This window comes from Cryobacterium sp. Y62, from assembly GCF_002929785.1.
Lineage (GTDB): Bacteria > Actinomycetota > Actinomycetes > Actinomycetales > Microbacteriaceae > Cryobacterium.
This window is the reverse complement of sequence record NZ_PJJK01000119.1, coordinates 56,424-171,766: the sequence shown is the minus strand read 5'-3', so window position 1 is coordinate 171,766 and position 115,343 is coordinate 56,424. Positions and strand designations below refer to the sequence as shown.

The window sequence follows — 115,343 nt, the reverse complement described above, 5'->3', positions numbered from 1 at the left end:
CTGGCAACACAAATTGGAGTGGGTGCAGGAACATTTAGGAGCGGATGTGACCGGGCCGGCATACAAGCGGCTGATCCTCTCGCACCACAAGCATTTGAATCGCGGAGACTTTCTGGTCGACGACGGTTTGGCCGCCGGCGCTAACCGATTCGAGGGGGAGCTCATCAAGTTTCTGGCACCGAAGTTTCCGGACTGGCACACCGTTACACGCTACCTGCTGGAGCGGGCCGAAAGGTCGCCACGTTCAGAGCCACGCTCCAAGCGGGAAGCCCGGTCGCTGCGCTCGAGCACTCTGCAGACCGTGGTGTCCCCGGCTCGGTGATTCTTCCGCAAGTAACAGTGAGACATTAGGAGTTTTGGTGCTTGAGCGAGTGCCCGCGTCGTTGTATGTTAACGCTGTCTGAATCGTCCGATCGCCTTACCGGCCGGACTGATCTCTTTGTGTGCGACAGGATTTCACGGTGCGAGGTGTCTGCGGTCAACGCCTGCGTGCACCGCGACCAACCCTGATAGAACCTTGTCGGTGCGGAGTATACATCTTCTGAAAGTCTTGACCAGGGGTTTACCCACATGTAAATCTGGGGTAATCTCATTTTCCAGACGGGCAATGACCTGGCAGGGAGTTTTCCCCTCGCGAGTCAATGCCACCAGATGATTGGGTGACGACATGGTGGAACTGAAGTCGGATTTCGTTCCGGTGGGCGAAGTAAGCGCCGATGAGCGCTCCAGAATGGCCTTTGGTAAGGCCGGCGTGCACCGTGATGATCGGTACGCCGTCGCGGTCAATGCTGAGGGTGAGATTCTTCTGACGCCGCTCGTGTCGATTCCCCGCCGGGAACTTCTGGTCTGGGACGACGAGGGCATTCGTGCGGCTCTGGTGCGTGGCCTTGAGCACAGTTCCAAGGACGAAACGAGTGAGGGCGGTGACTTCACCCGGTACGCCGAGGAGGAGCACTCGCTTGAGGACGAGAACGCCTCCGCCGAGCCCCGGTCATGAGCTTTACGCTCCTCCTCACGCGGGAAGCGGCATCAGGACTCTCCATTCTGGAAGCGAAACCACAACTGGTCGGCCGACTGAAGCGCGTGCGAACCGCGCTCGGTCGGCTGCAGCTAAACCCCGAAGATCCGGCCCTGCGCTCGCACAAGTACGTGTCGCTCGCGGGCAAGAAGGGCGAAGCCGTCTGGGACTCCTACATTGAGCACCGCACGCCAACGGCCGGTCGCATCTACTGGCACTATGGCCCAGGACTCGACCGCATCACCGTCGTGATCATAACGCCCCATCCATAGCGCCGCCCGCCCGCGCCTACCCTCGCCCGAACGGGGTGGGTGCGCGGGTGCACCCGAGGTGGGGGCGCGCTACGGTAACCGGCGCAGCGGCTACCGATATCGGGCGCGGTCATGCGGGCAGCGGATGCCGCGCCAGCCGCTCAGACGCAGGAGCCTGCTCGCACCGCGCTCTGCTCGGTGCCTGCTCCTCGGTCGGCAGCTCGGTGCCCGCAGCTTAGAACGGGTTGAGCAGCCGGTGCAGAAACTGACGGGTGCGTTCGTGCTGCGGGCGCCGCAGCACCTGTTTAGGGTCGCCGTGCTCGACGATCGTTCCGCCGTCGACGAATGCGATCTCGTGGGCGACCTCGCGGGCGAATTCGAGTTCGTGGGTGACGATAACCATGGTCCACCCCTCGTCGGCGAGCTCCTTGATCAGGCGCAGCACGTCGCCGACCAGCTCCGGATCGAGAGCGGATGTCGGCTCGTCGAATAACAGAACCTGCGGCCGCAGGGCGAGTGCCCGAACGATTCCGACCCGCTGTTGTTGGCCGCCGGAGAGCTCGAACGGAAAGCTATGCCGTTTGTCGGTCAGACCGACCCGATCGAGCAGGGCGAGCGCCTCAGCGGTCACCTCGGCGGCCGGGCGTCGTTGCACTACCACCGGCCCCTCGATTACGTTCTGCAACACCGTTTTGTGCGGGAACAGGTTGTAGTGCTGGAAGACCATCGCCGACCGGTCGCGCAGGCCGGCCAAGTCTTTCGGTGAGGTTTTCGCCGCAAAATCAATGGTCATCGGGGCGGCCGAGCGCTCGCCCCGACCCGCAGCTGAACCGCCCGGACCCCGGTCACTCGTGCTGGCGGCAGCGACGTCGATCGTGCCGCCGTCGGGCAGTTCCAGCCCGTTCAGGCAGCGCAAGATCGTGGTCTTGCCCGAGCCGGACGGGCCGATCAGAGCTAGCACCCGACCGCGACCGACAGTGAGGTCCACCGACTTCAGGACCCGGTTGCTGCCGAAACTCTTCTGCAGGCCGCGCACGCGCAGCAGGGGGGTGGCATCCGTTGTGCCGGAACTCACACTGGCGGACAGGTCAGCGGGCGACATAGCGGTCCAATCGCTTCTCAAGAAAACCCTGACCGGTCGAGAGGACCAGGCAGATTACCCAGTAAATCAATGCAGCTTCGAGGTAGACCAGCATGAACTCATTGCTGAAGGATGCGATCTGCTGCGCCTCGCGAAAGAGCTCGGTGACAAGGATCACGGAGGCTAGTGACGTGTCTTTGACCAGACTGATGAACGTATTCGACAGCGGCGGCACCGACACGCGGGCAGCCTGCGGCAAAATGATACGGGTGAGAGCCCGATTACGCGACATGCCGATCATGTAGGCGGCCTCCCACTGGCCTTTCGGCACCGAGAGAATCGCGGCCCGGATGACCTCGGCGGCGTATCCGCCGACATTGATCGAGAACGCCACGATAGCGCTCGGCCACGGGTCGATGAGCACTCCGATCGACGGCAGCCCATAGAAGATCACGAACAGTTGCACCAGCAGGGGAGTGCCGCGCACGATCGAAATGTAGCCGCGGGCAATGCTGGAGAGCGCGCGCTTCGACGACAAGCGCATAAGAGCCAGTACGAGCGCAAGCACGAGTCCGATCGCAAACGACGTGAGAGCGAGCGGAATCGTTCCGCGCACTGCACCGTCAAGCAACGGCCAGAGCGAACTGACGAACAACTCCCAATAAGGCTCGATCATAGATTAGTTCGGTTACTGGCTGACGTCGGCGCCGAAGTACTTATCAGAGAGCTCGGCGAGCGTTCCATCATTGCTGAGGGTCGCCAGCGCTTCACTCACGGCGTCAGCCAGGGCGGTGCCATCCTTCGCGAAGGCGAACGCACTCTCGGAGCGCTCCTCGGTCTCGGCCGCGATCTTCAGGTTGTCGGCACCGTTGGTCTTCTGGTAGTCCAGAAAGGTCAGCTTGTCGTTGACCGTGGCATCCACCCGGCCCTGTTCGACCAGGGCGACAGACTGGGCCCAGCCTTCGATGGACTGAACGTTTGCGCCGCTCTCGGTGGCCAGGGTGTACCAGTTGCTACTCAGTGACTGCGCCGTGGTCAGGCCGTCAAGGCTCGAAAACGAGGTGATCGACGTGTTGTCGGCGGGAACCACGATGACACCGGTGGAGTAAGTGTATGGCGTCGAGAACGCGTACGCATCTAGGCGCTCCGGGGTGATCGACACTTGGTTGGCGATGGTGTCCCAGCGGCCGGCGGTGAGGCCGGCAAAGATGCCGTCCCACTGGGTTTCTTCGAACGCGACGTCGACGCCCAGCTCGGCTGCTACAGCACGGGCGACCTCAACGTCGTAGCCGGTCAGTTCGCCCGAGCCGCCTTCGTGGAACGAGAACGGCCGGTAGGTGCCCTCTGTGCCGATCGTGAGGGTGCCGGAGTCGAGCACGCTGGTCAGTGAATCGTCGGTGGCGCTTGAGGCGGAGCAACCGGTGAGGGTGAGAGCGACGACGCTGAGCAAAGCGGCCGGAATGAATTTGAACTTCATGAAAAGGAACGCCTATCGAACTAGGTTGGGGTCGTGTTGCACCCGAATGGTGCGGAGGCCGCGGATAGCGCTCTACTCAGAATAACAAGGAGCCGCAAGCTCCAATTATTCCGGATACGCCCGATATCAGACTACGAGCGCAAGGCCAGGGTAAAGGGCAGCACTGCCGAGGCACCGTGCTGGCGCAGCAGGCGGGCGGCCACGGTCACGGTCCACCGGCTGTCGGCCAAGTCATCGATGAGCAGAATGGGGCGCCCGGTGAACGGTGCGAGGGCCTCGGCGAGGTCAGGCCCCACCGTGAACTTCTCCCAGACCCCTGATAACCGGTAGGCGCTGTTACCGCCCGGCTCGCCGGTCGGGCCGCCGTTCGCCCAATTCAGGGCGCCCAGCCACGGCAATCGGCCGACCTCAGACAGCGATTGGGACACCGAATCGATCAGAAGTGGATGCCGCCGCGACGGTATCGAGACAATGGCCGCCGGCCGCTTCGCCCATCCCCACTCGGCGAGTACGCGCACACAGGCGGCCAGCATGGCGGGCGGGGCTGCGACATCCGCTGCACCGGTGGCGAAAACGTCGCGCAAGGGGCCGCCCCAGCCGAGGTCGGTCAACCGAGCCAGCGCGCGGCCAGGCTCGGCGTGTTCGGTGAGCGGAATCTTGCCGGTGGCCAAAACGCCGAGGCTGCTCATGCCGGTGGGCCATTGGGCGCGCGCATCGATGGCGACGCCCACCCGGTCGAGCGTGCGCGCCGCCGTGGCCGCTGCTCCCTCGGCCAGATCGACCGGATACCAGGGGCCCCGGCAATTGTCGCAGCGGCCGCAGGGCACGGCGGTATCGTCGTCGAGGGCGCGCTGCAGAAACTCCATGCGACAGCCGGTGGTGTTCTCGAATTCGAGCATGGACCGCTGTTCGCCGAGTCGGGCAGTGGCGATGCGCTCGTAGCGTTCGGAGTCGTAGACCCAAGGCTGCCCGGTGGACTGCCAGCCGCCCTTGACCCGGTGCGCGGCGCCGTCGACGTCGAGCACCTTGAGCAGCAGTTCGAGCGGGGTACGCCGAAGGTCGACCCTGGCCTCGAGGGCCGGCGTCGACAGCGGGGCGCCGGCGGCTTCAAGCGCGCCGATCACGGCGAGGGCTTTCGCCTGGTTGGGCATCGAAGCGGTCGCGAAATAGTGCCAGATGGCCTCGTCTTCGGCGCCGGGTAGCAGCAGCACGTCGGCCGAGGCGGTAGCCCGGCCGGCGCGTCCTACCTGCTGGTAATACGCAACGGGGGAGGAGGGCGCCCCCAGGTGCAGCACGAAGCCCAGGTCGGGCTTGTCGAAGCCCATGCCCAGGGCGCTCGTGGCGATGAGCGCCTTGACTTGGTTGGTCTTGAGCAACCCTTCGGATTCCTCACGTTCAACCGTGTCGGTTTGCCCGGTGTAGGCGCGCACCGCATGGCCGGCCTCCCGCAGCAACCGGGCGGTGTCTTCTGCCGCCGCCACGGTGAGGGTGTAGATGATGCCGCTACCCGGCAGATCTCCGAGATGGCTGAGTAGCCAGGCCAGCCGCGCACGTGAGTCGGGCAGGCGCAGCACGCCGAGGCGCAGCGACGAACGGGCGAGCGGGCCGCGAATCGTGACGACTTCTGCGGGTTCCGCCGCCGTGCCGACACCGGTGCTGGCTTTGTCGAAACCAGCGGCGACCCTGCCCACCTGCTCCGCGACATCCTGCACGACCCGGCTGTTGGCGGTCGCCGTCGTGGCGAGCACCGGAACGCCTTTCGGCATCTGGGCGATCAGGTCGCGCAGGCGACGGTAGTCCGGGCGAAAGTCGTGGCCCCAGTCGGAGATACAGTGTGCTTCATCGACCACGAGCAGGCCGACGCGGGCGATCAAAGCTGGCAGCTGCTCATCGCGGAAGGACGGGTTGTTCAGCCGTTCGGGCGACACCAGCAGCACGTCGACCTCGTCGGCGTCGAGCTGACGCAAAACGTCGGTCCACTCGTGCGCGTTCGACGAGTTGATCGACACCGCTCGTACCCCGGCCCGAGCCGCCGCGGCAACCTGGTCGCGCATCAGGGCGAGCAGCGGCGAGACCAGAATGGTGGGGCCGGCCCCCCTGCGTCGCAGCAGCAGAGTCGCCACAAAATATACGGCTGATTTACCCCACCCGGTGCGCTGCACGACGAGTGCCCGGCGCCGCTGGTCCACCAGGCTCTCGATCGCCTCGTACTGTCCGTCGTGAAAGTCGGCGTCCTCCCGACCCACCAGGGTGCGCAGAATGGCCAGAGCGGATGCGCGGGTGTCGGTCATCCTTCAAGGGTGCCAGATACCACCGACAGTGCGGTCCGCCTTCGGCTCTGGGTATGCGCGGACAGCGACGCCTGTCAGCTGCTCGACTCACACAAAATCGCGTGGAGAGTCCATTCCGGTCGGCGTCCGCGCGCGTACTGTTCTGGTATCGCTAGATCGCGGCCGGGTATCTCAATCGAATAGCTCTGCATGCAGGTGGTCTGGCTGTCGTCAACGCCGGGCTTGCAGACAACGCGATGTTCATGTTTGAGCTCATGGGGCCGGTTCTCGGTTTCGGTGACACTGACAACCCCGCAGTGAGCGCAAATTATCTGCGTCAGTATCGGCAGTTTTACGCTTTGGCGGCAGTCTCAGTATTCATCATGGCACTCGCTTATATCGTGGCGAGTTTCGCTATCTCGCACCTCGACGGCACGGATGCCGCCAGCATCATGTGCGGCACGCATCTTCGCTCATTCGTCCTGGCGAATCAGTCCTTTGGATTCGGTGGTTACCGTGGGCGTGTGTTCGGTCATTGTGCTGGTCGGTGATCCATGCGGGTAGAGCTTGCTCATGACGACGACCCGAGCGCCCGTAGCGGATGCTGAGGGAATCGCCCGACGCTGTGCAACACACCCACCGAACCAACACACCCACCCCCGAACCACCCCGGCGCACGTAAAGGGGTTGCCCTGCCTTGGCGCTGGCAGGCGAGACTTCCGCGCGGATGGTCGGTTTGTGAGCGGGTCACAGCGCGTGTCACGGGGTATCCGTCGCCTTTCAGCGGAATCGCTCAGTAGGCTCGGTGGGTGAACGTGATTCAGGAGATCGAGACCCGACTGCCGGAACAAGCGGTCGTCGGTTTTCGCCGACTCACCGGCCAGGCTCGGGTGGGTGACCCGATCCTGCTGCAGGAACGGGCAATGGCGCGCATGGTCGTGCAGGCGCAGTGGATTTTAAACCGGGTCGGCACCGACGGCATCCGTTTGACTCAGGCCGGACACCTGCCGCCGGCCGTCGTCGTGGAGGCGGCTGCCGAGCTCGACTGGGGCTGGCCGATCAGCGTCAACCGCGAAGTGCACTTGCGACCTTTGCAGGAACTGCGCGGGCATCTGCGCGACATCGGGCTGTTGCGCGTTCACAAGGGGATGCTCGTGCTCACCAAAAAGGGTCGCGCCCTCACCGGGAATCCGCGCGAGCTTTGGTGGCACCTCGCCCGCACTATTCACCACAGTCGGACTGCCGCCGTGAGCGATGCCACCCGACTGCTGCTGCTGTTCGTCGCGACCCGCGGCCTCACCCGACGCGAAGACTATCTGGTGACCCTCGCGCGTGCACTCGGCTCGCTTGGCTGGGTGCAGTCCGATGGTCAGGAACCGACGACGGAGTCGGTCTGGCACCTCGTCGACACCAAATGGCGCCTGCTCAACCGGCTCAGCGTCTTCGAACAGACCGATGCCTGGCACGGTGACCGTAGCGCTGTCACCGTTGGCGGCGCGGCCTTCGCCCGAGCCGCTCTGCAGTCCGAGGCGCCGGCCGCCGGGTAGATCATGCCCGCGGCATCCGCTGCCCGACCTGAGTGGTTGGATGGAGGAATGGATGCAACGCCTGACTACATCGCCGATTTCTCTGCCTTTCTCCAAGCGTCGCCGTCGTCGTATCACGCCGCCGCCGAAGTGGCCCGGCGCCTCGACGCGGTCGGCTTCACCCAGCTGAGTGAGTCAGATAACTGGACCGATGCTGCCGAAAGCACTGGCTTCTACGTCTTGCGTGACGGCGCCGTGATCGCCTGGTCCCTACCCGCCGACGCCGGGCCGACCAGCGCCGGTCGAACTGCCCCGTTTCGCATTCTCGGCGCGCATACCGACTCCCCGGGGTTCAAGCTCAAACCGAAGCCCACGATCGGCTCGCACGGCTGGCTGCAGGCCGGAGTCGAGCTTTACGGCGGGCCACTGCAAAACTCCTGGCTCGACCGCGAGCTTGAACTCGCCGGCCGACTGGTCACCCGCGATGGCACCGAACATTTGGTGCGCACCGGGCCATTCCTGCGCATCCCGCAGCTCGCCGTGCACCTGGACCGCGAGGTCAACAACGGCCTCACCCTCGATCGGCAACGCCACCTTACGCCGGTCTTCGGCGTCGGCGATGCTTCCGAGGCCGACTTGGTTGCGCACCTGGCCGGTCTGGTCGATATCGCGGCAGCGGATGTCGCCGGCTACGACATCCTCACCGCCGACACCAACGCGCCGGCCATCTTCGGTCTCGGCAATGAGTTATTCGCCGCCGGGCGCCTAGACAATCTCTCCTCGGTGTACGCGGGCCTGCGCGCCCTGATCGCGACCAGTAAACAAACCACCGGCCCGATCAGCGTGCTCGCTGCTTTCGACCACGAAGAGCTCGGCTCGCAGTCGCGCTCCGGCGCGAGCAGCCCACTGCTCGATGACATTCTCACCCGGATCGGCGCTGGCCTGGGCGCATCCGTCTCGGAGCGACTGCAGGCTTACGCCGAGTCGTGGTGCCTCTCGGCCGATGCCGGTCATGCCGTGCATCCCAACTACCCCGAGCGCCACGACCCGGCCAACACGCCCATTCTCGGCGGCGGCCCGCTGCTCAAAATCAATGCCAACCAGCGTTACGCGACGGATGCCCATGGTGCGGCACTGTGGGCGCGTACCTGCGCCCAGGCCAACGTCGAGTACCAGGAATTCGTCTCCAACAACACGGTTCCCTGTGGTTCGACCATCGGACCACTGACCGCGACCCGCCTCGGAATTCGCGTCGTCGACGTTGGAGTGCCGTTGCTGTCGATGCACTCCGCGCGGGAACTCTGCCACGTCAACGATCCACAGGCGCTCAGCGCGGCCATAGCTGCGTTCTTCGTGCCCGAGATGTAACCGGTCGTTGGACAGGCATCCGCTCTCGAATTTTTCATTGGCGACGAAACTCAAGGTGGCACACGCTCAGGCCGCAGTCGCGCATAAAGTGCGCAACAACAATGTCGCCATCTCCATCGACAAGCTGGGTCAGGAGCGGTTGCTGATGGGGCGCGGGCTAGGGCTCCAGCTGCAACCGACCGATACGGTCGACTCGGCCATCGCATCGCCTACTTCAACGAGCACCTCGTTCAGGTCGGTGAAGTCATCGCCGACGGCATTTTCATTCTCGACCGGTACAAGAAAGAAGTCCTTCGACTGGTATACGAGGTTATCTCGTCGAACGTCGCGCGCCTCACTCGCCAGCGTCGAGACAATCGTTTAAACTTTGTGGGTGGCCTGCGGTACGTGTTTTCGTGTCAGAGACCACCTCGTTTGGAGTAACACATGAACTCCCCGCGCATCGCGTTCCTCGACGTGGACGGCACCCTCATCGATTCCGGAGAGGTCATCGCCCCGTCCACCATCGAGGCGGTACGCACCGCCCGCAAAAACGGGCACCTCGTTTACCTCAGCACCGGGCGAGCATCGGTCGAGATCTACCCCGCCATTCGTGAGATCGGATTCGACGGCACGATCAGCGCCGGCGGCGGGTTCGCCGAAGTCGGGGACGAGCTCGTGATCGCCCGCACGATGCCCGAGGCAGCGGTGGCGCGCATGGTCAGCTTCTATCAGGAGTCCGGATTCGACTTCTACCTGCAGTCCCTCGACCAGCTGTACCCGAGTCCAGGAGTGCGCGCGCGTTTCGCGACCTACCTCGCGGACGACCTAGAACGCCGCGGCGAAACCCGTACTGAACTGCTCTCTGTCACCGACCGAAACGAACACGCGGCGCTAAAAGCCTTCGCCAACGTGCGCCCGCTCAGCTATACCGGGATCGCAAAGTCGGTCTTCCTCGCCGCCGACCCGACGGCGTACGACCGCGTGGCCGAGGCTCTCAGCTCGGATTTCCACGTGATCACCGGCACCATCCCGCACATGGGCACGGGCAGCGGCGAGGTGACCTACAGCGGGGTGAACAAGGGCAGTACGATCCTGCTACTTCTCGAACACCTTGGCATCCAGGCAGAATCCGCGATCGGTATCGGGGACAGTACCAATGACCTCGAAATGTTGCAGGTCTGTGGAGTAGGCGTCGCCATGGGCAACGCGACCGACGAGGTCAAGATGCACGCCGATGAAGTCACCACCGCAGTGCTTGACGACGGTGTCTGGAATGCCTTCCGTCGCCACGGTTTGATCTGACCGAGAAAGATCTGATCGAGGCGCGGGCTGAAACTACGCCTCGGGAGCGAGGTTGTGGGTGCGCACGATGCGCGCCAGACGCGCGCGGGCAGCATCCTCTGATGTCGATGAGGGGCCGAGCAGGCGGCTCACGACGCCGAGAACGAGGCCGGTGGCCCAGACCACGGGCAGGCGCGACCGCTTAAGACCGAGCATGTCGCGATACTCGCGGGGGATCGATGCGACGGCCCCGGCGAACATGATGCGGTAAAAAGGAAGCATGCCACGGCTCAGCGGTGGGTAGCGGATGAACCGCACAGCCTCGGCCACGCGGGCGTCGCTTTTCAGGGTTCCGGCGCTGCGAAAGGCCTCGAGCTGAGTGGCGAGTTCGCTGGCCGAATGTGGAGCATTCTGCACGCCGATCAGCTCGCCGGCCGTGGCCCATTCATTGACGTAGCCGTCGGCACCGCCGGGAATCGCGTCACCCCAGAGCAGGTGGGTCTGCAGGAAGGCGTCCGTGAAAACCAGGTGCACCCATGACAGAAGCTCAGGGTCACCCGCGGTGTATGGCTGTTCCTTGCCCCGCGCATCGAGGTAGGTCCCGGCGACGCGATCGTGAAAGTGACCCACCCGGCTCGATTCGCGCTGAGCCACCACCGTGTCCGCGAAGGTCACGGTGATGAGCCACTGAATCGTTCCCGCCAGACGGCCGAGCGGATCTTCGTGATAACGGGACCAGTCGTGGACGCCGGCCATCGCGCCCGGGTGCAGCGTCTGCATGAGCAAGGCCCGGATGCCGGCGACCATGGTCGCCATTCCGCCGTGCACCACCCAGGCCGCGCTCCCCGGTCCGAAATATCCGGCGTCGTCGCCCGTCGCGATCTGGCCGACCCATTTCGGCCGGCCTTCGCTGTTACCTGACAGCGTCACCAGCAGGTGCGAGCGCCAACTGTCTAAGAATGTGCTCATCTTCGGATGGTAGCCCTGCCCCGCTGGACACCCGCCGCGAGTGCGGAGCTCCGTGCCCCAGGGCACCTCGTCAAAAATGAATGGCACCGGAAGTAGGCTAGTCAGGTTGCACACGTGCTCCAGACCCGCTTGGGTCGCACACGTTGCTCCAGACCCACGCTGCACAGCGCGGGCCACGTGACCCAGGGGGCGGCACTTTTGACCGACACAGCACGATGAACACATCCACGAAGGCGACCGATCGCGGCACGCCGAGCACGAACCGAAAGGTCATCGCACTGGCCGTCGCCGGTGCCCTCGGAGGTTTTCTGTTCGGTTTCGATTCCTCGGTCATCAACGGGGCCGTCAACGCGATACAGCAGGAATTCGGGCTGAACGCCAGCCTGACCGGGTTCGCCGTGGCCTGTGCGCTGCTCGGCGCCGCGGCCGGAGCATTCTTCGGTGGGCGTTTCGCCGACCGTTATGGCCGAATTCCCATGATGGTGCTCGGCGGCGTCGTGTTCCTGGTCAGCTCGATCGGCTCCGGCCTCGCCTTCGGCGTGGTCGACCTGATCATTTGGCGGGTGGTGGGCGGACTGGGCATTGGTCTCGCATCCGTTGTGGCACCGGCCTATATCGCCGAGATCTCGCCGCGGCAGATGCGCGGGCGCCTCGGCTCGTTGCAGCAGCTCGCGATCACTCTCGGCATCTTCACCGCCCTGCTCTCCGACGCCATGTTCGCCCAGAGTGCCGGCGGTGCCGGCAGCGAGTTCTGGTTCGGCCTCGAAGCCTGGCGTTGGATGTTTCTGGCCGGCGCGGTTCCGGCCATCGTCTATGGCGGAATCGCGTTCATCCTGCCAGAATCCCCGCGTTTTCTCATTCTGAAAGATAAAGAAGCGGATGCCCGCGCCGTCTTCACCCGGCTCTGGCCGAGCGGCGACGTCGATCGCGAGATTCGCGACATGCGCCGGTCGATCGAGGTCGACGCCCGGTCGCAGAAGTCAGGGTCACTGCGGGGGAGCGCCTTCGGGTTGAAGCCGATCGTCTGGGTCGGGATCGTCCTGTCGGTGTTCCAGCAGTTCGTCGGCATCAACGTGATCTTCTACTATTCGACCACCCTGTGGGAGGCCGTCGGGTTCAAAGAATCCAACTCGCTGACCATCTCGGTGATCACCTCGGTGACCAACATCCTGGTCACCCTGGTCGCGATCGCCCTGGTCGACCGGATCGGACGGCGACCGATTCTACTCACCGGTTCTATCGGCATGACGGTGTCGCTTGCCACCATGGCTATCGCCTTCAGCCAGTCGGTAACGGTGGGCGGCGAGCTAAGCCTGCCGGGGGCATGGGCGCCGATCGCACTCGTCGCGGCCAACCTATTCGTCATCTCGTTCGGCGCGTCCTGGGGCCCCGTGGTCTGGGTATTGCTCGGGGAGATGTTCCCAAACTCGATTCGGGCGAAGGCGCTGGGTCTCGCGGCGGCTGCCCAATGGATCGCGAACTTTCTGATCACGGTCAGCTTTCCCCCGATGGCGGATGCCTCGCTTCCAATCACCTACGGACTCTATGCCGTGTTCGCCGGGCTGTCGTTCTGGTTCGTGCTGCGCAAGGTACCCGAGACGAACGGTATGTCACTCGAAGAGGCTGATACCCTGCTGCCACCGAAGAATTCGGCCAGGAAGGCGACCGGCCGCGCGGCCAAGTAGCCCGGGCGCGGTACGCCGTTGTGGGCCGTAATGTGTGACTGCGTGCCCGAAAGTTACTCGCGCGCCTGGCCTGCAGGGCAGTGAGTAGCATGCATGTGCGCTTGCAGCTGTGGGCCGCGCGACGGGCGGGTCGAACCTAACGCACCGGCAGGTTTTCGGGCGCTAAAAGAGCCCCGACACGCATAAAAACAGTCGTACAGCCGATACGTCAAGCCCCCGAAGGGGCCGTCGCTTAGTCGGCGGTTTGTCGATACTTTCACAACACAAGATTGTGGAGTGTGACCATGCCCGAACGTGGATACGCCGTTATAAGTTTGAAAACCACCGGACTGTTCCCGTACCAACGGGACCGGGTCGTCGAGGTCGCCGTCGTGCACCTCGACGAGGGTGGTCACATTACTGCGCGGTGGGAGACTGTCGTCAACCCGGAAAGTAACGTCGGTGGGTCGGCGAACCATAGCATCAGCACGGCCGAGTTGCTGCGTGCACCGACGTTTGCCCAGATCGCTCCGCGCCTGGTCAACCTGCTCAGCGGACGGGTGCTGGTCACCCACAACGCCCAGTTCGTCACCGGATTTCTGATGAGCGAATTCGAGCAGATCGGCTACGCCCCCGGGCGCGGACTCGAAGCGGTCTGTACCATGCAACTGGCTCGTCGCTACCTGCCGGGGGCCGGTCGACTGCTCGTGGATTGCTGTGCGGCCTACGACATTGAGATCGGGCCCGGCCCTGGTGCACTCGTGCAGGCGGTCGCCTGCGCGAGCTTGCTGGCCGCGTACGTGCACGGCTCGCCGAGCGCCGCACCCTGGACCGATGCCCTCGACCGGGCCGCGCTGAATGTCTGGCCGGCCATCCCGCGTGCCACCACAGGCCCTGCTCCGGTCGGCACGGCGCTGGTCGGCACGGCGCTGGTCGGCAATGCGCTGGTCGGAACCGAGCCGGTCTGGGTGCACCGCGACCCGACACGCACGGATGTTCTGGCAACGCCGAGCTTTCTCGCCCGGGTGACAGTGAAACTTCCCGACTACACCGGCCCTGAGAAGCACCTCGACTATCTCGCTCTGCTCGATTTGTGCCTGATCGATCGCGTGCTCTTGCCTCGCGAAACGCGCGAGTTGCGGGTACTGGCTCAATTCAGCGACATCAGCCCGACCGACTGCACCGCGCTGCACCGCAGCTACTTCGAAGATCTGGTACGCGTAGCATGGTCGAACGGCGCGCTCAACATTGCCGATTCCGCAGAGCTGATCGCGGTCGCCCGCATGCTCGACGTTGCCCCGGAGGTCGTCGCTACCGCGCTGGCTACGCCCGCAGTGGCGGCGCGTCAGCCGGTCGCCTCGATCGATGAGGTGTTGTTGGAACGGGGCGATATCGTCGTGCTGACCGGTGACATGGCCCGCCCCCGCGCCGATTGGGGTAAGGAATTGGTCGCCCGCGGACTGTCCCTGGGCGCCGCGGTCACGATGCGTACTCGCCTGCTGGTCGCCGCCAACCCGGAATCGTTCACCGGCAAGACCGGCAAGGCCCGCGACTACGGCATCCCGATCGTTTCCGAGTTCGGGCTGCGCTCGCTCATCGGCGTGCACTGACGCGGCATCGGCTGAACCGGACCGGCCGGCATCCGCTCATGTGGTGACTACTGAGTGTATGCGTCCGGCATGGCAACCGGGCATGGCCACCGGGTTTAGCCAACCGAGTCCGTTACGCGGGACCTGTGCCGGCCGGACCAGAAGTCCCGCGTCACTTGGCGCGCGGGACTTGCGTCACTGCGCGGGAGTTCGGCCTCCCGCGCAGCGTGGAAGTGCGGTCGAGTCTGGACCTAACAGCTGGCCGCTAGCTGCTAGCGGCGACGCGGAGCGGCCTTCTCGGCGCAGGCGATGCAGAGGTCGGCAGCAGGCTTGACCTGCAATCGACCCATTGGAATACGCTCCCCGCCGCGCACGCACAGGCCATAGCTGCCGTCGACTATGCGCTGCAAGGCGCGGTCGATGGCCGCGAGTTCTTCGACGGCCTCGTCCCGAAACCCGGACATGCGCGACCATTCTGTGCGCAGCGAGGAGGCCTCCGGGTCGTGCGAGCCGTCGCTACGTGAACTTTGCACGCCGGCGAAGGTGTCGGCTAGGCGCTGGGACTTCTCGGTCAGCTCGAGCCGGCGCTCGTCAAGATCGGACTGGAAGGTGCGTAGTTGTGCGGGGTTAAAGGGTGAACCGGTCATGTTCCATGGTCGCACGCTCAGATCTGGCCGCGCAGGTACTCCTCGATTGTCACTCCGCGGGCATTGGCTCGCTGCACCAGCCGCCGGTGCTCATCGGTGCTGAGCGACAGCGACACCCACTGTAGCTCGCCACCGCTGCGCATCGTGTCGAGACCGTGCGGGTCGATCAGGTCGCGAAAGTCTTCGCCAATCTCTGCGCCGAGGTCGTCGAGGGAAAACAGCTCGTCGTGCGCGTCGGCCGTAGCTCGCTCGGCGCGGGGAATCGGCACGCTCGGCGAGCCCTGTCGGACGAAGGCCGTGGCCTTCGCCGCGAACGCCGGCTCACCCGCCGCTTCGGTTCCACGAAAACCCGGCCCGGCCGGTGCCGGACGGCCACGCTGAAACGCCTCGGCTGCGCCGCGGGCACGCTCGTCGGCGGCCTCGTTGAGCGGATGCCCGACGTGCCCCTTGACCCACTCAAACCGGTAGCGACGCCCGGCGATGGCCTCGTCGATCTCCATGAGCAGGTCGAGGTTCATGACCGGTTTGCCGTCGCTCTTGCGCCAGCCCTTTGCTTTCCAGCCCTTCATCCATTTCGTGACGGAGTTGATCACGTACTGGCTATCGCAGAGTACGAGCAGGTCGTCGTCGATGTGCGCGGTCGCCCGAAACAGTTCGAGCACCGCCCTCAGCTCACCCTGGTTGTTGGTCGCGTGCTTCCAACCGCCGGCCGCCCACGACGAATCGTCAACGTACCAGGCCCAACCGGCCGGTCCGGGGTTGCCGAGGGCAGAACCGTCGGCGGCAGCGGTGATCGTCATGTGTGGGCCTTTCAAACAGCGTGATACGCGAGCGCGGATTGTCTCAGTCTGCCATCCACAGCATCCGCTGCCCATATTGTGTCCGTCAGGTAACAGCGCCCAACCTGATCGATATCGATGACGCCGTGCTCGTGCACCGTCCCGGCCGGTGGATCGACAACTGGAACCCCGAAAACACGAAGCAGCGGGAACAGGGCGGCAAACTCATCGCCGCCCGCAACCTCAAGTGGTCGATCTTCGCCGAGTTTCTCGGCTTCGTGGTTTGGCAGCTGTGGAGCATCGTCGTCGTTTCGCTGCCAACGGCCGGCTTCACCTTCTCGACCACCGACGTGTTCTGGCTCATCTCGATGCCGAGCCTGGTCGGCGCCACCCTGCGTTTTCCCTACACCTTTCTGGTGCCGAAGTTCGGCGACCGCAACTGGACCATCATTTCGGCGGGCCTGCTGTTGATCCCCTCGGTCGCCCTCGGCTTCAGCGTCGGCAACTTCGCCAGCACCATGTCGAACATCACCTACTTCTACCCGCAGAGCCAGAAGGGCTACGCGCTCGACCTGGTCGCGGCCAAGCTGCGCGAGACCCGTGCCGAGTTCGGGGCCGACGTGTTTGGCGGCGGCGGCCTGACCAACGAGAAGGCCTACCAGCTCGGTAAATTCACCCGGGTGGCGCTTCGCTCCAGCCGCATCGACTATAACGGCCGGTTCTGCATGTCGAGCGCCGCCGCGGCCGGCAACCGGGCCTGCGGACTCGATCGGGGCCTGCCGTTTCGGGTGGACGAGCTCGATGCGGCCGATACCATCCTCATTCTCGGTTCCAACGTGGCCCAGACCATGCCGCCGTTTATCGGCCACCTCGACGGAGTCCGCGCCGCCGGCGGCCTCGTGGTCGTCGACCCGCGACGCACCGCGACCGCTCGCCTCACCGCAGACGGTGCCGGCATGCACGTGCAGCCGACCTCGGGCAGCGACCTCGGGCTGCTCCTTGGGCTGACCCATTACTCCGGCCTGAGCTATACCCTGCTCGACTCCGAGGAACCGGCCTTCTGACCCTATCCGGTTTGGTCCACCGGAACGCCGCGGTTATTTCTGGATCGCTTCGCCCACACCGTCGGCAATGCCGACCGGGAGAGCTTCGAAATCACCGATGCCCTCGGCACCCGCGCGGCAGGCGTGCACCTGCACCGCAGCGTGAGTGTCTCTGCCATTCTGCGCAGCCGCCGCGCGGTGTCCCTGAGTGACGGCACCCTGCTGCCCTACGACCGGCTCGTGCTCGCCACCGGTGCCCGCGCCAACATTCCCACGCTCGATGGCGTCACCCGGGTGCGCCGAGACCGCCAGATACCCACAGCGGATGCCGCCACCCTCGACACGAGCAACGCCCCGCTCCCGCGCGGGGTCACCGTGTTGCGCGACCTCGACGAAGCGGAACGGGTGCTCGCGGCTGTGGCGGCGGGCAAACGCATCGTCGTGCTTGGCGCCGGCGTGCTCGGTATGGAGATCGTGCTCGCCGCTACCGCCGCCAGGGGAGAGGCCTGCGTCGTCTATCACGGGGAGATTCCGATGGCGCCCAACCTCGACCGGGGTGGCGACAGCGTGCTCGCCCAGAGCGCCCGGCGGGCCGGCGGGCCGGCGTCACCATGGTCAACCACTCCCGCGCCGAAAGCCTGCTGTTTCATCAGGACGACGACGGCGTCGATCGCTTCGACGCACTGATCTGTGCCGACGGCAAGCAGGTACACGGTGATCTGCTGCTGCTCTCCTGCGGTGTCGGCGCCCGCACCGAACTGGCCCAGCTGGCCGGTCTGCCGGTATCGCCTGGAATCCTGGTTGATGAGAATCTGCAGTGCTGGACCGATGAGCGCATCTACGCCATCGGCGACTGTGCCCAGGTGGCAGCCGCGCCACGCGTCGGCGATTTGACGGCGCTGCCGGCCGGCGGGCCGAGCGGCCTGATCGGTCCGGGCTGGCGCCAGGCCGACTGGCTCGCCGCACGATTCATCGCCGAGGTGCTGGGCCGGCCCGAGACGGCGGCGCTCGCGGCATCCGTTTCAGCCGTCGTCATGCTCAAAGCCGACGGAATCGACGTCGTCTCGGTCGGCAACACCTCCGCCGACCCGTGGGACCTTTCGGTCGATGACCATGCTGCCGGGTGCGCATCCTCTCCGCTGCGCGCGTCGCAATGGGCTGACCGGGAAGCCGGCCGCTACGTGAAAATGGTCACCCGCGACGGCATTCTCGGGGGCTTCGTTTACGTCGGGATGCCGCGCACGGCCGTCGAGCTGACCCTGTTGTTCGCGCGGGGCAGTGAGCTGCCTTTCGATCGCTCCGTGCTGCTGCGCTACGACGGACCGGACTACGAGCCAGAGGCCGGCAGCGCGTTCGCGCGTGATGTGACCGTGTGCTGGTGCAACGAAGTCACCGGCGGCACCATTGTCGACTCGGCCGAAGCGGGCAGCACCACCGTCGCCTGCATCGGTGCGGTAACGCGCGCCGGCACTGGATGCGGCGGCTGTACAGCGCGGATCGGGGACGTTCTCGAGCGCTTCGCCGCGGCGACGGCCGCATCAGCGACCTGATGACAACCGGCTTGCGGAAACCTTACGGCCGTCGGAAATGCTGAGCTTTTCCCGGATGTGTCGGTGCCGCGGCGATTACACTGCTGATCGACCGACTCAATTCGAGGGAGAATTCGTATGCTGGGCAACCTGACCGGATGGCATTTTCTGATCATTCTCGTTGTAATTTTGTTGTTGTTCGGCGCTCCGAAGCTGCCGGGGCTCGCCCGCAGTCTCGGCCAGTCGATGAAGATCTTCAAGAGCGAGATCACACCGGACCGCGCCAACGAAACCCGGCCGGCCGACCACACCGACGACAGCACGAGCGCCGAGAGCAGCACGAGCCCCGACTCCCGCGGCGCACCACACCCGAAAGCCTGATGGTGGTTGAGGGGGTGCGCAGCACTCCCGACAAGAGCAAAATGTCGCTCGGGCAGCATCTGCTGGAGTTACGCAAGCGACTCTTTCTCGCCGCTGCCGGAATCCTGGTCGGTGCAATTGCGGGCTGGCTGCTGTCCGGATTTGTCTGGGACGGTCTGCGCGAGCCGATCTACGCCATCGTTCGGGCGCAGAACCGCAACGCGCAGATCAACTACCCCGACATCACGAGTGCCTTCGACCTAAAGCTGCGCATCTCCTTCTACGTCGGGTTGATCGTCTCGAGCCCCGTCTGGCTGTACCAGATCTTCGCCTTTCTGGTACCCGGGCTGACCCGTCGTGAGAAGCAGTACACCTTCGGATTCTTCTTCTCGGCCGTTCCGCTGTTTCTTCTCGGCTGCGCGGCCGGCTGGTACGTACTGCCGCACGTGGTCGAGCTCATGACGAGTTTCGCGCCGCAGCAGGACGCGGCGCTCATCAACGCGCAAAACTATTTCGATTTCGTGCTCAAACTCATGATCGCCATCGGTATCGCATTCGTGCTGCCGGTGTTCATTGTGCTGCTCAACTTCGCCGGGGTGATCAGCGCCCGTTCCATCATCAAATCCTGGCGAGTGGCCATTCTGGTCATCGTGCTGTTCACGGCGATCGCGACCCCGGCCGCAGACGTCGTATCGATGTTCCTGCTCGCCGTGCCCATGGTCGCGCTCTATTTCACCGCCTACGGCATCGCCGTGCTGCACGACCGCCGAGCCGCCCGGCGCCTGCCCCCGGTCGGAGCGGACGGACTGCTGCTCTGATCCGTGGATCGGCATCCGTTCAAAGCACACTCACTCCTTATCGTTTGCTTACATGCCGTGTCCAGCCCCGCGAGGAAATACTTTGCGCGGGTAGGTTGACGAAGTCTGTTCAGACACGCTCGGCACATTCACACAACGTCAGGAGAACTGGAATGTTCGATCAGGGTTTCATTACCAACGCCATTAACCGCAGTGCAGAGAATTCCACCGACCGCCGAAACTTTCTGCGCGCCGCCGGTGTGGCCGGTTTCGGGGTGGGCGCGGCGGTGCTCGCCACCGGTGGTCCGGCACTCGCTTCGGAAGCGGCCGCGGCGCCGGCAGCCGCACCGAGCGATGCCGCCATTTTGAACTTCGCGCTCAATCTGGAGTACCTCGAGGCCGAGTTTTACCTGCGCGCCACGACCGGTAGCGGGCTGCCCGACAGCCTGACCACGGGAACAGGAGCCCGTGGCGGGGTGACCGGCGGCCGCATGGTGAATTTCAAGACCGGGATCATCAAGAAGTACGCCGACGAGATCGCTGCCGACGAGAAGGCGCACGTTGCCTTCCTGCGCTCCGCGCTGGGCAGTGTCGCAGTGTCCCGCCCCAGGATCAATCTCGATGCGAGCTTCACCGCGGCCGCCCAGGCGGCCGGGCTGGTCAAGCCGGGGCAGAAGTTCGACGTCTACGCCAATGAGGCGAACTTTCTGTTCGGTGCGTTCATCTTTGAGGACGTCGGAGTGACCGCGTACAAGGGTGCAGCTCCCTTGATCTCGAACAAGACCTTCCTGGAGGCCGCCGCTGGGCTGCTCGCGGTCGAGGCCTATCACGCCGGTGTTATTCGCAGCACGCTCTACGCTCTCGGTATCGCCGTTCCCTCGGTGTACACGACGGCGCAGGCGATCTCCGATGTGCGCGATGCCGTCGATGGCAGGGCCGACCTCGACCAGGGCATCGGCAACGCGTCGAAGGCCAACCTCGCGCCGACCGACGCGAACGGCCTCGCCTACAGCCGCAGCGCCGCCCAGGTGCTCAACATCACCTATCTCAACGCGGCTCCGGTGCGTTCGGGCGGATTCTTCCCGGCCGGAGTCAACGGCGTGATCAACACGAGTGGGGCCAACGGCTAGCTCACCCCGCAGCCCCGCGAATCCTTGTATGAAGCCGACCAGGGATTCGCGGGGTTTCTGCGCGCCAGCACTGTCGGCATCCGTTGGATCGATGTTTTACCGGTGCCATGGATGCTGCTACCCAGCCGATGATCGACAACCTCCCCGTCAGGCCGAGACGGACACCGTGACTTCGTGCAGTCCGGTGGCGCCGTCGGGGGCGACGTCGGCCGTTGCCGACGTTTGAACGAGGTTGGCGGCATCCGTTGCCCGCACCTTGATGGAGTGATTACCGATGCCGGCGTCGGTCCAGGTGTATGCCCACTGCCGCCACGTGTCGACCGAAATGGCGTCGGCGAGCGTCGCGTCCTGCCACGGGCCGTTGTCGATCTGTACCGCGACGGCGCTCACGCCCACGTGCTGGGACCAGGCGACACCGGCAATGACGACCGACCCGGCCGGAACGGACGTTCCGCCGCGCGGTACGTCGATGCGCGAGGAGAGTTTGACCGGCCCGAGGGCGGACCAGCCGCGCGGCGTCCAGTAACCCTGCTCATCGGCGAAACGCGTGAGCTTGAGTTCAATGACCCACTTCGTCGCTGACACGTAGCCATATAAGCCCGGCACCACCATGCGCACCGGGTAGCCGTGTTCGAGCGGCAGCGGTTCGCCGTTCATGCCGACCGCAAGAATAGCGTTGCGCCCGTCGGTCAGCGCCTCGATGGGGGTGCCGGCGGTGAAACCGTCCTGGCTTCGGGAGAGCACCATGTCGGCGCCGCTCTGTGGTTTCGCCCGGGCCAGCAGCTCTCGAATCGGATAGCCGAGCCAGGTGGCGCTGCCGATCAGGTCGCCGCCGACGTAGTTGGAGACGCAGGCGAGTGTCGTCATGCTCTCCTCGAGCGGCAGGGCGAGCAGTTCGGCGAAGTCGATCTCGACCTCATTCTCGACCATTCCGGTGATCTTCAGCCGCCACGTGGTCGGGTCGATGCGCGGCACGCTCAGGGCGGTATCAATGCGGTAAAAGTCGGCGTTCGGGGTGATCAGTGGGGTGATGCCTGCCACGTCGAGGCTCGCCCCCGCCGGAATGGCGGCCTGGCGAACGGATGCCGCTGGCAGTGTGAACAGCGCGCGTGCGGCATCCGCTGCCCGGGTCCCTACGGCGCTGATCTGGGCGCCGGCCAGGGTAAGGAGCCCGATGCCGGCGGTCACGCCGGTGTAGACGAGGAAGCGGCGACGATCGGGGCCGTTCGGTTCGAGGGGTGCGACGATGCCGGCTGGTTCCACTGCGGGAGCGGGCCGTGGCAACCGGGTCGTGAGAAGGGTCAGCGCGATGGCCGAGCCCCCCATGGCGACCACGGCGGGCACCGCGTCAAGGGTGGAGGCGCTCGAGCGGGACAACACCGCAAACAGGGCGATCCCGCCGATGAGCACGACGAGCAGCCGGCCGAACGGCGGGCGCCGACTCTCCAGGATGCCGGCGAGGGCGGCGAGTACCAGCAGCACGAGCACGATGGTGACGATCAGCACGATCTTGTCGGCTGTGCCGAACAAGCCGATCACGAGGTCTTTGACTTCCGCCGGAACAATGTCGATGGCGAGCGCACCAACCGTGAGCACCGGGCTCGCGCCGGGAGCGAGCCAGGTCGCGGTCAGTTCGGCCAGACCGAGGCCGGCCAGCGCGGCGGCGAGACCGACAGCTGCCGGGCGCCAGAGCACCCGGGCACGGCTGGGCGTGGCAGCAGCCGCGGTGCCCGGGGTGACGTAGACCATGTCGCCAGCCTAGAACGGGCGGCTGTGATTACCACCCAGCGCGGGCGCAGGCTCAGTTTCGTCAGACATCCGTTATGATTTGCCGGCCTGGGCGAGGACTGGTGCCGTTCGTCGTGGCTAATTCAGGAGATCGCGGCGAAATCGCCCCGGTTTCGTTCTGCAGAGGGTGATCCTGGCCGATCTTCCTGAATTGGCCACGGGGGAGGCCGGTGCGGGCTCCGTTCGGCAGGCAGGGGCAGCCGAAGTAGGGCAGTCTTAATAGACCATGTCATTGCTCAAGAGCCTCCCCAACGAAACCGACCCCGACGTTCTCTTTGAGGCGTTCGAAAGCTGGGCGACCGAGCAGGGCCTCACCCTGTACTCGGCGCAGGAGGAAGCGGTCATCGAGATCGTGTCCGGTGCCAACCTCATTTTGAGCACACCGACCGGTACCGGCAAGTCGCTCGTGGCTGTCGGGGCCCACTTCGCCGCGCTCTCGGCCGGCAAGCGCAGCTTCTACACCGCGCCGATCAAGGCCCTCGTGAGCGAGAAGTTCTTCTCCCTGGTGGAGACCTTCGGGGCTGAGAATGTCGGAATGATGACCGGTGACTCGAGCGTCAACGCCGACGCCCCGATCATCTGCTGCACCGCGGAGATCCTAGCCAACCTGGCGTTGCGCAACGGCGAGGACACCGAGGTCGATCTCGTCGTGATGGACGAATTTCACTTCTATGGTGACCCGGAGCGCGGCTGGGCCTGGCAGGTGCCGCTGCTGTTGCTGCCGCGGGTGCAGTTCATCCTCATGTCGGCCACGCTCGGTGACGTCAAATTCATCAGCGACGACCTGACCCGGCGTACCGGACGTGACACGGCCGTTGTCACCGGGGTGGAACGCCCGGTCCCGCTGAGCTACTACTACGAGCAGACGCCGGTGCACGAAACCGTCGAAGAACTGCTGCACACCGACAAGGTCCCGGTGTATATCGTGCACTTCTCCCAGGCGGCCGCCCTTGAACGCGCCCAGGCCCTCGCGAGTGCCAAGGTCGCCTCTCGTGAGCAGCGCGATGTGATCGCCGAACTGATCGGTGAGTTTCGGTTCACCACCAGTTTCGGCAAGACCCTGTCGCGGCTCATTCGCATGGGAATCGGCGTGCACCACGCCGGCATGCTGCCGAAATACCGCCGATTGGTCGAGCAGCTCGCCCAACGCGGCTACCTGCGCGTGATCTGCGGCACCGACACCCTCGGCGTCGGCATCAACGTGCCTATCCGCACCGTGCTGTTCACCGCCCTCACCAAGTACGACGGTGTGAAAATGCGCCAGGTCAACGTACGCGAGTTCCACCAGATCGCCGGGCGGGCCGGGCGGGCCGGCTATGACACAGCCGGCACGGTCGTCATCCAGGCGCCGGAGCACGAGAGCGATAACCTCAAGGCCATCGAAAAAGCTGGCGACGACCCGAAGAAGAAGCGCAAGATCGTGCGCAAGAAGGCGCCGGACGGTTTTGTGTCCTGGGGCGAACCGAGTTTTCGTCGGCTGGTCGACGCCGAACCCGAGACCCTGTCATCGAGCATGCAGATGACCGCGGCGATGCTCATCAACGTGATCGGTCGCGGCGGCGACGCTTTCGCGCACGTGTACTCGCTGGTTTTTGACAACCACGAGCCGTGGCGGCGACAGCTCGTGCTGGCCCGACGCGCTCTGGGCATTTACAAGACCCTGCGCGAAGCCGGCATCGTGGAGCAGAGCGCGAGCGGCAGTATTCGCTTGACCGTCGACCTGCAGGCGAACTTCGCGCTCAACCAGCCGCTCTCACCGTTCGCGCTGGCAGCGTTCGAGCTGCTCGATCCCGAAGCACCCACCTACTCGCTCGACATGATCTCCATTCTGGAGTCAACCCTGGACGACCCGCGGCCGGTGCTCATGGGGCAGCAATTCGCAGCCCGAGGTGAGGCAGTGAACGCGATGAAGCGGGAAGGCATCGAATATGACGAGCGGATGGCGCTGCTCGAAGAGATCACCTACCCCAAGCCTCTCGAGGAGCTGCTGAATTACACCTTCGAGACCTACAAGGCCTCCCAGCCGTGGATCGCCGACTTCGAGCTGCGACCGAAGACCGTCGTACGCGACATGTATGAGCGGGCCATGTCTTTTGGAGAGTTCATCGCGTTCTACAAGCTCGCTCGTAGCGAGGGCGTCGTACTGCGCTACCTGTCTGACGCTTACCGGGCGGCCCGGCAGACCATCCCCGACGAGGCCAAGAACGAAGACCTGCTCGACCTGATCGAGTGGCTCGGCGAACTCGTGCGTCAGGTCGACTCGAGCCTGCTCGACGAGTGGGAGGAACTGCTGCACCCCGACCTCGCCGTGCACGCCGCCGAATCGCACGCGATTCTGCCGCCGCCGCCGCGCCGCCTCACCACTAACACGCGGGCATTTCGCATTCTGGTGCGGAACGAGCTGTTCCGCCGGGTACAGCTGGCCGCACTCGAGCACTACGACGAGCTCGGCGAACTCGACCGCGAACACGGTTACTCAAGTGACGTCTGGGCCGAGGCGATGGACGGCTACTTCGCCGACCACGATGAGCTGCTCACTGGCGGCAACGCCCGCAGCTCCGACCTGCTCATGATCGAAGAGGGTGCTGAGGAGTGGACCGTGCGTCAAATTCTTGATGACCCGGCCGGGGACCACGATTGGGGCATCAGCGCGAGCGTGAATCTCGCCGACTCCGACGAGCTCGGCGAAGCCGTCGTGCGGGTCACCGGGGTCAACCGGTTGTAACCCGACTCCGCCACGGCCATGTCCGTCACCGTGCCCGACACTGGGTAGCCGCTATGGTAACGGGCGAAGCGGCTACCCAGATTGGGCGCGCTCACCCGGTGTTGGTGCGCTGCCCTCCCGGCCGTTACGCGCCGGGAGCGTTCAGCGGCGCGGCCGCGTCGGCCGTCCACTCGTTGAGCGACCCGTCGTAGATCGAGACGTGCTCGTTGCCGGCGCGGATGAGCGCGAGAGCACTGGCCGCCGCGGCGATTCCGCCGCCGCAGTAGGTCACGAGGTGAGCGCTCGAGGTCACGGTCGGTGCGAGAGCTGCCCTGAGCGCGTCACCACGCAAGAAGGCGTTCGTGCCGGGGTCGACGAGCTTCGCGGCGGGCAGGCTGATGCTGCCCGGAATGTGCCCGGCGCGCGGACGGGTTCCGGCCGTACCGGCGAACTCCGCCGGCGGCACTGAGCAGACGAGGGCGGCATCGGCTTTGCCTGCGACGATCGACTCGACGAAGCTCTTGTCGACCCACAGTTCGGGCCGCGGCGTTGCTACAAAGCCGCTGGCGAATCTTGGGTGCGTGCCGCCGGTGGCGTACGGGCGCGTTTCGGCGTGCCACTTCGCCAGGCCGCCGTCAAGCACGGCGACATCGTCGTAGCCGAAGGCTCGAAACAGCCACCAGATGCGCGCCGCCCACTGACCGACGACGGCGTCGTAGACGACCACCGTGGTCTCATTGTCAATGCCGACGGATACCGCGGCCGCTTCAAACATTTCGGCACTCGGCCGCGAGAAGTCGAATTCACCGGCTGGGTCAGAGAAAACGTCGAACAGGTCAGCGAACACGGCACCGGGGATGTGCCCCTTGGTGAGATAGTCATCGCGCCCACTGAGGTAATGCGGCCCGTCGTTAGCTGCGGGGACAGCGAATACGGTGGCGTCGAGAATGACCAAATTGTCGGAACCGAGATGGTCGGCCAGCCATTGCGTGGACACAACGGGGCTGGATACAACGAGCGAGGACGGCACGGGTGAAGTCATGATCCAAGGCTAACGGTGGCCGCCGACACCGGCCGGAACCGGAGTTGGTTCAGGTCATGCAGAGACATACAACTACAGCGTTGTGGTCCAGTCGAGGTTGATTGTCTGTTTGATATAGATGTTCTCGCCGAGTCCCGGCACCGAAGGATTCATCGTGAGCAACAACTGCACTGGAATATTGAATCGTTGGGCGATATCGAAAAAAGCGTCTCCCTCGATGACCGTATAGGTGAGCAACGCCCCGCTGCCATTCGATGTGGTTGCGCCGCGCGCACCGGGCGTGCTGCCGTGGTCGACGGCCGGACCCTGGGGCAGCGGTACGGGTTCAGCGTTGGGCACGAGATCGGGTACTTCCGGGTTGGGAATCAATGCCGCTTCCTCCGTGGGGATCGGAGTGGGCGTCGGCGTCGGGGTGGGCGATGGTGTCGGTGTGACGCTCGGCGTGATGGTCACCGTCACCGCAGGTGCCGGTTCACCGGCGCAGCCGGCCAGAGCAACGAGCAGGAGGGCAGCGACGGCGCTGCCCAGGGGGCGACGTGCGAAAACGGTGCGAATGGTAGGACCCTTCAAAGAAAGACGGTGCGGCCCGGCCGACCCACGCGTTCAGCCAGCTTAGGGGGAGATCGGTCCGGTTGGACAGGTTGGACCACCCCCATTTGGGGATCAGATCAGCACTCGATCACGTTAACTGCGAGGCCACCCTCACTGGTTTCCTTATACTTCGTCATCATATCGAGTCCGGTCTGGCGCATGGTTTCGATCACAGTGTCGAGAGAGACCAGGTGGGTTCCGTCGCCGTGCAGTGCCAGCCGGGCCGCCGAAACGGCCGTCGACGAGGCGATGGCGTTGCGTTCGATGCAGGGCACCTGCACCAGGCCACCGACCGGGTCGCAGGTCAGTCCGAGGTGATGCTCCATGGCGATCTCGGCCGCATTCTCGACCTGGCGAGGTGTGCCGCCGAGCACGGCACAGAGCGCACCGGACGCCATTGCGCACGCAGCTCCGACCTCGGCCTGGCAGCCGCCTTCGGCACCGGAAATTGAGGCGTTGGCCTTGACCAGGGACCCGATGGCCACTGCGGTGAGCAGATACCGACGGATGCCGGCAGCATCCGCTTTCGGAACGAAGCGCAGGTAGTAATGGCCGACCGCCGGAATGATACCAGCCGCCCCGTTGGTGGGCGCGGTGACGACGCGGCCACCGGCCGCATTCTCTTCGTTGACCGCGAGCGCGAAGGCATGCAGCCACTCAGTCGAGGTGTCCCGGTCGTGTGTGGGCACGCGGTCATATTCTTCTAAGCGCATACGTACCGCTGCGGCGCGACGCTTGACCTTGAGACCGCCCGGCAGGGTGCCCTCGGCGACCAGTCCGGCTTCGACACAGACGTGCATGGCATGCCAGATGGCGTCGAGTCCGGCATCGAGCACGGCGCTGCCGTGGATTGCTTCTTCATTGCGGCGCGCGATCTCGCAGATGCTTAGATCGTGCGCGTCGCACAGCGCGAGCAATTCGGCACTGGACTCGAAGGGGAGCGGCTGCTGGGGAGCGGCCACTAAAACCTGGTCGCCATCGTGCCGAATAAACCCACCGCCGATGGAATAGAACGTCTCCTCGAACAGGGCCATCGAGTCGTCGGTGCCAAAAACGGAAATGGTCAGCGCGTTCGGATGCCCGGGGAGCCGGGTGCGCGGTTCGAAGTGCACATCGCTCTGGCAGATCGGGATCGTGTGCCCGCCGAGCAGCGTGATGGTCGCGCCGGTGTCCAGGCCGGACCAGGCCGCGCGCACGTCGCTCGGATCGCAGGTTTCGGGTCGCAGTCCCCGGAGGCCGGCCAGGACGGCATTGGGGGTTCCGTGGCCGAGTCCCGTGGAACCAAGCGAACCAAAAAGTGAACAGCGGATGCGGGTGACCTCCGCCAATCGGCCGGTCGCGACCAGGTGTTCGGCGAAAACGCGCGCAGCGCGCATCGGTCCCACGGTGTGGGAACTGGATGGACCAATGCCGATGGAGAAGAGGTCGAGGGCCGAGACGTACGCTGTCACACTCCCATGCTAAGTCTTTCGGCCGGGAAAGCCGTCAGTGGGTCGCAGACCGGATGCCAGTAGCCGGTGGGTGTGCGGTTTAAATCTCAAGCCTCCCTTGCGGCAACAATGCAGATTCAAGACCTGGTCGGGGCGGCTGCGGTGCCGCGAGCGTTGACGACCTTCCACTGCGGGGTCGTGCCGGTCGAGGACTCGCTGGAGCTGCCGTCGTGCATGACAGCGGTCATCGCGTTGGGCGCACTGGCCTCGAAGGTCAGGAGTCCGGCGCTGATGGTGGCGTCAACCGTGTCGCTGTCGGCAGCGTATGCGGGGGAGAGTGCCAGATCGAGCGGCACGCCGGTGGTAGCGATGATGCCGATGTCTCTGACAAGACCGTGCATGGTGTGGCCTCTGGATGGTACGGGTGCGAGCGCACCAAAGAGCGTGGCCACACGGTGCCAATCAAAGTGAACCAGCACCGCATGCACGAAGGCCGCCTCCGGAGAGACGGCCTTCGTGCATGCGGTGCTGTGAGACTAGTGCGTGCGGAACCGTGCGGTCATTGGGCAGTCGAACGGGTCACGAGCGGCCAAGCCGACCTTGTTGAGGTAGGCGATGACGATGCCGTAGCTTTCGAAGACGCCGGTCTCGGTGTACTTCACGTCGTGCGACTGGCAGTATTCCTTGGCGATTTCCTGCGCCTTGCGCAGGTGCGGGCGGGCCATGTTCGGAAACAGGTGGTGCTCAATCTGGTAGTTGAGTCCGCCCATGTAGGTATCGATGAAGGTGCCACCGCGAATGTTGCGGCTGGTGAGCACCTGGCGGCGAAGAAAATCGACCTTGCTTTCGGCCGGAAGCTGCGGCATCCCCTTGTGGTTGGGGGCAAAGGATGCACCCATGTAGACGCCGAACACGGCCATCTGCACGCCGACGAAGGCGAAGGCTATGCCGAGCGGCAGAAAGTAGAAGATGACGGCGAGGTAGAGCGAGATGCGGGTGACGAGCATCGTGATCTCGATCCAGCGCTGGTCGACCTTGTGCTTACCGAAGACGGTCTTGAAGCCCTGAATGTGCAGGTTGATGCCTTCGAACATCAACAGCGGAAAGAAGAAGTAGCCCTGCTTGCGGGTGACGAGTGCGCCGATGCGGCTGACCTTCTTGGCGTCTTCCTCGCGGAACACGATGAAGTCAGGCTCTATGTCGGGGTCCTTACCGATGACGTTCGGCTGAGCGTGGTGACGGCTGTGCTTGGTCATCCACCAGGCGTAGCTGATGCCGACGAACAGGTTGGCCAAGATGCGACCGGCGCGGTCGTTGGCTTTGCCGGAGGTGAACACGGCGCGGTGCGAAGCTTCGTGCGCCAGGAAGGCGAACTGGGTGAAAATGAGGCCGAGGGCTGCGGCGATAATCAGCTGGTACCAGGTGTCACCGAGCAGAACGAAACCGGCAACAGCACCGCCCGTGGCGACGACGAGGATGGAGAATACCGTCCAGTAGAAACCGGTGCGACGGCCGAGCAGGCCCAGATTGCGCACGGTGTGCAGCAGTGCGGAATATTCGGTTGTAGGGTTCTTGGTGTCTCCACCCGGGCGGGTCCTGATGATACGGACCGAGGGTGCGGCTAGCGATTCCGACATGAGGCCTTAGTGGATCGGGACTTCTCAGTCGGGACGTGAGCAATTACTCGTCGTGCAGATAATGGTTATTCTACGTTCGTCCGACCCCGGTTTGCGCTTCATTCACACAGCATTCCCAGTCAGTATATGCCAAAAATGGAATGTATTCGACCGATCTATCGCCAACTTGGCATCCAAATGTGAAGTTGCCAAAACTCCAGTGACGTCTGCATTCCGGTCCACACCGGGAAGAAGAACGCCGTGAGCAGCAGGCCGACGCCGAGGCCGACGAGGACCGCCCGAAGAGCCCCAGGCCGCGGTTTGGGGTCGTATTCCGGTACCTGCGAATGTGCTGAATGCCTCCGTTCTGGCCGCGCCTGGTCGGGAATTTGCTTCAGCACCAGCCCAATGACGAAGGTGAGCCCGAGCAGCAGGTACGGTTCGAAGGCGATCGTATAAAACTGAAAAACCGTGCGGTTCAGGTACATCAACCATGGGAGGTAGCCGGCGACCATGCCCATCAGTATGAAGCCGACCCGCCATTCCCGATACCGAGCCAGCCGGTAGACGAGGTAGAACAGTGCTGCTGTCGCCGCCCACCAGATGAGAGGGTTGCCGACGGAAGTGATGGCCTCAGAGCAGCTCTGCAGCTGGCAGCCGAATTCACCCGAGCTGGAACCGCGGTAGTACATACTGGTCGGTCGAATCATGAACAGCCAGGTCAACGGGTTTGCCTGGTACGGATGCGGTGTGGCGAGTCCCACGTGATAGGTGTACGCAGCCGCCTGGTAGTGCCAAAAGCTTTGCAGGGTATTCGGAACCCAGGCGAACGGACCGGTCCAGGCGGCCCCCGCCCCGTCTGCCCAGTCACGGTAATATCCCCCGCGCGTGACAAACCAGCCGGTCCAGGAAACCAGGAACGTCGTGACGGCAATCGGAACCAGCAGCAGAAACGTGACCGGAGCCTGTTTGAGAATGGCGGCGCTAAGCCAGAACGCCACGCCATTGCGGCGACGGGCCAGCGCGTCGACGACGACGAGGTAAATGCCGAACGCGGCGAGAAAATAGACGCCGGACCATTTCACCGAGCTGGCCAGACCGAAGGCAAGGCCGGCGGTGAGCAGCCACGGCCGCCACCACAGCGCCGGACCCCAGCCCTGCTCGCGGAGCCCGGCCAGCCGGCTGGCGAGTCGAGTCGCGTGCCATTCGCGGTCCAGCAGAATTGCCCCGAAACCGAGCAGGGCGAAGAACATCACGAAGTTGTCGAGCAACGCAACGCGGCTCATGACGATGGCGTGCCCGTCGATCGCGAGCAGAAAACCGGCGATCAGGGCGAGCAGGCGGGACTGAAACAGCTTCTGCGCCACGAGCATGATGAATACGACCGCGAGCACCCCCACCACGACCGTCGCCAGCCGCCAGCCCCACGGGTTGTCGGGGCCAAGCAGATTCATGCCGAGCCCGATGAGCCATTTTCCGATCGGCGGATGCACGACAAAGGACGGGTCGGTCGTGAAGATGTCGGTGTGGCCGGCTTCGAACTGAACGTTGGCGTCTTCCGGCCAGGTGGACTCGTAGCCGTTATTGAACAGGCTCCAGGCGTCCTTGACATAGAAGGTCTCGTCGAAGACGAGCGCGTGCGGTGAGCCAAGATTGCACAGCCGTAACACGGCAGCCAACAGAACCACGGCGAGGTGGGTGCCCCAGCGAACCCATCGACTAGTTGCGAGCACCTGACCATCGTACAGAGCGAGGGAAGAACGGATGCTCCGCGCAGGCTGCGAGAATTGCAGCATGATCATTCTTGCTGCCACCCCGATCGGAAACCTCGGCGACGCTTCCCGGCGCCTGATCGAGACACTAAGCACCATCACCATCGTGGCGGCCGAAGATACCCGCGTCACCGTGCACCTGCTTAAGGCCCTCGGCATCGAGAATCGGCCCAGACTCATTGCTCTGCACGACCACAACGAACGAAGCAAGGCGGTCGAACTGGTCGAACTCGCCCGCGACACGGACATTCTGGTGCTCAGCGATGCAGGCATGCCCACCGTCTCCGATCCCGGCTTTCATTTAGTGGATGCCGCGGTCGCCGCCGGCGTGCAGGTCACGGCGCTGCCCGGTCCGTCCGCCGTGCTGACAGCCCTCGCCGTGTCCGGGCTGCCGACCGACCGGTTCACTTTCGAGGGGTTCCTGCCGCGCAAACACGGCGAACGGGTCAAACTGCTGCGCGATCTCAGCGCCGAACGCCGCACCATGGTGTTCTTCGAATCGCCCAATCGCTTGGCGGACTCGCTGCTAGACCTCGCCGCTACCCTCGGCCCTGACCGCCGCGTCGTGGTCTGCCGCGAACTGACCAAATTCTTCGAAGAGGTCAAACGCGGTACGGCGAGCGAACTGGCCGAGTGGGCGGCGGCGGGGGTGCGCGGCGAGATCTGCATCGTCGTTGCGGGAGCCTCAGTGCGGGTCCTGGACCTGGCCATGGGAGTGACCGAGGTGCTCGAACTGGTGGCAGGCGGCATCCGCTTGAAGGAGGCCGCAGCAGACGTTTCGGCGGCCAGCGGGCTCGGCAAACGCGAACTCTACGAGCACGCGCTGCAGGCCAAAACCGGCGCGATCACGCCGAAACCCGACCGATCGGCCTTTCCGCTGGGTTGATCAGGGAGTAACGGGGCGAGACGCTCGCCCCTCCCCGCATAAGATGAACGCATGTCCGCAGGCTCTTTTTACATCACCACGCCCATTTTCTACGTGAATGATGTGCCGCACATCGGGCACGCCTACACCGAAGTCGCCGCCGACGTGCTTGCACGCTGGCACCGGCAGTCGGGTTGGGACGCCTGGCTGCTCACCGGCACCGACGAACACGGCCAGAAGATTCTGCGCACCGCCACCGCCAACGGCGTCACACCAAAGGAATGGGCCGATCGTCTGGTCGAGACCGCGTGGAAGCCGCTGCTGGAGACCGTCAACATTGCCAACGACGACTTCATCCGCACCACCGACGAGCGCCACGAGGTGAACGCGCAGAAGTTTCTGCAACACCTGCACGACGAGGGCTACATCTATACCGGCGAGTATGAGGGCTACTACTGCGTCGGCTGTGAGGAATACAAGCAGACCACCGATCTCGTCGACGGCACCGGCGAGTACGCCGGTCAGCTGGTCTGCGCGATCCACTCCAAGCCGGTCGAACTGCTGCACGAGAAGAACTACTTCTTCAAGATGAGTGCCTTCGCCGCGCGGCTGCTCGCCCTCTACGAAGAGAACCCCAACTTCGTGCAGCCGGAAGCGGCCCGCAACGAGGTCATGTCCTTCGTCAAGCGCGGCCTGAGCGACCTCTCCATCTCCCGCTCTAGCTTCGACTGGGGCATCAAGGTGCCGTGGGACGAGTCCCACGTTGTCTACGTCTGGTTCGACGCACTGCTCAACTACATCACCGCGGCCGGCTACGGCCAGAATGATGAGAAATTTGCAAGCCGCTGGCCCGCCACCCACATCGTCGGCAAGGACATTCTGCGTTTTCACGCCGTCATCTGGCCGGCCATGCTCATGGCCGCCGGAATTGAGGTGCCCAAGCAGGTTTTCGGCCACGGCTGGCTGCTGGTCGGTGGCGAGAAGATGAGCAAGTCCAAGCTCACCGGTATTGCCCCGAGCCAGATCACAGACACCTTCGGCTCCGACGCTTTTCGGTACTACTTCATGCGCGCTATCAGCTTCGGTCAGGACGGATCGTTTAGCTGGGAAGACCTTTCGGCCCGCTACCAGTCCGAGCTGGCCAACGGCTTTGGCAACCTCGCCTCCCGCGTGATCGCCATGGTCGTGCGCTACTGCGACGGCATCGTGCCTGACGCCCGCGAGCTCGCCGGCGACGACCTCGTGATTGCGGCGACGGAAAAACGGGTGACGGATGCCGCCGGTGCCTTCATCGAGACCCTCGCCATCCACGACGCCCTCGCCAGTGTGTGGGAACTCGTCGACGAGCTCAACGGCTACATCACCCTGCAGGAGCCGTGGGCACTGGCCAAGAACCCGGAAACCCGGGCCCGCCTGGAGACAGTGCTGCACACCGCCGTGCGCGGTCTCGGCACCCTCACCGTGTTGCTCTCGCCGGTCATTCCCATCGCCACCGGCAAGCTGTGGACCGCCCTCGGCGGCGACGGCGCCCTCGCCGACCAGCGCCTCGATCGGGCCTGGGAGTGGACTGGCGGCGCCCAGGTCAGCGCCCTTGAACCGCTGTTCCCGCGCATCGAATCGATCGTGGAGCCGACCGATGCCTAATGACTTGCCTGGGCTTGACGGAGGCATCGACGGTTACGGCAGTGCCATTCGCCGCCGCGAAAACACTGCCGGCCGTGACCTGAGCTACCCGCCGCTTCCCGAGCCGCTCACGATTCCCATCTACGACAACCACACCCATCTCGAAATCGCAGACGGTGAGTATCCGCTCAGCTATCGGGAACAGCTCGACCGCGCGTCGAGCGTTGGAGTGCGGGGCGTGATCCAGGTTGGCGGCGACGTGGAAACGTCACGCTGGTCGGCCGCCGCGGCGCTAATCGAGCCGCGCATGCTCGCTGCCGTTGCCATCCACCCCAACGAGGCCCCTGCACTTGAAGAAGCCGGTACCCTCGACGACGCCCTCGCGGTGATCAACCAACTCGCCAGCCAGCCGCGTGTCGTCGCCATCGGCGAGACCGGACTCGACTTCTTTCGCACGCCTGAAGAAGGCCGCGCCGCCCAGTTTCGCTCCTTTGAAGAGCACATTCGTATCGCTAAGGAGAACAACCTGGCGCTGCAGATTCACGACCGTGATGCCCATGAGGCCGTGATCGAAACGCTGCTTCGGGTCGGCGCTCCCGAACGCACCGTCTTTCACTGCTTCTCGGGTGACGCCGACATGGCTCGGCTGTGTGCCGCGCAAGGCTGGTACATGTCTTTCGCTGGCAACGTCACGTTCAAAAACGCCGATAACCTGCGCGCCGCCCTGATCACCGCGCCGCGCAACCTGCTGCTGGTTGAAACGGATGCGCCCTTCCTCACACCGCTGCCCTACCGGGGCCGGCCCAACGCGCCGTATCTACTGCCCAACACGTTGCGTGGCATGGCTGCCCACCTTGAAACGGATGTGTCCCTGCTCGCCGCGCAAATCACCGCCAACACCGAGCTGGTCTACGGCCGCTGGGATGCGGAGCCCGTCACCGCAGCCTTTGCCGCCCGGTCGGTCGTGCCCGGAACCGGTCGCATCGACGAGCAGAACTCCGCCCCGCCTCCGCTCGGCGGCCTGGCATGACCGGCCGTCACTCCGCGGAGCACATTCCCGTCGCCCCGCGCGTCACGGTGGCAGCGGCCGAACCCGCTCCGACGCCGCAGCTGCCGGCTGACCCGGCCATCCTGAAGAAGCCGACGAAGACCCTCCTCGGCCCGGCCGAGATTCGCGACCTCGCCGAGATGCTCGGCGTCAACCCCACCAAGAAGCTCGGCCAAAACTTCGTCATCGACGGCAACACCGTTCGGCGAATCGTTAAGGTCGCCGCCGTAGCACCCGGCGACACCGTCGTCGAGGTTGGGCCCGGACTCGGTTCGCTCACCCTCGGCATGCTCGAAATCGGCGCCAGCGTCGTCGCCGTCGAAATCGACGACCGACTGGCCGAGCAGCTGCCGCTCACCGTCGAATTGATGCAGCCGGATGCCCAGCTCACGGTGATCCGCGCGGACGCACTGAAGATCACCAAGCTGCCCGGAGACCCCACCCGGCTCGTCGCGAATTTGCCATACAACGTCTCGGTGCCGGTGTTGCTCTACCTGCTGGAGAGCTTCGCATCTATTCGGGCCGGTGTTGTCATGGTGCAGGCCGAGGTTGGTGAGCGTCTCGCAGCCCCGCCCGGCAGCAAGGTTTACGGTAGCCCGAGCGTGAAGGCTGCCTGGTATGGCCATTTTCGCACCGCGGGCAAGGTAAGCCGTCAGGTGTTCTGGCCGGTACCCAATGTCGACTCGATCCTGATCGCCTTTGAACGCCGCGAGGCTCCCCTCGAATCCGAAGCACTGCGCCTCAAGACCTTCGCGCTCGTCGACGCGGCCTTTCAGCAGCGTCGCAAGATGCTGCGGCAGTCACTCTCTGTCGTTCTCGGGGATTCGAGTGCGGCATCCGCTGTCATGACGGCCGCTGGAATCGACCCGACGACGCGCGGCGAGCAGCTGACCGTGCACGACTTTCTCGCCATCGCCCGCGTCTGGACCGAGAACTAGAAGACTTGCACGGCACGGTGCACCAACTTTAGAAACCCGTTGACTCGAAGTTTTGCGCCGAACGGGGCAGCTTGATAGCGTTTCGGTGTGTCAGACACACCGCTGCGGGCTGCGCAATCGGAAAGTCGGGCCATGAATGACCTGACTGCCCGGTGGGCGTTGGACGGCGGACAGACGGTGCTGGCGACGGCTAGCCCGAGCAAAGCGGACCGAACATCCGTTTTGCTCACCCACCAGCGGCTGGGCGACTCCGCCGATGTTGTTCCGGCCAAGGTGGCGCTGCAGGCGCGGCTGGTGGTCGCTGCGTCGATAGCGGCCATGCAGCTGGGCTAGGTTTAACGCATGACGACGACTGTGGGGGCCCCTGTTGTGCACGCGCGGGCCCCCGGCAAAATCAACGTCTTTCTCAAGGTCGGTGCCGTCATGGAAGACGGTTACCACGACCTCGCGACCGCCTATCAAGCAGTCTCCCTGTTCGAAGAGGTGCGTGCCAGCCCCGCTACCGACTTCTCGGTCGAATTCAGCGGCAGCATCGACACCTCCGGGCTCGCCACTGGCGGAACGAATCTGGCTATTAAGGCAGCTCGGGCCCTCGCTCGCAAGGCTGGCTACCGCGGCGGTGTGCACCTCGAGATTGAAAAGAACGTGCCGATCGCTGGCGGAATGGGCGGCGGATCGGCCGATGCCGCGGCCACCCTGCTCGCCTGCGACGCGCTCTGGGGCACCACCGCCACCAAGGATGAACTGCTCACCATCGCGGCTACACTCGGCGCCGATGTGCCGTTCTCCTTCACCGGCGGCACCGCCATCGGCACCGGCCGCGGCGACCAGCTCAGCCCGGCCCTGGCCAAGGGGAAGTTTCAGTGGGTCCTCGCCTTGGCGGATTTCGGCATGTCCACGCCCGGTGTCTATCAGGAACTCGATCGGCACCGCGACCGCCACGCACAAGACATCTTCCCGGCCCAGCATCAGCCGTCTGTCGACGCGAATGTGCTACAGGCACTGCGGGCCGGCGACCCGCACATGCTCGCTGACGTTCTGCACAACGACCTGCAGGCCCCCGCGCTGCACCTCGCGCCGGGCCTGGGCAAGGTATTACAGCTCGGTGAAGAGAATGGCGCGCTCGCCGGCATCCTGTCCGGGTCCGGCCCAACGGTTGCCTTTCTGGTAGCGGATGCCGACAGCGCGCTCGAATTGCAGGTCGCGCTCTCCGCCAGCCGCTTGCGCGTCGTGCGAGCCACTGGTCCCGTGCATGGCGCTCGCTTGATCAATGACTAGCCCCTCCCGGCATAACTCCTGCAATCTGCTGGACAGTTGCGAAACGCCCGCGTCATTCCGGGGGAGCTGCGAAGCATGGTGGCAAGGTACAGAAGTCGTGCTGGCTGATTTGAGGGCTGCGGCGTGCCGTAAACTCGGAGGCTATGGCACATCTTCTCGGGGCTGAGTCCCTGCACCTCGAATTTCCCACCCGCGTCATCTTTGACAGCGTTACCGCCGGCCTCAACGAAGGCGACCGTATCGGCGTCGTCGGCAAGAACGGCGACGGCAAGTCCACTCTTATGCGCCTCTTGGCCGGCCGGATGGAGCCCGACGAGGGCCGGGTCACCCGTCGGCGCGGCGTCACCATCGGCACGCTCGACCAGTCCGACGATCTTGCCTCCGGTCAGACCGTCGGACACACCATAGTCGGCGGCATCGAAGAACATGTTTGGGCGGGCGACGCCAAGGTGCGCGACGTCATCGGCGGCTTGGTTCGAGATATCCCGTGGGACGCCCTCGTCGACGACCTCTCCGGTGGCCAGCGCCGACGGGTAGCCCTCGCCGCCGTGCTCATCGGCGACTACGACGTGATCTTTCTCGATGAGCCCACCAACCATCTCGACGTGGAGGGTATCTCCTGGCTCGCCGGCCATCTCAAGACCCGCTGGGCCGCTCAGAGCGGCGGACTCGTGGTCGTCACCCACGATCGGTGGTTCCTCGACGAGGTCTGCAACATCACCTGGGAGGTGCACGACCGCCTGATCGAGCCTTTCGAGGGAGGCTACGCCGCCTATATTCTGCAGCGCGTCGAGCGTGACCGCATGAGTAGCGTGGTCGAATCCAAACGCCAGAACCTCATGAAGAAGGAGCTTGCCTGGCTGCGCCGCGGCGCCCCGGCCCGCACAGCGAAGCCCAAGTTCCGCATCGATGCTGCCAACGTGCTGATTGAAAACGAGCCGCCGCCCCGCGACACTGTCTCGATGCAGTCGATGGCCATGCAGCGTCTCGGCAAGGACGTCGTCGACCTCATCGACATCGGTGTGAAGTTCGGCGACAAGACCGTGCTGAACGACATCACCTGGCGCATCGCGCCGGGTGAGCGCACCGGTATCATGGGCGTCAACGGTGCCGGTAAGTCCACCCTGCTGAACTTGGTCGCCGGCACCCTGCAACCCACGACCGGCCACGTGAAGCGCGGCAAGACCATCAAAGTCGCCGTGCTCACCCAGCAGCTGTTCGAACTCGATGAGATTCGCAACGACCGCGTGAGCGACGTCATCGGCCGCCAGAAGACGAGCTACATGGCCGGCGGCAAGGAGATCACACCCGGTCAGATGCTCGAACGCATGGGCTTTCTCAGTGCCCAGCTCACCACCCAGGTCAAGGACCTCTCCGGTGGCCAGAAGCGTCGTTTGCAACTGCTGCTGATCGTGCTCGACGAGCCCAACGTGCTCATTCTCGACGAGCCCACCAACGACCTCGACACAGACATGCTCGCCGCCATGGAAGACCTGCTGGATTCCTTCCCCGGCACCCTTCTCGTCGTCTCGCACGACCGGTACCTGATCGAGCGCGTCACCGACAATCAGTACGCGGTCATGGATGGCGACTTTCGTCACCTGCCCGGCGGCGTCGACCAGTACCTCGAGGTGCGCCGTCAGGCCGTTGCCGGTCCGGCAGCTGGTTCGCCGACGGATGCTTCGAGCAAGACCAAGAATGTTCCCACCTTGAGTGGGGCCGAACTGCGCAACGCCCAGAAGGAGCTTGGCTCGATCGACCGAAAGATGGTCAAGCTGCAGGAACGTATTGCGCAGAAGCACGAGAAGTTGGCCGCACATGATCAGTCGGACTTTGCCGGTCTCGGTACCCTCGGCATGAAATTGACCGAACTCGAAGAGACCATCGCAGCGCTCGAAACCCGCTGGGTCGAACTTACCGAGTTGATCGAGGGTTGATGTCGCAGAAGCTGTGACGCAGTGTGTCGAAGCAGCCCACGCGTCGCAGCTTCGGCACGTATCGTTAAGGGGTACCTGCGCAGCCGCGGTACATCGCCCCGCGTGGGCACATCCCCTTGTTTGACTGGTGGGTTTTACGTGCCCGCAAACAGTCGAAATGATGCGTTATTTCGTTTGCGGGGGTATCCGCTGCAGGCAATACCCATGCCATCTGAAACTGAACTCACCTGAAGGAATCATCGTGAAGAAGACTGCCACTATTAAGAGCGTGCTCGCCGCACTCGCCGTCGTACCGCTAGTCGCCCTGCTGGCCGGCTGCGCCGGGGCCTCCGAAGGGCCGGCCGCCGGCACCGACGGCGACGCCATCAAGATCGGCGTCGTCGGAGCAAGCGACCCGTACTGGGAGGTTTACACCGCGGCCGCCGCGGCCGAGGGCATTGAGATCGAGATCGTCGACTTTGCGCAGTACCCACAGCTGAACCCGGCCCTCGCCGCTGGCGAGATTGACATCAATCAGTTTCAACATATCGTCTACCTCGCCGAGTACAACGAGGCGAGCAACGAGAACCTCGCCCCGATCGGTGCTACGGCGATCTACCCGCTCGGTCTGTACTCGACGCAGTACGGCAGTATTGACGACATCGTCAAGGGCGACACCGTCGCAGTGCCCGACGACGATAGCAACCAGGCTCGCGCGCTCGTCGTTCTTCAGTCCAACGGTCTTATCGTGCTGAAAGACGGCGGCTCGATTTTCTCGGGCCTCGACGACATCGACGAAGCGGCCTCAAAGGTCAAGGTCACAGCCCTCGAAGCGTCGCTCACTGTAGCCTCGCTGCCCGACGTCGCCGCCGCGGTCATCAACAATGACTTCGCCGAGAAGGGTGGACTCAAATTCGAGGATGCCATCGCGACCGACGACGCAACCGACCCCCAGGCACTGCCTTACATCAACATCTTCGTCTCGCGTGACGTAGACAAGAATAACGAGACGTTCCTGAAGCTCATCGAGATCTACCAGAACTCCCAGGACGTACAGGACGGCGTAATGGCTGTCTCCGGTGACACCGCCGAGATGGTGACCACTCCGGCGGCCGACCTGGCAGCGTCGCTCGCGACGGTTCAGGCCGATATCAAGGCCGCCAAGTAGACAGCCTCCAAATATAGACATCAGTTCTGGGAACAGCGCAGTCCGCGGGGAGCTTGAGGCCCGGACTGCGCTGTTGTGTTCAGCGCTATAAGTATGAAATGAGCGAGGCAAACGGATGGCTGTAGTTAGTCTGCGCAACGTGGGCAAGGTATACCCGCCCACGACCAAAGACGGCGAGAGCGTCACGGCGATCGACGGTGTCAGCCTTGATGTTGAGGCTGGCGATATTTACGGCATCATCGGCTATTCCGGTGCGGGCAAGAGTACCCTGGTGCGGCTCGTCAACGCGCTCGAACACTCCACCTCCGGCGAGATTTGGGTGAACGGGCAAAACATCGCGGCCCTGCGGGAGCGTGAGCTGCGCCAGGTGCGCCTCGGCATTGGCATGATCTTTCAACAGTTCAACCTGCTCGGTTCCCGCACGGTAGCCCGCAACGTGGCCTATCCGCTTGAAGTGGCTGGTCATCCCAAGGAGCAGCGCGCCGCCCGCGTGGCCGAATTGCTCGACTTCGTCGGCCTCGCCGATAAGGCAGGGTCATTTCCGGACCAGCTCTCCGGTGGTCAAAAGCAGCGGGTGGGCATCGCCCGCGCCCTCGCCACGCAGCCGAGCATTCTGCTCGCCGACGAGGCGACAAGCGCCCTCGACCCGGAAACCACGCATGAGGTGCTCGCGCTGCTCAAACGCGTGAACGCAGAATTCGGGGTCACCATCATCGTGATCACTCACGAAATGGATGTCATCCAAACCATCGCGACCAAGGTCGCAGTGATGGACCAGGGTCGGGTTATCGAGCGCGGACCCGTCTTCGATGTGTTCTCGGATCCGCAACAGGCGGCATCCGCTCGATTCGTTTCGACGGTGGTGAAGGGGGTTCCCTCGCCCGACGAGCTCGCGGTGCTGCGCGCGCGGCACAGTGGACGCATCGTCACCCTCGCTTTTCGCGACAGCGCGGTCGATCAGACGGCCGTCTTCGGCGAGCTGTCGAGGGCGGGCGTGGCATTTGAGGTCGTGTACGGCGGCATCAATGAGATTCAGGGGCGCCCGTTCGGGCATCTGACCCTCGCCCTCACGGGAGCTGATCCGGTTATCGACACCGTGCTCGCGCATATTCGAACGCTCACGACCGTCACGGAGGTGCGCTGACATGGATGCCCTGATCGATCTGCTGCCTGAACTCTGGACTGCCACCTACGAGACGCTCTACATCGTCGCACTCACCCTGTTTTTTGGCGGCCTCGGCGGACTGCTGATCGGGCTCGGGCTCTATCTCACCCGAGCTGGCAGCATCCTGGAGAACAAACCGCTGTTTTTTGTGCTCAACCTGCTCGTGAACTTTGTTCGCCCGATTCCGTTCATTATATTTCTCGCCGCAGCGCAGCCGCTTGCTCGGGCTGTCACCGGCAGCGGTATCGGCAATAACGCGATCATCTTCACCATCGCGCTCGCGGCGTCCTTCGCCATGGCCCGCATCGTGGAGCAGAACCTGCTCACGGTGACGCCCGGGGTGATCGACGCAGCGCGCAGTGTCGGAGCTGGGCCGATTCGCATCATCTTCACGGTATTGCTGCCCGAAGCGCTCGGACCGCTGATCCTTGGCTACACGTTCATCTTTGTCGCGCTCGTGGACATGTCAGCGGTCGCCGGCTACGTCGGCGGCGGCGGTTTGGGAAGCTTCTCCCTACTCTACGGCTACCGGCAGTTCAACCCCATCGTGACCTGGGCCGCCGTGTTGCTGATCATTGTGCTGGTTCAGCTCGTCCAATTCTTAGGGAACTACCTCGCGCGCAAAGCCCTGCGCCGGTAGCTGCCGAGACCACACGACCCTGGTGCTCCGATTAGTCACCCGTCGTTCATCTTCCGGCAACCTGTCAGCCAACTAATCGCAACCTTTGCGACGGAAAGTTCTCGTCTAGCCGGGTTCACTCCAGTCGTCGCACCACATAGACGGACAAGGTGTGTGCTCATTGTCAACGGGAGCCAGCATGCCAGGCAAAAGTCACATCGTGTTCTCGGCATTTAGCACACTGGCTGATCCGCGACTTCAGGGCTGGGCGACTCTTCGTGGTCAAATCAGCGCCGGTTCGCCGTCGGTCACGCCCGTCTCTCGCCCGGCAATTGCCCGGACGTTGCCCGATGTTGCCGCCGTTCAGGCCGGACTATGGCGCCTTCTCGCCCCCAACAATCGAGAACTCGGGCGCAGCGCGTCGGTCTACAGTTCGCTGGGGAGTGCCCGGGCACACGTTCTGCGACTGCAGGGCCTCGTGGCGGAAATGCGAGCTACGTCGGTGATTGGTCCCTCGTCGGGAACCCACGGTTTCTGCATATTGCTGGGCGAAACAGTCGTGATGACCAACGGTCGCTGGTTTGCTGCTGCCGCCGCGAGCCTCGAAGCTGCGGCGGCAACCATCGCGGCATTGGGCGAAGCGGTGGTCATAGCCGATGCGCCCGTTCCACAGAATGGCGGCCCACGCAAGCAGGCAGAAGCGACGAAAATCTTGTCGTGGTGACCCGGCGACGTTCGAGTAGGTAACGTCGATGACGGATGCCTCCGTTGACGGTCTTATCGCTGGCCGGTATCGCCTCGGAGATCTGCTCGGCACGGGCGGGACAGCGTCGGTCTTCTCGGCCGTCGAGGTCGTCTCGGGGCTGCCTGTGGCTTTGAAGATTCTGCATCCACACCTGTCCGGATCGATTGAGTCCCGGGCGGCGTTCTTCGCCGAGGCCCGTGCGACGTCCGAGGTACGCCATCCGAACGTCATCAATGTTCTCGACATCGGGGGAGATGACGACGTGCGGCACTGTGATGCCGGTGACCTGGACAGCGCGGGGGAACCTTGCGACGTACCCCAAGCCTGGATTGCGCTGGCGCTTGCTTCTGGATCGAGTCTGGCCGAGATAGTGGAAAGAGATGGTCCGCTATCTGTCAGTAATGCCCTTGCCATGGCTCGAGGAGTGCTGCAGGCGCTTATCGCGGTACATTCCGTGGGGCTCATCCACCGTGACGTGTCGCCGGCCAACATCATGGTGGCGCCTGAACCAGACGGTTCCCTATCGGCCGAACGGGTTGTGTTGCTCGACTTCGGGCTGGCGGACGTTGCGGGGCGCAGCACCGTCATCGTAAGCGCAGAAATGGCTGCGCCGAATGACGTACACGGCGAGCCGATGGGGGTTCTCGGCACGATGAACTACCTCTCACCAGAACAGGCGCAGGGACTTGCGGTCGACGAACGCGGCGACATCTATCAGATGGGCGGGGTGCTCTACTTCGCCCTGACCGGCCGGCCGCCGTTTGCGCGAGAGACGGTTGCTGCAGTCTTGCGCGCGCACGCGCAGTCTCCGCCCCCGGTCCCTTCCGTGGTGAGGTCGGGCGTGTCCCGCGCGCTCGATGGCATCGTCGTCAAGGCGCTGCTCAAGGATCGCGGAAGCCGGTTTGCGAGTGCCGGCGACATGCTCTCGGCGATCGAATCGCTCGCAGCGACGGGCATTTCCCGCACGGAGGCGAGAACCAGAATTCTCACCGGGCCAGCACTGGGCACTGCCGACCAGATCACCTCTGTTCTTGCGCAGCAGCTGACCTCGGCGACGGCGACAGCTCGGGGCAACGAGCCGGGCGTGCGGGCGCTTTCGCGCCAGAGACAGCCTCATCCCGGTTTCGCTGGTTGGCTTGCGCTTCTGCTCGTCATCTCCTGCGTGGCGGGGGGCTGGGTGCTGGCTGCCCAAGGACAGGGACAGCCAGCAAATGACTTCGCGAGCCAGGCCCCGGTTGCTTCCCCCAGCGTGTCACCGCCAGTGGCTGCCCCGGTGCAGCAGGCTCTGGTCCCAGTTGCTGCCTCGATCGTCGTCCCGGAGCTGGAGTCCCTCAGCCTTGCGGCGGCTAAAGCTGTGCTCGAAGCTGCGGGGCTGCGAGTGGGAACACTCACCCTGGAGAATTCAGCGAATCCAGGTGACAGCGTGCTGGCGCTCGCACCGGTAGCGGGCACTCGCGTGGTTTCCGGCGGGGCCATCGACTTGACAATCGCCTCGGGGTTCAACCTGATTCCCTCCCTTCCAAACCGCTCGCCCGATGGCGCCATGACCGTGCTACAGGCTGCGGGATTCCTCACACAGATCGATTTTCGGGCCAACGCAGCTTCATTTCCTGGCACGGTTGTGACGAGCGAACCCGGCGAGGGGATCGTGCATCGACTGGGCGAGATCGTCACGATAGTGGTGTCAACAGGTCCGGAACCGACCCCCATTCACACCCCCGAGGTCACGCCAACGCCCACGCCAATCCCGACGCAGACCACTACTCCGACACCCACAATGTTCACGGGCTGAGTCTCTCACCTTCAGCGGACGCTGCACGTATTCCCATCACCAGTAGATCACCAGTGGATCACCCAGTTGACACCTGCTGTTCACTTTCCAAAATCAAAATCGACCTCAGGCCACGAAGCTCCTACTGTTTCAGCCACTTTCCGAGACTGACTGAGGACGCATCGTGACCACGACTAACCCCACTGAGCCGCTCGGCCAGCCGACCACGTCGGTGGGCTGGACACCCGGTTTCGACGATGCTCCGCGCCGGTCTCTGCTTCCGCGGCCATCGGGCTCGGACTCCGTGTTCAAGTCGGTCGCAGTCACGGCTGGTGCGACCACGGTGGGTATCATGCTTGCCGTCGGGCTGTTCCTCTCGCTCCGGGCGAGCAGCGCCCTGCAGGTGTCAGGGTTCTCCTTTCTGGTCGAACAGCAGTGGTCACCGGAAACCCAGGTCTTCGGAATCGCGTCGATCCTCTTTGGCACCATCACTATCGCCCTGATTGCGATGTGCGTTGCCGTACCGCTCGCCCTCGGCACGGCACTACTCATCTCCGAGATTGCCCAGGGCCAGCTGCGCAAGACCCTCATCACGCTGGTCGACCTGATGGCGGCCGTGCCCAGCGTTGTTTTTGGACTCTGGGGCGTCTTCTTCCTGCAGGCCAACGTCATTCCGGTGGCTTCCTGGATCTCGACCTACTTCGGTTGGATTCCCTTCTTTCAAGTGACGGATGCCTCCGGTCAGGTCTTGACCGAAGCCAGCGCCTTCACGTCATCGGCCGTCATCGCCGGAATCGTCGTGGGCCTGATGGTCGTACCGACCCAGACATCCGTTATGCGTGAGGCCTTTTCGCAGGCCCCGAACGGCGAGCGTGAGGCTGCCTTCGCCCTCGGGTCGACCCGCTGGGGTATGGTCCGCTCCGTTGTTCTGCCGTTTGGCCGCGGTGGAATCATCGGTGGAACGATGCTTGGCCTCGGCCGAGCACTCGGGGAGACCATTGCCGTCTACATGATCATTTCGCCCATCTTCACGATCAACTGGCAGGTGCTCAAGACCGGCAGTAACTCGGTGTCTGCGCTCATCGCGCTGCGCTACGGCGAGTCGAGTGAGTTTGGTCTCTCGGCGCTCATGGCGGCGGGCCTCGTGCTCTTTTTGATTACCCTGATGGTCAACTACACCGCTTCGTCTATCGTGGCCCGTTCGCGTTCCGGCGCCGATAGTGAGGCCTAAGCATGCTCACTGACACGCTCACTCCCCGCACGGCACCAACCAGGACGACCACAATTATTCCCGCATCGGAGGGGATTGAGATCGGGCCGCGTCGACGGGTTCGAGCCGTGCGCCTCGACGATCGCTTCGATCTCATTGGCGCTGCCGTAGCCGGCATCGCTGTGGGAACGTTGCTCTTCGGCTGGTTTACCCCGCTGTCTGGCGGAGTGGGTTGGACTATCGTGTCATTCATCCTCTTCATCACTTTCTACGCCGTGTTGGTGGGGATGAAGGCGGACCGCGAGGAAATCAAGGACCGGGTAGTTTCGGTGCTCTTAGCCAGCGCCGGCGTGGTCCTATTCGGCGCCCTGATCTTCGTCGTCGCCTACACCCTGGTACGTGGGCAAAACGCGTTGCCGCACCTCAACTTCTTCATCGAGAATATGGAATTGGCTGGTCCGCTCGATCCGCTCTCCGTGGGCGGAATCCTGCACGCTGTTCTCGGTACTTTGATACAGATCAGCATCGCCCTGACGATCACTATTCCGCTGGGCATTCTCACCGCGTTGTTCTTGAACGAGATCGGTGGGCGCTTCGCGAAGTTCGTTCGAACCGTTGCCGACGCCATGACGGCGTTGCCATCGATTGTGGCTGGTCTGTTCGTGTATTCGGCGATCATCGTGTTGATCACGCACCAGCGTTCTGGATTTGCGGCGGCCATGGCCATCACCGTCATGATGTTGCCCATCGTCATTCGCGCCTCCGACATTGTGCTGCGACTGGTCGCTGGGAACCTGCGCGAAGCGGCCTACGCTTTGGGCGCTACCCGTTGGCGCACGGTCTGGCATATCGTGCTGCCCACGGCTCGACCAGGGTTGGCGACGGCCGTCATCCTCGGCACGGCGCGCGGCATTGGCGAGACGTCGCCGGTGCTGCTGACCTCCGGAGTCACCGCGATGACAAATCTCAACCCGTTCTCTGGCCCCATGATCTCGTTGCCGTTGCAGGTCTTTGACTTCGTCAAGTCGCCAGAACCGAACATGATTGCGCGCGGTTTCGGTACCGCGGCCGTTCTGATCCTGCTCGTGCTGGCCCTATTCGCAGCGGCCCGACTGATCGGTGGCCGTGGGCCGGGAGAACTGTCCCACGGCCAGCAGCGCCGGATGCTGGCGGCATCCGCTCGCGACGAGCAGCGCATCACGATTGCGGCGGATCGTCGTTTGTTGCTGACCTCGGCGCCTGCTTCGGACGCGGACCCAGTTTCCGACCTTCCCGCAGCACCAGATCGTCCTGCATTACCAAAAGAGGAGTCGTCATCGTGACGCGAAAAAATTTCTGGGCGCGCGTAGCCCGCACGGTGAGCATTGCGTTCATCGTCGCAGCGAGTGTGGCGAACGTGGTTCCCGCCCAGGCTGTCACCTACGATCCGATCACCGGTACCGGTTCCACCTGGTCGCAGAACGCCCTCGATCAGTGGCGCTCAAATGTCGCCGCCAACTATGGAATGAAAGTGAACTATTCGGGGGTGGGGTCATCGGCCGGACGTCGAGACTTCGCCGCTGGCACTGTGGACTACGCGGTCAGTGAGATTCCCTTTCAGTCGAAGCCCGAAGACGGATCGGCACCAGAGGTGCCCACCCGAGGTTTTGCATACATGCCGATTGTGGCCGGTGGTTCGTCTTTTATGTACAACTTGAAGATTGGCGGCGTACGGGTATCTAACCTGCGCCTAAGCGGTGAAACGATCACCAAGATCTTTACCGGAGTCATCACTAACTGGAACGATCCGGCCATCGCCACCGACAATCCGGGCCTGTCCATGCCGGACAAGGGCATCGTGCCGGTGGTGCGCTCAGACGGCTCCGGTTCAACGGCGCAGTTCACCCTATGGATGTCGAAGCAGCACACTGACCTGTGGAACTCGTACTGCGCATCCGTTGGCAAGGCAACCCCGTGCGGACTCACCTCGCAGTATCCACTCACCGGAAACATGAAGGGCCAGAGTGGTTCTTCCGGCGTCGCCGGCTATGTCAGCCAGGACTACGGCGAAGGCGCCATCACCTATGTCGAATACTCCTATGCCCTCGAATCGGGATTTCCGGTGGCCAAGGTACTCAATACCGCCGGATATTATGTCGAGCCGACCGCCCCGAGCGTAGCCGTCGACCTTATGCAGGCTCAGATCAACAGCACGCCCGGCCCCGACTACCTCACCCAGATTCTGGATGGCGTGTATAACAACACGGACCCGCGCACCTACCCACTCTCGAGTTACTCCTACATGATTGTGCCCACCGAGGTGGTTGCCGGCGGAGTCTTCACGGCCAATAAGGGTGCAACGCTCGGTGCGTTCGCCAGCTACCTGCTGTGTGAGGGCCAGCAGCAGGCTGAGGCCCTCGGCTACTCGCCGCTGCCGATGAACCTGGTGCTCGCCGGCTTCGCACAGATCGGACGCATTCCCGGTTCCGCGCCAGCACCGGACCCCGCAGCCTGCAACAACCCCACCTTCAAGCCCGGCGACTCCCCATCGAGCAACCAGCTCGCACTGACCGCGCCGCAGCCGGCTGAATGCGACAAGGTGGGCGCAAACCAGTGCACCACTGGCACTGGCGGGTCCCTGGCCGAGACGCCCATCTCGGGTGCCGGTACTGGCGGCAGCGCCTCCAACGCCGTGGCCGGTTCAGTTGCTTCAACCGCCGCGCCCGCCAGTGCGACCACCGGAGTGACGGCCAGCTACGACGAAAACGGCACCCTGATCAGCGGAACCGGTATCTCAGGGGCTGCGGTGGCCGCACCGTTCACCCTGGCGTCTTCCGCCTGGGGCGCTGGACAGTCGACCATGCTCTTTGCGGCTGTTCTTCTCCTGGCGGCCGCATTGCTGCCGCCGCTCATCTGGCCGCGATTGAAACGCAAGTCGGCACCGGGAGCGGTCAAATGAGCGCGCTGAAGTCTGGCCAACGGCGTCTGTTTTTAGGGCGGTCCACGGCGACTCGTGCTGCTGCCACCGGAATGGTCGTTGGATTGATCGTCGGCCTGGGAGTGTCGTTGATGTCGGTATTGGTACCGACACCGGCCGAGGCCTCCACCTCGAGTGCTGTCACCGTCGCTGCCCGGAGTTTCGACCTCGACTACGACAATGCGCCGTTCCCCGACCTCGCGGTGACGGTGTCAAAGACCACCGACCTGGTTTCACAGGGGATTTTAGTGAGTTGGACTGGTGGCAAGAAATCGGTGCGACCGCAGGGGAATGTTGGCGGCGAAAACTTCATGCAGATCGCCCAGTGCTGGGGCGACGACCCGCTGAACTCTGGACATCCCGACCGAACGACGTGCCAGTATGGCGCCTTCCCCAATGCGGGGCGCGACTCCAACGTGCTCGATAACGTCACTGACCCCAGCGACGAGGAGTTCAATCTCAAGAGCATCGCGCCCGAGGATGTGCAGTACACCGCGAAGGGCACCGGGGGATTGTCGCCAACGTATACGTCCATTCCATTCCGGGCCGCCAGCGGTGAAACGGTTGCGTCAGTGGTACCTAACGCCCAGGGCGTACTCAAGCACGATACGTCCATTGACGTGAACACCAACGAATTCTTCACCCAGTTCACGTCGAATGAAATCAAGTGGGCTGGCGCCGATGACACCGGAGCCGGTTCCGTGAAGTTCGAGGTGCAAACGTCGATGGAGTCCCCGGGGCTGGGATGCGGCCAACCGATCATTGTGAGCGGTCAGCCCATTGTCGGGAAATCCTGCTGGTTGGTCGTGATACCGCGTGGAACGGGCGACTCTGGAGTGACGAGCATCATCAGACCCGGGCTGTTTTGGGACGCTTGGCAGCACCATGTTGCCGTCAAATTGGATTTCAAGCCGGTGGGCATCCGTTGTGAAATCGGTGGGGCCGAGGCCGCACTCTCTGGTAGCGAACTAATCAGCGGAGCGATCGCGTCGTGGCAGCCCAACCTGTGCGCGGGCGCCACGAACTCTGCCTTCGTCTTGAGCACGGGCAATGAAGCGGATGCCGCAGTGAAGGCCAGCAAGACCGCGCCCAGTCCGCTGGCGCTCACGTCGCGGCCGTTGAGCACCGAGACCCTGAACGGGGCCCCCGACCCGCTGCAATACGCCCCCGTCGGAATCTCGGGATTGTCGATCTCGTTTGCCGTCGACCGGCGCGTCACCCCGATAGACGGCATCAAACAAGAATACAAAGACCGGGAGACCCAGGCATTTACGAGTCTCAAGCTCACCCCGCGCCTCGTGGCCAAGCTGTTGACCTCGTCGTATATTTCTTCCCTGCCCCCCGGGGCTGACCTCGGCCACGTGAATTACAACGGCTATCTGGACCAAGGTAAAAATGCCGCAAACCTCACGCGGGATCGAGACTTCCTCACGATCAACGATGAGGAATGGGCTTCACAAGACTTGAACAGCACGTCGTTAGCTGATCTGCTGGTTCCCTCCGGCCGATCAGACCTGGCTGTTGCCCTGTGGCGCTACGTTTTGAGTGATCCAGACGCCGTCGCCTTCCTCGCCGGAACACCCGATCCCTGGGGCATGGTCGTGAACCCGTGGTTTTCCACGAGTGCAACGCTGAACCCCAGCACAATCGGCCTGAGTCTGCCGCGAGACAATTTTCCCAAGGCGGACCCGGTTGAGAAGGCCGGGACGATGGGGTCCAACGGGGAGGGCCCGGTCAATCTCGTGACCTGGCGCCCGTACACCTCGGCCTTTGAGAATGGCGCCTACCTGACCCTTCGGGGTGATGGCCAGCTGCTCGGCGGTTGGGATACGACGTACACCCCGCCCAAATATGCCAAGACCGCTCGCAGCCTGGTCGGCGAACAGGGTGTTCTGGGGTTGACGACGACGGCCGCGGCCGCCCGCTACCAGAATGTCACCGCGTCCCTGCTGAATTCGGCCGGCGAGTACGTTGCGCCGACGGAGGCATCGCTGACCGCCGCAGCTTCGGCGATGACTCCATCTGCCGCTCAACCGAAGGTTCTGGAACTTGATCCGGATTCTTCCGCTGCGATTGCGGCATCGAATGCTTATCCCCTGGCTATGCCCGTCTACGCTGCGCTCAACCCGTTGCAGACCGATTCCGTTCTCCGTGCAAAGTACGCCAATATGATTCGCTACGCCGCCGGTGCCGGACAGGTATCGGGGGCGGAGATCGGGCAACTGCCCGAGGGGTACGCGCCGCTGCCGGCCAGCTGGGTAACGCAGGCACAGGCCGCAGCCACCGCCATTGAGCAGGGCATTAGCCCCCTAGCGGCGCCCGTCATGAACGTCACCCCGACAACGACAGCCGTAACCACCGCAGCAGGAACCGGCACGGCCCAGTCGTCCGGCGCATCCGTGACTGTGCCGGTGGTGACGGACCCAGTGGTCAGTGGTGCCGCCGCCGGACCGTTGTTCGGCCTGGCCACTCCTCTGGACCCGCAAACAGGGCCAGCCGGATTGGCCATTCCGGCTGGCTTGCTTTCTGGCCTAGCGGCTGCTGGCGCAGTCCCCATGATTTCGCGCTTCAAGAGACGATTCTGAGGCGTTCAGGCTTGACCATTCGACCTGATTCGTAGTTCAGGTCGAATCGGTTAGGAAAAATGGACTCAATCGGGTTCATTTCAATGTAAGAAACCGAAAGGCATCACAGTGATTTCGAAGAAGGCTATTGCTCTTTGCGCAACAGTCGGCGTTGCCGTTTCAGGCTTTGCCATCACCGCTCCGGCCCACGCCGAGCCCGTTTCCAACAGCTATTCCATCGTGGGTTCTGACACCCTCGAAGATGTCGTCAACGCACTCGCCAATGGAACACTCATCACCGGCTCGAGCGTTCGTTCCACGGTCAATAACACCACTATTGGCTCGTTTGATGCCACTGGTTCTCCATATATCATCACGAAGTCTTCCGGAACCCGGTTTGGCCGACCCAACGGCTCCAGCGACGGCGTCAAAGCGCTCAGCCGCTCGAGTGACGGTGCCGCCTACACATCCGCCACCGCCGGCGGCCCGGCAAACGTGGTCATCACCGGTCTGGTTGACATCGCCCGGTCATCCAGCGGTGGCACCGTCAACAACGCCGGCGAACTGCTCTACGTCCCGTTTGGCCGCGACGCGATCGCCTATGCCTATAAGGGCTTGGCGACGGGTCTCGACGGGCTGACTGCGTCACAGATGAAGAGCCTGTACGAATGCTCCCCTGGCTTCCAAATCGGTGGCGTCACCGTCACTCCGATCATCCCGCAGGCTGGGTCCGGTACCCGCAAGGACTTTTTGGCCAAGATAGGCTCGACCGAAGCGCTGATGAAGACCATCGGCGAAGCGGGCTGTGTCGTTGAAGGTCAGGAGCACGACGCGACGACGCTCACCGCCGAGTCCGTTATGCCCATGGCCGTGTCGCGCTGGGTTGCCATGAACACCGGCGCCAGCTACGACAAGCGTGGCACCGGCTCACTCGGTTCCCTCGTGTCCGGCGTTGATCCGGTCACTGGAACTGGTTCGACGATGGTTCCAAACGCTCCCTACTACGCAGACACCACCTGGGGCCGCGACACTTTTCTGGTCGTAGAGAATGCTCGGGTTGACTCGACAGATCCCAAGTACGATGCCGGCCTGGCCGCGCTGCTGAACTCAGCCAATTCCACAGCCCTCACCAACGTGTCATCCGTTGTCTCGCGTGCGGGAGCCGTCAAGAAGAAGTTTGGCTTCCTCGCGCCCACCTCCGGTGTCGTCGCCTACCGCGTCGCCAAGACCGCCTAATTCATCGCGACTGACAACGGGAAGGTCAAAAAATGAAAATGAACAAGAAAATGCGTTTCGCCGCCGTCGGGGTTGTCTCCCTGGCCCTCGTGGCTGGTGCAACCGCGGTCGCCTCGGCCGTGGTGCAGACTAACGGGTCCGATGCGGCGCTCTATGTCTACGACGGTGGAAACGCTGGTAACGGTTTCACTCCTGCGCTGGTTACCGATCCGTCCACGGCCTTCACCTGGGCCGGCGACAGCTTCGGCTCCGGTAACAAGATCTCGTATGATGCGCCGTCAACCTGTCCGACCGCGGCCGATGACGCTTACATCTTCGTGGCAGCGGCCGGAAACGAGCGAACCAAGGCCTCATGGAGTGCATATGGCGATAGCGGTTTTGCCGCCGGAACCAAAAACGTGATCGCGGCAACCCTGACCCCCGACGTGGCACTGACCGCTGGCAACCCCGGCATGGTCAAGTCGAACGGCGGAACGTACAGCCTCGGTATCGCGTGCACGAACAACAACGGCAACACCGTCGTGGGTGCGTTCTACCGAACGATCACCATGACCGCCGGTACCGGCTCGTACACGATGGCGGCAGTGACGGAAACTGCTGAGCCTACCCCGACACCGACTGCACCTGCCGGCACCACCGGCAGCGTCGCGCTGGCGCCGCAGACAGTCGGCAGCACCGACGGAGTGCTCAGCCTCAGCGTTCCCGTCGGAGCCGCGGCGGTATTCGCCTCCCCGACACTGGTCAACAACAAGTCCACCACTACGGGCACCTTGGGTAACGTCACCGTCGCCGACGGTCGTGGCTTCAGCCGCAGTGGGTGGGACCTAAACGCCAGCGTCGCCGATTTCGTCAACTCGAGTGACGCCACAAACACGATCAGCAAGGTGCAGCTCGGTTTGCTCCCCAAGATCGTCTCGTCCGAAGCGACCGGAGTCACCGCTGGCACCGCCCAGGTGGCCGGTTCGGCAACATACTCGTCGGTTTTCGCCTCGGGCGCAGCGGCAAACACGGTGGGTAACACGGTGCTCAACGCCGACCTCACCTTCGTGGCACCGGCCAACAAGCCTGCAGGTACCTACGTCTCGACGCTGACCCTCACGGTCGTCTCGAAGTAGAACCTGTTCGGTAGAAGTCAGATCAGACAGCGGGGAAGAGGTGGCGCGGGGCGCCTCTTCCCCTGCTGTCACTTGTCAAAATTTGTGCAGAAAAGAGAAAGTCCAGCGTGATCATCCATCGCTATATCCGCCCACTCGGCTTGGTTGCCACAGGAGCTCTCCTCACCATGGGTTTGACCGTTGGGATGACAGCGGGAGGAGCCATGAGTGCCTGGGCAGCCGATTCCGACGGCATTGCGGGTGCGCCCTCAGCCGATGGCGGGGTCGACCAATCCCGATCACGGTACAGCTATCAGATGGATCCCGGACAGGTTGTTTCCGACGAGTACTTGGTGCAGAACACCGGCACGACCGCCCAATCAGTTACCGTCTACGCTACCGACGCCTTCAACGCCGGCGACGGCGCTTTCTCACTCCTGGACGGGGGTGTTTCCCCGCAGGACGTCGGGCGCTGGGTCACCTTCGACAACGGTGCTGCCCAGATCACCGCGACGCTGGAGCCCGGGGCATCTCAGGTGATCCCGTTCACGGTGACGACGCCCGCTGACGCGAGTCCTGGTGACCACGCTGGTGGAATAGTTGTTTCGGCGCTGTCTCCGTCCGGACAAATTTCACTGGACCGACGGGTAGCAATTCGGCTGTATGTTCGCGTCAAGGGCGAACTTCAGGCTGGCCTGACCATCAGCAGCATCGCCTCGTCTTACCAAGCCGAACTGAACCCGTTTTCCGGCACGACAGCCCTTACTGTCACGCTCAACAACACCGGCAATGTGGCGCTCGGCGCGACGACCGTGTCCCGCGTACGTGGCATCTTCGGCATTCCGCTCTCCACAACGAGTCGGGAAGAAATCCCGGAGATGCTGCCGGGTAGTACCCGCACCTTGACCATGACCGTTCCGGGTGTCGGCCCGTGGGTGTACCTCAATGCGCAGATCAATCTCTCCGCAACCATCGACGCGCAAGCCATCAATCCCGGGGTGCTTCCCACCGCGAGTCGCGAGACCGACCTGATCGTCGTTCCGTGGGGCGCTCTCATCATCTTGTTACTCGCTGGCCTGGCCTGGTTCATGGTGCGGCTTACCCGCCGGAGGGGCACACAACGTGCCGCTGCCTGGATCGAATACAGCGAGGCCGAGGCTCGACGCAAAGCTCGGGAGGAATAGAGTGAACGTTAACGAATTACGCCGCGCCCAACGAATTCGGGTCGTCGGATTTCTTGCCATTACCGTGTTTCTCGGCCTGAGCACCGGAGCCCTCGCTGCACAGGCCGCCGACGATGAGAACGGAATCGGCATCAGCGTTCCCGTGGTCGATTCATCGTCGACGGCAAAACCCCAGTCCAAGGTGGCCCTGCCCTTTGGGTCGTCGGCGGCGAACGCGCCGGTGGTGATCACCCTCACGGGTCTCCAACCCCGCTCGTTCCTAGAAATTTTCGTTCACTCAACGCCACTCCTGGTCGCCAGCGGTCACGCTGACGCTGCTGGAGCATTCTCCGTTTCTGTCACATTGCCGGCCGGGCTGGAAGCTGGCAATCACACCATATCGGTGACCGGAATTAGCGCAGACGGGACGGCAGCCAATTGGACTATTTCGCAATTCCTGATCACTGCCGACGGACTCCTCGCGCAGCCGGAGACGATCCCGGCAACGTCTGTAATTCCGTCAGTCACGAGCATCAGCAGCCCGTTAGTTGGCGTGAGTGAAGTCGTGGCGAACACTCCGGCTGAGGCAGCCGATGCGCTGGGTGAAGACCCATTTGACTTGGGCGGCGTCTTCTACTTGAGCGGCTTGGTCGGCAGCGCTGCGTCGGCCGTTGGCCCCGAGGGTGGGGATATCACCCTCGCGTTCACGGCGAAGAATGTCACCTCGTGGCCGCTCCGTGCTGACCTGCGTTTCTGGCTGGAAAACTCAGTCGGAATGGACGTTGCCCATCCCCTCGACAGTCGCGTGATTGACCTGGAGCCGGGGCAAACGAAAACCGTCAGCGTTACACTGCCTGACATCGGCCAGTGGGGCGTTCTCAATGCCCATATGACCTTCACTCCGCCAGAGACCGTAAACGGAGCCGTTCTCACTCCGGCCACCCGCGACACTTTGGTGATCCTGCCCCCTTACTTCGTGATGCTTGTTGTGGGCCTCATTGGCGTGCTCTTCTACACTGAACGTTTTTTACTGGCACGGCAGCGGGCTCGGCGCCAGAACACGCCGTCCATCATCGGTGTGTCTGACGCCTCGGTCGAGGCCACAACATGATGAGTGCCAGACGCAGCCTACCGTCGACCCGACGCCTACTGTCGTCGATGCGCCCAGCACAGCCGCGCCCACGGATCATGCCGCCACGTGGCTGGAAGCCCGGCCAGGCCCTTCCAACCCGCCCACCACGGTGGACGGGGCCGGTGACGAGCCCGCGGATCGTGCTGACCGCGCGGGAACGGCTCGTTCGCAGTTCCCTGGCCATGGTCGCCGCGCTTCTCTTTGGCTTTTTGGCGCAGGTGACCGTCGTCGGACAACTCCAACACACCGTCGCCCAACAACAGCTCACCGACACATTTCGCCTCCAGCTGGCCGAGGGAACGGCCCCGGTCAGTGAGGGCACGGTAGAAAAGGTACTGCTCGCCGATGGTGCCCCGGTTGCGCTCATCGACATCCCCGCCCTTGACGTTCACGAGATCATCGTGGAGGGAACGGACTCGGGTACGACCCAAAACGGTCCGGGTCACCGTCGCGACACGGTGCTGCCCGGCCAGGCAGGAGTCAGCGTGGTCATGGGGCGTGCCGCGGCTTACGGTGCACCATTCGCGCGAATTCAGGAGCTGCGCCCCGGACAGAAATTCTCCGTGCTGACCGGTCAGGGCAAGTCGACCTTCTCAGTCATCGGGGTTCGATATGCCGGCGATCCCGCTCCGGCCTCGCCGCGAGCTGACCAGGGTCGTCTCATCCTGCAGACGGCTCGCGGTTTAGCCTTTGTGCCCAATGGCATTGCCAGGGTGGATGCCGAACTAGTCAGTAAAACGTATCCCGCCGGTCAGCGACAAACGACTTTTGCTACCCTCCGCCCGGCCGAGCGCGAACTTGCCAGTGATTTCTCTACGGCGTGGGCGCTCGCCTTTGCCCTGCAATTCTTTCTGCTGGTCGAGTTTGCTGCAGTCTGGTCCATTCCTCGCGTTGGCGCGCAGAAGACCTGGATCGTCTTCATCCCGGTGGGAGTGCTGAGCGGTCTTGTCGTTGCTGACCAGATCGTCCGGCTGCTGCCCAACCTGCTCTAACTCGCTCTGCCACCCGTATTCTTCCTTCAACTATTCAAATCGTCCCGAGTCACGGGGCACTAAAGAAAAGATGTGGTCATGACTCCACTGTTCCGCGACGATGACCGAACCCTCACCTTGCCCATTCAGGAGACGTCAGGCCCGCGCCTGGCCGGGCGGCTGCAAGCGCCCTTGAATCAAGTACGCTCGCGCGCGCCCTGGAGCCGACGTTCGGTCGACTCGTCAGAATCAGCGCGGGGCGTCGCAGCAGCGGGAGAATTCGCTCCCGATCGGAAAAACGTCCCGGCGCTGGCCACCCTTGAAGGCCGCAACGTCTCAGCGTGGTTCGGTGAACGCCAAGTGCTGGACCGAGTCTCACTCACCATGTCGGCTGGCGTCATTACCTCGTTGATCGGTCCGTCGGGCTGCGGAAAATCCACGTTTTTGCGCATCCTGAATCGGATGCACGAGCTCGTGCCATCGGCCAGCCTCGCCGGAGAGGTTCTCCTCGACGGTGAGGACATCTACGACGCAGAACGCAAGCTCGTTGATGCCAGGAAAAGCATCGGTATGGTCTTTCAGAAACCAAACCCGTTCCCATCGATGTCCATCTACGACAACGTGGTTGCGGGCCTGACCCTCACCGGTACTAAGGCATCGAGCGCCGAAAAGGACTATCTCGTTGAAAGTTGCCTCACCAAGGCCGGGTTATGGAAGGAGGTGCGAGACCGACTCCGCTCGCCGGGAAGCGGGTTGTCCGGCGGACAGCAGCAACGCTTGTGCATTGCCCGATCACTTGCGGTTACCCCGCGCATCCTGCTGATGGATGAACCGTGTTCCGCGCTCGACCCGACGTCAACCCGAGTGATCGAAGAGACCATGTTGGAGCTCGCTCAGGAGGTCACGATCGTGATCGTGACGCACAATATGCAGCAGGCGCAGCGGGTATCGCAGAATTGCGCCTTCTTTCTGGCTGCGCAGGGCACGCCAGGTGGCATCGTGGAGCACGGTCCCACCGACGCCATGTTCGGTGGCCCGACCGATAGCCGCACCGCCGACTACGTCAACGGACGGTTTGGATAACCAGCCGGATTCTGGCTGCGGCAAGCGGATGCCGGCGCGCGGGCAATAGCTGGCCGCGAATGCAGCAAACGGTCGCGCTGGCGCCAGCGCTCAGTCGAAGTCGAGGCTCAGCTTGCGGAGCAGAGCGGCCAGCCGCTCTTGGTCGGTCAACGAGAGCGTCGCGAGCAGCTCGGCTTCCGCCTCGACAAGCCGGGTGATGGCAGCATCCACTCGACTGAGCCCGGCGGGAGTCATGCCCACCAGGATGCCGCGGCCGTCGTTCGGCGCGGAGCGTCGCTTCACGAGCCCACGATCGACGAGTCCGTCGATGCGGTTGGTCATGGTGCCGCTGGAGACGAGTGTCTGTTGCAACAGGGCCTTCGGACTGAGCTCGTAGGGTGTTCCGGCGCGGCGGAGGGCCGAGAGCACGTCGAACTCCCACGACGCGAGTTCCGAGCGGGAGAAGGCTGAGCGGCGGGCCCGGTCAAGGTGCTTGGCCAGTCGGGCAACGCGGCTGAGCACCTGCAGCGGCGCGAAGTTGAGGTCTGGGCGTTCACGCAGCCACGAATCGACGATTCGGTCGACTTCATCATGGCCAGGCATTGCTCCATTATCCCGCTTGCCGAGGGGTTTCTTCGCCGCAAGCTGCGTTCGCAGCACTCGAGTGCGCGTGCTGGCCCCCAGAATCTGGCAGACTTGACAGGTTGCTGACCTCGGTCAGCATGGTCCGCCATAGTGTAACGGCAGCACGGCAACCTTTGGAGTTGTTCGGTCCAGGTTCGAATCCTGGTGGCGGAGCACTACTTTCTTTCTCCACACGCGTTAGGAATCCTGTGACAGACGCCCGCCTCGCCATCATTGTGTTGGCCGCCGGCCAGGGCACCCGCATGAAGTCCAGCCTGCCGAAGCTGCTGCATCCGCTTGCCGGGGTTCCCATCGTCAGCCATGTGCTCGCGACCGCGCGCGCCCTCGATGCCGCCCACGTCATCACCGTTGTGCGACACGAGCGCGACCTGCTGGCCGCAGTCGTGGCCGAAGACCTCCCCGAGAGCACGATCATCGACCAGGACGAGGTCCCAGGCACCGGTCGTGCCGTCGAGCAGGCCGTCGCCGCGCTTCCCGTCGGCTGGGACGGCGACGTGCTCGTCATCAACGGTGACGTGCCGCTGCTGAACGCCGCTACCCTCGCCTCATTCATCTCCTCGCACCGTAAGGGCGCGGCCGCCAGTACCGTGCTCTCCGCCTACCCCGATGATGCGACCGGCTACGGCCGCATCATCCGCTCGGCTGAGGGTGTTTTTGACCGCATCGTCGAGCAAAAAGATGCAACGGATGCAGAATTGGCCGTCACCGAGATCAACGCCGGTGTCTACCTGTTCGGCCTGGCAGAGCTGCGCGAGCAGCTCGCCCAGCTCACCACCGCGAACGCGCAGGGTGAGAAGTACCTCACCGATGTAATCGAACTGCTGCGCCGGGCCGGCTCCGAGGTGAGCGCCGTTCCCGTTGCCGACGCCTGGATCGTCGCCGGCATCAATGACCGTGCCCAGCTCGGCGACACCGCCCAGAAGCTCAACGCGCTCATCGTGCGCGGCTGGCAACTCGCCGGTGTGACCGTGCAAGACCCCGCCACGACCTGGATCGACCTGAAAGTCGTGCTGGAACCCGACGTGACTCTGCTGCCGGGCACTCAGATCGAGGGAGCCACCGTTGTAGCCACCGGAGCCATCGTTGGCCCGGACACGACCCTGCGAGACTGCGAGATCGGCGCCGGAGCCCGGGTCAACCGCACAGACGCGACCCTCGCGGTGATCGAAGCGGGGGCATCCGTCGGCCCGTTCTCCTATCTTCGCCCGAAGACCGTGCTCGGCGCAGAAGGCAAGATCGGCGCCTTCGTCGAGACCAAGAATGCCCAGATCGGCGCCGGCAGCAAGGTGCCGCACCTGAGCTATGTGGGCGACGCCACGATCGGCGCCCAGTCGAATATCGGTGCTGGAACAATATTCGCCAACTACGACGGCGTCGCCAAACACCACTCCGCGATCGGGTCGCATGTGCGCACCGGGTCGCACAACGTGTTCGTCGCGCCGATTACAATTGGAGACGGTGCGTACACGGGAGCTGGCACGGTCGTTCGCAAGAGCGTTTCGGCCGGCGCATTGGCCATCAGCGTGGCCCCGCAACGCAACATGGACGGCTGGGTTCACGCCCACCGTTCAGGCACGGCCGCGGATACGGCGGCGGCCGAGAGCATTAGTAGCGAAAAGACTGGAGAATAGGTGTCGAAAATCAAGACCAGCGGCGACAAACGACTTGTACTGGTTTCGGGGCGGGCACACCCGCAGCTCGCACTCGACATCGCCACGGAGCTTGGTTCTGAGCTGCTCCACACGGATGCCCGCACCTTCGCCAACGGTGAGCTGTACGCCCGGTTCGACGAGAGCGTGCGCGGCTCTGATGCCTTCGTCATCCAGTCGCACACCGCTCCGATCAACGAGTGGCTAATGGAACAGCTCATCATGGTCGACGCGCTCAAGCGAGCCTCCGCCAAGCGCATCACCGTGGTTGCACCGTTCTACCCCTACGCTCGCCAGGACAAGAAGGGTCGCGGTCGCGAACCGATCTCGGCCCGCCTCGTCGCCGACCTGTTCAAGGTCGCCGGCGCCGATCGCATCATGTCGATCGACCTGCACGCCGCCCAGATTCAGGGCTTCTTCGACGGCCCCGTCGACCACCTGTTCGCCATGCCGGTGCTGCTTGAGCACTTCCGCGAGAAGCTCGACCCCGCCACCCTCACCATCGTCTCGCCCGACATGGGTCGCGTACGCGTCGCCGATATCTGGAGTGACCGCCTCGGCGTGCCGCTCGCGATCATCCACAAGCGCCGCGACCCGCTCGTGCCCAACCGCGTCTCCGTGCACGAGATCGTCGGCCAGGTCGAGGGCCGCGTCTGCCTGCTGGTCGACGACATGATCGACACCGGACGCACGATCGCCCTGGCCGCGGAAGCCCTGCGCGAGGCCGGCGCCATCGGTGTTGTTGTTGCCGCGACCCACGCCGTGTTCAGCGACCCGGCCGTCGACATGCTGCAGAACCCGGCCATCAGCGCCGTCGTCGTCACCGACACGCTGCCGATCCCGCCGGAGAAGCGCTTCCCGACCCTGACCGTGCTGCCGATCGCTCCGCTGCTCGCGCGTGCGATCCACGAGGTCTTCGACGAGGGTTCGGTCACGTCAATGTTCGACGGTGCCGCGTAGGCAACAGATGGTACTGCGGAGGCGGTGGCTGCGGCCGCCGCCTCCGCTTCTTTAACTGCGCCAAGTATGGATGCTCCTGCTCGCGTTCCCGCGTCGCCTCGCGTCCTGCCTTCTTCCTCGCGTCGTGACGCCTGTGGCACGCGGCCTGGCAACCATGTTGCGTTGGCATCCGTGTCACGCAGCGCGGGGGTTCTGGCCAGCCTGACAACTACCGTCTAACTTTTGCGTACCGGCGCAAGTCCCGCGCAGTTCGGTTAGGTTCGGGTAGCCGGCTCGAGCTGGCGCGGCGCGGCGGGGACGATGCCAAGTGGCGTGACGAATGTGTCGCGCTCGTTTTGGTCGATCGCATAACACTGCCAGCCGAACCCGCCGGGGCCGGCGAGGTCAAAGCGGGCGTCGTAGTCGACGGCGAACGGGTAGTACCGGGCCACTGCAGCCAAGCAGGCGTTGGCAGCGGTGTCCGAGGCGACCCGCATGGTCGTGAGCACGCCCGGCACCACCAGGGCAATGAGCCCGAGCACGACAACGACCCGCAAGATCGAGGTGAAGTGTTTCCCGCGCAGGGGCCGGTAGTTGTCGTTCGGCTCGTAGCCGGAGAGCTCGGGGTGATTGTCAGTCATGGGGAGAACAAGTATTCCAGACGTGAGTGTGAAGCGACCCGTATAGACAAATCGACCAGCAGCATCCTTTATATCAGTGGATGCTGCCGGCCGGCAGAGCTGATGGGGCTAGTGAGTGGACGCCTCAGTGGCGATCTCACTGTGGTCGCCCGACCACAGGGTGTGAAAGGTGCCGGGCATGTCGACGCGGTTGTAGGTGTGCGCGCCGAAGAAGTCGCGCTGTCCCTGCACGAGGGCGGCCGGCAGCCGTTCGCTCGCGAGCGAGTCGAAGTAGCTCAGGCTCGAGCCGAAGCCGGGAACCGGGATGCCCGACAGTGCGGCGGTCGAGACGACGCGGCGCCACGCGGCCTCACCGGCAGCAACGGCCTCGGCGAAGTACGGGTCAACGAGTAGGCTCGGAATCGACGGGTCGTTGTTGTAGGCATCGACGATGCGGTTGAGGAACTGGGCGCGAATGATGCAGCCGCCGCGCCAGATGGTGGCGATGGCGCCCTTGTCGATGCTCCAGCCGTACTTCTTCGCTCCGGCGATGATGGCGTCGAAACCCTGGGCGTAGGCGACGATCTTCGAGGCGTACAGCGCCTGGCGCACGTCGTCCTGGAAGGTGTCTCCCACGATCGCAATCTCCGGACGCGCAGCGAGGGTGGCGCGCACCGGTCCGCGCTGCTCCGGGTGTGCCGACACCGCGCGGGCGAAGACGGCTTCGGCGATGCCACCTACGGGAACGCCGAGGTCGAGGGAGTTCTGAACGGTCCAGACTCCGGTTCCCTTGGATCCGGCCTCGTCGAGCACGATGTCGATGAAGGGCTTACCGGTCGTAGCATCAACCTGGCGCAGGATCTCCGCGGTGATCTCGATGAGATAGCTGTTCAGCTCGCCCGTGTTCCACTCGGCGAAGGTGTCCGCGATCGCCGCGGGGGAGTGGCCGCCGACGCGACGCAGCAGGTCGTACGCCTCGGCGATGAGCTGCATGTCGGCGTATTCGATGCCATTGTGGATCATCTTGACGAAGTGGCCGGCGCCGTCGGTGCCAATGTGGGTGACGCAGGGCACACCGTCGACGACCGCGGCGATAGATTCGAGGATCGGGCCGAGGGTCTTGTAGGCCTCCACCGAACCGCCGGGCATGATGCTTGGGCCATTGAGGGCGCCCTCTTCACCACCGGAGATGCCGGCGCCGACGAAGTTGATGCCCTTGGCACTCTGTTCCTTTTCCCGACGGATGGTGTCGGTGAATTCGGCGTTGCCGCCATCGACGATGATATCGCCGGGTTCGAACAGCTCGGAGAGCTGAGAGATGACCGCATCCGTTCCGCGGCCGGCCTGCACCATGATGAGGGCGGTGCGCGGTTTGGTGAGCGAGGCGACGAAGTCGGCGATGTTCTCTGAAGCGACGAAGTTTGCTTCCGGGTGTTCGGTCATGAGCAGGCGGGTGCGCTCGGGAGAGCGGTTGTACACCGCGACCGTGTTTCCCTCGCGGCCGGCGAGGTTGCGGGCGAGGTTCGAGCCCATCACCGCCAGTCCGACGACACCAATATTTGCCTGTGCTTGCCGAGACTCTGACACGTTTTCTCCTTTGGGGCTGTATTGAACAGGCCACTGTCAAGGCTAGTCCACGAGACTGTTCGGTCTCACCTTCGAGGGTCAGGTGGAGCGCAGCGCGACTCAGACGACAGCGTTACCATCCCAGATGGAACTCATCTCGTTGAAAGCACGTTCCATGATGCCGAGCATGGCTTCGTGAGCGGCTTCTGGATTACCGCGTTGAATAGCGCTAGCGACGTCGACGTGTAATTGCAACGCCTCGTTATGCGGATGCCGCGGCATCAGCCCGTAATTCGTGCGGCCGGTCAGTACCTCGGCAACGAGGCTGTTGAGCTTGGCGAACATCTCGTTGCCCGAACTGGCCAAAACCAGGCGGTGAAACTCGATGTCAAGCACGAGAAAGGCTTCGGGGTCATCGGCCTGGCCGGCCGCCCACAATTTTCCGGCCAGTCCCATCAGTTCGCTGGCGTCTGCTAATGGCGCGCGAATAGCGGCCAGCCGAGCAGCCTGCGGTTCGATGGCAGTTCGCAATTCGGTCAGGGAACGTAGTTGTGCGATACGAGCCGGCGATGCGAGGCGCCAGCGGATTACTTGGGGGTCGTACAGATTCCACTCCGAAGCCGGCAGAATCTGCACGCCGACTCGGCGGCGAGACGCGAGCATGCCCATGGAGGCGAGTACCCGGATGGCCTCACGCACCACTGACCGGGAGACGCCGAACCGTTCTTCGAGTTCCTCGATACGAAAGACGGATCGACTCGCGAGTTCGCCAGCACAAACAGCCAGGCCGAGCAGGTCGACGACGCGGGCGTGCAGGCTGGTTGCCGGGGCGCTGTCGTCGAGACCAGAGGTCGGGTCGACGAGCGAGGCCTCGCCGTACCCGGCCATCACATTGTGTTTCATATGCTTGATCATATCGGTACGCCGGGAAACTTGAATAAGTATGCTTTATTCGGTAGCGTGACTTTTTGAGACAGATGTAAAGATGCATTCTGTCGGGGACCGTGGCTCACAGCGCCGGTTCTGCGAATGGGAGACACAGTGAAGCGTCATTCAGTTGTTCGCGTTGCGGCCATCGTCGCAGCGACATTTTTCGCCGCCGGCACACTCACCGCGTGCAGTGCCGGTGATGATGGGGGCTCGAAGACCCTTCGGGTCACTCTGGCCAATCACGTCTGGACTGACACTATCAAGAGTAAGCTACCCGAGTTCGAGGCCGCCACCGGCTTGACCGTGGAACTCAGCCAGTACGGAGAGGATCAGCTCTCTGACCAGTACAACGTCAAGCTGAATGCCGGTACAGACGAGATCGACGTCATGATGTACCGCCCGCTCCAGGAAGGCAAACTGTTCGCCAAGAACGGTTACCTGGGCGACCTGAGCGATGACGTCGAGTCGAATGCCGTTTGGGACTGGAGCGACTTCCAATCCGGACCGGTCGAGTCGACGACCTACGATGGCAATGTCGTCGGGGTACCGATCATCACCGAGCAGGAAGTGCTGTATTACCGTAAGGACCTTCTCGCCAACGCCGGCCTCGAGGTGCCCACCACCATGGACGAGCTCGAAGCCGCCGCCAAGGCTATCTCAGAACAGAACCCCGGCGTTGCCGGCTTCGTCGCTCGCACCGGGAAGTCCGCCGCCGTCACCCAGTTCTCGAGCTTCCTCTACAGCTTCGGTGGCGACTTCATCGACGAAAACGGTGACTCCGCTGTCAACAGTTCCGAAGCCAAGGAAGCCTATGCCTTCTATGGCGGGCTGATTCGCGACTACGGCCCCGAGAACGTCAGCACCGACATGAGCTGGCCCGAGGCGATGGCCATCTTCACCCAGGGCCAGGCTGGTCTGTACACCGAGGCCGACAGCCTCTACAAAAATGCCACCGACCCCGCGACGTCCAAGGTGTCCGACACGGTCGGCTTCGCACCGATGCCCGCCGGTCCCGGCGGTTCCGTCGCCTACAACGTTCCGTCATGGGCGCTCGGCATCAATGCTGAATCCGCCAACTCGGCCGAAGCCTGGTCATTCATCGAATGGGCCACGAGTGCGGAACTGACCCTGGTGGTGCAGCAGGATGGTGTTCCCGGCGCACGTCAGTCGGTGTGGGAAGACCCGGCCGGTACATCGACCTACCCGGCTGACCTCGCTGCGGCGATCGCCACGAGCACGAAGAACGGTGTCGGTCATGACCGACCGCTCGTCATCAAGGTGCCCGAAGCACGTGAGATCGTCGGAGACCCGATTGTCATTGCTATAACCGGTGGAGATTCCGATGCAGCAGCGGATGCCGCGAGCGATGCCTTCCAGGACATCCTCGACGAGGAATAGCCACCTCCACCGAGTCGGGGCGAACGGTCGACAACGATCGTTCGCCCCGCCAGTCCTCCTTCTTCAGAACGCGCAATACCAAGTGTGAGGTGAACGATGACCACGATGGTCACCACCAAGCCCTCGAGGTGGAAAAACTATTCCACCTGGGCAAATCGGCATCGCAAGTGGCTCTTCGCTGCTCCCGCGATGATCTTCGTCGGGCTACTCATAGCCGTGCCGCTGGGCTGGACCCTGTATCTCAGCGTGACCGACTCCGAGGGTTCGGTGCGCGCCGCATCCAATCTGGTGGGATTCAGTAACTATTTCGAAGTGCTCACCGACACGGAACGCTTCTGGCCAGCCGTGATGCGCACCTTCGTCTTCACTGGAGGAGCGCTCGCCATTGAGCTCATCCTGGGAATGTGTATCGCTCTTCTCCTCTGGCGCCCATTCCGCGGCGAGAAATGGGTTCGCGTCGCGATCCTGCTGCCGTTGGTCGCGACTCCGGTCGCCGTCGGCATGATGTGGCGCCTCATCTTCGACCCGAATATCGGTTTCGCCAATCAGGTATTGAACTGGGTCGGCATCCCAGCCCAGCCCTGGCTGTCCGGCCAGTACACCGCTTTACCGACGCTCATGTTCGTCGACATCTGGCAGTGGACTCCGATGGTCGTGCTGATGCTGCTCGCCGGCCTCACGTCGCTCTCTGACGAACCCGATGAAGCGGCCCGCATCGACGGTGCCAACTCCTGGCAGCGATTCTGGTTCGTGACTTTGCCTCTGCTGCGTGCCACCGTCATCGTTACGATCGTGCTTCGGGGGATCGACGCCCTGAAGACGTTCGACATCCTCTATGCCACCAAGGGTAAGGGCGGCGGGTCGTTCCACGAGGTGGAGACACTCAACATCTACGCCTTCGGCTTGAGCTTCGATTACAACGACTACGGGATCGCCTCCACCGTGTTGATCCTGTTCTTCCTACTCATCATCACGATCATGTGGGTGCTCACGTACCGCAGAAAGGCGAACCGGTCATGACCACGACCCTGTCAGCCCGTCCCGTTGCCGAGACATCGCGCTCGATCGCGACCGCGCGGCGGCGTCGCAAGCCGCGTGCCTACAAGATCTTCCGTGTCGTCGCACTGGCCCTGACGGTCTTGTTGTTTGTCGCACCGCTGGTCTGGATGTTCGTCGCGTCGCTCAAGACCAACGTCGATATCTACGACGCCAGCAAGACCCTGTTCTTCACGCCGACCTTCGACAACTACGACAACGTGCTCAGCCGCAACAACTATTTCGGATTCATCTTCAATAGTTTCTGGGTGGCCTTGCTCTCCACCTTGTTCTCCCTGCTCATCGGAGTTCCGGCCGCCTACGCGATGAGCCGGTTCGCCATGCACCGTTCCGCGCTCGTCGTGCTGATGGCCCGCATTATCCCTGGCGTCAGCCTGCTCGTGCCCTGGTACTTCATCTTCGCTAATATGCGCCTGGTCGGCGGCTTCGGCGTTCTGATCCTGTCTCACATGTTTGTCGCGCTGCCACTCATCGTCTACATCATGATCAGCTACTTCGACTCGACTCCCCTTGAGCTGGAGGAGCAGGCGCAGGTGGACGGCCTCACCCATATCGGTGCGTTCCTCCGCATCACGCTGCCGCTGTCGGTTCCCGGACTCGCGACCGCCGGAATTCTCTCGTTCATCTTTTCCTGGAACAACTTCATGTTCGCTCTCGTGTTGTCCGGGGCCAATACCAAGACCCTTCCGGTGGCGATCTTCAACTTCGTCTCGTATGCCAGCATCGACTGGGGGAGTTTGATGGCGGCGGCCGTCGTCGTCACCGTTCCGATCATGGTGATCGCACTATTCACCCAGAAATACATCGTGTCCGGCCTCACCGCCGGGGCGACCAAGGGCTGAGCGTGGCCTTCCCTCCGATCATCGTCATGGGTGTTCAGGGCTCAGGCAAGTCGACCATCGGTGAACTTCTAGCTGAGCGACTCGGCACCCGATTTCTCGACGGCGATACCCTGCATCCAGCCGTCAACAAGGCGGTCATGGCGGCCGGCTACGCGTTGCAGGATGAACATCGGCTGCCTTGGCTGCACGCAGTCGGGCGCTGCCTGGCCGCGGACGAGCCAAGCGGCATTGTCATTGCCTGCTCGGCACTCAAACGCAGCTACCGCGACCTGTTGCGCAGCCACACCGCTGATCTTTTCGTCGTCGATGCCGAGGGGGCGATCGACCTCATAGCGGCCCGACTGCGCGCCCGAACCCACGAATTTATGCCTCCCGCGCTATTGCAATCACAGTTCGACACGCTCGAGGCACGCACAGACGGTGAACGCGGCGTGACCGTGGATATCGTCGAACCGCCCGGCACCATCGTCGAACGGATCGTCGCGGCTCTTGCCGCCGAAACAGAAGGTGGTGAGGTTGCCCTTGGCACACATTGAACGAGTAGAAATTTTTCTTGTTGCACCCCGTTGGTTGTTTGTGCGGTTGGAGACCAGCGATGGCGTCGTCGGCTGGGGAGAGGCCAGCCTGGAAGGACATTCGGATGCCGTGCGAGCGGTGGTCGAACAGTTCGCTGAGTATCTCATCGGTACCGACCCTGCTCGCATCGAAGATCACTGGCAGGTCTTGACCAAGAGCGGGTTCTACCGCGGCGGTCCGGTTTTTGGCAGCGCGATCTCCGGCATCGACCAGGCCTTGTGGGATATCAAGGGCAAGGCTCTCGGAGTGCCCGTCTACCAGTTGCTCGGCGGTGCAGTGCGGGATCGAATCCGCATGTACGGCTGGGTCGGCGGCGACGATCCCAGCGGAATCACCGATGCTGTCGCGGCGCAGGTCGCCGTAGGGTTGACCGCTGTCAAGATGAACGCCTCCGGCATCATGAGCCGGGTCGGCACGGTCGCCGAAATCGACGGCGTCCTGGAGCGTGTCGCCGCGGCACGCGACGTGCTCGGCCCCGACCGCGATGTGGCCGTAGACTTCCACGGCCGGTTCACGCTCGCCAACGCCCGCCGGATTGCCCCACTTCTGGAGCCGTTGCGCCCGTTTTTCATCGAGGAGCCGGTCGTTCCGGAGAACTCGCACCTGATCGGGCAGCTCACCAAAGCCACGTCGATTCCGATCGCCACCGGAGAACGCCTCTATACCCGGCAGGACTTTCGTCCGGTTTTCGAGGCGGGAATCGCTGTGGCCCAGCCGGACCTCTCCCACGCCTTCGGCATCTCGGAGGTGCGGCGTATCGCCGCGATGGCCGATATCTATGACGTGCAACTGGCCCCGCACTGCCCGCTCGGTCCGATTGCGCTCGCCGCCTGCCTGCAGGTGGGGTTCGCAACCCCAAATTACCTGATTCAAGAGCAAAGCATTGGTATTCACTACAACCAGGGGGCCGAGGTGCTCGACTACGTGCTCGACAAACAACCGTTGAAATTCGTGAACGGCAACATCGAACTGTTGGCCGGCCCCGGTCTTGGCATTGAAGTCGACGAGGCCGCAGTGCGAGCCGCCGATTCGCGCGGGCACACCTGGCGATCACCGATCTGGCGGCACGCCGATGGCGCGCTGGCGGAATGGTGACGGCCGTGACGACCTCCACGACAGCATTCGATTTCCTGGCCCGGCTGCAGCGGGAACGTCTGCTCGCCATTGTCCGCGGCAACAATCCAGACGCTGCGCTGGCCGCGTCGCTCACACTCTTCGCCAGCGGCATCCGCTTTCTTGAAGTGTCGCTCGTGACAACGGATTCCCTCGCCATCATCGCAGAGCTCGCTCGGCTGGCCCCGAGCGGCTGCGTCGTCGGCGCTGGTACGGTGCTCACCGTCGAGGATGTGCACCGCTCAGCGGCCGCGGGCGCGACCTTCATGGTCACCCCCGCCGTGACCGAGGCCGTCGCTGAATCGGCTCTGCTCGGCCTGCCGGTGTGCGCGGGCGCGCTCACCCCGACCGAAGTCGTTGCGGCCCGCCGAGCCGGCGCGACCGTGGTCAAGCTCTTTCCCGGATCATTCGGCGGTCCGGCCTACCTCAAGGCGTTGCGCGACCCGCTCCCGGACGTGCCGTTCGTTCCGGTCGGCGGCGTCGACGCTGAGCGGGCCGCGGAGTATTTCGCGGCCGGCGCCATCGCCGTCGGCATCGGCAGCCCCCTGCTCGGCGATGCTGCGCAGGGTGGGGCCCTCGACGCCCTGCGCGCACGCGCTGCCACCTTTCTGCAGGTGCGCGACCGGGTCGATCAGGCTACCGCGACTTGCCCATGACCGAAACCGACGTCGCGACGCTCGGTGAGACGATGGTCAGCCTGCGCACCGGCACCCCCTTGCGTCTCGGCGGTGCGCTGCAAATGAGCATGGCCGGCTCCGAATCGAATGTCGCCATCGGCCTGGCTCGGCTCGGTCACAGCGTGCGCTGGGGCGGCCGCGTCGGTGATGACGAGGTCGGCACCTATCTGCTGCGAACCTTGCGCGCCGAGTCTGTGCTGGTTGACACCGTTTCGATCGACCTTCACCGGGCCACCGGCCTCATGCTCGCCGAGCGGCGCATCAACGATCTCTCTCGGGTGAGCTACTACCGCACTGGATCGGCGGGCTCGGCGCTCAGCGAAACGGATGCCTTGGCCTGCCTGGCCGTAACACCCCGACTCCTGCACGTCACGGGCATCACCCCTGCCCTCTCCGACTCGGCCGCGGCGGCCGTCACCGAGGCTGTGCGACTCGCCCGCGCTGCGGGTGCGCTCGTGAGCATCGATGTGAACTATCGCTCCAAGCTGTGGGGCATCGACGCCGCCCGAGCGCGCCTCACCCCCCTTGCCCGCAGTGCGGATATCGTCATCGCCTCCGACGACGAACTCGCGCTGGTCGTCAGCGACGCGGCGACGCTGGCCGGGGAGGCGGCCGCGGCGGCCGAGCTCACGGCTTGCGGTGTTCGCGTTGTCGTCATCAAGCGCGGCGCGCATGGCGCGAGCGTCTATACCGACGGGCAGGTTGATCACGCATCGGCCCTCCCTGTCACAGTGGTGGATACCATCGGTGCCGGAGATGCATTTACTGCCGGCTATCTGTCCGGCGTGCTCGACGGGCTCCGGCCGGTCGAGGCGCTGCATCGCGGCACCGTCACCGGAGCCTTCGCAGTCGCCGCCATCGGAGACTGGGAGGGCGCGCCGACCCGCGCCGAACTCAAGCTGCTGGCTGCCCCGGACGGAGTCACGCTGCGCTAGCGTCGGCATCCGCTTCATTTCATCACGTTGACCACCAAGGAGAATCCATGAAGATCGACAGAGCAGAAGTCATCGTCACCAGCCCCGACCGCAACTTCGTGACGCTGCGCCTCACCACCGACGACGGGCTCGTCGGGCTGGGCGACGCCACCCTCAACGGCCGGGAACTGGCCGTCGTGGCCTACCTGCAAGAGCACGTCGTTCCGCTGCTGCTGGGTTCCGACGCGCATCGCATCGAAGACACCTGGCAGTTTCTCTACCGCAGTGCCTATTGGCGTCGAGGCCCGGTCACCATGGCCGCGATCGCCGCCGTCGACGTTGCGCTGTGGGACCTCAAGGCGAAGGCCGCTGGCCTTCCCCTATACCAGCTGTTGGGCGGAGCCAGCCGGGACAAGATTCTCGCCTACGGCCACGCCTCGGGTCGTGATCTTCCCGAACTGTTCGATTCCATCCGCAAACATCAGGCCCTCGGCTACCGGGCGATTCGGGTGCAGACCGCAATCCCCGGCCTCAAAGCCATCTACGGAGTCGCCGCCCAGACCCAGACCAGTGGCAAGCGTTATGACTATGAACCGGCCCAGCGATCGGCCAGGCCCGCCGAAGAAGACTGGGACACCCGCGCCTACCTGCGGCACCTCCCGACCGTCTTCGAGGGAGTGCGCGCCGAATTCGGAGCCGAACTACCCCTGCTGCACGACGGTCATCATCGGATGACGCCGATCCAGGCCGCGAAACTCGGTAAGTCCCTCGAGCCCTATGATCTGTTCTGGCTCGAAGACTGCACCCCGGCCGAAAATCAGGAGGCCCTGCGTCTCGTACGTTCCCACACCACCACCCCGCTCGCGATTGGTGAAGTCTTCAACACGGTCTGGGACTACCAGACCTTGATCAAGGACCAACTTATCGATTACGTGCGGTCGGCGGTCACTCACACCGGCGGAATCTCGCCCATGAAGAAGATTCTCGACTACGCCGCGCAGTACCAGATCAAGTCGGGTATTCACGGACCTACCGATATCTCACCGGTGGGTATGGCGGCGGCATTACACCTCGACCTGGCCGTCCACAACTTCGGAATCCAGGAGTACATGCAGCACGGCGAGGCCACCAACAGTGTCTTCGAACAATCGTTCAGCTTCTCCGACGGCTACCTGAACCCGGGCAACCAGCCCGGACTGGGCGTCGAAATCAACGTCGATGAAGCCGGAAAGTACCCATATCAGACTGCCTATCTGCCCTTCAACCGGCTGGCCGACGGAACCGTCCACGACTGGTAGACCGCGGCGCGCGACACGCCCGAGCCGCGGGGTCGGCTCGAACTGTGTAAGATTGAGAATCGAACTTCGGCGAGGGATATCGTCACCCGGGTGACTGGGCTGGCGGCATCCGTTATCGACGCGGCGGACGAGACTTTGGGCTTTTCCTCACGCTGACATGCGTTCGAGTTGAATCAGTACCCCCATCTCCGGGCCTCGGCCCGAAGACCACGATCTGGGTCTCATACCCGCTAGGAGAAATACCATGGCTTCTAAAAAAGAAGTAAATGCCGTCGTCGCTGAACTGCGCGAAAACTTTGGCAAGGGCGCGGCCCGCAAGCTACGCGTGCTCGGCCTGATCCCGGCCGTCATCTACGGCCACGGTACCGAGCCGGTGCACGTGTCGCTGCCGTCGCACCGCATCGGCCTGCTGCTGCGTCGCAAGAACATGATTCTCGAGCTCGATCTCGCCGGCACGAAGCAGCTCGTTCTGGTCAAGGACGTGCAGAAGGACCCGGTCAAGGCCATCATCGAGCACATCGACCTCATCGTCGTTCGCAAGGGTGAAAAGGTTCAGGTTGAGGTTCCCGTACACACCACCGGCGAATCGTTCCCCGGCACCATGGCCGACTTCGACACCAAGTCGCTCCTGCTCGAGGTCGAAGCTACCGACATTCCGGAGAACCTCCAGCTGTCGATCGAGGGCCTCGAAGACGGCGCGCAGGTTCACGCCAAGGACGTCACGCTGCCCGCAGGCGCCGTGCTTGTGTCCGACCCCGACACCTTGGTCATCTACGTGCACACGCCGCGTGGCGAGGACGAGGCCGAAGAGACCGAGGTCATCACGGCCGGTACCCCGGCCGCTACGCCGCCCGCCGCGTAACAATTATTTTCACTCGGTTTACACGGGGTTTTCCAACACTGCGACGGAGGATTCCCCTGGATGCGAACCAATGGCTCGTCGTCGGGCTCGGTAACCCCGGGCCCGACTACGCGGGCAATCGCCACAATGTCGGCCAGATGGTCACGGCGCAGCTTGCCGACCGTCTCCCGTCCAATTTCAAACGGCACAAAACCGCCGCGCTGGTCGCCGAGGGGCGACTCTCGCCCAGTGGACCAAAACTGGTGCTGGCCAAGCCCACCACGTTTATGAACGTCTCCGGCAGCCCGGTCGCCGCGCTGCTGCGGTTCTATTCGCTGTCCGTGTCCCGACTCATCGTCGTGCATGATGACCTCGACCTGCCCTTCGACACCCTCAAGATCAAGGTCGGCGGCGGTCACGGCGGGCACAACGGCCTGCGCGACATTATTGCCGCCTCCGGTACCAACGAGTTCGTCCGCATTCGCATGGGCATCGGTCGCCCGCCCGGCCGCCAGAATGCGGCCGATTTCGTGCTACACGACTTCGCATCCGCCGAGCGCAGCATTCTGCCCAATTTGATAGCGGATGCTGCCGACGCGATCGAACTGATCGCCACCGACGGCGTCGTGGCGGCTCAGCAGAAGTTCCACTCGCCCACGTAGGTAGACTCATTCAGTGATCCTTCAGGGCTTAATCGCTGCGCTCGCGCGCGCCTCCACGTTCGATAACGCCCTCGCCTACGCCAGCCGGGATGCTGATTTCTCGTTAACCGAGGGTCTGCGCGCCCCGCTGCTGGCCGCGCTGCTCGACCTGCGTCGCGATGATGCGCAGGCGCTGCTCGTCATCACCGCCACCGGCCGCGAATCAGAGGCGCTGCGCGAGAACCTCGGCTGCTTCGCCACCAGCGCCGAAATCATAGACTTTCCGGCCTGGGAAACCTTGCCACACGAACGTCTGAGCCCGAGCGCCGAGATCGTCGGCAAACGCCTGCACGCCCTGCGGCGCATGCGTGAGTGGCAGGAGAAAGACGCAAGCGCACGGCGTCCGCTTATCGTGGTCGCCTCGGTGCGTGCAGCCCTGCAACCGGTCGCCGACAACCTCACCGACTACGAACCGATCGAGCTCACTGTCGGCGCGCGCGGCCACGACCTCTCGGCGATCGTGCTGCAACTGGTAAACGTGGCCTACGCCCGCGTCGACATGGTCACCCGGCGCGGTGAGTTCGCCGTGCGCGGCGGCATCCTCGATGTGTTTCCGCCGGTCGCCGTCCACCCGTACCGGGTCGAGTTCTTCGGTGATGAGGTCGAGCAGATTCGCCTCTTCAGCGTCGCCGACCAGCGCTCGCTGCCCGAACCGGTCGAATCCGTCAGTCTGCCGCCGAGCCGGGAACTGCTGCTGAGTCCCGCCGTGCGGCAGCGCGCCCGAGAAATGCAGCACGAGTTTCCGAGCCTGGCCGGATTGCTCGCCAAAATCGCCGAAGGTATCCCGGTCGAGGGCATGGAAAGTCTCGCGCCGGCCCTGGTCGACCGGCTCGTGCCGGTCACCCACTACTTGCCGACCAATGCCGCCGTTGCCGTGATCTCACCGGAACGGGTCGCGAGCCGGGCGATCAGCCTCGCCGAAACCAACCGCGAATTTCTGGGGGCCGCCTGGAGCGCGGCCACGGCCGGCGCTGACGCCCCGATCGACCTGGAATCGGGGGACTTTCTTACCCTCGGTCGCCTGCGCGACAGCGTGAAGTACTCAGCTCCCGGTGCCCCGGCGAGCGGTCACCACTGGTGGACCCTGAGCACGTTCCAGGCCGCACCGACCGATGCACCGGTTTTGCCCGAACACCTTGAGATAGACGAACTGCTCACAATTCGCATTGAAGCGGATGCCGTCCCGACCTTTGCCGGCAGCGTCGACGGCGCGATCGGTCACGTCGCCTCCCGGCTGCACGACGGCTGGGTCGTCGGCATCGTTGCCCAGGGCGCTGGGCTGGTCGAGCGGGCCGCTCAGGTATTGGCCGAGCGCGAGCTGCCGGTGCGCGTGGTAGATGTCTGGCCACTGCAACCGGAACCGGGTATCGCTTACCTGCTGAAGGCATCCGTCGATCACGGTTTTGAGTTGCCGACCAGCAAACTTTCGCTAATCAGCGAGTCAGAGTTTTACGGGCGCACCGTCGGTTACTCGGCACGGCAGATCAAGAAGCTCGCCAGTCGCCGCAAGAATGTCGTGGACCCGCTGCAACTCGTCGCCGGCGACCATGTCGTGCATCAGACGCACGGCATCGGCCGTTTTCTCGAACTGACCCAGCGTGAGGTGTCGAGCGGCGGGCGGAACCCGGTCAAGACCACCCGCGAATACCTCGTGCTGGAGTATGCGCCGTCGAAGCGTGGGCATGCCGGCGATCGGCTGTACGTTCCCACCGACCAACTCGATCTGGTGACCCGCTATGTCGGCGGCGAGGCACCGACGCTGAGCAAGATGGGCGGCAGCGACTGGTCGAGTGCCAAGACCAAGGCGCGCCGGGCGGTGCGGGACATCGCCGTTGAGCTCGTCAAACTGTATGCGGCGCGGATGGCCAGCAAGGGTCATGCTTTCGGGCCGGACACCCCCTGGCAGCGCGAGCTCGAAGAGGCCTTTCCCTTCGTGGAGACACCCGACCAGCTCACTACGATCGACGAGGTCAAGGCCGACATGGAACGGCCCATTCCGATGGACCGGCTGCTCAGCGGTGACGTCGGTTTCGGTAAGACCGAGGTTGCCATTCGTGCAGCGTTCAAAGCCGTGCAAGACGGCAAACAGGTCGCCATGCTCGTGCCAACCACGCTGCTGGTCAGCCAGCATATAGAAACTTTTAAGGAGCGCTTCGCCGGATTCCCCATTCACCTGCGTGCCCTGTCACGGTTTCAGACCGAGAAGGAGTCGCGTGAAACGATCGCAGGAATGCTCGACGGCACGGTTGATGTTGTCATTGGCACCCATCGGCTGTTGTCACCGTCGATCCTTTTCAAGGATCTCGGCCTGGTCATCATTGACGAGGAGCAACGCTTCGGCGTCGAGCACAAGGACGCGCTGAAGAAGCTCAAGACCAACGTCGATATTCTCGCGATGAGCGCGACACCGATACCGCGGTCGCTGGAAATGGCGGTTACCGGCATCCGTGAAATGTCGACCCTGGCCACCCCACCCGAAGACCGGCACCCGATCCTGACCTTTGTTGGGCCGTACTCGCAGCGGCAGGTGGCCGCGGCTATCCGTCGCGAGCTGTTGCGTGAGGGCCAGATCTTTTTCGTGCACAACCGAGTCACCAGCATCAATCGCATCGCGTCGGAGCTCGCCGAACTCGTGCCGGAGGCGCGCATCGCGATTGCGCACGGGCAGCTGCCCGAGGCTCAGCTGGAACAGGTTGTTGGTGATTTCTGGGAACGCAAGTTCGACATTCTGGTCTGCACCACGATTATCGAGACCGGGCTCGACATCAATAACGCCAACACCATCATCATCGACCGGGCCGATAAGTTCGGTCTGAGTCAGCTGCATCAGCTGCGCGGTCGGGTCGGCCGTGGGCGCGAGCGGGCGTACGCCTATTTTTTGTATGACGAGAACAAGCCTCTGTCAGAGACAGCGCACGACCGGCTCGCTACCATCGCGGCGAACAACGAGCTCGGTGCCGGCATGCAGGTGGCGCTGAAGGACCTCGAGATTCGTGGCGCCGGCAACCTGCTCGGCGGCGAGCAGGCCGGGCACATCGCGGGGGTCGGCTTCGATTTGTACTTGCGCATGATCGGTGAGGCCGTTTCGACGTTCCGTGGCGATGTCGCAGAGGGCCAGACCGAGCTGCGGCTCGAGTTGCCGGTCGACGCGCACATTCCGCACGACTTCGTCGACAGCGAACGGTTGCGCCTTGAGGCTTACCAGAAGCTGTCCAGTGCGAGCTCGACGACGGCGACCGACGACCAGATCGACCTGGTACTCGAAGAGCTCACCGATCGTTACGGCGAACCGCCGGTGCCGGTGCAGAATCTCGTGGCCGTATCGCGACTGCGTTGGCAGGCCCAGCGGGCGAACCTCAGCGAGGTCGTCGCTATGGGTTCAAACCTGCGAGTGGCTCCCGCGGACCTGGCCGACTCGATTCAAATACGTTTGCAGCGGATGTATCCCGGCTCACGTTACGTGTCGTCCACCGGGGCGCTCAGCGTGCCGATGCCGCGGCCGAACGGTGAGCCGCTCGAGGACAACGCCCTGATCGAGTGGACCAAGTCGCTGCTGACCGCGATCTTCCCGCCCGCCGTTCTGTCCGCCACCTAACCCCTAACGCAGACAGCACCGACGTTGCGGGAACGACGGTGCTGTCTGATTCAGCGGATGCTTAGCTCTTCGACGTCTGCTCAGTTTGGTAGACATCCGGGATGCCGTCGTTGTCGCTGTCGATGGCTTCCTTCTCGGCAATGCGACCGTAGTGACGGTTACGCGCGCGCAAGATGACCGTGGCCAGGACGGCTGCGAGCAAAGACCCGAACAGGATGGCGACCTTGGCGTGGTCGTCGTGCGGGCTGCCCTGGCCGAAGGCGAGCTCGCTGATCAGTAGCGACACGGTGAAGCCGACGCCGGCCAGCAAGGACACGCCAATGACGTCGACCCAGGCCAAGTCGGGGTCGAGGGTTGCCTTGGTGGTCTTGGTCACGATGAAGGTTGCCAGCAACACACCGATCGGCTTGCCGACCACGAGCGCGAGGACGATGCCGACCGCTACCGGGTCGGTGATGGCCTGGTACAGACCCTGGGCGCCGCCGAGGGTGACGCCGGCGGAGAAGAATGCGAAGACTGGAATAGCGAAACCGCTCGACAGCGGGCGAATGCGATGTTCCAGTGTTTCGGCCAGGCCGGGCCCGGCCTCTGGCCCGCCGCCGCGCTTGCTGCGCAGCACGGGTACGGCGAAACCGAGGAGCACGCCGGCCACGGTCGCGTGCACGCCGGAATCGTGCACGAGCGCCCAGACGATGAAGCCGAGAGGCAGCAGCACCGTCCATGCCGCCCAGCCTCTGGTGCCAAAGAAGTAGGAGAATTTATGGGTCAACAGCCAGAAGAGACTGAGCAGCATCAGGGCCAGGATGAGTGGCAGCACGGCGATATCCGTGGTGTAAAAGAAGGCGATGATCGCAATGGCGAGTAGATCGTCGACCACGGCAAGGGTCAGCAGAAAAATGCGTAGGGCGGGCGGAAGCTTCGATCCGATGACGGCGAGAACGGCGACGGCGAACGCAATGTCGGTCGCGGTGGGAATTGCCCAACCGCGAAGAGTTTCGGCGCCGGATTCGAGGTTGATCAGCGTGTAGATGACCGCCGGAACGATCACGCCACCAACCGCTGCGGCCACCGGTACGATGGCCCGGTTCACGCTGCGCAGGTCGCCGGCTACGAATTCACGTTTCAGCTCGAGGCCGGCCAGAAAGAAGAAGATTGCCAGCAGGCCGTCGGCGGCCCAGGCGCCGAGGCTCAGCTCGAGGTGCCAGGGCTCGTAACCGATTTTGAAGTCGCGAAAGGCGTAGTAGGCATCGGAGAAGCCGGAGTTGGCCATGATCAGCGCAGCCACGGTCGCGGCGAGCAAAATGGCACCTCCGACGGTTTCCTTCCGGAGAATGCGCGAGATCCGCACGAATTCGTTGTGGCTGCCGCGGCGAAGCACGGTGGCGGTCGACGGGTTGGCCTTCGAAGCTGGCCGGCTGGACGATTCGGTCATTAAAATTCCTCTGGTCTTTCGGGCGCGCACATCCATGTGCCGACCAGACTTCCCGGCTCACCGTGAACCAGAATACACGATGTACCCGAGCGATCATAGGTGGCCCGCCTACGATGGAGAGACGATGGAACCGATCCAGGAGTGCCGACCATGACCAACCCCGTGTTTTCCTCCGGCTCCGCATCCGGCTCCGACGCGACTCGATCGACTCCGCTGGCCGACGAAATCGACCGGGATGCAGCATCCGCTCGGCAAACAACGATGCAACCCAGTGCTCTCGATACCCTGATCGTCACCGTCGCGCGGCTGCGCGGGCCCGGCGGCTGTGCGTGGGACGCCGACCAGACCCATGCGTCGCTCGTGCGGCACCTGGTCGAAGAGACGCATGAACTGATCGAGGCGATCGAGGACGGCAGCCGCGACGACCTGCTCGAGGAACTCGGCGATGTGCTCTACCAGGTGCTTTTTCACGCCGATCTGGCCGCGCACACAACGTCAGAAAACTTCGACATTCAGGATGTCGCCGCTCGTCTGACCGAGAAGATGGTGGGGCGGCATCCGCACGTTTTCGGCGATGTCACCCTCAATACCGCTGAAGAGGTGTCGGCTGCCTGGGACGGTTTCAAGGCCGCGGAGAAGCCGAGCCGCACGAGCGTGCTCGACGGAATTCCGACCGGCATGCCGGCGCTCGCCCTGGCCGACAAGGTGCTCGGGCGCGCTGAAAAGATCGGCCTGATCGAAGCGGATGCCGGCTTCCCGCTGCCGGTTGAATCCGAAGCCGATCTGGGCCCGTTGCTGCTGGCGATCGTGGCCTCCGCTCGCGCCCAGGGCCTCGACGCTGAGCGCGCGCTGCGTACCGCCGTGCGCGACCTGCAGGGAGAGATTCGCGGAGCCGAGAGCTCGGCAGCCAGCAACGCAGATGCCTTCGACGCCGGAATAATCGCCCTCCCCGCCTAACGCTCTTGCGGAACAGAGCAGAGGGTTAGGCAATGCGGCTTCCGGTGGGGAGGTGCGTCGCGGGGGTGCGGGTGCGTCGCCAGGCCCAGGCCAGCGCGCCGGCGCCGAGCAGCAGGTGCATGGCGAGGCCGATGAACCAGCTCGGCACAGCGTCGTCATAGGTCTGCTGCGCGGTCGGCCCCCGGTCGAAGGCCTGATCCGGGAACGTCCCGTTGTCGTTGCGGCTGCTCTGTGCGGCCACGTCGCAGCCGTTGAACTCGGTGTATAACTCCGGCGGTGCCTGGGCGCTGCGCACGGCGACGGCTATCTGCCCGAACAGGTCGGTGGGGTTGCCGGCGTCGTTGAAACTGCCGGGGGCGGCATCCGCCACCACGACATAGGGGTTGCCGGCGAGGATCCACCAGTAGTAGTCGAACCGCGGCACGTTGAAGGTCGTCGTCTCGGCCGTGGAGCAGACGATGTCAGACTGCTTACCGGTGGCTTCGTCGAAGGTCGACGACACGACCTGATAATTCACGCTCGTCGCCTGCTGTTGGGTGGCGGTCCCGAGCAGCGCGAACGCGATGAGCGTGCCGAGGCTGAGCGCCGCTACAACCAGATAGGTCAGCACGATCGAAAACAGCGGTCGGGTGAGAATGCCCGAGAGCCCAACCCCGACGGCCGCGATAACGCCGAGTTCCGCCGCGAGCACGAGCACCGACACGGCAATCGTGGCCAGAGTGACCTCGCCGAGAAAGACAGCGAAGATGAGAAACGGCAGTGCTGCAGCGAGAAAGGCGAGCGCCGTGATCCACGCGGCGAGAAACTTGCCGAGCACGAGCTGCCCGGTGCTGATCAGCGTGACCTGCGTCGTGGCGAGGGTGCCAGCATCCCGATCGCCGTTGATCGCGTTACCCGACAGCGCCGGTGAGACCAGCGTGCCGAGCAGCAGCACGAAGAAGATGATGGCCCCGAACACCCCGCCGCCGCCGGACAGCCAGGCCGAGGTCGCCAGCCAGAGCAGAAAGGTGACCACGCCAACGAGCAGCATGAACACGCCGAGCAGCACGTACCAGGAGGCGCCGCGCACCCGCTGGCGAAGTTCGAGGGTGACGATGAGCCAGAGTCCGGTAAGGAACACCCGTGAGTCCGTCATTCGGAGACCTCCGCGTCGGTCGACCGCGTAAGGTCCTGAAAGGTGTGCTCGAGATTACCGACAGCCGGTCCGAAATCGCAGATCGGCACCCCGCTCAGCACCAGATTGTGCAGCAGAGCGGCCGCCGAGGCCTCGTTCTCCACCTGCACCAGGGTGCCGAGCTGGTCGACGCCGCGCACAGTAACGAGCGCGCCGACCACTCCGGGAGTGGCGAGGGCGCGTTCCAGCGCCGCCTCGTCCAAAGAGCGGATGCGCCAGGATCTGGCACTCGCGCTCGCCGCGGCTACCTGCTCCGGGCTCGCCGTGCGTCCGGCGGCGAGGTACACCGCGGCATCCGCCATCTCGTCGAGTTCGGCGAGAACGTGACTCGACACCAATATGGCGGTGCCGTCGCCGGCCAGGCGACGCAGCAGCTGGCGCAGTGATGCGCGCGCGGCCGGGTCGAGACCGGACGCGGGTTCGTCGAGCAGCAGCACGCCGGGGGAGTGCACGAGCGCCCGCGCCAGGCTCAGGCGTTGTTTCTGGCCGCGGGACAGCACCCGCGACGGCCGGTCGGCGAAATCACCGAGGTCGGTCAGCGCGATCAGCTCGTCAGCGCGCATGGCGGCCTGCTCGCGGGTCATTCGGTACATGCGCCCGGTGGTCTGTAGGGCGGCACGGGCGCTCAGGCTCGGCCACGATCCGAGGGCGTCCGGCATCCAGCCAGTGACGGCCCGCACCCGTCCGGGTTCGGCGACCGGGTCGTGCCCGTTAATGCGGATGCTGCCCGTCGACGGAGTGAGCAGCGTGGCAAGCATCAGCAGCAGGGTCGTCTTGCCCGCGCCGTTCGGCCCGATCAGCGCCGTCACCGACCCCGCCGGCACGACGAGCGTCGCATTCACCACCGCCAGGACACTGCCAAACGATCGACTGACTCCGGTCACCGCGATGCCGCTCGGCGTCACTCCCACCCCGCCTGAAACTGTCGCGACCGACATTGACACCCCCACCTGTTCCCCCGAGTCTAGGTGCAGCCATTTTCAGAGGCGGGCGGTGAATCGCGTCCACGGCATGCTGAGAGAATTACTTCATGGCTATTGCAGTGACCCCGCCGCGCGGCATGCGCGATTTTCTCCCCGCCGACAAGGCCCTCCGCGAACGTTCCCTCGGCATCATTCGCGAGAGTTTTCGTGCGCACGGCTTCGACGAGATCGAAACCCCGGTCATGGAAGACTCGGCCCGCCTGCACTCCGGGCTCGGCGGCGACAACGAGAAACTCGGCTTCGCGGTGCTCAAGCGCGGGCTCGGCCAAGCGGATGTCGCGGCGGCGGCCGCGCAGGACGACCTCCTGTCCCTGGCCGACCTGGGCCTGCGGTTCGACCTGACGGTGCCGCTCGCCCGCTTTTATGCCACCCACCGTGCCGCACTGCCGACCGTGTTCCGGTCGATTCAGATCGCACCGGTCTGGCGCGCCGAACGGCCGCAGAAGGGGCGCTATCGCCAGTTCATGCAGTGCGACATCGACATTATCGGCGAGGCCGGCACTCTCGCCGAGATCGAACTGATCACCGCCACCGCCGCAACGCTTGACCTCCTCGGCTTACAGGGCTGCTCGATTCGCATCAACGACCGCCGCATCCTCAGCGCCCTGCTCGCCCACTGGGGCGTCGCCGCCGAGTTGACCGAGCGCGCGCTGATCGTGATCGACAAGCTCGACAAGATCGGCGTCGACGGGGTCGCCACCGAACTCGGTGCCCTCGGCATCGACGCGCCGGGCCTCGCCGCGCTGCTCACCGAGCTCGGCACCGGCGGCTGGAGCCTCGGCGGCGCTCTTGAAAGCGGTGCTCTCGACAGCAGCGCACCTGCCTGGCTCGACCCAACCGCCTTCGCCGACCTGACCGCCCTGCGCGCCGCCCTGCCCGGCGTCGACCTGTTGTTCGACCCCACCCTGGTGCGCGGCATGGGCTACTACACCGGCACCATCTTCGAGATCTCGCACCCCTCCCTCGGCTATTCCCTCGGCGGCGGCGGTCGCTATGACGGCATGATCGGCCGGTTCCTTGGCACCGACGTTCCCGCCTGCGGATTCTCGATCGGCTTCGAGCGCATCGTCGACCTGCTTGAAGCGGATGCCGCATCCGCTGACCTGGCGGTCGTGCTCGTGCACGACAAAGATGCCGATCCGGCGCGCCTGGTCGCTCTCAAGCGCGACCTGGTCGCCGATGGTCTGCGCGTACGCCTCGAACGCCGCACCAAGAACCTCAAGGCGCTGCTCGACCGGGCCGGCGAGGCCGGCTACGGACGGTTCGCGTTCGTGACCGCCAAAACGCAGACGGCTGCAGACCTCGACTTCAAACCGCTCGGCGCCTGACCCGACCGCTCTGGCGGGTTCGACGGATCGACTGACGGCTTTGGTTAGACTGAATTCGCCTGGATCACCCGGCATACCCCTACTTTCATTCCGACCAGTATCCGACGCCCAACCAGGCGTCAATTCCGACAAAACAGGAGACAGTTGTGGCCCTAATTGAGGCAGTAGATGCACGCGAAATTCTCGATTCCCGAGGCAACCCGACCATTGAGGTCGAGGTCCTGCTCGGCGACGGAACGGTCAGTCGTGCCGCTGTGCCGTCCGGCGCATCCACCGGCGTGTTCGAGGCTTATGAACTGCGCGACGGCGACAAGGCCCGTTACCAGGGCAAGGGCGTGCTCAAGGCCGTAGAAGCCGTCATCGACGAACTCGGCCCCGCGGTCGAAGACATCGACGCGACCGACCAGCGCGTCGTTGACCTCGTGCTGATCGAATCGGACGGCACAGATAACAAGGAGCGTCTCGGTGCCAACGCCATCCTCGGCGTTAGCCTCGCCGTTGCCAAGGCCGCCGCAAGCTCGGCCGGCCTGCCGTTGTTCCGTTACCTCGGCGGTCCGAACGCGCACACCCTGCCGGTGCCGCTCATGAACATCATCAACGGTGGATCGCACGCCGACAACGATGTCGACATCCAGGAATTCATGATCGTTCCGCTCGGTGCTGAGTCGTTCAGCGAGGCCCTGCGCTGGGGCGTCGAGGTCTACCACTCGCTCAAAGCACTGCTGCAGTCCAAGGGCCTGTCCACCGGCCTGGGCGACGAGGGCGGCTTCGCCCCCAACCTGCCGAGCAACCGGGCAGCGCTCGACCTCATCGTCGAAGCGATTACCAACGCCGGCTACGTTCCCGGCAAGGACATCGCCCTCGCCCTCGACGTTGCCGCGAGCGAATTCTTCAAGGACGGCAGCTACAACTTCGAGGGCAAGAAGCTCTCGGCCGAAGAACTCGTTTCTTACTACGCGAAGCTCGTCACCGACTACCCCCTGGTATCGATCGAGGACCCGCTGCAGGAAGACGACTGGGCTGGCTGGGTGCACCTCACCACCGAACTCGGCGGCAAGGTGCAGATCGTCGGAGACGATCTGTTCGTGACCAACCCCGTGCGCCTGGCCAAGGGCCTTGAACTCAAGGCCGCGAACTCGATTCTGGTCAAGGTCAACCAGATCGGCACCCTGACCGAGACGATGGATGCCGTCTCTCTCGCTCAGCGCGCCGGCTACACCGCGATTATCTCGCACCGCTCCGGCGAGACCGAGGACACCTTCATCGCCGACCTCGCCGTGGCAACGGATGCCGGGCAGATCAAAACCGGCGCCCCCGCCCGCAGCGAGCGCGTCGCGAAGTACAACCAGTTGCTGCGCATCGAAGAGGAACTCGGCGAGGGCGCGGTTTACGCCGGTCGCACCGCGTTCCCCCGCTTCACCGCGTAGTCAGCGAGAATCACCAGCAGCACCATCGGGCCCTCGATCACCGATATTTCGGTTGATCGGGGGCCCACAGCTTGCGCTTGGTACCATTTTTTATTGACAGACACTACTAACCGGCGAAAGGAGTTGTGATGGCGCCGAAGCGACCTCAGCCGACTTCACCGCAGCCCAAGCCGGTCTTGCCCCAGCCTGCCAGGCGCCCGCAGGCCCAGCGGCAACCAGCCCAGCGGCAACCCGTGGACTCGACGACGGAAACGCCCGCTGGCGGCTGGCTGCGCGGCATCCGCTTTTCGGGATTCTCGCTCGTGATGATGGTGATTCTTGTGCTCGCGGTGGTGATTCTCGCGCCGAGCCTGCGCACCTACGCCGAGCAGCGGCAGCAGATCAGCCGGTTGAGCGCCGCCGTCGACGACCAGCAAGACGAGGTCGACCGGCTGACTGGCCAGCGTGAACGCTGGAATGATCGCACCTACGTCACAACCCAGGCCCGCGAGCGGTTGTTCTACGTGCTGCCCGGCGACATCAGCTTTCTCGTCATCAACGACCTGCCGGTCGTGGCCCCGCTCGAAGCGGAAGTCTCCCCGGTCAGCAGTAATATCCAAAATACCAAGATTGATTGGTTGGGTTCCTTGTTCGCCTCCACCATGACCGCCGGCCTCGCCCCGCAAGAGGCAGCCCCCGAATCCGACACGCCCGCACCGGTGGTGCCATGACCCGGCCACCATTCGACCCGTTCACCGCGGCCGATATTGACCTCGTCTCGGCCCAGCTCGGGCGACCGGCCCGCAACGTCGAGGGCATCGCAGCTCGCTGCGTCTGCGGCGCTCCGACAGTCGTGGCCACCGCACCGCGGCTCGCCGACGGTACCCCGTTTCCTACCCTGTACTACCTCTGCCACCCCGCGGCGACCGCAGCGATCTCCTCCCTCGAAGCCACCCAGGTCATGAACGAATACAACGATCTGCTCGCCGGTGATGAGGACATGCGTGCCGCCTACCAGGCTGCGCACGACAGCTTTCTGTTTGACCGCGACCAGCTCGGCAGCGTGCCGGAAATCGCTGGAATCTCCTCCGGTGGCATGCCGAACCGGGTGAAATGCCTGCACGCCCTCGCCGCCCACGCGCTGGCCGCTGGGCCCGGCGTCAACCCCATTGGCGACCTCGCGGTGGAGCGTGCGACCTGGTCGCCCACGGTCTGCGAGTGTCTGGACTACTCTGCGGCGGCGATCGATGAGTCCGGGGCGGCTCTGGCGTGACCGCGACTGCGCATCGGGTTAGTGCTCGACGGGTCAGCGCGGGCGTCGGGCTCGCGCTGGCCACGGCACTGTTCGGCGGCACCGTGATCGGTTCCGTGGTGCTCGATACGCCCGCCGCGCACGCCGACCAGATTCGCGACCTGCAGTATTGGCTCGCCGACTATGGCTTCACCGAAGCCTGGAACACCACACGCGGTGCCGGTGTCACGATCGCCGTCATCGACTCCGGAGTCAACGGCAGCGTGGCCGAACTGACTGGCGCTGTCATCGGGGGAACGGATGTCTCCGGGCTCGGCTCTACCGATGGACAAACGCCGGTCGCCGGTGACGACGACGATGGCGAACATGGCACCCTGGTAGCTTCGCTTTTGGCCGGGCGCGGCACCGGCGATGGCACCGGACTGATCGGTGTGGCGCCGGAGGCATCCATTTTGGCGGTGTCGGTCGGGTTTGGTAGCAGTCGTTCCGCCGTGAGCAATGACGACCAGATCGCGCAGGGCATCCGTTGGGCCGTCGACAACGGGGCCGACGTCATCAACATGTCCCTCACCCGCAACACCCTGTATTGGCCGGAGACCTGGGACGCAGCGTTCCTCTATGCCTTCGAGAACGATGTCGTCGTCGTGGCCGCCGCCGGCAACCGGGGGAGCGGAACCACGGAGGTCGGGGCTCCCGCGACGATTCCCGGTGTACTGACGGTCGCCGGCGTTGATCGCAATAAAACGGCGAGTTTTGATGCCTCGTCCCAGGGCATTACTATCGCTGTCGCCGCACCGAGCGAGAAGCTCGTCGGGGTGACGCCCGACTCGACCTATGTGCAGTGGGACGGCACGAGTGCCGCGACGCCGATCGTGTCCGGGCTCGTTGCCCTGGTGCGGGCGGCGTATCCGAACCTCGACGCCGCGGGCGTGATGAACCGGGTCATCGCGACTGCGAACGCCAACGGGCGAGCGGTGCCGAGCCCCATCTATGGCAATGGTCTGATCGATGCCGCTGCCGCGGTCACGCAGTATGTTGCGCCGGCGACCGGGGCGACCCCTAGCGAGTTGCTCACGCAGTGGATCACTCTGCACCGGCGGGCGCAAATTGACGTAGTACCGAGCGAGGTTCCCGTCGCCGAAGCCCCGGCTGCTGTTACCGAGGACCCCGCAGTGCCCACCCCCAACCTGCTCACCGCCTGGCTTCCGAACCAGCTGACACTGACCTATATCAGTCTGCCGCTCGCTGTCCTCGTAGGGTTTGGTATCCTAGTAACGCTGGTGGGCATTGGGGCCACTCGGTACATCAAGCGAATTCGGCGCAATCCCAAAGATTTCGCACCATCATAATCCTGTAGGAGGCCTTCTCATCGTGCCCAAAATTCTCATTGTTGGTGGCGGCTACGCCGGTTTTTACACGGCGTGGAAGCTCGAGAAGTGGCTGCGATCCGGTGAAGCCGACGTCACCATGGTTGACCCGCTGCCGTACATGACGTACCAGCCCTTCCTGCCGGAGGTCGCCGCCGGTTCTATCGAACCGCGTCACGCGGTCGTGTCGCACCGTCGCCACCTCAAGAAGACCAACGTCATCTCCGCCAAGGTCACGCACGTGAACCACGCTGAGAAGACCGCCACGATCACCCCGCCGACCGGCGAGCCGTACGAGTTCAAGTACGACATCGTCGTAGTCACCGCCGGGGCGGTGTCGCGCACGTTCCCGATTCCGGGTGTCGCCGACCAGGCCATCGGCCTCAAGACCATCGAAGAAGCCGTCGCCATTCGCGACCGCGTGCTGACCAACTTCGACAAGGCGGCCGCCCTTCCAGCCGGCCCAGAGCGTGAGCGTCTGCTCACCTTCGTCGTGGTCGGTGGCGGTTTCGCCGGCATCGAGGTGTTCGCCGAGTTGCGCTCGTTCGCGACCTCGCTGCTCACTCTGTACCCCGAGATCAGCTTCGAGGACACCAACTTTCACCTCATCGAAGCCATGGGCCGCATCATGCCCGAGGTCTCGCTCAAGACGAGCCTCTGGGTCATCGACAACCTCGCCGGTCGCGGTGCCCAGATCCACCTCGACACCCAGCTGACCAGTGCGGTCGACGGAAAGATCGAGCTCTCCACCGGAGAGATCTTCGAAACAGACCTCATCGTCTGGACCGCCGGCGTCATGGCGAACCCGACGATCGTGCGCCACACCGACCTTCCCATCGAAGAGCGCGGTCGTCTGCAGGTTCGTGCCGACCTGCGCGTCGGAACCGAGGACGACATCATCGCTGATGCCTGGGGCGCCGGCGATGTAAGTTGCGTTCCCGACCTGAGCGGTGGCGGCGTCGGCGGTAACTGCGTGCCGAACGCCCAGCACGCTGTGCGTCAGGGCAAGCTCCTCGCCAAGAACATCGCCGCCGTGCTGCGCGACGAGGCTCCGGTACAGTACTTCCACAAGAACTTGGGCGCTGTCGCCGGTCTCGGTATTGGTATCGGTGTGTTCCAGAACAGCAAGTTCGCGATGACGGGCCTGCCGGCGTGGTTCGCGCACCGTGGCTACCACGGGCTCGCCATGCCGAGCTGGGAGCGCAAGCTGCGCGTTGTCTGGGGTTGGGTGAACAACTTCTTCCTCGGTCGCGACAACGTTTCGCTCAGCGCCACACAGCACCCGCGTGGCGCGTTCGTCGAGTTCGCTTCGCGTCCGAAGCCGCCGGCGCCTGCTGCGGCCCCGGCAGCCAAGACTCCGGCAGCCCCTCGCGCGCCGCGTGCGCCGCGCAAGCCCACGGTGAAGGCTGCTGCAGCGGCTGCGGCTACCTCGGCGCCCGCCGCCGAGAAGGCGGCCGCGGAGGCATCGGCTTCGGCTTCGGCTTCGAAGTAATTGTTTCGGTAGATGCTGTCGGGCGATCACCTCGCTCGGCAGCACCTATGCTTTAAGCGCCCGTCAGCGGGCACGCCCCCATAGCCCAATTGGCAGAGGCAGACGACTTAAAATCGTCACAGTCTGGGTTCAAGTCCCAGTGGGGGCACCACGAATTTTTCTATGCTGATCTGGCTTTTAAATTCGTAACAGGTTCCTCAGGTGCACCGTTTGCCCAAATTTTGCCCACACTTGAAATTATGCGGGCCTGTTCGAGGGCCACTGCAACGCTGTCCAGGTCGTCGTCGAAGAGATCTGTGTATACGTGCATGGTCATCGCCGCCGAGGCGCAGGCGAGCAGCCGCTGCAGCACTTTGACGTTCGCCCCGGCAGACACGACCAGGCTGGCCGCGGTGTGCCTGAGGTCGTGGGGAACGACACGCGGAAAGGTCGGATCGACCTCCCGGGCACACTTGAGGGCGTAAACCAGCCCGCCGTCCTGAGTCGACGGCGTGCACTGATGCGACAGCCCGTTGCCGAACAGGATCTGGTCAGGTGTCCTATCGGCGCGGAGCAACGCCAATCGTTCCTACAGGAACGGGGGAAACGGAACCAGGCGTGCCTCGTGCGACTTCGGCGTGCCGATGAGAATCTTACCGCCAAACCGCACGGCGTTTTCGCGAACTGCCAGACGCCTCTGAACGAGATCCACGTCTCGCACCCGCAATCCGGTCACCTCACCCCAGCAGGCCGGTGTAGGCGAGGGTCAGCACTACCGTTCCATGCGCCGCCGCCGCCGCCGCGGTTGCGAGCAGGTCAACCTACTCGTGCCAGAGATCCGTGTGCGGTTTGTTCCTTTTGCAAAGGAGAGTCACGCCGCACGAGCTGTTGACCAGTATGCGGCGCTCCATGACCCCCACGTCGAGGATTGCCGCGAGCACTCCGTAGGCACGGATGACGTGGGTGGCGCTACGTACACCGGGCGTGGGATGCAAAGTTATTGCTGTGCCGGCACTGAGCTGTGACACCCAGGTCTGCACCTCGCTGTGCTGGATGCGGCCGATCTCGGTGGCTCTCCAGCGACTCTTGGACACCTCGGTGCAGGCGAGGAACAGCTGAGCGGAGCGCTTGGTCTTGAAGCCACGTTTGTCGGTCTGGCTGTGGCCGGGTCTGCGGTAACGCACGCGGTGTCTCTTGCCCGCTGCAGTCTCATCCGCTGAACGCGTTCCCATGACCTTACCTCGTAGGGCTCGCCGTCATTGGTGGCGACGAGCCGGAATTGCTGCTGACTGACATCACCATGCACCCTGCCACCGACAGTCAGGGCTGACCCGCGCGCCGAACGCCTACGGCTGGCCTCATACCCCTGCCCCGGCGCCCGGGGCGCCGGGATCGGCCCCACCCTCGACGCCGGCGACCACGCCATCTAGCTCGAGTCGGCACAGGCCGCCCATTTTGAGGTTGCCGCAGCCTGGGATATTTCTGCGCGAACCCGCGCCTGAACGCCGGAGGCGACCTTCCTCAGCGCAGCGGGCGCCGAGTCCCTGGGGCGTGTCGCCCCCTTCTTATGGCGAATACACGATCGGCTCGGGAGGCGTCGAGGAACAGAAGCGGAGGGCGATATTTCTTGCCTCGGTTAGTCCCCTTGACCAGGCATTTTCTCGGACTAGTCTCACGGATCTGCCGCCTCCAGACGTCGCCCGGAGCCGCGAAAGACGGCGCACATCCATCGGTGTTCCGGTGGTCGTCCGGCTTGCGGGCACGTTCAGGTCGGGTCAGGGCATCATGGACGGTGCCATGGTCGTGCGATGTCCGTGTCCGCGCGGTGACCAGCGCTCGTGGCCCCTGTTCGGTGCATCGGCACGTGTCCGAACCAGGGCCAACTTCCCAAACGCGTGCGGCAACGGCGCGGCCGTGACGAACACCAGCGGACGGCGCGCGCGGGCTTTCCGGTGGGCGTATACCCCGGCCCGCCGTTCCGCTGGCAGGGGCGGGAATGCCCCGACGGGCGACTTTGCCGGTACCCTGAGCCCGTAGGTAGGCTACAAGTAAGGCCGCTGGTAGCCGATCGGGGGGTCAAAATGTCGTTGTCGCTTCAGCCCGAAGGTGCGCAGGCCGCAGACGCATTGCCGCTGCGGCCGATCGTTGCGCGCATCCGGCGCCTCGTTGTGCTTGCCATGCTCGCTGCTCTGGGGTACACCGCGTTGACTGTGGCCAGTAAAGGCTACTGCCCAGGTGGCGTGAACGCTGATGGCACATTTATCGATGCAGCCGGAAACGTCACCGAGCTGGCGCCGAGCTGCATCGACCTGACGCTCCAACCGAGTGTCTTTATCTATATCGGCATCTTCGCGATCGTGATCGGAGCGCTGACCTTCGTACTCCGCCGGGCAAGTGATGTTCCCGCCGCGCTGCGCTACCTCGATCGAGGCGCTGTCACGGTCGTGATCCTCGCTGTCGCATCGGTCGCGATTAGCCAAATTTGGTTTGCGATGATCCCCATTACCGATTGGAATGGCAGCGGCACATTCTTCTACCCGTTCCCATTTGGTTCAGTCGATCTCACCATCACTCCGATGCAGACTCAATGACCTTGAGAACGCGATGAGGCCAAGGGCATCGCTTACTGAAGTTGAAGGGCACCCTGTCGCGTAGCACCCACCTGCGCGCAACCCCAACCTCCGGGAAGCAAGCTGATTGACGTTCGTCGGCTTGTTTCAGGCCCAGTCAGCGGTAGGGCGTGGTTTCGTTCACGCTAATCGTCCGGTAGTCGTTCCTCTTGCTGACCAGGGTGCGAAAGCGGTCGCACTAGGCTTCGGGAATGAACCCCGAGACAACACACCTGCTCGACCACTCGCGTTCGAGCTGGTCTGTTCCGACCGAACCTCGTTTACTGAGAACGCGCATTTGGCGCTCCAGCAGGTCAACGCCCGCACCGGTCGTAGTGCTCTCGCACGGCACTGGCGGCGCAGGAGAAGACCTGGACTGGCTCGCGAAACCGCTGAATGACGCGGGATTCCTCGTTGCTTCGGTCGATCACCCCGGCAACAGCTACAACGACGAGTACCTCCCCGAAGGATTCGCGTTCGCGTGGGAAAGAGCAAGGGACATCACCTTCCTTATCGACCATCTCGTGGCCGAGCAGAACATCGATATCACGCGGGTCGGTGCGGCCGGGTTCTCGTTCGGCGGCTACACCGTCACCGCACTGCTCGGCGGCAAAATCGATGTACACCTCATGGAGGCAATGTTTCACGGACAGATCCCTGCGCCGGACGTACCGGAGTTTCCAGACTTGATCAAAACGCTGCGCAGCAAGTATTCCGATGCCGAGTTGACTTCGTTGGCGGAAACCGGCGCGCGGTCCCTGACCGACGCGCGTGTCCGGGCTGGAATCCTCTTGGCGCCCGCCATCGGAAGGCTCCTGATCTCAGAGTCCCTTAGCCAGATTTCTGCCCCGGTCCTGGTGCGCTGGGGTGACGCCGACGACAACACACCCCCAGAAGACAACGCCCTCGTCTATCGGGACTCTATGCCGCAGGCCCGCGGCGAGAGTCTCGGCCGGGAGATCGGGCACTACGTATTTCTCGGCGATCGACAGGACCCCTCCGGCATACGACCGGATGTCGCAGACGAAGCGGTCAAGTTCTTCACCTTCTACCTTTGAGCGCGAGTCCGAGCGATAGACATCACTACTCCGGCGACGCCCGTCGTCGTCCCGTAGGCGGTTCCTTTTACGGAACCATCACGGGACTTGGAGTGAACAGAGTTCGGGACTGACAATTTCCTCCGGGCTAAGCCGTTTGAGAAGTGTGCCCCGGTTGATCGCGGTCAGCTGCTCGTAGCCGGCGTCGTCCGGATGATAGCCATCGCCCAGAACACGTTCGGAAGTAGTGATTACTCTCGGGTGATCAGACCGCGGGATTTGCGTGTAGCCAGTCACGGACTTGGTCTGCATGATCCTCTGCAGGGAAGACGGGATAAAACACGTGCCTGATGGTTTCGCCGTCAATAACAAGAGTCATGCGCTTCAGAAGCGTCAAGCCTGCGACCGCAAAGGTGGGCAGATTGAGCGTCTCTGCCAATCGTCCTTGCTGATCTGAGAGGAGTGGGTATGGAAGGTGCAGCCGCTTGACGGCCTCGCGTTGGTAAGCCGAACTCTGCACCGAGAGCCCGATCACGCTGTGGGCACCGGCCTCCTGGAGCTCGACCAAGCTATCGCGGAAGCTGCATGCTTCGGCGGTGCACCCTTTTGCTCCGGGAATGTCCGCCCATCCGATTGGCTCCTCCTGGCCAGGGACACCCGTCCGTGGATAAATAAACATGATCCAACGCCCTGTCGAGATGTTTGTGATGCTCACCTGACCGCCCGATGTCGACGCAAGGGCGACGTCAGGCAGGTGCAATCCGAACAGGTGGTCGCCGGCACCGTCGTCGATGGGCGTCGGGAGGATATTTGTCATGTGGTTCCTTTTCAAGAAGTGGTGGCCTTCAAAGTTGCCCGACACACTTAGGTGCCAGGGACGGGTCACAGACAATCACCAGCCCAAAGGGCGCCCACAATTTTCGCTCTGTTCGGGCATTTCACGGTCACGTCCCGCTGGGTGGATGCTCCTATTGAAGTCAAGCGGCATTTAGGGTGGGATTCGATTGTCGGGATTAGTCGTCGAGCAAGGCCACTTCGACCCCAATGGGTGGGAGGATTACGTCTACTGGCAGACCCAGGACCGCAAGACTCTCAAACGCATCAACTGGCTGATCACCGTCGCGCTGCGCGATCCGTTCGCTGGTATCGGCAAACCGGAGCCCCTCAGGCACATCCTCTCCGGCGCGTGGTCCCGCCGCATCGATGACACGAACCGCCTCGTCTACTACGTCACGGACGACCACATCGTCATCCTGCAAGCCCGCCAACACCACTGGCCCGAGATCCGCACTGCCCGCATAGGGTTCGANGCATAGGGTTCGATGGATTCAACCGGTCGTTGCAACGATGGGTTTTTCTGGCTCTGGTAATAGTCGTTGCATGGCTTGAGCGGGTGTGATGCCGCCGAGTGTTTTGCGGGGTCGATTGTTGAGTTCGGTAGCGACTTCGAGTAGCCGCTCGGGCGAATGGATGGATAAGTCGGTGCCTTTAGGGAAGTATTGGCGCAGCAGCCCGTTGGTATTTTCGTTGGTGCCCCACTGCCACGGCGAATGCGGATCACAGAAGTAGATAGCCATCTTTGTGGCCAGCGTGATCTGCCGGTGCTGGGCCAGCTCGGTTCCCTGATCCCACGTCAGAGTGCTAGCGCAGGCGGTCAAGGTAACGCAGAATGACGCCCTCGCGCAGCGCCCATGGCGACACTTCAAGTTCCGCCGCCCCGAACGCGGCCATCGCCGCACCGAGCACGATGCCGCCGGCCACGATCTGAAAGGTGCGGTCGGCGGTAATGCCAGGAAGCGCCGGGCGGGCTTCGGCGGGAATGCGCGCGAGACGCGGTACCCAGTCGTCGAGCCCGGCCCGGCCGAGCCGCAGGCGGTCCGCGGCGCCGACGCCGTCCGAGGTGGTGCCGGCCAGTCGGGCCAGTGATCGAATCGCCTTCGACGATCCGACGATGTGGTGCGGTGCCGGCAGGTGCGCGAAGGCACCGACCGCATCGCGCAGAACGGATGCCGCATGCCCTCGCAACGCAGACACCTCCTCCGGTAGAGGAGGATCGTGGTGCAGAAAACCGATCGTGCTGCGCCCGGCGCCGAGCGGGAGCGACAGCGCCACCTCGGGAAACTCAGCTCCGCCGGCCGCGATCTCGAGCGATCCGCCGCCGATATCGAACAGCAGAATGTTGCCGGCCGACCAGCCATACCAGCGACGCACGGCCAAAAAAGTTAGTCGGGCTTCGTCTTCGCCTGATAGTACTTGCAGGGCGACACCGGTTTCCCGTTCGACCCGGCCGAGCAGTTCTGGGCCGTTGGTCGCGTCGCGCACGGCAGAGGTGGCAAACGGCAGCAACTCGTCGATATTGTGCTGCTGGGCAACATCCGCTGCATGCTGCACTGAAGAAAGTACCGCCGCGACACCCTCATCATTGATTGCACCATCAGGTGTGATGTACCGCATGAGGCGCAGAACGCTCTTATCGGAGGCCATCGGCACCGGCGGGGCGCCTTCGTGCGCGTCGACAACCAATAGGTGGACGGTATTCGAACCGACATCGAGGACTCCAAGGCGCACATTTGTACGATACCGCCTCCTCCGGGTCAGCGTTGCGCGGGAGCGACGAAGCGCTGCCAGCCCCAGGCGCTTGCGCACAGTGCTGCGAAGCTTGCTGCGACGATCCACAACACCGTCCCGGAGCCGCTGCTGTGCAGCTGATCGATCGCCGGGGTGAGCGCGGCGAACAAAATTCCATAGGCGACGACGGTCAGGCCGGTCCAGATCGGCGGTGACCAGACCAGAATGCTGCGCCCGCTGGTGTGACCGATAGGCACCAGAATGAGCACGGCCGAGCCGACTGAAGCGAGCACGATCGTGTTGACCATCTCAGCCACGAACGAGGTCGTGAAATCACTGGCGGCGGGCACAAGCGCTCCGAGTGACCAGGCGAGCGCGGCAAACAGGGCGAGGGCGCCGACCCGCACTGTCGCAAGCTGGCCGCGCTGCGCCGGCGTCGGCTGCGCGCTGGCAGCATCCGCTTTGGCTGACAAGCTCACGCTGCCGAGCAGCCCGAACAGCAGGGCCGGGTGCAGGTCGAAGACGCGCGAGGCTATCGCCGCGGCCGCGATCAGCAGCAGGTAACGCGGCAGAAACCTAACCGCCCCGCGCAGCCCAAGCACGCGGGAACTCCACCACAGCGGGACCAGAAGGGCGACCCCATTGACCAGGACCAGCCCAATGATCACCGCGACCAGCAGACGCAGGTAGGCCGGCTGATCCACCACTGGTCCGGACAGCATGACGAATGTCGCTGCGGCCACGAGCGCCGCGCCACCGCGCAGCCACCGGTTGAGCCGCACGGTCGGTGCCACGTCATACTCTTCGCGCACCTGATTGCGACCCGCCAGGGTGGGCCTTGACCAGAGTGGATGTCCGCCGCGCGTGCGCGAGATGGTGCCCGCGAGCATCCGCAGTGGCAGAGCGATCAGCACCAGGGCGCCCAAGGCGAGCAGCCCGGCCTGCAACCAGGGGAACGGCGAACTGGTGCCGCTTGGCCCGATCGGCAGCGCGAAGCGGGTCGGGTCATTCCACCGGCCGGAAAAAGTGGATGCCCCCGCCTCCTCCTCCTCCTCCTCCTCCTCAGCGGCTTCCGGCGCTGGTTCCTCCGTTTGCGGCGCCGAGGAGGGCGTGGGCACCACTGTTTCACCCGGGACTTCGACCGCACTGTCAGGCGAGGGTGAGGCTGATGTGCTCGGAGCCGGCGTGGCCGCTGGCGTCTCAGAGGCAGACGGGGTCGGCGTGGTGGTGCTCGCGGCGGCATACCTGACCGTCACAGGGGTACTGCCCGGGCCGACATTGCCGGCGGAATCCTGCTGCACCACGATGACGGAGTACGAACCCGCTTCCACGCCCCCGGCGGAGCAGGTCCAGGCCCCGTCGGTCACCTTGGCGAAGCAGACCGAGTAGGCACCGGCGAACACGGTGACTGTTGCGCCGGTCTCGCCGGTGCCGATGTATTGGGTTCCCGCGACGAGCACCTGGGCGCCTTCGCGGGGAGTCGTGACAACGGGAGCAGCGGGGGCTTGCAGGTCGAACACAATCCCGATCGGGTCGCTCGAATTGGACGACGACGGGCTGCTGAAGGTCGAACGCTGGCTCGCTGTCACCTCCAGACTTCCGCTCGCGAGCGTGCCCGCAAACAGGCACGCCCAGGCACCCGAGTTGTCGACGTCGCTGGAGCACGAGTCGCCGTTCTCCAGTGATGCCGTCACGGTGGCTTGGGGATGCCCGGTTCCGCGCACCCAGCCGTCGGACTCGGAGCCGGTGCGGCCGCCCAGCACGGTCGGTACGCCCAGAACGGCAACCGTGATCTCGTCGCTCAGGGTGGAATCGCCAGCTACAACAACGCGCAGTTTGATCGTCGGACCGTTCTGCAGGTATAGGTTGCTGCAGCTCCAGGAGGTCGATGTATCTTCATCCAGCGACACACCTTCTGGGGGGAAGATGCATAGGGCGTCCTCGCCGCGCGGCGATAACAGCTGAATCCTTTGGCCAGCGGCTTTCGACCCCGACACGGTGGTGCGGTTACTGCCGATGAACTGCCCGTTTCCAGGGCTCTCGATCAGCGGCCTCGTCGCCGCTGCGGGATCGGTCGTGGTATTCGGGATGGGTTCTTCAGTGGCCGGTGCGGTCGATTCCGGTGTCGATTCCGGTGTCGACTGCGCCGTGGATTGCGCCGTGGATTGCAGGTTCACCTCCTGGCTCGGTTCCGGCGTTGCTTCCAGGGGTTCGTCCTGAATCGTCGAGGTCGCTACAGCTTCTTCTGCCTGCGCCGTCGCCAGCACGGGTCCGGCGAGGGCGATCGCACACCCAAGCAGCAGGGCGGCGACGGCCGCTAAGCTGCGGGAGCGTCGCGCACGCGCCGTTGCGCCCGATACTGCGACCCGAGTCGATTTAGACATAACTCACCCCCTGCCCCAATTTGAAGGGCAGCGGGCGGTAAAGTCAACCTCCCGCGCCTTACAAAATGTAACAAACCGAGGGAATTCTTCGAGCTGCCGCCGGCCACCCGCAAACATGACAACCTTTATACGAAGCGGATGCCCAGCATGAGACCGCCGAGGAGAGCAGTACCCTGATGAATGCCACGCCCCGCACCCCCGCCTCCACACGCGCCGTCGCCGCCCGGGACTGGGAACACCGCGCCGGAGAGCTCGGCGATCGCCTGCCGACCGGGTTCGAGGTGGCCGTCGCCACGTCTGCCTTTCAGATCGAGGGAGCCGCCCGCGACGGCGGCCGTGGCGACAGCGTCTGGGATTCCTTCAGCCAACGATCAGGGCGCATCCGCGATGGCTCGAACGCCTCCGTCTCCGCCGATCACGTCAAGAACTACGCCGCGGATGCCGTCCTCTTGCGAGACCTCGGCGTCGACGCCTACCGGTTCTCGCTGGGCTGGACCAGGCTACAGCCCGAGGGCCGCGGCCCCCTCAACCGCAACGGGCTCGCGTTCTACGATCGGTTGCTGGATGCGTTGCTGGCTGACGGTATTCGTTCAACCGCCACGCTCTCGCACTGGGACCTGCCGGCTGCTCTGCGCGGCGGCTGGCTGAACCGCGACACCGCCGGCCGTTTCGCCGACTACGCCCACGCCGTGGGGGAGGCTCTCGGCGACCGCATCGACGCCTGGGTCACCCTCGACGAGCCGGCCACAGTCACCACCAGGGGCTACGCGCTCGGCACCCACGCACCCGGCCGCACCCTGTTGTTCGACGCGCTTCCTACCGCGCACCATCAGCTGCTCGCGCACGGTCTTGCCGTGCAGGGCCTGCGCGCCGCCGACGTGCGCGGACGCATCGGCCTGGTCAACTCCCACACTCCGGTGCAGTCAGCGACCGACCGCGACCAGGACCGCTCCTATGCGGCCCTCTACGACCTGCTGCAGAACCGGCTGTTCGCCGACCCGGTGCTGCTCGGCCACTATCCAGACCCTCTCGAACCGTTCGGGGTCGAACTACGCACCCTGCTCGAGGCCGCCCCAGCCGACCTGCGCACGATCCAGCAGCCGCTCGACTTCTACGGCATGAGCTACACCGGGCCGGCCCGAATCACTGCCGGTGCGACGGTGCTGAAGGCCCCCGACGGCCAGCCGATTCCCGTCACCTCATGGCCGTTCCACCTTGAGCCGTTCCGCGAACACCCCACGACCTCCACCGGCGACGTCAACGCTTCCGAGTATGTCGCTGTGGCGCTCGCCGAACTGGCCGAACGCTACCCCGACCTGCCTCCCGTTTACCTCTCACTCGCCGGTGGCGCCTTCTCTGACCAAGCGGATGCCCGCCACCAGGTGCACGATCCCGCCCGCATCGACTACCTCGCCGAACACCTCGTGGTCGCCCTCGTCGCCACGGCCAGCGGAGCCCCGGCCGCTGCCGTCGACCTCGCCGGCTTCGCATTCTGGTCGCTGCTCGACGGGTTCGAGTGGGATGCCGGCTACACCCAGCCGACCGGCCTGGTGCACGTCGACTTCGCTGACGACCGCCGCACGCGCACCCCCAAGTCGAGCTACCGCTGGCTGCAGAACGCCCTCGCAAACCGTTAACGCGTAGCAAACTCATCACGGAGTCGAGTCCTGCGGGGTTGCGAGTGTGAGAGCGAGGAGCGGATGCGCAATTCCCCTCCAATCTAGGCGGCGTCGTGCGAATCGTCCGCGACCGCCCGCAGCGCGTCGATCGCGTGCGACAGCGGTAACCCGTCGCTGATCGCGCGCAGCACCTCGGGCAGTTGCTCGCGCGGCAGAAAAATACCGCCGAGCAGAATCTGTGAAAACACCAGCGCCGGCATGAACTGCACGACCCGAAACACCGCGCGGGCGACCGCGCTCGCGGAACGCTTTGACGCGCCAGGAATAACGAAGAGACGTGGATACGGTTGCCATTGGAAGACGGAACGCAGGTCATATCGCTGCCACTTTACGGCGACGACACCCTGGCCCTGTCCGTGGCTGGAAAGACCAAAAACCTCAAAGCGAAGCATTGGGCGAAGTTTGCCGACAAACTGAGTCTTTCGCAAAAGGCCGCAACCGCGGCAGGCCAGCTCGTCCTACGCGCAGCCAGTTTGATCATGCTGGAGAGCCTGCCCTTTTGTGATTCCCCGTTGCGGGGCGCTCAGCGGGAAGTGCGATTCCGGCGTGCGGAATTCACGCAGTAATGCGTGGGTCACGTTTCATGGAGCCGGCTAGTGACTTCAGGCGATGCAGATACAGCTGGATACTCGTCAGCGTTAAAGGCGAATGCAGGTGGCCTCGAACGCGCCGCCAGTAGGGTAGACCGCATGATGTGTGCGTTGCCGATCCTGATTTTCGCGGCATCGCCGTCATCCGCTGAAGCCGAGGGTGTGTCTTTTCGGTACTACGACGACATCGTGAGTCGCTACCACGGGCGTCCCGCGTTTCGGAACGAGGTTCTGGACGCCCAGGCCCAGTATCCCGGCGACGACCTCACTGCTCCGACCGGACTGCTGTTACTCGCCCGCTACGGGGACACAGTGCTCGGTTGTGCCGGAATGCGAATTCAACAGGGCGAGCTCGGCGAGGTGACCAGGGTCTTTGTTGAACCGGCGGCTCGCGGCCAAGGCGTCGGCCGACTGCTCATGCAGAATCTGGAACGCGAATCCCGCGCCATCGGGCTCACCGTCTTGCGTCTGGACACGAGAACCGACCTCGTCGAGGCACGTAGCCTCTACGCGTCGCTCGGCTACATCGAGGGCGAGCCGCACAACACTGACCCGTATGCCAATCACTGGTTCCGAAAGGAGCTGCGATGACCGATGAGTGCAGCATGCTGGCGCCCGACCTCGTCCCGGAGCTTCTGGTCACCTCGCTGCAGAAGAGTCTGGATTTCTGGTGCCGTCTCAGCGGATTTGACGTGCTGTACGACCGACCCGACGATGGGTTTGCCTACATCACTCGGGGCACGGCGCACCTCATGCTCGAGCGACGGGGCGCTGGGCGAAACTGGATTCCGGCGGCGTTAGACCCGCCGTTCGGCCGCGGCGTCAACTTTCAGGTGTCGGTTCCATCGATCGACCCGCTCGTGTGTACCTTTCGGGAGGCTCGTTGGCCGCTGTTCATGGAACCCGAGACGAAATGGTACCGAACGGGCGATACCGAGGCCGGCGTCGCTCAGTTTCTCGTGCAGGACCCGGATGGCTACCTGATCCGGTTCCAAGCCTCGATCGGCCGAAGGATCGTCGCCGCGTTTCCCCGCGCGCCTTGAGGTTGCTTGGAGTGTGATGGGAAGCGGGTGGGAGCCTCCGGGGTCGCGGTTAGTATGGGCAGGTACGCACGGGGGTCGTTGTCGCCAAGTCATGCCGCCGTGTCACCCTACATAGCCAATTTGCAAGGAGACGCTGCCATGGAATGGCTCATCCCGGTTCTGATCGTTGTCGCACTCGTCGCCATCGCGGGTATCTACCTGTGGTCGACGTACAACTCGCTCGTGACGCTGAATGTGCGCGTCGACGAGGCGTGGAGCGACATCACGGTGATGCTTAAGCGTCGTGCTGACCTGCTGCCCAACCTGATCGAAACGGTCAAGGGCTACGCGGCACACGAGAAGAACGTGTTTGAAAACGTGACCCGTGCGCGAGCCGAGACGCTGTCAGCACAAGGCCCGGCCGACGCATCCGCTGCTGAGAATCACATGCAGACCGCGCTGAAGAGCATTTTTGCCGTCGCCGAGGCGTACCCGCAGCTGCAAGCCAGCCAGAACTACCTGCAGTTGCAAGCCGAACTCGTCGACACCGAAGACAAGATTCAGGCCGCGCGTCGGTTCTACAACGGTGGCGTGCGCGAAATGAACACCAAGATCAAGGTGTTCCCGAACCACTTGTTCGCCGTGAACCTCGGCTTCACCGAGCGCGAGTTCTTTGAGGTGGCCGATTCCGCAGCGATTGCGGAGCCGCCCCGCGTGCAGTTCTAACGGGACTTAGTCGATGTACAGCGCAATAGCTAAGAACAAACGCAACACCGTCTTCATCATGATCCTGTTCTTCGTGATCATTGCGGGGCTCGGCTGGCTGGCGAACTTCGTTTACGGTGCTGGCGGTTACGGCATCCTCATCGCCACGGTCGTCATCACTGCGCTCTACGTGATCATTCAGTACTACGCCGCTGGTCGCCAGGCGATCTCGATGAGCGGCGGCATCCGGGTCAACAGCAAGGCCGACCATCCCCGTCTCTGGCGCATCGTGGAGAACCTGTCGATTACGACCGGCACACCGATGCCCGAGGTTTACATCATCAACGATCCGGCGCCAAATGCTTTCGCCACCGGTCGCGACCCCCAGCACGCGATCGTCGCCGCCACCACCGGCCTGCTCGACATCATGGACGACTCCGAACTCGAAGGCGTTATGGCCCACGAGATCGGCCACGTGCGCAACTACGACATTCGAGTGTCGATGGTCGTGTTCGGCCTCGTCGTCGCGATCGGCTTCATCTCCGACATGTTCCTGCGCATGGCGTTCTTCGGCCGCAGCAACAACAGCAACGGTAATCCCGTCGTCATGGTCTTCGGCCTTGTCGCAATGATCGTGGCCCCGCTCATCGCGACCGTCGTGCAGCTCGCCATTTCTCGCCAGCGCGAATATTTAGCGGATGCCACAAGCGCGTTGACGACGCGCCACCCGGACGCGCTCGCCTCGGCCCTGGCCAAACTTGGTGAGTACGGTCGCCCCATGCAGAGGCAGAACAGTTCGATGGCCCACCTCTGGATCTCGGACCCGCTGAAGAAGGGCGCCATGGGCAAGCTGTTCGCGACGCACCCGCCGATCGAAGAGCGCATCGAGCGCCTGACCGCCATGGGTCGCAAGTTCTAACCTGACCACGCGACGACAGGCTTACCGAAGTTCGGCGGCGAGACCGTCAGCCAGGTTGCCGCGCGGCGCGACGACGATCTCCCTGAGGCCCTGCCAGAGCGCCGCTTCCCGCAGCACCTGCGCTAGCCTCGCCGCAGCATCCGCTGGCGCGCCCGGCTCAGCCCAGGCCGACTGCACCCGTAGTACGCCGGCCTGCCGGTCGTTCTTCAGATCGACCCGCCCGACGACCATGTCGCCAAGCAGAATCGGCAGAGAGTAATAGCCGAACACGCGCTTGGGTGCCGGCGTGTAAATCTCGATGCGGTAGTGAAAATTGAACAGCCGCAGGGCGCGGGCACGTTCCCAGACCACCGGGTCAAACGGGGACAGCACCGCCTGCGCGTCCATGGTGCGCGGTAACCGAGCGTCCCGGTGCAGCCAGGCGCGCGCACCCCAGCCCGCAACCTGCACCGGGAGTAGTTCTCCGGCCTCCTCCAAATCACGAATGGCCGAGAGAACCGGTGCCGACTTCAGCCGAAAGTAGTCGGCGAAATCCTTCACCGTACCAATCCCATGCGCGCGAGCTGAGCGGCGCACAAGTTCGCGGTGGGCATCCGTTTCAGAAATTTTGGTGCCGAGCAGTTCGGAGGAGAAGACCTGCTCGGGCAGGGCATATACCCGTTCAAAGCGGATGCGGCCGGCGCTGACCACATCGCCCCAGCGGAACAGACTTTCCAGCCCGGTCTTCACCTCGGACCAGCCCCACCAGGGACCGCTGCGCTTGTTGGCGTCGTGTTCGATCGCACTCGCCGGCATCGGACCGTTGGCGGCGAGCTCGGCTAGGAGCCAGTCGAGCATCGGACGGTTGGCCTGGGACCAGTCGCCGGGCGTGCGGGCTGAGCGGTCGCGATAGTTATGCATGCGCCAGTGAAACAGCGGCCAGACGTCGATCGGCAGATAGGAGGCCTCGTGGGCCCAATATTCGGTAACGCGGGCCTGGCGACCCGTGGTCAACCGGTCAAGCTGGGTTTTGTCATAAGGGCCGAGTCGGCTGAAGGCCGGCATGTAGTGGCTGCGCTCGAACACGTTGACCGAGTCGATCTGTAACAGCTCAAGTCGGTTCACCAGGGCCGTGAGCTGACGAATTCCGACGGCCGATGTCGGTCGCGCGCCGAAGCCCTGCGCGGCGAGTGCAATCCGCCGCGCCAGTGCGGGAGAGATTGTCGTGACCATTCGTCTCACTCTAGCTGCACCCCCGTTCACCTGCGGTTAAGGTGGAAATCGTGTGATGGACATGTAATCTTCGTAGTGTCGGGCAGCCGGCACTCCCTGCCTCATATTCTGTTCATCTGGAACGTTTGCCACAGCATTCACACGTTCCGGTGCCGGTCACAATGGAGGAAAAATTGTCTCTCAAACGCACTCTGACGGTGTCCCTGGCCACCGCAGCGGCCCTTGCACTCACGCTCAGCGGCTGTTCACCAGCTGCCGAGGCCCCGGCCTCGGGCATTGACGCAGCAACCGCCACCAGCCTTACCGCCTTTGGTGATCTGGCCGGTCTCGAAGAAGCCGCCATCGCGGAAGGTGAGCTGAACGTCATCGCGCTGCCGCGTGACTGGGCGAACTACGGCGCCGTCCTTGACCTGTTTGCCGAGAAATACCCCGACATCACAATCAACGAGGCGTCCCCCGACGGGTCCAGTGCCGAGGAGATCCAGGCCGCCGACAACCTCAAGGGCCAGGACACGGCACCGGATGTCTTCGACCTCGGCCTGGCCGTCGCCCTCTCCAGTACCGACCGCTTTGCGCCGTACCAGGTTGCCAACTGGGCCGACATTCCCGACGCGCTCAAGGAAGCGTCAGGCCTCTACGTCGGCGACTACGGCGGATACCTCTCGGTGGGCTACGACCCCGACGCCGTGCCGGAGCCGAAAGAGCTCTCCGACTTGCTCGGAGCCGACTACAAGGGAAAGGTCGCCATCAACGGCGATCCGACCCAGGCCGGTGCGGCCTTCGCCGCCGTCGGTCTCGCCGCCGTGCAGAGCGGCGGAACGGTCGACGACTTTCAGCCTGGCATCGATTTCTTCTCCGAACTCAACAAGGCCGGTAACTTTCTGAAGGTCAACCCGACGACGGCGACCGTAGCCTCTGGTGAGACCCCGGTGGTCTTCGACTGGGACTACCTCAACGTCGGCTACGGTGCCCAGCTGGAGGGCCAGCGCAACTGGAAGGTCGTCGTCTTCGACGGCACCGGCTACGCCGGATACTACAACCAGGCGATCAACAAGGATGCCCCCAACCCTGCGGCAGCGCGGCTGTGGCAGGAATTCCTGTACAGCGATGAAGCACAGAACCTGTGGCTCGCCGGCGGCGCTCGTCCGGCGCGCGCCGAGGCCATGGCCGAGGCTGGCACCATCGACAGTGAGCTGTTCGACGCGCTGCCGAAGGCGCCGAGCGACACCGTCGTTCCGACCGAAGAACAGAGCACCGCAGCGGCTACACTGCTCGGCGAGAAGTGGGCTGCGGCTGTCCAGTAGCATCCGTGGAAGGGCAGCAGCCTTCGGGCTGCTGCCCTTCGCGGTGTATGTGTTGTTGTTCCTGGCGGTGCCGACCCTGATTGCGATCGGCACGGGCTTTTTCGACAATACCGGCGCCTTCACCCTGGTTACGGTCGCGGCCCTTGGCGACCCCGTCGTGCTGACCACCTTCTTCAACTCTTTCTGGCTGTCGGCGCTGACCGCCGTCGTTGGTGCCGTTGTCGGTGCAGCGGTCTGCTACGCCCTGTTGGGCGCGCGTCCGGACGGTCCGTTGCGCACCACCATTGATTCGCTCAGTGGTGTGCTGGCCCAGTTCGGTGGCGTCATGCTCGCCTTCGCCTTCGTCGCGACCATTGGCATCCAGGGCATGGTGACCCTGTATCTGCGCGATACCTTCGGCCTGGATATTTTTGAGAACGGCGTCTGGCTGTATTCGACGACCGGCCTTATTCTGCCCTACATCTACTTTCAGGTTCCACTCATGATCATCACGTTTATGCCGGCCTTGCAAGCCTTGAAACCGCAGTGGGCCGAGGCGAACGCCACCCTCGGTGGCAGCACCGCCAGCTATTGGTTCCGCATCGCGTTTCCGGTGCTCGCGCCGTCCTTCATTGGCAGCCTGTTGCTGCTGTTCGCCAACGCGTTCTCCTCCTACGCCACCGCGGCGGCGCTGGTCAGTCAGGGCTCGCAGATTGTGCCCCTGCAAATTCGCGCTGCACTCACCAGCGAAACACTGCTCGGTCGGGAAAATCTGGCCGGCGCGCTGGCCCTCGGAATGATCGTGGTCATGGCTGTCGTCATGCTCGGCTATTCAGCGCTGCAATCACGGGCCACGCGGTGGCAGCAATGACCGGCCTGACCGCCAACGGCGTCGCCCACGCGCCCTCCCGCACGGTTCGCACCATCATTCTCGGTCTGATCGGGGTCATCTTTGCCGTGCCGATCGTGGCCATGATCGAATTCACCCTGCGTGCCGGGCTGGTCGGCGGCTACAACGTCGACCGCTGGGTCGCCCTGTTTCAGAGCGGCTTCACCGGAGTGTACCGACCGGTCCTGGTAGCGCTCGGCAACTCGGTGGCCCTGGCCGTCGGCACGGTCCTGATCGTGCTGCTGCTGCTCGTTCCCACCATGCTGCTCGTGCACATCCGCTTTCCTCGGCTGCGCCGAGTACTGGAATTCACCTGTATTCTACCTATCACCATTCCGGCCATTGTGCTCGTTGTCGGGCTCGCGCCGGTCTACGCCATTGTGGCTCGAATGCTGGGGAGCGGCGTGTGGACCCTCGCCTTCGCCTACGGCATTACGGTATTGCCTTTCGCCTATCGGGCCATTCAATCCAACCTCGACGGCGTCGAGGTGAAAACGCTCACCGAAGCCGCGCGCACTCTCGGTGCGGGCTGGGGCCGTGTGCTCCTGTGGGTGCTCGTGCCCAACCTGCGCCGGGGCATCCTGGCCGGTGCCTTCATCGCCGTGGCCGTCGTGCTGGGCGAATTCACCATCGCGTCCTTGCTGAACCGGGTCAACCTGCAGACCGCTCTCGTCGTCGTGAGCAAGGTCGACCCGTACACGGCCGTGATCCTCTCGCTGCTGGCCCTCGCCTTCGCGTTCCTGCTGCTTCTCGTTATCGGACGACTCGGTGCCCCGCGCACCCGAACATCGCGCCGCCGTACCAACGTGAAAGGTCAAGCATGAATTCACAGAAGCTGAAAGTCCAGCAGCCAACCGCACCGACCCGACCGGGAACCGTCGTCGAATTCGTCGGCGTCGTCAAAGAATTCTCCGGGATGCGCGCCCTGGACGGCTTCAACCTCAGTCTGCACGCCGGTGAATGTGTCGCATTGCTCGGCCCGAGTGGCAGCGGCAAGACCACGGCGTTGCGCGTGCTGGCCGGCCTCGAATCCACCGATGCGGGCAGCATCACCATCGACGGCATCGACGTATCAGCCCTCGCCACCAGCAAACGCGACATGGGCATGGTATTTCAGTCGTACTCGCTGTTTCCGCACCTCAGCGCCGGCGAAAACGTCGAATTCGGGCTGCGGATGCGCAAGATCAAGCCGGCCGAGCGCCGCCGCAGGGCGGCAGCATCCCTGGCCATGGTCGGCCTCGATGACCACTTCGATCGCTTTGCACACCAGCTCTCCGGCGGCCAGCAGCAGCGGGTCGCGCTCGCACGCGCACTCGTGACCGAACCGCGCGTGCTGCTGCTCGACGAACCGCTCTCGGCGCTCGACGCCAAGGTACGCGTGCAGCTGCGCGACGAGATTCGGCGTATTCAAACCGAACTCGGCATAACGACCCTGTTCGTCACCCATGATCAGGATGAGGCCCTCGCCATCGCCGACCGCGTCGCCGTGATGCGCGCCGGCAATATCGAGCAGGTCGGCACGCCAGAAGAACTGTATTCCCGGCCGGCCACCCCGTTCATCGCCGACTTCGTCGGACTCAGCAACCGCATCGATGGTCTCGTGCGCTCTGCCTGGGCCGAGGTCTACGGAACGAGCCTGGCTCTGATCGACCCGTCGACGCCCGACGGACCGGTAACGGTCTCGATCCGCCCGGAAGACATCGAGTTCGCAGCCGAGGGCCTCGCGGCGACCGTGGTCGCCTCGAGTTTTCTCGGCTCCCTCCGCCGCACGACCGTTCGTCTGGGCGACGGCACGATTTTGTTTCTGCAACACGGCGTGCGCGTGCATCCGAGAGCGGGCGAAAGCGTGTACGTAATCTTTACCGGGGCGCCGGTCTCGACCGAGCCGGTGGGGCCAGCAAGTGTGGCGCAGCAACAGTACTGACGGCAGACCTAGACTGATTGCGTGAGCGAATCCAGGGGCAATCCAGGTGCACGCGCGTTGCTACGGCTGCGTCGCAGGCGTTCGGCCGAGCGCGCGCGGGAGCGCGTGCGGGAGCGCGTGCGGGAGCGCGTGCGCGAGAGTGCGAATCAGGCCGGATCCGAGCTCGTTGCCACGCCGATTGAGGTCGTGACCTCGACTGCAGCCGTTAACGGCGTCGACGAGAATCTGCCAGCGGGCATCCGTTTGGCGGGGGCCTGGTCGTGGCGGTTGATTGTGATCGCCGCCGCTATCGCCATTCTGGTCTTCCTGGTTATTCAGTTGCGGCTGATCGTCATTCCGCTGCTCGTCGCCGTGCTGGTTTCTGCGCTCCTGGTTCCGTTTGTGGCTTTTCTGGTGCGACATCGATGGCCGAAGGGTGTCGCTGTCGCTCTGGCCATGGTGGGTACGCTGGTACTTGTTGCCGGACTGGTCACCCTCGCATCGACGCAGATCGCCGAGGGCACCGTTGGGCTGAGCGAACGGCTCACTCAATTCTTCGACGGCTTTAAGGCGTTTCTGGCCGGCTCACCCCTGCAACTGTCCGAAACCGAGATCAACACCTACGTGCAGCAAGGGTGGGAGGCTCTCCAGGAGGATAGTGCGGTATTCATCAGTGGTGCTCTGTCGGTCGGGAGTACCCTGGGACACCTGCTGACCGGCCTGCTACTGGCTCTGTTCAGCCTGCTCTTCATCCTCATCGATGGCAAAGCCATTTGGGGCTGGATCGTGCGAATTTTCCCGAGACGGGCCCGCGCGGCCGTCGACGGTGCGGGAATCGCCGGCTGGACCACCCTCGGCAACTTCGCTAAGGTACAGATTCTGGTCGCCTCGATCGACGCGGTCGGCATTGGAGTGGGCGCGGCCCTGCTCGGGGTGCCGATGGCCATCCCGATCGGAATTCTGGTCTTCCTCGGCTCATTCATCCCCATCGTCGGTGCCGTTGCGACCGGATCGGTGGCGATTGTGATCGCACTCATCTTCAACAACTGGGCTATTGCCCTGGCCATGCTCGGTGTTGTTCTACTCGTGCAGCAGGTTGAGGGACACGTTCTGCAGCCGCTCATTATGGGAACCGCGGTGAAGGTGCATCCACTTGCCGTCGTGCTCGTGGTGGCTGCCGGCGCCTTACTCGCCGGAATTCCAGGAGCTCTGTTCGCCGTGCCAGTGGCCGCGGTCCTGAACGCGATGACCAGTTACGTTGCTGGGGGTACCTGGCGGTCGAGCCCACCGACGGTGCCGACGGTGCCGACGACCGGATCGGTGCTTTGGCAGACCGTGCCGCAGAGCCGACCGGGGTATCGCCCGTCTGGCGCGCCGGCGCGCACAGCACGGCTGCGCCCGCGGAGCCTCCTCACGTCCCGCTTGGCGTCCGCGCGCGTCACCCCCAAAGATTCGAGCGCATCCGGCGCTCCGCACGATAGTTCGGAGAACTAGAACATGCCAGAGACCACCCTCGTCGGACCGACCCTCGCCGAATTCGAGGCCGCTCGCGCGGTCGTCGCCCGGGCTGCGGATGTGACCCCGATGGAGAGCTCACGCTATCTCGCCGAAGTATTGGGCGCGCCGGTCTACCTCAAGTGTGAAAATCTACAGCGCACCGGGTCCTACAAGATTCGCGGTGCCTACAACCGACTGTCGAAACTGACCGAGGAGGAGAAAGCCCGTGGCGTCGTGGCGGCCTCGGCCGGAAACCACGCCCAGGGCGTGGCCTTTGCCGCGCGCGAACTCGGCATCAAGGCGACCATCTTCATGCCCGTCGGAGTCGCACTGCCGAAACTATCGGCGACGCGGGACTACGGAGCAGAGGTCATTTTGCGCGGTACGACCGTGACCGAACCGCTGCTCGCCGCAGCTGAATACGCCCGGGAGAACGGCGCGATCCTGATCCCGCCGTTCGACCATGCGGATGTGGTCACCGGGCAGGGCACGCTCGGACTCGAAATTCTCGATCAGGTTCCCGACCTGGAGACGGTCATTGTTCCCATCGGCGGTGGCGGACTCATCTCCGGGGTTGCCAGCGCGCTTAAGCAGCGTGCCGCCCGGGATGGGCGACACATACGGGTGATTGGGGTGCAGGCCGAGAACGCGGCTGCCTATCCACCCTCACTCGCCGCTGGCGAAGCAGTGACGATCAACATGCTCCCGACTATTGCCGATGGCATCGCGGTGGCCAAACCCGGGTTGCTGAACTTCAGCATCGTGCGCGATGTTGTCGATGAGATCGTGACCGTCACCGAAGACGACACCGCCCGGGCGCTTCTGGTGCTGCTCGAACGCGCCAAGCTCGTGGTCGAACCGGCCGGAGCCGTTGCGGTCGCCGCCATCCTGGCCGGCAAGATCACACCCACCGGGCCGACCGTGGCTATCCTCTCCGGCGGAAACATCGACCCGCTGCTGATGCAGCGCGTGATCAGCCACGGTCTCGCCGCCTCGGGACGGTACCTGACGCTGCGCATCATGCTGCCCGACCGTCCGGGTCAGCTGGCTCGAATCTCCGAGCTCCTCGCCGAAGCTACGGCCAACGTCATCGAGGTACTGCACACCCGACACGGCGTCGGACTGCAGATCAGCGAGGTCGAACTCGACGTCAGCGTCGAAACGCGCGGGCCGGAGCACCGCCAGCATGTCGTCGACACGCTGCGCGCCGCCGGCTACGATCCCCAGATCGACTAGCGCCTCCGGTCACGCGCATAACTCCAGCAACTCGTGACGCTTCCAGAGCGGATACCCGGCATTCCGGGCAACTTTTCTGCCGCGGCCGCAATTTGCAGGAGTTGTGATGTTGCACGCGGGTGTTTTTCGGGGCGATGGGGGCTAATTCAGGAAACTGAGGCGGCCAGCAGCGGTATGCCGCATTTTGGCTGGCCGCCGAGTAGTCGACCGACCCGGATTTCCTGAATTAGCCACCACACCGGCCGGCTCCTGTCGTCGGCGAGCCCGGAAGTGACCCCAAAAAGCTAACCGGTTCGGTTCAGGCGCCGGTGAACGTCTCCACGTTGGAGATCTGCACGGTGATCTCCTTGCCGGTGGGAGTGGTGTAGCTCGTCTTCGCGCCGACCTTGAGGCCGATGATCGCCGCGCCAAGCGGGCTCTGCTCGCTATACACGTCCAGGTCGCTGTTGGCGGCGATCTCGCGGCTGCCGATCAGAAAGCGGCTCTCCTCGCCGGCGATGGTTGCCGTGATGACGGTACCCGGCATGACGGTGCCGTTGCTCTCGGGGGCGTGGCCGACCTCGGCGGTGCGCAGCAGTAGGGTGAGCGTGCGAATGCGCGCCTCCATCTTGCCCTGCTCTTCTTTCGCCGCGTGGTAGCCCGAGTTCTCCTTGAGGTCGCCCTCTTCCCGTGCGGACTCGATCTTCTTCGCGATGTCGACCCGGCCAAAATTGCTCAGCGACGCCAGTTCCGCTGCGAGGCGGTCATGGGCCTCCTGAGTTAGCCAAGTGACCGTTGTATCGGTAGCCACGAGTGATCTCCTTCAGTACGCTCAAGCGCAAAAAGGCCGGTTGAGGGCCGCGCAGATATAGTCGACGCCCGACGATTGCCCAGGCGAATATGTCAGTTTAGGTCAGCCAGCACTGGTAAATCAAACCCGTGTTGCTCAGATCGGTGGTGCGCAGAACCTCGGTGAATGACCGGTTGTACAGGGTGGAGGGCGGTAGATCGATGATCTTCCAGCCGACGACCGAATAGCTCTCGTTGAGAGCTTGAACCGCGCAGCTCGCCGTGCGGTTCACCGGCAGCGCCACCTCGAAGGTGACGCTCACGCTGTGCTCATCGATGATGGTGTGCCCGATATCGCGCGCTTCGATCTGAGTGGATGCCCCGTCCAGGCCGGTCCACAGCACCCAGGCTCCCAGCACCAAAACAAAAATGCCACCGAGCCCCCACAGGATGCGGCGGTCGCGAACCCCGCGGGCAGGGGTACGCCCGTAGCGCGATTGGATCGCGGCGCTCTCGGGTGCCGGCGCAGCGGCGATGTCAGATTCATCGAGTCGCTCGGGGTCGAAGCTCGGCTGAACTCCGGTAGGCGTGCTGTTGAGGGGCACTGGCGATTTCACACTTCCGATGGAGCGATTAGGCTGGTATCTAGGTTATCTGGCCTAAGGTTATCCGGCATTCCTGAGGAGTATGGTGACGCTGCGACTGATGGCTGTGCATGCCCATCCCGACGACGAATCGAGCAAGGGCGCGGCAACGTACGCCTACTACCGCAGCCTCGGCGCTGAGGTCATGATCGTGAGCTGCACGGGCGGCGAACGCGGCAGCATCCTGAACCCGGCACTGACCGGCCATGCCATGGCCGAGCGCGACCTGCCCGGACTGCGCCGCCTGGAGATGCAGGGCGCCCAGCAGGCGCTGAATGTGCAGCATCGCTGGCTCGGCTACGAAGATTCCGGGATGGACGAGGGGCAGGACGCGCCGCCGAACAGCTTCGCCGCAGTTTCGCTCGAGTATTCGGCTGAACCGCTGGTGAATTTGATTCGAGAGTTTCGTCCGCAGGTGCTGATCACCTACGACGAGAATGGCGGCTATCCGCATCCAGATCACATCCGCTGCCACGAGGTTTCGATGGAGGCCTATCGTGCCGCCGCCGACCCGAGTCGCTACCCGCACACCGGCGAGTCGTGGCAGATCGGCAAGGTGTATTACGACCGCATCTTCAACCTCGAACGCATCGATGCCATGTACCTGGCGCTGAGCGTGGCTGAGCCGGACTCTCCGCTGCTTGAGCCGCTCGGCGCGGCCCGCGAGCGCATGGAGAATTACCCCAAGCTGGCCACCACGCACGTTCCCGCCGGTGATTTTCTCGAGGCGCGAGATGCCGCCCTGCGCTCGCACGCGAGCCAGGTCACACCCGACAGCAGCTTTTTCTTCTGGCCTAACGATCTCGTCCGCGCGGCCTGGCCCTACGAAGACTTCCAACTCGTCGAATCGAAAGTAGACACCGCAATGCCCGAATCCGATCTGTTCGCCGGAATCCAGGACGACGAATGACATCCCTGATTACCGTCGTGCTCGCCGCAACTCCTGACCCCGATTTCGACCCCAACACCGTCACCCCAGGAGTCGTCGGGTTTTTGGTCTTCTTCCTCATCGCGCTGGCAACCCTGTTGCTTTGCCTCGATGTGGTGCGTCGCATCCGTCGGACGACCTATCGCGCCGAGATCAAGGCACGCCTCGATGCCGAGGTCGCCGCCCGCGATGCCGACCCGAACGCACCGACCACGCCGAGCGACAAGCCCGAATAGGCCCCTTACGGGTAGAGCGGATGCGTGGCGATCAGCACTATCGCCGCGAAATGACACAGAAACGCCACGACCGTCAAGGTGTGGAAGATCTCGTGAAAGCCGAACACACCGGGGACCGGGTTGGGCTTCTTCAGCCCGTAGACGACGGCGCCGACCGTGTAACAGAGCCCGCCGACGAGGATGAGCGTCATCATTGCCGCGTTGGCCTGGAAGAAATCCACGATGAACAGCAGTGCGCCATAGCCGAGCAGCAGGTAGAGCGGTACGTACAGCCAGCGCGGGGCGTGAATCCAAAACACTCGAAAGAGGATGCCCAGTCCGGCTCCGCCCCAGACCAGCCACAGCAGCAGAGTTGCTTTTTCCGGCGGAAGCGCGAGCACTGTGATCGGCGTGTACGACCCAGCGATCAGCAGAAAGATATTCGCGTGGTCGATGCGTTTGAGAATGATGCGGGTGCGCGGCTGCCAGTTAAAACGGTGGTATAGCGCTGAATTGCCAAACAGCAGCATCGAACTGAGCACGAATATGGCCGAGCTGATCTTCGCCGCCGAGCCCTCAGCGAGCACGAGCAATACGATGCCGGCGGCGATCGTCACCGGAAATGTTCCCGCGTGAATCCAGCCGCGCCAGGTCGGTTTAACGTCTTCCGGGTGGGCGTCAGCTGCCTCGATCAACGGCAGATTGGGGATATCGTGCTCGGTGGCCATGCTGCAAGGATACGACAGGGCTTGGCTGGGTGCCGCGAACGACCGGGGAGTGGACTAGCGTAACTGTGTGCAGAAACCCCAGGTACCCTCGCCGCGTGGCATCCTCTATGGGCTGTATCAACGCCGGCTGAGGCGCGGACTTACGCCGGCACACATGCCTCACCACGTCGCCATGATCATCGACGGCAACCGGCGCTGGGCCCGGCAATTGGGGTTTCAAACCGCCGCGCACGGTCACCGAGCTGGCGCCGCCAAGATGCGCGAGTTCCTGGAATGGTGCGATGACCTCGGTATTTCAGTCGTCACCCTGTATCTGCTCTCGTCCGACAACCTCACCCAGCGTCCGAGTGATGAGCTCGCCGATCTGATCGAAATCATCGCCGATCTCGCCGAAGAGCTCTCGCACTACCGCAACTGGCGGGTGCAGCAGGTGGGGTCCAAGGCCGGCCTGCCGGAGCCGCTGGTCGCTGCTCTCGATGCAGCGGATGCCCGGACCAGCGACCATAAGGGACTGCACGTCAACCTCGCGGTCGGCTACGGCGGCCGCACCGAAATCACCGACGCCATGCGCAGCATCGTCGCCACCCACCACGCCCACGGCGGCACACTGGAGGACCTCGCCGAAACCCTCACCCCCGAACTCATCGGTCAGCACCTGTACACCGGCGGTCAACCCGACCCCGACCTCGTCATTCGCACCTCGGGCGAGCAACGGCTGAGCGATTTCATGCTCTGGCAGAGCGCGCACAGCGAGTTCTACTTCGTTGAAGCGCTGGGGCCCGACCTGAGGCAGATCGACTTTCTGCGGGCTCTGCGCGACTTTTCCCGCCGGCAGCGGCGTTTCGGGGGGTAGCTACCCTGTGTTTGACAACCGATTGGATCCGCGCGCATGAATTCACTGCTCAGCTTCACCGACGGTTTTCGTGAGGAACCCGGCTACCTCGACTTCGGTCGGGTCGGCCCGCTCTCCGAGGCCGTGGTCGCTGAGACCCTCGGCCAGACCGAGGTGTTGTCCCGCGCCCGCCACGGCAGCCTCGACCATCTGGTCGACCAGGATCTGCGCGCTCGCACGGCAGTGTCGGAGCTCACCAGCTTTGCCGCCGACCAGATCGTGCTGCAGCCCAACACGAGCTCCGGACTCATGCAGGCCATGTTTGGTCTCACCGGAACCGTGCTGCTCTCGGCCGGTGAGTTTCCCAGTGTTCCGTTCGCCGCAGTGCGCGCCGCCGAAGCCCTGAACGTGGTCACTCCGCTCTGGTTGGAGACGGATCACGGCCGCGTCACCCCCGGACAAATTCGCGACCAGCTGACCCCGGCCGTCGTGGCCGTCGCCGTCTGCCTGGTCGATTCGCGCACCGGGTATCGCACCGACCTCGAGGGCATTCGCCAGGTCATCGGCGATCGGCTGCTCATCGTCGATGCAATTCAGGGCTTCGGAGTCGTCGATGCCGCCTATGCGGCAGCGGATGTCGTCGCCTCCGGTGGTCAGAAATGGACGCGGGCCGGCTGGGGAACCGGCTTCCTTGCCCTCAGCGAACGGGCGCTTGAGCGCCTGGTACCCGTGATTTC

At 64.0% G+C, this 115,343-nt stretch carries 108 protein-coding genes, 2 tRNA genes and 1 pseudogene (2 of these 111 cut by a window edge); 79 read left to right on the top strand and 32 right to left on the bottom strand.

Annotation, left to right across the window (positions count from 1 at the left end):
- The 3 genes from CXY71_RS18280 to CXY71_RS18270 form a co-directional block, all read left to right on the top strand.
- Positions 1 to 322: the 3' portion of a hypothetical protein gene (locus CXY71_RS18280; RefSeq protein ID WP_104138801.1), read on the top strand. It extends 230 nt beyond the left edge of the window; the window shows 322 of its 552 coding nt (coding positions 231-552); its start codon lies beyond the left edge, outside the window; its stop codon occupies positions 320 to 322.
- Positions 323 to 667: 345 nt separating this feature from the next.
- On the top strand, positions 668 to 997 hold the full coding sequence (locus CXY71_RS18275; protein ID WP_104138798.1) for a hypothetical protein: 330 nt from the start codon (positions 668 to 670) through the stop codon (positions 995 to 997).
- Entirely contained in the window at positions 994 to 1,290 is a 297-nt protein-coding gene (locus CXY71_RS18270; protein WP_092451240.1) for a hypothetical protein, read from the top strand. The genes CXY71_RS18275 and CXY71_RS18270 overlap by 4 nt, the downstream gene beginning before the upstream one ends.
- 214 nt (positions 1,291 to 1,504) lie before the next feature.
- On the opposite strand, the gene CXY71_RS18265 is transcribed toward CXY71_RS18270, so the two are convergent.
- From CXY71_RS18265 to CXY71_RS18250, 4 genes are all read right to left on the bottom strand, one after another.
- On the bottom strand, positions 1,505 to 2,371 hold the full coding sequence (locus CXY71_RS18265) for an amino acid ABC transporter ATP-binding protein (protein ID WP_104138794.1): 867 nt from the start codon (positions 2,369 to 2,371) through the stop codon (positions 1,505 to 1,507).
- Positions 2,358 to 3,026 carry an amino acid ABC transporter permease gene (locus CXY71_RS18260; protein WP_104138792.1) on the bottom strand — a complete coding sequence of 223 codons (669 nt, stop codon included), beginning with the start codon at positions 3,024 to 3,026 and terminating at the stop codon, positions 2,358 to 2,360. Before CXY71_RS18260 ends, CXY71_RS18265 begins: the two co-directional genes overlap by 14 nt.
- A 12-nt stretch (positions 3,027 to 3,038) precedes the next feature.
- On the bottom strand, positions 3,039 to 3,827 hold the full coding sequence (locus tag CXY71_RS18255) for an amino acid ABC transporter substrate-binding protein (protein ID WP_104138789.1): 789 nt from the start codon (positions 3,825 to 3,827) through the stop codon (positions 3,039 to 3,041).
- A 131-nt stretch (positions 3,828 to 3,958) separates the two neighbouring features.
- On the bottom strand, positions 3,959 to 6,118 hold the full coding sequence (locus CXY71_RS18250) for an ATP-dependent DNA helicase RecQ (RefSeq protein WP_104138787.1): 2,160 nt from the start codon (positions 6,116 to 6,118) through the stop codon (positions 3,959 to 3,961).
- A gap of 242 nt (positions 6,119 to 6,360) precedes the next feature.
- Here CXY71_RS18250 and CXY71_RS18245 point away from each other — a divergent pair, with 242 nt between their 5' ends.
- From CXY71_RS18245 to CXY71_RS18225, 5 genes are all read left to right on the top strand, one after another.
- Complete coding sequence (locus tag CXY71_RS18245) at positions 6,361 to 6,648, top strand: hypothetical protein (protein WP_146071813.1); 288 nt, start codon at positions 6,361 to 6,363, stop codon at positions 6,646 to 6,648.
- 258 nt (positions 6,649 to 6,906) lie between these two features.
- The gene (locus CXY71_RS18240) at positions 6,907 to 7,644 is read left to right on the top strand and encodes a hypothetical protein (RefSeq protein WP_104138781.1); all 738 of its coding nucleotides are present in this window, start codon (positions 6,907 to 6,909) and stop codon (positions 7,642 to 7,644) included.
- A gap of 48 nt (positions 7,645 to 7,692) precedes the next feature.
- Positions 7,693 to 8,991, top strand: coding sequence for a M18 family aminopeptidase (locus CXY71_RS18235; RefSeq protein WP_104138778.1), 1,299 nt, complete (start codon positions 7,693 to 7,695; stop codon positions 8,989 to 8,991).
- Between the two features lie 37 nt (positions 8,992 to 9,028).
- The gene (locus tag CXY71_RS20785; protein ID WP_233198441.1) at positions 9,029 to 9,355 is read left to right on the top strand and encodes a CAT RNA binding domain-containing protein; all 327 of its coding nucleotides are present in this window, start codon (positions 9,029 to 9,031) and stop codon (positions 9,353 to 9,355) included.
- A gap of 62 nt (positions 9,356 to 9,417) precedes the next feature.
- The gene (locus CXY71_RS18225; RefSeq protein ID WP_104138775.1) at positions 9,418 to 10,275 is read left to right on the top strand and encodes a Cof-type HAD-IIB family hydrolase; all 858 of its coding nucleotides are present in this window, start codon (positions 9,418 to 9,420) and stop codon (positions 10,273 to 10,275) included.
- A gap of 33 nt (positions 10,276 to 10,308) precedes the next feature.
- Here CXY71_RS18225 and CXY71_RS18220 read toward each other — a convergent pair whose 3' ends face one another.
- Positions 10,309 to 11,223 (bottom strand): oxygenase MpaB family protein, encoded by a 915-nt coding sequence (locus CXY71_RS18220; protein WP_104138898.1) that lies wholly within the window; start codon positions 11,221 to 11,223, stop codon positions 10,309 to 10,311.
- A 215-nt stretch (positions 11,224 to 11,438) separates the two neighbouring features.
- Here CXY71_RS18220 and CXY71_RS18215 point away from each other — a divergent pair, with 215 nt between their 5' ends.
- A complete protein-coding gene (locus CXY71_RS18215; protein ID WP_104138772.1) occupies positions 11,439 to 12,908 on the top strand; it encodes a sugar porter family MFS transporter in 1,470 nt (489 codons plus the stop codon).
- Positions 12,909 to 13,192: 284 nt separating this feature from the next.
- Entirely contained in the window at positions 13,193 to 14,497 is a 1,305-nt protein-coding gene (locus CXY71_RS18210; RefSeq protein WP_104138769.1) for an exonuclease domain-containing protein, read from the top strand.
- Positions 14,498 to 14,748: 251 nt separating this feature from the next.
- Here CXY71_RS18210 and CXY71_RS18205 read toward each other — a convergent pair whose 3' ends face one another.
- Both CXY71_RS18205 and CXY71_RS18200 read right to left on the bottom strand, forming a co-directional pair.
- On the bottom strand, positions 14,749 to 15,123 hold the full coding sequence (locus tag CXY71_RS18205; RefSeq protein WP_104138767.1) for a TraR/DksA C4-type zinc finger protein: 375 nt from the start codon (positions 15,121 to 15,123) through the stop codon (positions 14,749 to 14,751).
- Between the two features lie 17 nt (positions 15,124 to 15,140).
- Entirely contained in the window at positions 15,141 to 15,923 is a 783-nt protein-coding gene (locus tag CXY71_RS18200) for an RNase H family protein (protein WP_104138764.1), read from the bottom strand.
- A 104-nt stretch (positions 15,924 to 16,027) separates the two neighbouring features.
- On the opposite strand from CXY71_RS18200, the gene CXY71_RS22415 reads away from it, so the two are divergent.
- The 6 genes from CXY71_RS22415 (at position 16,028) to CXY71_RS18170 (ending at position 20,761) form a co-directional block, all read left to right on the top strand.
- Entirely contained in the window at positions 16,028 to 16,966 is a 939-nt protein-coding gene (locus CXY71_RS22415; RefSeq protein ID WP_255412646.1) for a molybdopterin-dependent oxidoreductase, read from the top strand.
- Positions 16,967 to 17,005: 39 nt separating this feature from the next.
- Complete coding sequence (locus tag CXY71_RS18190; protein WP_104138761.1) at positions 17,006 to 17,632, top strand: FAD-dependent oxidoreductase; 627 nt, start codon at positions 17,006 to 17,008, stop codon at positions 17,630 to 17,632.
- On the top strand, positions 17,557 to 18,495 hold the full coding sequence (locus CXY71_RS22410) for a (2Fe-2S)-binding protein (RefSeq protein ID WP_104138758.1): 939 nt from the start codon (positions 17,557 to 17,559) through the stop codon (positions 18,493 to 18,495). The genes CXY71_RS18190 and CXY71_RS22410 overlap by 76 nt, the downstream gene beginning before the upstream one ends.
- Positions 18,496 to 18,612: 117 nt before the next feature.
- A complete protein-coding gene (gene tatA / locus CXY71_RS18180; RefSeq protein WP_104138755.1) occupies positions 18,613 to 18,855 on the top strand; it encodes a Sec-independent protein translocase subunit TatA in 243 nt (80 codons plus the stop codon).
- A 41-nt stretch (positions 18,856 to 18,896) separates the two neighbouring features.
- Positions 18,897 to 19,652 carry a twin-arginine translocase subunit TatC gene (tatC, locus tag CXY71_RS18175; protein WP_104138892.1) on the top strand — a complete coding sequence of 252 codons (756 nt, stop codon included), beginning with the start codon at positions 18,897 to 18,899 and terminating at the stop codon, positions 19,650 to 19,652.
- 152 nt (positions 19,653 to 19,804) lie between these two features.
- Positions 19,805 to 20,761: a ferritin-like domain-containing protein gene (locus tag CXY71_RS18170; RefSeq protein ID WP_104138752.1), complete on the top strand. Its 957-nt coding sequence runs from the start codon at positions 19,805 to 19,807 to the stop codon at positions 20,759 to 20,761.
- Positions 20,762 to 20,908: 147 nt separating this feature from the next.
- Here the strand turns inward: CXY71_RS18170 and CXY71_RS18165 are convergent, their stop codons facing one another.
- A complete protein-coding gene (locus tag CXY71_RS18165; protein WP_104138749.1) occupies positions 20,909 to 22,510 on the bottom strand; it encodes a molybdopterin-dependent oxidoreductase in 1,602 nt (533 codons plus the stop codon).
- A gap of 265 nt (positions 22,511 to 22,775) precedes the next feature.
- Between CXY71_RS18165 and CXY71_RS18160 the strand changes: the two genes are divergently transcribed.
- Positions 22,776 to 25,274 (top strand): RNA helicase, encoded by a 2,499-nt coding sequence (locus CXY71_RS18160; protein WP_104138746.1) that lies wholly within the window; start codon positions 22,776 to 22,778, stop codon positions 25,272 to 25,274.
- A gap of 124 nt (positions 25,275 to 25,398) precedes the next feature.
- Here the strand turns inward: CXY71_RS18160 and CXY71_RS18155 are convergent, their stop codons facing one another.
- The 6 genes from CXY71_RS18155 to CXY71_RS18130 all read right to left on the bottom strand — a co-directional run bounded on the left by CXY71_RS18155 (position 25,399) and on the right by CXY71_RS18130 (position 31,665).
- Complete coding sequence (locus CXY71_RS18155) at positions 25,399 to 26,295, bottom strand: sulfurtransferase (RefSeq protein ID WP_104138743.1); 897 nt, start codon at positions 26,293 to 26,295, stop codon at positions 25,399 to 25,401.
- A 72-nt stretch (positions 26,296 to 26,367) separates the two neighbouring features.
- A complete protein-coding gene (locus tag CXY71_RS18150; protein WP_104138740.1) occupies positions 26,368 to 26,865 on the bottom strand; it encodes a LysM domain-containing protein in 498 nt (165 codons plus the stop codon).
- A gap of 98 nt (positions 26,866 to 26,963) precedes the next feature.
- Positions 26,964 to 28,337: an L-serine ammonia-lyase gene (locus tag CXY71_RS18145; protein WP_104138737.1), complete on the bottom strand. Its 1,374-nt coding sequence runs from the start codon at positions 28,335 to 28,337 to the stop codon at positions 26,964 to 26,966.
- Between the two features lie 116 nt (positions 28,338 to 28,453).
- Complete coding sequence (locus CXY71_RS18140; RefSeq protein ID WP_146072873.1) at positions 28,454 to 28,717, bottom strand: hypothetical protein; 264 nt, start codon at positions 28,715 to 28,717, stop codon at positions 28,454 to 28,456.
- Positions 28,718 to 28,852: 135 nt separating this feature from the next.
- Positions 28,853 to 29,953, bottom strand: a complete 1,101-nt coding sequence (locus CXY71_RS18135) for an acyl-CoA desaturase (RefSeq protein WP_104138731.1) — start codon at positions 29,951 to 29,953, stop codon at positions 28,853 to 28,855.
- A gap of 155 nt (positions 29,954 to 30,108) precedes the next feature.
- Complete coding sequence (locus CXY71_RS18130) at positions 30,109 to 31,665, bottom strand: dolichyl-phosphate-mannose--protein mannosyltransferase (RefSeq protein WP_233204719.1); 1,557 nt, start codon at positions 31,663 to 31,665, stop codon at positions 30,109 to 30,111.
- A gap of 61 nt (positions 31,666 to 31,726) precedes the next feature.
- Here CXY71_RS18130 and rsmI point away from each other — a divergent pair, with 61 nt between their 5' ends.
- From rsmI to CXY71_RS18020, 22 genes are all read left to right on the top strand, one after another.
- Complete coding sequence (gene rsmI / locus CXY71_RS18125; protein ID WP_104138725.1) at positions 31,727 to 32,590, top strand: 16S rRNA (cytidine(1402)-2'-O)-methyltransferase; 864 nt, start codon at positions 31,727 to 31,729, stop codon at positions 32,588 to 32,590.
- A 51-nt stretch (positions 32,591 to 32,641) separates the two neighbouring features.
- Positions 32,642 to 34,213, top strand: a complete 1,572-nt coding sequence (gene metG, locus CXY71_RS18120; protein WP_104138722.1) for a methionine--tRNA ligase — start codon at positions 32,642 to 32,644, stop codon at positions 34,211 to 34,213.
- Complete coding sequence (locus CXY71_RS18115; RefSeq protein ID WP_104138719.1) at positions 34,206 to 35,222, top strand: TatD family hydrolase; 1,017 nt, start codon at positions 34,206 to 34,208, stop codon at positions 35,220 to 35,222. The genes metG and CXY71_RS18115 overlap by 8 nt, the downstream gene beginning before the upstream one ends.
- A 158-nt stretch (positions 35,223 to 35,380) precedes the next feature.
- Positions 35,381 to 36,178 carry a 16S rRNA (adenine(1518)-N(6)/adenine(1519)-N(6))-dimethyltransferase RsmA gene (gene rsmA, locus CXY71_RS18110; protein ID WP_233198463.1) on the top strand — a complete coding sequence of 266 codons (798 nt, stop codon included), beginning with the start codon at positions 35,381 to 35,383 and terminating at the stop codon, positions 36,176 to 36,178.
- A gap of 132 nt (positions 36,179 to 36,310) precedes the next feature.
- Positions 36,311 to 36,511, top strand: a complete 201-nt coding sequence (locus tag CXY71_RS18105) for a hypothetical protein (RefSeq protein WP_104138713.1) — start codon at positions 36,311 to 36,313, stop codon at positions 36,509 to 36,511.
- A 9-nt stretch (positions 36,512 to 36,520) separates the two neighbouring features.
- A complete protein-coding gene (locus CXY71_RS18100) occupies positions 36,521 to 37,456 on the top strand; it encodes a 4-(cytidine 5'-diphospho)-2-C-methyl-D-erythritol kinase (protein ID WP_104138710.1) in 936 nt (311 codons plus the stop codon).
- 143 nt (positions 37,457 to 37,599) lie between these two features.
- Positions 37,600 to 39,393: an ABC-F family ATP-binding cassette domain-containing protein gene (locus CXY71_RS18095; protein ID WP_104138706.1), complete on the top strand. Its 1,794-nt coding sequence runs from the start codon at positions 37,600 to 37,602 to the stop codon at positions 39,391 to 39,393.
- Positions 39,394 to 39,634: 241 nt separating this feature from the next.
- Positions 39,635 to 40,540, top strand: a complete 906-nt coding sequence (locus CXY71_RS18090) for a MetQ/NlpA family ABC transporter substrate-binding protein (RefSeq protein WP_233198443.1) — start codon at positions 39,635 to 39,637, stop codon at positions 40,538 to 40,540.
- A 115-nt stretch (positions 40,541 to 40,655) separates the two neighbouring features.
- Entirely contained in the window at positions 40,656 to 41,684 is a 1,029-nt protein-coding gene (locus tag CXY71_RS18085; RefSeq protein WP_104138703.1) for a methionine ABC transporter ATP-binding protein, read from the top strand.
- 1 nt (position 41,685) lies between these two features.
- Positions 41,686 to 42,345 carry a methionine ABC transporter permease gene (locus tag CXY71_RS18080; RefSeq protein WP_104138700.1) on the top strand — a complete coding sequence of 220 codons (660 nt, stop codon included), beginning with the start codon at positions 41,686 to 41,688 and terminating at the stop codon, positions 42,343 to 42,345.
- A gap of 178 nt (positions 42,346 to 42,523) precedes the next feature.
- Positions 42,524 to 43,048, top strand: a complete 525-nt coding sequence (locus CXY71_RS18075; RefSeq protein ID WP_104138698.1) for a hypothetical protein — start codon at positions 42,524 to 42,526, stop codon at positions 43,046 to 43,048.
- Between the two features lie 28 nt (positions 43,049 to 43,076).
- Entirely contained in the window at positions 43,077 to 44,861 is a 1,785-nt protein-coding gene (locus CXY71_RS18070) for a PASTA domain-containing protein (protein WP_104138696.1), read from the top strand.
- Positions 44,862 to 45,024: 163 nt separating this feature from the next.
- Complete coding sequence (gene pstC, locus CXY71_RS18065) at positions 45,025 to 46,071, top strand: phosphate ABC transporter permease subunit PstC (protein WP_233198444.1); 1,047 nt, start codon at positions 45,025 to 45,027, stop codon at positions 46,069 to 46,071.
- Between the two features lie 2 nt (positions 46,072 to 46,073).
- Complete coding sequence (gene pstA / locus CXY71_RS18060) at positions 46,074 to 47,372, top strand: phosphate ABC transporter permease PstA (RefSeq protein ID WP_104138693.1); 1,299 nt, start codon at positions 46,074 to 46,076, stop codon at positions 47,370 to 47,372.
- A complete protein-coding gene (gene pstS / locus CXY71_RS18055) occupies positions 47,369 to 48,988 on the top strand; it encodes a phosphate ABC transporter substrate-binding protein PstS (RefSeq protein WP_233204718.1) in 1,620 nt (539 codons plus the stop codon). The genes pstA and pstS overlap by 4 nt, the downstream gene beginning before the upstream one ends.
- Positions 48,985 to 51,591, top strand: coding sequence for a hypothetical protein (locus tag CXY71_RS18050; protein WP_104138690.1), 2,607 nt, complete (start codon positions 48,985 to 48,987; stop codon positions 51,589 to 51,591). The genes pstS and CXY71_RS18050 overlap by 4 nt, the downstream gene beginning before the upstream one ends.
- A gap of 108 nt (positions 51,592 to 51,699) precedes the next feature.
- Positions 51,700 to 52,806 (top strand): hypothetical protein, encoded by a 1,107-nt coding sequence (locus CXY71_RS18045; protein WP_104138687.1) that lies wholly within the window; start codon positions 51,700 to 51,702, stop codon positions 52,804 to 52,806.
- A 38-nt stretch (positions 52,807 to 52,844) separates the two neighbouring features.
- Complete coding sequence (locus tag CXY71_RS18040; RefSeq protein WP_146072872.1) at positions 52,845 to 53,921, top strand: hypothetical protein; 1,077 nt, start codon at positions 52,845 to 52,847, stop codon at positions 53,919 to 53,921.
- A gap of 203 nt (positions 53,922 to 54,124) precedes the next feature.
- Positions 54,125 to 55,084, top strand: a complete 960-nt coding sequence (locus CXY71_RS18035) for a DUF916 domain-containing protein (protein WP_104138681.1) — start codon at positions 54,125 to 54,127, stop codon at positions 55,082 to 55,084.
- A gap of 1 nt (position 55,085) precedes the next feature.
- The gene (locus CXY71_RS18030) at positions 55,086 to 56,174 is read left to right on the top strand and encodes a hypothetical protein (protein WP_104138678.1); all 1,089 of its coding nucleotides are present in this window, start codon (positions 55,086 to 55,088) and stop codon (positions 56,172 to 56,174) included.
- Between the two features lie 143 nt (positions 56,175 to 56,317).
- Positions 56,318 to 57,187, top strand: a complete 870-nt coding sequence (locus CXY71_RS18025) for a sortase (RefSeq protein WP_233204717.1) — start codon at positions 56,318 to 56,320, stop codon at positions 57,185 to 57,187.
- Between the two features lie 288 nt (positions 57,188 to 57,475).
- Positions 57,476 to 58,249, top strand: a complete 774-nt coding sequence (locus tag CXY71_RS18020) for a phosphate ABC transporter ATP-binding protein (protein WP_199184365.1) — start codon at positions 57,476 to 57,478, stop codon at positions 58,247 to 58,249.
- Between the two features lie 90 nt (positions 58,250 to 58,339).
- Here the strand turns inward: CXY71_RS18020 and CXY71_RS18015 are convergent, their stop codons facing one another.
- Positions 58,340 to 58,831, bottom strand: coding sequence for a MarR family winged helix-turn-helix transcriptional regulator (locus tag CXY71_RS18015; protein WP_104138673.1), 492 nt, complete (start codon positions 58,829 to 58,831; stop codon positions 58,340 to 58,342).
- 123 nt (positions 58,832 to 58,954) lie between these two features.
- On the opposite strand from CXY71_RS18015, the gene CXY71_RS18010 reads away from it, so the two are divergent.
- The 3 genes from CXY71_RS18010 (at position 58,955) to CXY71_RS18000 (ending at position 61,482) form a co-directional block, all read left to right on the top strand.
- Positions 58,955 to 59,026: transfer RNA gene (locus CXY71_RS18010), tRNA-Gln, on the top strand.
- A gap of 35 nt (positions 59,027 to 59,061) precedes the next feature.
- Positions 59,062 to 60,504 (top strand): bifunctional UDP-N-acetylglucosamine diphosphorylase/glucosamine-1-phosphate N-acetyltransferase GlmU, encoded by a 1,443-nt coding sequence (glmU, locus tag CXY71_RS18005; protein ID WP_104138670.1) that lies wholly within the window; start codon positions 59,062 to 59,064, stop codon positions 60,502 to 60,504.
- Complete coding sequence (locus CXY71_RS18000) at positions 60,505 to 61,482, top strand: ribose-phosphate diphosphokinase (RefSeq protein ID WP_104138667.1); 978 nt, start codon at positions 60,505 to 60,507, stop codon at positions 61,480 to 61,482. It abuts the gene before it with no gap.
- Between the two features lie 254 nt (positions 61,483 to 61,736).
- Here the strand turns inward: CXY71_RS18000 and CXY71_RS17995 are convergent, their stop codons facing one another.
- The 3 genes from CXY71_RS17995 to CXY71_RS17985 all read right to left on the bottom strand — a co-directional run bounded on the left by CXY71_RS17995 (position 61,737) and on the right by CXY71_RS17985 (position 64,550).
- Positions 61,737 to 62,102, bottom strand: coding sequence for a hypothetical protein (locus tag CXY71_RS17995; RefSeq protein ID WP_104138664.1), 366 nt, complete (start codon positions 62,100 to 62,102; stop codon positions 61,737 to 61,739).
- Positions 62,103 to 62,210: 108 nt separating this feature from the next.
- Positions 62,211 to 63,668 carry an NADP-dependent phosphogluconate dehydrogenase gene (gene gndA, locus CXY71_RS17990; RefSeq protein WP_104138661.1) on the bottom strand — a complete coding sequence of 486 codons (1,458 nt, stop codon included), beginning with the start codon at positions 63,666 to 63,668 and terminating at the stop codon, positions 62,211 to 62,213.
- A 99-nt stretch (positions 63,669 to 63,767) separates the two neighbouring features.
- Positions 63,768 to 64,550, bottom strand: coding sequence for a FadR/GntR family transcriptional regulator (locus CXY71_RS17985; RefSeq protein WP_233204716.1), 783 nt, complete (start codon positions 64,548 to 64,550; stop codon positions 63,768 to 63,770).
- Positions 64,551 to 64,688: 138 nt separating this feature from the next.
- On the opposite strand from CXY71_RS17985, the gene CXY71_RS17980 reads away from it, so the two are divergent.
- The 11 genes from CXY71_RS17980 (at position 64,689) to mfd (ending at position 77,588) form a co-directional block, all read left to right on the top strand.
- Positions 64,689 to 65,975 (top strand): sugar ABC transporter substrate-binding protein, encoded by a 1,287-nt coding sequence (locus tag CXY71_RS17980; protein ID WP_233198448.1) that lies wholly within the window; start codon positions 64,689 to 64,691, stop codon positions 65,973 to 65,975.
- Between the two features lie 96 nt (positions 65,976 to 66,071).
- A complete protein-coding gene (locus tag CXY71_RS17975; protein WP_233198449.1) occupies positions 66,072 to 66,995 on the top strand; it encodes a carbohydrate ABC transporter permease in 924 nt (307 codons plus the stop codon).
- Entirely contained in the window at positions 66,992 to 67,873 is an 882-nt protein-coding gene (locus CXY71_RS17970; RefSeq protein ID WP_104138653.1) for a carbohydrate ABC transporter permease, read from the top strand. The genes CXY71_RS17975 and CXY71_RS17970 overlap by 4 nt, the downstream gene beginning before the upstream one ends.
- Before the next feature lie 2 nt (positions 67,874 to 67,875).
- Positions 67,876 to 68,409: a gluconokinase gene (locus CXY71_RS17965; protein ID WP_233204715.1), complete on the top strand. Its 534-nt coding sequence runs from the start codon at positions 67,876 to 67,878 to the stop codon at positions 68,407 to 68,409.
- Positions 68,396 to 69,544, top strand: a complete 1,149-nt coding sequence (gene dgoD / locus CXY71_RS17960) for a galactonate dehydratase (RefSeq protein WP_104138650.1) — start codon at positions 68,396 to 68,398, stop codon at positions 69,542 to 69,544. Before CXY71_RS17965 ends, dgoD begins: the two co-directional genes overlap by 14 nt.
- A gap of 5 nt (positions 69,545 to 69,549) precedes the next feature.
- Positions 69,550 to 70,218: a bifunctional 4-hydroxy-2-oxoglutarate aldolase/2-dehydro-3-deoxy-phosphogluconate aldolase gene (locus CXY71_RS17955; RefSeq protein WP_233198451.1), complete on the top strand. Its 669-nt coding sequence runs from the start codon at positions 69,550 to 69,552 to the stop codon at positions 70,216 to 70,218.
- On the top strand, positions 70,215 to 71,174 hold the full coding sequence (locus tag CXY71_RS17950; RefSeq protein ID WP_104138644.1) for a sugar kinase: 960 nt from the start codon (positions 70,215 to 70,217) through the stop codon (positions 71,172 to 71,174). The genes CXY71_RS17955 and CXY71_RS17950 overlap by 4 nt, the downstream gene beginning before the upstream one ends.
- A gap of 47 nt (positions 71,175 to 71,221) precedes the next feature.
- A complete protein-coding gene (manD, locus tag CXY71_RS17945; protein ID WP_104138641.1) occupies positions 71,222 to 72,451 on the top strand; it encodes a D-mannonate dehydratase ManD in 1,230 nt (409 codons plus the stop codon).
- A 244-nt stretch (positions 72,452 to 72,695) separates the two neighbouring features.
- Entirely contained in the window at positions 72,696 to 73,313 is a 618-nt protein-coding gene (locus CXY71_RS17940) for a 50S ribosomal protein L25/general stress protein Ctc (RefSeq protein ID WP_104138638.1), read from the top strand.
- A 56-nt stretch (positions 73,314 to 73,369) separates the two neighbouring features.
- The gene (gene pth, locus CXY71_RS17935) at positions 73,370 to 73,954 is read left to right on the top strand and encodes an aminoacyl-tRNA hydrolase (RefSeq protein WP_104138635.1); all 585 of its coding nucleotides are present in this window, start codon (positions 73,370 to 73,372) and stop codon (positions 73,952 to 73,954) included.
- A gap of 13 nt (positions 73,955 to 73,967) precedes the next feature.
- Positions 73,968 to 77,588: a transcription-repair coupling factor gene (gene mfd, locus CXY71_RS17930; RefSeq protein ID WP_104138632.1), complete on the top strand. Its 3,621-nt coding sequence runs from the start codon at positions 73,968 to 73,970 to the stop codon at positions 77,586 to 77,588.
- A gap of 61 nt (positions 77,589 to 77,649) precedes the next feature.
- Here the strand turns inward: mfd and nhaA are convergent, their stop codons facing one another.
- On the bottom strand, positions 77,650 to 79,020 hold the full coding sequence (gene nhaA, locus CXY71_RS17925) for a Na+/H+ antiporter NhaA (protein WP_104138629.1): 1,371 nt from the start codon (positions 79,018 to 79,020) through the stop codon (positions 77,650 to 77,652).
- A 150-nt stretch (positions 79,021 to 79,170) separates the two neighbouring features.
- On the opposite strand from nhaA, the gene CXY71_RS17920 reads away from it, so the two are divergent.
- Complete coding sequence (locus CXY71_RS17920; RefSeq protein WP_233204714.1) at positions 79,171 to 79,977, top strand: MazG family protein; 807 nt, start codon at positions 79,171 to 79,173, stop codon at positions 79,975 to 79,977.
- 25 nt (positions 79,978 to 80,002) lie between these two features.
- Here CXY71_RS17920 and CXY71_RS17915 read toward each other — a convergent pair whose 3' ends face one another.
- Both CXY71_RS17915 and CXY71_RS17910 read right to left on the bottom strand, forming a co-directional pair.
- Positions 80,003 to 81,112: an ABC transporter permease gene (locus tag CXY71_RS17915; protein ID WP_104138626.1), complete on the bottom strand. Its 1,110-nt coding sequence runs from the start codon at positions 81,110 to 81,112 to the stop codon at positions 80,003 to 80,005.
- The gene (locus CXY71_RS17910; RefSeq protein WP_233198454.1) at positions 81,109 to 82,089 is read right to left on the bottom strand and encodes an ABC transporter ATP-binding protein; all 981 of its coding nucleotides are present in this window, start codon (positions 82,087 to 82,089) and stop codon (positions 81,109 to 81,111) included. The genes CXY71_RS17915 and CXY71_RS17910 overlap by 4 nt, the downstream gene beginning before the upstream one ends.
- A gap of 92 nt (positions 82,090 to 82,181) precedes the next feature.
- Between CXY71_RS17910 and hisS the strand changes: the two genes are divergently transcribed.
- The 7 genes from hisS (at position 82,182) to CXY71_RS17875 (ending at position 89,130) form a co-directional block, all read left to right on the top strand.
- Positions 82,182 to 83,462, top strand: a complete 1,281-nt coding sequence (hisS, locus tag CXY71_RS17905; protein ID WP_104138619.1) for a histidine--tRNA ligase — start codon at positions 82,182 to 82,184, stop codon at positions 83,460 to 83,462.
- 146 nt (positions 83,463 to 83,608) lie between these two features.
- On the top strand, positions 83,609 to 84,889 hold the full coding sequence (gene eno, locus CXY71_RS17900; protein ID WP_104138615.1) for a phosphopyruvate hydratase: 1,281 nt from the start codon (positions 83,609 to 83,611) through the stop codon (positions 84,887 to 84,889).
- A gap of 233 nt (positions 84,890 to 85,122) precedes the next feature.
- Entirely contained in the window at positions 85,123 to 85,599 is a 477-nt protein-coding gene (locus CXY71_RS17895) for a septum formation initiator family protein (protein WP_199184362.1), read from the top strand.
- On the top strand, positions 85,596 to 86,141 hold the full coding sequence (locus tag CXY71_RS17890; RefSeq protein ID WP_104138609.1) for a DUF501 domain-containing protein: 546 nt from the start codon (positions 85,596 to 85,598) through the stop codon (positions 86,139 to 86,141). The genes CXY71_RS17895 and CXY71_RS17890 overlap by 4 nt, the downstream gene beginning before the upstream one ends.
- Positions 86,138 to 87,469 carry a S8 family serine peptidase gene (locus CXY71_RS17885; RefSeq protein WP_104138606.1) on the top strand — a complete coding sequence of 444 codons (1,332 nt, stop codon included), beginning with the start codon at positions 86,138 to 86,140 and terminating at the stop codon, positions 87,467 to 87,469. Before CXY71_RS17890 ends, CXY71_RS17885 begins: the two co-directional genes overlap by 4 nt.
- A gap of 22 nt (positions 87,470 to 87,491) precedes the next feature.
- Positions 87,492 to 88,979, top strand: coding sequence for an NAD(P)/FAD-dependent oxidoreductase (locus CXY71_RS17880; protein WP_104138603.1), 1,488 nt, complete (start codon positions 87,492 to 87,494; stop codon positions 88,977 to 88,979).
- A 74-nt stretch (positions 88,980 to 89,053) separates the two neighbouring features.
- Positions 89,054 to 89,130, top strand: a tRNA-Leu gene (locus CXY71_RS17875).
- Between the two features lie 9 nt (positions 89,131 to 89,139).
- Here CXY71_RS17875 and CXY71_RS22215 read toward each other — a convergent pair.
- The gene (locus CXY71_RS22215; RefSeq protein WP_233204713.1) at positions 89,140 to 89,541 is read right to left on the bottom strand and encodes a site-specific integrase; all 402 of its coding nucleotides are present in this window, start codon (positions 89,539 to 89,541) and stop codon (positions 89,140 to 89,142) included.
- 238 nt (positions 89,542 to 89,779) lie between these two features.
- Positions 89,780 to 90,190, bottom strand: a complete 411-nt coding sequence (locus CXY71_RS22210) for a hypothetical protein (RefSeq protein WP_233204712.1) — start codon at positions 90,188 to 90,190, stop codon at positions 89,780 to 89,782.
- Positions 90,191 to 91,039: 849 nt separating this feature from the next.
- Between CXY71_RS22210 and CXY71_RS17865 the strand changes: the two genes are divergently transcribed.
- Together CXY71_RS17865 and CXY71_RS17860 are read left to right on the top strand one after the other, a co-directional pair.
- Positions 91,040 to 91,549 carry a hypothetical protein gene (locus tag CXY71_RS17865; protein WP_104138600.1) on the top strand — a complete coding sequence of 170 codons (510 nt, stop codon included), beginning with the start codon at positions 91,040 to 91,042 and terminating at the stop codon, positions 91,547 to 91,549.
- Positions 91,550 to 91,779: 230 nt separating this feature from the next.
- Positions 91,780 to 92,625, top strand: coding sequence for an alpha/beta fold hydrolase (locus CXY71_RS17860; protein ID WP_104138597.1), 846 nt, complete (start codon positions 91,780 to 91,782; stop codon positions 92,623 to 92,625).
- A gap of 244 nt (positions 92,626 to 92,869) precedes the next feature.
- Here the strand turns inward: CXY71_RS17860 and CXY71_RS17855 are convergent, their stop codons facing one another.
- On the bottom strand, positions 92,870 to 93,421 hold the full coding sequence (locus CXY71_RS17855; RefSeq protein WP_104138594.1) for a peroxiredoxin: 552 nt from the start codon (positions 93,419 to 93,421) through the stop codon (positions 92,870 to 92,872).
- 187 nt (positions 93,422 to 93,608) lie between these two features.
- Between CXY71_RS17855 and CXY71_RS17850 the strand changes: the two genes are divergently transcribed.
- Complete coding sequence (locus CXY71_RS17850; protein WP_104138592.1) at positions 93,609 to 93,920, top strand: Txe/YoeB family addiction module toxin; 312 nt, start codon at positions 93,609 to 93,611, stop codon at positions 93,918 to 93,920.
- A 12-nt stretch (positions 93,921 to 93,932) separates the two neighbouring features.
- Here CXY71_RS17850 and CXY71_RS17845 read toward each other — a convergent pair.
- The 3 genes and pseudogenes from CXY71_RS17845 to CXY71_RS17835 form a co-directional block, all read right to left on the bottom strand.
- Positions 93,933 to 94,244 (bottom strand): annotated as a pseudogene (locus CXY71_RS17845) (IS30 family transposase); the annotation flags it as partial.
- A 1-nt stretch (position 94,245) separates the two neighbouring features.
- Positions 94,246 to 95,172, bottom strand: a complete 927-nt coding sequence (locus CXY71_RS17840) for a Ppx/GppA phosphatase family protein (RefSeq protein ID WP_104138589.1) — start codon at positions 95,170 to 95,172, stop codon at positions 94,246 to 94,248.
- Positions 95,173 to 95,198: 26 nt separating this feature from the next.
- Positions 95,199 to 97,556: a hypothetical protein gene (locus tag CXY71_RS17835; protein ID WP_104138586.1), complete on the bottom strand. Its 2,358-nt coding sequence runs from the start codon at positions 97,554 to 97,556 to the stop codon at positions 95,199 to 95,201.
- Positions 97,557 to 97,732: 176 nt separating this feature from the next.
- Between CXY71_RS17835 and CXY71_RS17830 the strand changes: the two genes are divergently transcribed.
- The gene (locus tag CXY71_RS17830; RefSeq protein ID WP_104138584.1) at positions 97,733 to 99,193 is read left to right on the top strand and encodes a glycoside hydrolase family 1 protein; all 1,461 of its coding nucleotides are present in this window, start codon (positions 97,733 to 97,735) and stop codon (positions 99,191 to 99,193) included.
- A gap of 83 nt (positions 99,194 to 99,276) precedes the next feature.
- Here CXY71_RS17830 and CXY71_RS17825 read toward each other — a convergent pair whose 3' ends face one another.
- Positions 99,277 to 99,627, bottom strand: a complete 351-nt coding sequence (locus CXY71_RS17825; protein ID WP_104138581.1) for an ABC transporter permease — start codon at positions 99,625 to 99,627, stop codon at positions 99,277 to 99,279.
- Between the two features lie 297 nt (positions 99,628 to 99,924).
- Between CXY71_RS17825 and CXY71_RS17820 the strand changes: the two genes are divergently transcribed.
- The 4 genes from CXY71_RS17820 (at position 99,925) to CXY71_RS17805 (ending at position 102,471) form a co-directional block, all read left to right on the top strand.
- On the top strand, positions 99,925 to 100,416 hold the full coding sequence (locus CXY71_RS17820) for a GNAT family N-acetyltransferase (RefSeq protein WP_199184361.1): 492 nt from the start codon (positions 99,925 to 99,927) through the stop codon (positions 100,414 to 100,416).
- Positions 100,413 to 100,868 carry a VOC family protein gene (locus CXY71_RS17815; RefSeq protein ID WP_199184360.1) on the top strand — a complete coding sequence of 152 codons (456 nt, stop codon included), beginning with the start codon at positions 100,413 to 100,415 and terminating at the stop codon, positions 100,866 to 100,868. Before CXY71_RS17820 ends, CXY71_RS17815 begins: the two co-directional genes overlap by 4 nt.
- A gap of 138 nt (positions 100,869 to 101,006) precedes the next feature.
- Positions 101,007 to 101,573: a LemA family protein gene (locus CXY71_RS17810; protein ID WP_104138578.1), complete on the top strand. Its 567-nt coding sequence runs from the start codon at positions 101,007 to 101,009 to the stop codon at positions 101,571 to 101,573.
- A gap of 13 nt (positions 101,574 to 101,586) precedes the next feature.
- Positions 101,587 to 102,471 carry a M48 family metalloprotease gene (locus CXY71_RS17805; RefSeq protein WP_104138576.1) on the top strand — a complete coding sequence of 295 codons (885 nt, stop codon included), beginning with the start codon at positions 101,587 to 101,589 and terminating at the stop codon, positions 102,469 to 102,471.
- Positions 102,472 to 102,492: 21 nt separating this feature from the next.
- Here the strand turns inward: CXY71_RS17805 and CXY71_RS17800 are convergent, their stop codons facing one another.
- Complete coding sequence (locus tag CXY71_RS17800) at positions 102,493 to 103,683, bottom strand: winged helix-turn-helix domain-containing protein (RefSeq protein WP_104138573.1); 1,191 nt, start codon at positions 103,681 to 103,683, stop codon at positions 102,493 to 102,495.
- Positions 103,684 to 103,844: 161 nt separating this feature from the next.
- Here CXY71_RS17800 and CXY71_RS17795 point away from each other — a divergent pair, with 161 nt between their 5' ends.
- The 6 genes from CXY71_RS17795 to ilvA are packed head-to-tail and all read left to right on the top strand — an operon-like array spanning position 103,845 to position 110,491.
- The gene (locus CXY71_RS17795; RefSeq protein ID WP_104138861.1) at positions 103,845 to 104,987 is read left to right on the top strand and encodes an ABC transporter substrate-binding protein; all 1,143 of its coding nucleotides are present in this window, start codon (positions 103,845 to 103,847) and stop codon (positions 104,985 to 104,987) included.
- Position 104,988: 1 nt separating this feature from the next.
- Positions 104,989 to 105,837, top strand: a complete 849-nt coding sequence (locus CXY71_RS17790; RefSeq protein WP_104138858.1) for an ABC transporter permease subunit — start codon at positions 104,989 to 104,991, stop codon at positions 105,835 to 105,837.
- Positions 105,834 to 106,679 carry an ABC transporter permease gene (locus CXY71_RS17785; RefSeq protein ID WP_104138570.1) on the top strand — a complete coding sequence of 282 codons (846 nt, stop codon included), beginning with the start codon at positions 105,834 to 105,836 and terminating at the stop codon, positions 106,677 to 106,679. Before CXY71_RS17790 ends, CXY71_RS17785 begins: the two co-directional genes overlap by 4 nt.
- Entirely contained in the window at positions 106,676 to 107,779 is a 1,104-nt protein-coding gene (locus CXY71_RS17780; protein ID WP_104138567.1) for an ABC transporter ATP-binding protein, read from the top strand. Before CXY71_RS17785 ends, CXY71_RS17780 begins: the two co-directional genes overlap by 4 nt.
- A gap of 21 nt (positions 107,780 to 107,800) precedes the next feature.
- Positions 107,801 to 109,252 (top strand): AI-2E family transporter, encoded by a 1,452-nt coding sequence (locus CXY71_RS17775; RefSeq protein ID WP_233204711.1) that lies wholly within the window; start codon positions 107,801 to 107,803, stop codon positions 109,250 to 109,252.
- A 3-nt stretch (positions 109,253 to 109,255) separates the two neighbouring features.
- Positions 109,256 to 110,491 carry a threonine ammonia-lyase gene (gene ilvA, locus CXY71_RS17770; RefSeq protein ID WP_104138564.1) on the top strand — a complete coding sequence of 412 codons (1,236 nt, stop codon included), beginning with the start codon at positions 109,256 to 109,258 and terminating at the stop codon, positions 110,489 to 110,491.
- Between the two features lie 298 nt (positions 110,492 to 110,789).
- Here the strand turns inward: ilvA and greA are convergent, their stop codons facing one another.
- Together greA and CXY71_RS17760 are read right to left on the bottom strand one after the other, a co-directional pair.
- The gene (greA, locus tag CXY71_RS17765) at positions 110,790 to 111,281 is read right to left on the bottom strand and encodes a transcription elongation factor GreA (RefSeq protein ID WP_104138561.1); all 492 of its coding nucleotides are present in this window, start codon (positions 111,279 to 111,281) and stop codon (positions 110,790 to 110,792) included.
- Between the two features lie 97 nt (positions 111,282 to 111,378).
- Positions 111,379 to 111,864, bottom strand: a complete 486-nt coding sequence (locus tag CXY71_RS17760) for a DUF4307 domain-containing protein (protein WP_158253152.1) — start codon at positions 111,862 to 111,864, stop codon at positions 111,379 to 111,381.
- Positions 111,865 to 111,946: 82 nt separating this feature from the next.
- Between CXY71_RS17760 and mca the strand changes: the two genes are divergently transcribed.
- Together mca and CXY71_RS17750 are read left to right on the top strand one after the other, a co-directional pair.
- Positions 111,947 to 112,813, top strand: coding sequence for a mycothiol conjugate amidase Mca (mca, locus tag CXY71_RS17755; protein ID WP_233204710.1), 867 nt, complete (start codon positions 111,947 to 111,949; stop codon positions 112,811 to 112,813).
- Positions 112,810 to 113,067, top strand: a complete 258-nt coding sequence (locus CXY71_RS17750; protein WP_104138555.1) for a hypothetical protein — start codon at positions 112,810 to 112,812, stop codon at positions 113,065 to 113,067. The genes mca and CXY71_RS17750 overlap by 4 nt, the downstream gene beginning before the upstream one ends.
- A gap of 5 nt (positions 113,068 to 113,072) precedes the next feature.
- Here the strand turns inward: CXY71_RS17750 and CXY71_RS17745 are convergent, their stop codons facing one another.
- Positions 113,073 to 113,774 (bottom strand): hemolysin III family protein, encoded by a 702-nt coding sequence (locus CXY71_RS17745; protein WP_104138552.1) that lies wholly within the window; start codon positions 113,772 to 113,774, stop codon positions 113,073 to 113,075.
- Positions 113,775 to 113,841: 67 nt separating this feature from the next.
- Here CXY71_RS17745 and CXY71_RS17740 point away from each other — a divergent pair, with 67 nt between their 5' ends.
- On the top strand, positions 113,842 to 114,627 hold the full coding sequence (locus CXY71_RS17740; protein ID WP_104138549.1) for an isoprenyl transferase: 786 nt from the start codon (positions 113,842 to 113,844) through the stop codon (positions 114,625 to 114,627).
- A 36-nt stretch (positions 114,628 to 114,663) separates the two neighbouring features.
- Positions 114,664 to 115,343, top strand: the 5' portion of a protein-coding gene (locus CXY71_RS17735) for an aminotransferase class V-fold PLP-dependent enzyme (RefSeq protein WP_104138546.1). 442 nt of this gene lie beyond the right edge of the window; the window shows 680 of its 1,122 coding nt (coding positions 1-680); the start codon lies at positions 114,664 to 114,666; the stop codon falls past the right edge of the window.

Coding starts and splice junctions, on each gene's coding strand:
- CXY71_RS18275 (WP_104138798.1), top strand. CDS start 668: ATGGTGGAACTGAAGTCGGATTTCGTTCCGGTGGGCGAAGTAAGCGCC.
- CXY71_RS18270 (WP_092451240.1), top strand. CDS start 994: ATGAGCTTTACGCTCCTCCTCACGCGGGAAGCGGCATCAGGACTCTCC.
- CXY71_RS18265 (WP_104138794.1), bottom strand. CDS start 2,371: ATGTCGCCCGCTGACCTGTCCGCCAGTGTGAGTTCCGGCACAACGGAT.
- CXY71_RS18260 (WP_104138792.1), bottom strand. CDS start 3,026: ATGATCGAGCCTTATTGGGAGTTGTTCGTCAGTTCGCTCTGGCCGTTG.
- CXY71_RS18255 (WP_104138789.1), bottom strand. CDS start 3,827: ATGAAGTTCAAATTCATTCCGGCCGCTTTGCTCAGCGTCGTCGCTCTC.
- CXY71_RS18250 (WP_104138787.1), bottom strand. CDS start 6,118: ATGACCGACACCCGCGCATCCGCTCTGGCCATTCTGCGCACCCTGGTG.
- CXY71_RS18245 (WP_146071813.1), top strand. CDS start 6,361: ATGTTTGAGCTCATGGGGCCGGTTCTCGGTTTCGGTGACACTGACAAC.
- CXY71_RS18235 (WP_104138778.1), top strand. CDS start 7,693: ATGGATGCAACGCCTGACTACATCGCCGATTTCTCTGCCTTTCTCCAA.
- CXY71_RS18225 (WP_104138775.1), top strand. CDS start 9,418: ATGAACTCCCCGCGCATCGCGTTCCTCGACGTGGACGGCACCCTCATC.
- CXY71_RS18220 (WP_104138898.1), bottom strand. CDS start 11,223: ATGAGCACATTCTTAGACAGTTGGCGCTCGCACCTGCTGGTGACGCTG.
- CXY71_RS18215 (WP_104138772.1), top strand. CDS start 11,439: ATGAACACATCCACGAAGGCGACCGATCGCGGCACGCCGAGCACGAAC.
- CXY71_RS18210 (WP_104138769.1), top strand. CDS start 13,193: ATGCCCGAACGTGGATACGCCGTTATAAGTTTGAAAACCACCGGACTG.
- CXY71_RS18205 (WP_104138767.1), bottom strand. CDS start 15,123: ATGACCGGTTCACCCTTTAACCCCGCACAACTACGCACCTTCCAGTCC.
- CXY71_RS18200 (WP_104138764.1), bottom strand. CDS start 15,923: ATGACGATCACCGCTGCCGCCGACGGTTCTGCCCTCGGCAACCCCGGA.
- CXY71_RS22410 (WP_104138758.1), top strand. CDS start 17,557: ATGGTCAACCACTCCCGCGCCGAAAGCCTGCTGTTTCATCAGGACGAC.
- tatA (WP_104138755.1), top strand. CDS start 18,613: ATGCTGGGCAACCTGACCGGATGGCATTTTCTGATCATTCTCGTTGTA.
- tatC (WP_104138892.1), top strand. CDS start 18,897: ATGTCGCTCGGGCAGCATCTGCTGGAGTTACGCAAGCGACTCTTTCTC.
- CXY71_RS18170 (WP_104138752.1), top strand. CDS start 19,805: ATGTTCGATCAGGGTTTCATTACCAACGCCATTAACCGCAGTGCAGAG.
- CXY71_RS18165 (WP_104138749.1), bottom strand. CDS start 22,510: ATGGTCTACGTCACCCCGGGCACCGCGGCTGCTGCCACGCCCAGCCGT.
- CXY71_RS18160 (WP_104138746.1), top strand. CDS start 22,776: ATGTCATTGCTCAAGAGCCTCCCCAACGAAACCGACCCCGACGTTCTC.
- CXY71_RS18155 (WP_104138743.1), bottom strand. CDS start 26,295: ATGACTTCACCCGTGCCGTCCTCGCTCGTTGTATCCAGCCCCGTTGTG.
- CXY71_RS18140 (WP_146072873.1), bottom strand. CDS start 28,717: ATGCACGGTCTTGTCAGAGACATCGGCATCATCGCTACCACCGGCGTG.
- CXY71_RS18135 (WP_104138731.1), bottom strand. CDS start 29,953: ATGTCGGAATCGCTAGCCGCACCCTCGGTCCGTATCATCAGGACCCGC.
- rsmI (WP_104138725.1), top strand. CDS start 31,727: ATGATCATTCTTGCTGCCACCCCGATCGGAAACCTCGGCGACGCTTCC.
- metG (WP_104138722.1), top strand. CDS start 32,642: ATGTCCGCAGGCTCTTTTTACATCACCACGCCCATTTTCTACGTGAAT.
- CXY71_RS18115 (WP_104138719.1), top strand. CDS start 34,206: ATGCCTAATGACTTGCCTGGGCTTGACGGAGGCATCGACGGTTACGGC.
- rsmA (WP_233198463.1), top strand. CDS start 35,381: ATGCTCGGCGTCAACCCCACCAAGAAGCTCGGCCAAAACTTCGTCATC.
- CXY71_RS18105 (WP_104138713.1), top strand. CDS start 36,311: ATGAATGACCTGACTGCCCGGTGGGCGTTGGACGGCGGACAGACGGTG.
- CXY71_RS18100 (WP_104138710.1), top strand. CDS start 36,521: ATGACGACGACTGTGGGGGCCCCTGTTGTGCACGCGCGGGCCCCCGGC.
- CXY71_RS18095 (WP_104138706.1), top strand. CDS start 37,600: ATGGCACATCTTCTCGGGGCTGAGTCCCTGCACCTCGAATTTCCCACC.
- CXY71_RS18085 (WP_104138703.1), top strand. CDS start 40,656: ATGGCTGTAGTTAGTCTGCGCAACGTGGGCAAGGTATACCCGCCCACG.
- CXY71_RS18080 (WP_104138700.1), top strand. CDS start 41,686: ATGGATGCCCTGATCGATCTGCTGCCTGAACTCTGGACTGCCACCTAC.
- CXY71_RS18075 (WP_104138698.1), top strand. CDS start 42,524: ATGCCAGGCAAAAGTCACATCGTGTTCTCGGCATTTAGCACACTGGCT.
- CXY71_RS18070 (WP_104138696.1), top strand. CDS start 43,077: ATGACGGATGCCTCCGTTGACGGTCTTATCGCTGGCCGGTATCGCCTC.
- pstA (WP_104138693.1), top strand. CDS start 46,074: ATGCTCACTGACACGCTCACTCCCCGCACGGCACCAACCAGGACGACC.
- CXY71_RS18050 (WP_104138690.1), top strand. CDS start 48,985: ATGAGCGCGCTGAAGTCTGGCCAACGGCGTCTGTTTTTAGGGCGGTCC.
- CXY71_RS18040 (WP_146072872.1), top strand. CDS start 52,845: ATGAACAAGAAAATGCGTTTCGCCGCCGTCGGGGTTGTCTCCCTGGCC.
- CXY71_RS18035 (WP_104138681.1), top strand. CDS start 54,125: ATGAGTGCCTGGGCAGCCGATTCCGACGGCATTGCGGGTGCGCCCTCA.
- CXY71_RS18015 (WP_104138673.1), bottom strand. CDS start 58,831: ATGCCTGGCCATGATGAAGTCGACCGAATCGTCGATTCGTGGCTGCGT.
- CXY71_RS17995 (WP_104138664.1), bottom strand. CDS start 62,102: ATGACTGACAATCACCCCGAGCTCTCCGGCTACGAGCCGAACGACAAC.
- CXY71_RS17985 (WP_233204716.1), bottom strand. CDS start 64,550: ATGAAACACAATGTGATGGCCGGGTACGGCGAGGCCTCGCTCGTCGAC.
- CXY71_RS17975 (WP_233198449.1), top strand. CDS start 66,072: ATGACCACGATGGTCACCACCAAGCCCTCGAGGTGGAAAAACTATTCC.
- CXY71_RS17970 (WP_104138653.1), top strand. CDS start 66,992: ATGACCACGACCCTGTCAGCCCGTCCCGTTGCCGAGACATCGCGCTCG.
- CXY71_RS17950 (WP_104138644.1), top strand. CDS start 70,215: ATGACCGAAACCGACGTCGCGACGCTCGGTGAGACGATGGTCAGCCTG.
- manD (WP_104138641.1), top strand. CDS start 71,222: ATGAAGATCGACAGAGCAGAAGTCATCGTCACCAGCCCCGACCGCAAC.
- CXY71_RS17940 (WP_104138638.1), top strand. CDS start 72,696: ATGGCTTCTAAAAAAGAAGTAAATGCCGTCGTCGCTGAACTGCGCGAA.
- nhaA (WP_104138629.1), bottom strand. CDS start 79,020: ATGACCGAATCGTCCAGCCGGCCAGCTTCGAAGGCCAACCCGTCGACC.
- CXY71_RS17920 (WP_233204714.1), top strand. CDS start 79,171: ATGACCAACCCCGTGTTTTCCTCCGGCTCCGCATCCGGCTCCGACGCG.
- CXY71_RS17915 (WP_104138626.1), bottom strand. CDS start 81,112: ATGACGGACTCACGGGTGTTCCTTACCGGACTCTGGCTCATCGTCACC.
- CXY71_RS17910 (WP_233198454.1), bottom strand. CDS start 82,089: ATGTCGGTCGCGACAGTTTCAGGCGGGGTGGGAGTGACGCCGAGCGGC.
- hisS (WP_104138619.1), top strand. CDS start 82,182: ATGGCTATTGCAGTGACCCCGCCGCGCGGCATGCGCGATTTTCTCCCC.
- CXY71_RS17890 (WP_104138609.1), top strand. CDS start 85,596: ATGACCCGGCCACCATTCGACCCGTTCACCGCGGCCGATATTGACCTC.
- CXY71_RS22210 (WP_233204712.1), bottom strand. CDS start 90,190: ATGGGAACGCGTTCAGCGGATGAGACTGCAGCGGGCAAGAGACACCGC.
- CXY71_RS17865 (WP_104138600.1), top strand. CDS start 91,040: ATGTCGTTGTCGCTTCAGCCCGAAGGTGCGCAGGCCGCAGACGCATTG.
- CXY71_RS17860 (WP_104138597.1), top strand. CDS start 91,780: ATGAACCCCGAGACAACACACCTGCTCGACCACTCGCGTTCGAGCTGG.
- CXY71_RS17855 (WP_104138594.1), bottom strand. CDS start 93,421: ATGACAAATATCCTCCCGACGCCCATCGACGACGGTGCCGGCGACCAC.
- CXY71_RS17835 (WP_104138586.1), bottom strand. CDS start 97,556: ATGTCTAAATCGACTCGGGTCGCAGTATCGGGCGCAACGGCGCGTGCG.
- CXY71_RS17830 (WP_104138584.1), top strand. CDS start 97,733: ATGAATGCCACGCCCCGCACCCCCGCCTCCACACGCGCCGTCGCCGCC.
- CXY71_RS17825 (WP_104138581.1), bottom strand. CDS start 99,627: ATGCTTCGCTTTGAGGTTTTTGGTCTTTCCAGCCACGGACAGGGCCAG.
- CXY71_RS17820 (WP_199184361.1), top strand. CDS start 99,925: ATGATGTGTGCGTTGCCGATCCTGATTTTCGCGGCATCGCCGTCATCC.
- CXY71_RS17815 (WP_199184360.1), top strand. CDS start 100,413: ATGACCGATGAGTGCAGCATGCTGGCGCCCGACCTCGTCCCGGAGCTT.
- CXY71_RS17810 (WP_104138578.1), top strand. CDS start 101,007: ATGGAATGGCTCATCCCGGTTCTGATCGTTGTCGCACTCGTCGCCATC.
- CXY71_RS17805 (WP_104138576.1), top strand. CDS start 101,587: ATGTACAGCGCAATAGCTAAGAACAAACGCAACACCGTCTTCATCATG.
- CXY71_RS17800 (WP_104138573.1), bottom strand. CDS start 103,683: ATGGTCACGACAATCTCTCCCGCACTGGCGCGGCGGATTGCACTCGCC.
- CXY71_RS17795 (WP_104138861.1), top strand. CDS start 103,845: ATGGAGGAAAAATTGTCTCTCAAACGCACTCTGACGGTGTCCCTGGCC.
- CXY71_RS17785 (WP_104138570.1), top strand. CDS start 105,834: ATGACCGGCCTGACCGCCAACGGCGTCGCCCACGCGCCCTCCCGCACG.
- CXY71_RS17780 (WP_104138567.1), top strand. CDS start 106,676: ATGAATTCACAGAAGCTGAAAGTCCAGCAGCCAACCGCACCGACCCGA.
- ilvA (WP_104138564.1), top strand. CDS start 109,256: ATGCCAGAGACCACCCTCGTCGGACCGACCCTCGCCGAATTCGAGGCC.
- mca (WP_233204710.1), top strand. CDS start 111,947: ATGGTGACGCTGCGACTGATGGCTGTGCATGCCCATCCCGACGACGAA.
- CXY71_RS17750 (WP_104138555.1), top strand. CDS start 112,810: ATGACATCCCTGATTACCGTCGTGCTCGCCGCAACTCCTGACCCCGAT.
- CXY71_RS17745 (WP_104138552.1), bottom strand. CDS start 113,774: ATGGCCACCGAGCACGATATCCCCAATCTGCCGTTGATCGAGGCAGCT.